This is a genomic window from Gilliamella sp. A7, from assembly GCF_002142015.1.
Lineage (GTDB): Bacteria > Pseudomonadota > Gammaproteobacteria > Enterobacterales > Orbaceae > Gilliamella > Gilliamella apis_A.
Window position 1 is genome coordinate 1 of record NZ_NASN01000005.1, and the last position, 96,534, is coordinate 96,534.

The 96,534-nt window shown below is 34.6% G+C and carries 87 protein-coding genes, 5 tRNA genes, 1 other RNA gene and 1 riboswitch; of the genes, 38 read left to right on the forward strand and 55 right to left on the reverse strand.

All coding sequences use genetic code 11. The features are described 5' to 3' along the window. Positions 1-150: 150 nt before the first annotated feature. The gene (locus B6D18_RS02430; protein ID WP_086362980.1) at positions 151-549 is read right to left on the reverse strand and encodes a hypothetical protein; all 399 of its coding nucleotides are present in this window, start codon (positions 547-549) and stop codon (positions 151-153) included. Between the two features lie 26 nt (positions 550-575). Then, positions 576-1,643: a class I SAM-dependent methyltransferase gene (locus tag B6D18_RS02435; RefSeq protein ID WP_086363053.1), complete on the reverse strand. Its 1,068-nt coding sequence runs from the start codon at positions 1,641-1,643 to the stop codon at positions 576-578. A gap of 138 nt (positions 1,644-1,781) precedes the next feature. Here B6D18_RS02435 and B6D18_RS02440 point away from each other — a divergent pair, with 138 nt between their 5' ends. The 16 genes from B6D18_RS02440 to B6D18_RS02515 are packed head-to-tail and all read left to right on the forward strand — an operon-like array spanning position 1,782 to position 15,331. Continuing rightward, on the forward strand, positions 1,782-2,501 hold the full coding sequence (locus B6D18_RS02440) for a beta-ketoacyl synthase chain length factor (protein ID WP_086362981.1): 720 nt from the start codon (positions 1,782-1,784) through the stop codon (positions 2,499-2,501). Further along, positions 2,483-3,280 carry a 1-acyl-sn-glycerol-3-phosphate acyltransferase gene (locus B6D18_RS02445; RefSeq protein WP_086362982.1) on the forward strand — a complete coding sequence of 266 codons (798 nt, stop codon included), beginning with the start codon at positions 2,483-2,485 and terminating at the stop codon, positions 3,278-3,280. The genes B6D18_RS02440 and B6D18_RS02445 overlap by 19 nt, the downstream gene beginning before the upstream one ends. Before the next feature lie 19 nt (positions 3,281-3,299). Beyond that, positions 3,300-3,554: a phosphopantetheine-binding protein gene (locus B6D18_RS02450; protein WP_086362983.1), complete on the forward strand. Its 255-nt coding sequence runs from the start codon at positions 3,300-3,302 to the stop codon at positions 3,552-3,554. A gap of 15 nt (positions 3,555-3,569) precedes the next feature. Next, the gene (locus B6D18_RS02455) at positions 3,570-3,818 is read left to right on the forward strand and encodes an acyl carrier protein (RefSeq protein ID WP_086362984.1); all 249 of its coding nucleotides are present in this window, start codon (positions 3,570-3,572) and stop codon (positions 3,816-3,818) included. Between the two features lie 4 nt (positions 3,819-3,822). Continuing rightward, complete coding sequence (locus tag B6D18_RS02460) at positions 3,823-4,386, forward strand: hypothetical protein (protein ID WP_086362985.1); 564 nt, start codon at positions 3,823-3,825, stop codon at positions 4,384-4,386. Then, positions 4,356-5,726, forward strand: coding sequence for an AMP-binding protein (locus B6D18_RS02465; RefSeq protein ID WP_086362986.1), 1,371 nt, complete (start codon positions 4,356-4,358; stop codon positions 5,724-5,726). Before B6D18_RS02460 ends, B6D18_RS02465 begins: the two co-directional genes overlap by 31 nt. Further along, a complete protein-coding gene (locus tag B6D18_RS02470; protein ID WP_086362987.1) occupies positions 5,723-6,085 on the forward strand; it encodes a hypothetical protein in 363 nt (120 codons plus the stop codon). Before B6D18_RS02465 ends, B6D18_RS02470 begins: the two co-directional genes overlap by 4 nt. Beyond that, a complete protein-coding gene (locus tag B6D18_RS02475) occupies positions 6,076-7,809 on the forward strand; it encodes a glycosyltransferase (RefSeq protein ID WP_086362988.1) in 1,734 nt (577 codons plus the stop codon). The genes B6D18_RS02470 and B6D18_RS02475 overlap by 10 nt, the downstream gene beginning before the upstream one ends. After that, a complete protein-coding gene (locus tag B6D18_RS02480) occupies positions 7,802-8,224 on the forward strand; it encodes a thioesterase family protein (RefSeq protein ID WP_086362989.1) in 423 nt (140 codons plus the stop codon). The genes B6D18_RS02475 and B6D18_RS02480 overlap by 8 nt, the downstream gene beginning before the upstream one ends. Next, a complete protein-coding gene (locus tag B6D18_RS02485; RefSeq protein WP_158092507.1) occupies positions 8,221-8,826 on the forward strand; it encodes an outer membrane lipoprotein carrier protein LolA in 606 nt (201 codons plus the stop codon). The genes B6D18_RS02480 and B6D18_RS02485 overlap by 4 nt, the downstream gene beginning before the upstream one ends. 52 nt (positions 8,827-8,878) lie before the next feature. Continuing rightward, complete coding sequence (locus B6D18_RS02490; RefSeq protein WP_254048613.1) at positions 8,879-11,113, forward strand: MMPL family transporter; 2,235 nt, start codon at positions 8,879-8,881, stop codon at positions 11,111-11,113. A 30-nt stretch (positions 11,114-11,143) separates the two neighbouring features. Beyond that, positions 11,144-11,716 (forward strand): DUF3261 domain-containing protein, encoded by a 573-nt coding sequence (locus B6D18_RS02495; RefSeq protein ID WP_086362992.1) that lies wholly within the window; start codon positions 11,144-11,146, stop codon positions 11,714-11,716. Further along, positions 11,717-12,898: a beta-ketoacyl-[acyl-carrier-protein] synthase family protein gene (locus B6D18_RS02500; RefSeq protein WP_086362993.1), complete on the forward strand. Its 1,182-nt coding sequence runs from the start codon at positions 11,717-11,719 to the stop codon at positions 12,896-12,898. It begins immediately after the preceding gene. Next, complete coding sequence (locus B6D18_RS02505) at positions 12,898-13,371, forward strand: hypothetical protein (protein ID WP_086362994.1); 474 nt, start codon at positions 12,898-12,900, stop codon at positions 13,369-13,371. The genes B6D18_RS02500 and B6D18_RS02505 overlap by 1 nt, the downstream gene beginning before the upstream one ends. 5 nt (positions 13,372-13,376) lie before the next feature. Then, complete coding sequence (locus B6D18_RS02510) at positions 13,377-14,108, forward strand: 3-ketoacyl-ACP reductase FabG2 (protein WP_086363054.1); 732 nt, start codon at positions 13,377-13,379, stop codon at positions 14,106-14,108. After that, positions 14,105-15,331: a beta-ketoacyl-ACP synthase gene (locus B6D18_RS02515; RefSeq protein WP_086362995.1), complete on the forward strand. Its 1,227-nt coding sequence runs from the start codon at positions 14,105-14,107 to the stop codon at positions 15,329-15,331. Before B6D18_RS02510 ends, B6D18_RS02515 begins: the two co-directional genes overlap by 4 nt. A gap of 180 nt (positions 15,332-15,511) precedes the next feature. Here the strand turns inward: B6D18_RS02515 and purD are convergent, their stop codons facing one another. The 10 genes from purD to B6D18_RS02565 form a co-directional block, all read right to left on the reverse strand. After that, entirely contained in the window at positions 15,512-16,801 is a 1,290-nt protein-coding gene (purD, locus tag B6D18_RS02520) for a phosphoribosylamine--glycine ligase (RefSeq protein ID WP_086362996.1), read from the reverse strand. Positions 16,802-16,828: 27 nt separating this feature from the next. Beyond that, positions 16,829-18,421, reverse strand: a complete 1,593-nt coding sequence (purH, locus tag B6D18_RS02525) for a bifunctional phosphoribosylaminoimidazolecarboxamide formyltransferase/IMP cyclohydrolase (RefSeq protein ID WP_086362997.1) — start codon at positions 18,419-18,421, stop codon at positions 16,829-16,831. A gap of 176 nt (positions 18,422-18,597) precedes the next feature. Further along, a complete protein-coding gene (gene era / locus B6D18_RS02530) occupies positions 18,598-19,503 on the reverse strand; it encodes a GTPase Era (RefSeq protein ID WP_086362998.1) in 906 nt (301 codons plus the stop codon). Continuing rightward, positions 19,500-20,174, reverse strand: a complete 675-nt coding sequence (gene rnc / locus B6D18_RS02535) for a ribonuclease III (RefSeq protein ID WP_086363055.1) — start codon at positions 20,172-20,174, stop codon at positions 19,500-19,502. The genes era and rnc overlap by 4 nt, the downstream gene beginning before the upstream one ends. Before the next feature lie 11 nt (positions 20,175-20,185). Next, positions 20,186-21,187, reverse strand: a complete 1,002-nt coding sequence (gene lepB / locus B6D18_RS02540; protein ID WP_086362999.1) for a signal peptidase I — start codon at positions 21,185-21,187, stop codon at positions 20,186-20,188. 20 nt (positions 21,188-21,207) lie between these two features. After that, positions 21,208-23,004, reverse strand: a complete 1,797-nt coding sequence (lepA, locus tag B6D18_RS02545; protein WP_086363000.1) for a translation elongation factor 4 — start codon at positions 23,002-23,004, stop codon at positions 21,208-21,210. Between the two features lie 127 nt (positions 23,005-23,131). Further along, the gene (locus B6D18_RS02550; protein ID WP_158092508.1) at positions 23,132-24,103 is read right to left on the reverse strand and encodes a MucB/RseB C-terminal domain-containing protein; all 972 of its coding nucleotides are present in this window, start codon (positions 24,101-24,103) and stop codon (positions 23,132-23,134) included. A gap of 36 nt (positions 24,104-24,139) precedes the next feature. Continuing rightward, positions 24,140-24,700, reverse strand: coding sequence for an RseA family anti-sigma factor (locus B6D18_RS02555; protein WP_086363002.1), 561 nt, complete (start codon positions 24,698-24,700; stop codon positions 24,140-24,142). Between the two features lie 35 nt (positions 24,701-24,735). Continuing rightward, the gene (gene rpoE / locus B6D18_RS02560; protein ID WP_086363003.1) at positions 24,736-25,308 is read right to left on the reverse strand and encodes an RNA polymerase sigma factor RpoE; all 573 of its coding nucleotides are present in this window, start codon (positions 25,306-25,308) and stop codon (positions 24,736-24,738) included. A gap of 202 nt (positions 25,309-25,510) precedes the next feature. Beyond that, entirely contained in the window at positions 25,511-27,982 is a 2,472-nt protein-coding gene (locus B6D18_RS02565) for a class I adenylate cyclase (protein WP_086363004.1), read from the reverse strand. Positions 27,983-28,149: 167 nt separating this feature from the next. Here B6D18_RS02565 and B6D18_RS02570 point away from each other — a divergent pair, with 167 nt between their 5' ends. The 3 genes from B6D18_RS02570 to B6D18_RS02580 all read left to right on the forward strand — a co-directional run bounded on the left by B6D18_RS02570 (position 28,150) and on the right by B6D18_RS02580 (position 31,554). Next, on the forward strand, positions 28,150-28,713 hold the full coding sequence (locus B6D18_RS02570; protein ID WP_256363479.1) for a CoA pyrophosphatase: 564 nt from the start codon (positions 28,150-28,152) through the stop codon (positions 28,711-28,713). Between the two features lie 299 nt (positions 28,714-29,012). Next, entirely contained in the window at positions 29,013-29,813 is an 801-nt protein-coding gene (locus B6D18_RS02575; RefSeq protein WP_158092509.1) for a YdgH/BhsA/McbA-like domain containing protein, read from the forward strand. A 235-nt stretch (positions 29,814-30,048) separates the two neighbouring features. Beyond that, a complete protein-coding gene (locus tag B6D18_RS02580) occupies positions 30,049-31,554 on the forward strand; it encodes a hypothetical protein (RefSeq protein WP_086363007.1) in 1,506 nt (501 codons plus the stop codon). Positions 31,555-31,805: 251 nt separating this feature from the next. Here the strand turns inward: B6D18_RS02580 and B6D18_RS02585 are convergent. From B6D18_RS02585 to B6D18_RS02610, 6 genes are all read right to left on the reverse strand, one after another. Beyond that, positions 31,806-31,880, reverse strand: a tRNA-Gln gene (locus B6D18_RS02585). A gap of 131 nt (positions 31,881-32,011) precedes the next feature. Continuing rightward, positions 32,012-32,086, reverse strand: a tRNA-Gln gene (locus tag B6D18_RS02590). A 26-nt stretch (positions 32,087-32,112) separates the two neighbouring features. Then, a tRNA-Leu gene (locus tag B6D18_RS02595) sits at positions 32,113-32,197 on the reverse strand. A gap of 37 nt (positions 32,198-32,234) precedes the next feature. Beyond that, positions 32,235-32,311: transfer RNA gene (locus B6D18_RS02600), tRNA-Met, on the reverse strand. 117 nt (positions 32,312-32,428) lie between these two features. Continuing rightward, the gene (locus B6D18_RS02605; protein ID WP_086363008.1) at positions 32,429-33,526 is read right to left on the reverse strand and encodes a hypothetical protein; all 1,098 of its coding nucleotides are present in this window, start codon (positions 33,524-33,526) and stop codon (positions 32,429-32,431) included. Then, positions 33,527-34,141 (reverse strand): TIGR04211 family SH3 domain-containing protein, encoded by a 615-nt coding sequence (locus B6D18_RS02610; RefSeq protein ID WP_086363009.1) that lies wholly within the window; start codon positions 34,139-34,141, stop codon positions 33,527-33,529. A 987-nt stretch (positions 34,142-35,128) separates the two neighbouring features. On the opposite strand from B6D18_RS02610, the gene B6D18_RS02615 reads away from it, so the two are divergent. Then, positions 35,129-36,133: a substrate-binding domain-containing protein gene (locus tag B6D18_RS02615; protein ID WP_086363010.1), complete on the forward strand. Its 1,005-nt coding sequence runs from the start codon at positions 35,129-35,131 to the stop codon at positions 36,131-36,133. Positions 36,134-36,222: 89 nt separating this feature from the next. Here B6D18_RS02615 and B6D18_RS02620 read toward each other — a convergent pair whose 3' ends face one another. The 4 genes from B6D18_RS02620 to B6D18_RS02635 all read right to left on the reverse strand — a co-directional run bounded on the left by B6D18_RS02620 (position 36,223) and on the right by B6D18_RS02635 (position 42,952). Further along, entirely contained in the window at positions 36,223-37,965 is a 1,743-nt protein-coding gene (locus B6D18_RS02620; protein WP_086363011.1) for a carbohydrate porin, read from the reverse strand. A 763-nt stretch (positions 37,966-38,728) separates the two neighbouring features. After that, positions 38,729-42,208, reverse strand: coding sequence for an exodeoxyribonuclease V subunit beta (recB, locus tag B6D18_RS02625; RefSeq protein ID WP_086363012.1), 3,480 nt, complete (start codon positions 42,206-42,208; stop codon positions 38,729-38,731). After that, on the reverse strand, positions 42,187-42,630 hold the full coding sequence (sixA, locus tag B6D18_RS02630) for a phosphohistidine phosphatase SixA (RefSeq protein WP_198200636.1): 444 nt from the start codon (positions 42,628-42,630) through the stop codon (positions 42,187-42,189). The genes recB and sixA overlap by 22 nt, the downstream gene beginning before the upstream one ends. A gap of 25 nt (positions 42,631-42,655) precedes the next feature. After that, a complete protein-coding gene (locus tag B6D18_RS02635) occupies positions 42,656-42,952 on the reverse strand; it encodes a YfcZ/YiiS family protein (protein WP_065578589.1) in 297 nt (98 codons plus the stop codon). A 151-nt stretch (positions 42,953-43,103) separates the two neighbouring features. On the opposite strand from B6D18_RS02635, the gene B6D18_RS02640 reads away from it, so the two are divergent. Next, positions 43,104-44,501 carry an MFS transporter gene (locus B6D18_RS02640; RefSeq protein WP_086363013.1) on the forward strand — a complete coding sequence of 466 codons (1,398 nt, stop codon included), beginning with the start codon at positions 43,104-43,106 and terminating at the stop codon, positions 44,499-44,501. A gap of 50 nt (positions 44,502-44,551) precedes the next feature. Here B6D18_RS02640 and B6D18_RS02645 read toward each other — a convergent pair whose 3' ends face one another. The 7 genes from B6D18_RS02645 to B6D18_RS02670 all read right to left on the reverse strand — a co-directional run bounded on the left by B6D18_RS02645 (position 44,552) and on the right by B6D18_RS02670 (position 52,783). Next, positions 44,552-46,318: a DEAD/DEAH family ATP-dependent RNA helicase gene (locus B6D18_RS02645; protein ID WP_086363014.1), complete on the reverse strand. Its 1,767-nt coding sequence runs from the start codon at positions 46,316-46,318 to the stop codon at positions 44,552-44,554. Between the two features lie 347 nt (positions 46,319-46,665). Next, positions 46,666-47,517 carry a lipoprotein NlpI gene (gene nlpI, locus B6D18_RS02650; RefSeq protein ID WP_086363015.1) on the reverse strand — a complete coding sequence of 284 codons (852 nt, stop codon included), beginning with the start codon at positions 47,515-47,517 and terminating at the stop codon, positions 46,666-46,668. 26 nt (positions 47,518-47,543) lie between these two features. Further along, complete coding sequence (gene pnp / locus B6D18_RS02655) at positions 47,544-49,658, reverse strand: polyribonucleotide nucleotidyltransferase (RefSeq protein WP_086363056.1); 2,115 nt, start codon at positions 49,656-49,658, stop codon at positions 47,544-47,546. 317 nt (positions 49,659-49,975) lie between these two features. Then, on the reverse strand, positions 49,976-50,245 hold the full coding sequence (gene rpsO / locus B6D18_RS02660; protein ID WP_065578587.1) for a 30S ribosomal protein S15: 270 nt from the start codon (positions 50,243-50,245) through the stop codon (positions 49,976-49,978). 147 nt (positions 50,246-50,392) lie between these two features. After that, a complete protein-coding gene (locus tag B6D18_RS02665; protein ID WP_065651727.1) occupies positions 50,393-51,316 on the reverse strand; it encodes a LysR family transcriptional regulator in 924 nt (307 codons plus the stop codon). A 159-nt stretch (positions 51,317-51,475) separates the two neighbouring features. Next, positions 51,476-51,610: a hypothetical protein gene (locus tag B6D18_RS12885; RefSeq protein ID WP_256363478.1), complete on the reverse strand. Its 135-nt coding sequence runs from the start codon at positions 51,608-51,610 to the stop codon at positions 51,476-51,478. Positions 51,611-51,994: 384 nt separating this feature from the next. After that, positions 51,995-52,783, reverse strand: coding sequence for a helix-turn-helix domain-containing protein (locus tag B6D18_RS02670; RefSeq protein ID WP_086363016.1), 789 nt, complete (start codon positions 52,781-52,783; stop codon positions 51,995-51,997). A gap of 320 nt (positions 52,784-53,103) precedes the next feature. On the opposite strand from B6D18_RS02670, the gene B6D18_RS02675 reads away from it, so the two are divergent. After that, positions 53,104-54,468: an MFS transporter gene (locus B6D18_RS02675; RefSeq protein ID WP_086363017.1), complete on the forward strand. Its 1,365-nt coding sequence runs from the start codon at positions 53,104-53,106 to the stop codon at positions 54,466-54,468. Between the two features lie 411 nt (positions 54,469-54,879). On the opposite strand, the gene cas6f is transcribed toward B6D18_RS02675, so the two are convergent. The 15 genes from cas6f to B6D18_RS02745 all read right to left on the reverse strand — a co-directional run bounded on the left by cas6f (position 54,880) and on the right by B6D18_RS02745 (position 70,713). Beyond that, a complete protein-coding gene (cas6f, locus tag B6D18_RS02680) occupies positions 54,880-55,449 on the reverse strand; it encodes a type I-F CRISPR-associated endoribonuclease Cas6/Csy4 (protein WP_086363018.1) in 570 nt (189 codons plus the stop codon). A gap of 4 nt (positions 55,450-55,453) precedes the next feature. Further along, entirely contained in the window at positions 55,454-56,467 is a 1,014-nt protein-coding gene (csy3, locus tag B6D18_RS02685; protein WP_086354134.1) for a type I-F CRISPR-associated protein Csy3, read from the reverse strand. Positions 56,468-56,503: 36 nt separating this feature from the next. After that, complete coding sequence (gene csy2, locus B6D18_RS02690; RefSeq protein WP_086363019.1) at positions 56,504-57,421, reverse strand: type I-F CRISPR-associated protein Csy2; 918 nt, start codon at positions 57,419-57,421, stop codon at positions 56,504-56,506. Further along, positions 57,421-58,800, reverse strand: coding sequence for a type I-F CRISPR-associated protein Csy1 (gene csy1, locus B6D18_RS02695; RefSeq protein WP_086363020.1), 1,380 nt, complete (start codon positions 58,798-58,800; stop codon positions 57,421-57,423). Before csy1 ends, csy2 begins: the two co-directional genes overlap by 1 nt. A gap of 68 nt (positions 58,801-58,868) precedes the next feature. After that, positions 58,869-59,192, reverse strand: coding sequence for a hypothetical protein (locus B6D18_RS02700; RefSeq protein WP_144063943.1), 324 nt, complete (start codon positions 59,190-59,192; stop codon positions 58,869-58,871). 439 nt (positions 59,193-59,631) lie between these two features. Continuing rightward, positions 59,632-62,955, reverse strand: coding sequence for a type I-F CRISPR-associated helicase Cas3f (cas3f, locus tag B6D18_RS02705; RefSeq protein ID WP_086363022.1), 3,324 nt, complete (start codon positions 62,953-62,955; stop codon positions 59,632-59,634). Beyond that, positions 62,952-63,905 carry a type I-F CRISPR-associated endonuclease Cas1f gene (gene cas1f / locus B6D18_RS02710; protein ID WP_086363023.1) on the reverse strand — a complete coding sequence of 318 codons (954 nt, stop codon included), beginning with the start codon at positions 63,903-63,905 and terminating at the stop codon, positions 62,952-62,954. Before cas1f ends, cas3f begins: the two co-directional genes overlap by 4 nt. Positions 63,906-64,493: 588 nt before the next feature. Then, on the reverse strand, positions 64,494-65,246 hold the full coding sequence (locus B6D18_RS02715) for a TSUP family transporter (protein WP_086363024.1): 753 nt from the start codon (positions 65,244-65,246) through the stop codon (positions 64,494-64,496). 2 nt (positions 65,247-65,248) lie between these two features. Continuing rightward, positions 65,249-66,316 (reverse strand): chorismate synthase, encoded by a 1,068-nt coding sequence (gene aroC, locus B6D18_RS02720; protein ID WP_086363025.1) that lies wholly within the window; start codon positions 66,314-66,316, stop codon positions 65,249-65,251. Between the two features lie 35 nt (positions 66,317-66,351). After that, a complete protein-coding gene (prmB, locus tag B6D18_RS02725) occupies positions 66,352-67,245 on the reverse strand; it encodes a 50S ribosomal protein L3 N(5)-glutamine methyltransferase (protein ID WP_086363026.1) in 894 nt (297 codons plus the stop codon). Between the two features lie 151 nt (positions 67,246-67,396). Next, positions 67,397-67,484 (reverse strand) — tRNA-Ser (locus tag B6D18_RS02730). Positions 67,485-67,551: 67 nt separating this feature from the next. Next, positions 67,552-67,641: a YnhF family membrane protein gene (locus B6D18_RS12970; RefSeq protein WP_144063944.1), complete on the reverse strand. Its 90-nt coding sequence runs from the start codon at positions 67,639-67,641 to the stop codon at positions 67,552-67,554. Between the two features lie 30 nt (positions 67,642-67,671). Beyond that, positions 67,672-69,744 carry a carboxy terminal-processing peptidase gene (gene prc, locus B6D18_RS02735; protein ID WP_086363027.1) on the reverse strand — a complete coding sequence of 691 codons (2,073 nt, stop codon included), beginning with the start codon at positions 69,742-69,744 and terminating at the stop codon, positions 67,672-67,674. Between the two features lie 9 nt (positions 69,745-69,753). After that, entirely contained in the window at positions 69,754-70,290 is a 537-nt protein-coding gene (gene proQ / locus B6D18_RS02740; RefSeq protein WP_086363028.1) for an RNA chaperone ProQ, read from the reverse strand. Positions 70,291-70,356: 66 nt separating this feature from the next. Then, entirely contained in the window at positions 70,357-70,713 is a 357-nt protein-coding gene (locus B6D18_RS02745; protein ID WP_086363029.1) for a DNA-binding protein, read from the reverse strand. A 179-nt stretch (positions 70,714-70,892) separates the two neighbouring features. Between B6D18_RS02745 and B6D18_RS02750 the strand changes: the two genes are divergently transcribed. The 3 genes from B6D18_RS02750 to rnpB all read left to right on the forward strand — a co-directional run bounded on the left by B6D18_RS02750 (position 70,893) and on the right by rnpB (position 72,330). Next, a complete protein-coding gene (locus B6D18_RS02750; protein ID WP_086363030.1) occupies positions 70,893-71,165 on the forward strand; it encodes a helix-turn-helix transcriptional regulator in 273 nt (90 codons plus the stop codon). Between the two features lie 217 nt (positions 71,166-71,382). Further along, entirely contained in the window at positions 71,383-71,745 is a 363-nt protein-coding gene (locus B6D18_RS02755) for a hypothetical protein (protein ID WP_086363031.1), read from the forward strand. A gap of 196 nt (positions 71,746-71,941) precedes the next feature. Then, positions 71,942-72,330: RNase P RNA component class A (gene rnpB / locus B6D18_RS02760), an RNA gene on the forward strand. A gap of 2 nt (positions 72,331-72,332) precedes the next feature. Here the strand turns inward: rnpB and B6D18_RS02765 are convergent. The 6 genes from B6D18_RS02765 to B6D18_RS02790 all read right to left on the reverse strand — a co-directional run bounded on the left by B6D18_RS02765 (position 72,333) and on the right by B6D18_RS02790 (position 78,580). Next, positions 72,333-73,022, reverse strand: coding sequence for a DedA family protein (locus B6D18_RS02765; RefSeq protein ID WP_086363032.1), 690 nt, complete (start codon positions 73,020-73,022; stop codon positions 72,333-72,335). Positions 73,023-73,052: 30 nt separating this feature from the next. Next, on the reverse strand, positions 73,053-74,510 hold the full coding sequence (gene tldD / locus B6D18_RS02770; RefSeq protein ID WP_086363033.1) for a metalloprotease TldD: 1,458 nt from the start codon (positions 74,508-74,510) through the stop codon (positions 73,053-73,055). 102 nt (positions 74,511-74,612) lie between these two features. After that, complete coding sequence (gene rng, locus B6D18_RS02775; RefSeq protein WP_086363034.1) at positions 74,613-76,088, reverse strand: ribonuclease G; 1,476 nt, start codon at positions 76,086-76,088, stop codon at positions 74,613-74,615. A 12-nt stretch (positions 76,089-76,100) separates the two neighbouring features. Next, the gene (gene mreD / locus B6D18_RS02780) at positions 76,101-76,592 is read right to left on the reverse strand and encodes a rod shape-determining protein MreD (protein WP_086363035.1); all 492 of its coding nucleotides are present in this window, start codon (positions 76,590-76,592) and stop codon (positions 76,101-76,103) included. Continuing rightward, positions 76,579-77,421, reverse strand: coding sequence for a rod shape-determining protein MreC (gene mreC / locus B6D18_RS02785; RefSeq protein ID WP_086363036.1), 843 nt, complete (start codon positions 77,419-77,421; stop codon positions 76,579-76,581). The genes mreD and mreC overlap by 14 nt, the downstream gene beginning before the upstream one ends. 115 nt (positions 77,422-77,536) lie before the next feature. Beyond that, the gene (locus tag B6D18_RS02790) at positions 77,537-78,580 is read right to left on the reverse strand and encodes a rod shape-determining protein (protein ID WP_086363037.1); all 1,044 of its coding nucleotides are present in this window, start codon (positions 78,578-78,580) and stop codon (positions 77,537-77,539) included. A gap of 371 nt (positions 78,581-78,951) precedes the next feature. Here B6D18_RS02790 and accB point away from each other — a divergent pair, with 371 nt between their 5' ends. The 3 genes from accB to B6D18_RS02805 all read left to right on the forward strand — a co-directional run bounded on the left by accB (position 78,952) and on the right by B6D18_RS02805 (position 81,500). Next, on the forward strand, positions 78,952-79,407 hold the full coding sequence (gene accB / locus B6D18_RS02795; protein ID WP_086363038.1) for an acetyl-CoA carboxylase biotin carboxyl carrier protein: 456 nt from the start codon (positions 78,952-78,954) through the stop codon (positions 79,405-79,407). 41 nt (positions 79,408-79,448) lie between these two features. After that, positions 79,449-80,795, forward strand: coding sequence for an acetyl-CoA carboxylase biotin carboxylase subunit (accC, locus tag B6D18_RS02800; RefSeq protein WP_086363039.1), 1,347 nt, complete (start codon positions 79,449-79,451; stop codon positions 80,793-80,795). A gap of 66 nt (positions 80,796-80,861) precedes the next feature. Then, positions 80,862-81,500: a bifunctional 4-hydroxy-2-oxoglutarate aldolase/2-dehydro-3-deoxy-phosphogluconate aldolase gene (locus B6D18_RS02805; protein WP_086363040.1), complete on the forward strand. Its 639-nt coding sequence runs from the start codon at positions 80,862-80,864 to the stop codon at positions 81,498-81,500. 55 nt (positions 81,501-81,555) lie between these two features. Here B6D18_RS02805 and B6D18_RS02810 read toward each other — a convergent pair whose 3' ends face one another. Further along, a complete protein-coding gene (locus B6D18_RS02810; protein ID WP_086363041.1) occupies positions 81,556-82,326 on the reverse strand; it encodes an ABC transporter permease in 771 nt (256 codons plus the stop codon). Then, complete coding sequence (locus tag B6D18_RS02815; protein ID WP_086363042.1) at positions 82,319-83,263, reverse strand: ABC transporter ATP-binding protein; 945 nt, start codon at positions 83,261-83,263, stop codon at positions 82,319-82,321. Before B6D18_RS02815 ends, B6D18_RS02810 begins: the two co-directional genes overlap by 8 nt. Before the next feature lie 149 nt (positions 83,264-83,412). On the opposite strand from B6D18_RS02815, the gene mog reads away from it, so the two are divergent. From mog to cysS, 5 genes are all read left to right on the forward strand, one after another. Then, positions 83,413-83,991: a molybdopterin adenylyltransferase gene (gene mog, locus B6D18_RS02820; protein ID WP_086363043.1), complete on the forward strand. Its 579-nt coding sequence runs from the start codon at positions 83,413-83,415 to the stop codon at positions 83,989-83,991. A 196-nt stretch (positions 83,992-84,187) separates the two neighbouring features. Further along, positions 84,188-84,646, forward strand: a complete 459-nt coding sequence (gene argR / locus B6D18_RS02825) for a transcriptional regulator ArgR (RefSeq protein WP_034905059.1) — start codon at positions 84,188-84,190, stop codon at positions 84,644-84,646. Positions 84,647-84,757: 111 nt separating this feature from the next. Next, positions 84,758-84,932: riboswitch (Lysine riboswitch) on the forward strand. 74 nt (positions 84,933-85,006) lie between these two features. Next, positions 85,007-86,368 (forward strand): lysine-sensitive aspartokinase 3, encoded by a 1,362-nt coding sequence (gene lysC, locus B6D18_RS02830; RefSeq protein WP_086363044.1) that lies wholly within the window; start codon positions 85,007-85,009, stop codon positions 86,366-86,368. A gap of 341 nt (positions 86,369-86,709) precedes the next feature. Beyond that, entirely contained in the window at positions 86,710-86,952 is a 243-nt protein-coding gene (locus B6D18_RS02835; protein WP_065578554.1) for a GlsB/YeaQ/YmgE family stress response membrane protein, read from the forward strand. Between the two features lie 226 nt (positions 86,953-87,178). Beyond that, complete coding sequence (gene cysS / locus B6D18_RS02840; RefSeq protein WP_086363045.1) at positions 87,179-88,570, forward strand: cysteine--tRNA ligase; 1,392 nt, start codon at positions 87,179-87,181, stop codon at positions 88,568-88,570. A 56-nt stretch (positions 88,571-88,626) separates the two neighbouring features. On the opposite strand, the gene trmJ is transcribed toward cysS, so the two are convergent. After that, positions 88,627-89,364: a tRNA (cytosine(32)/uridine(32)-2'-O)-methyltransferase TrmJ gene (gene trmJ / locus B6D18_RS02845; protein WP_086363046.1), complete on the reverse strand. Its 738-nt coding sequence runs from the start codon at positions 89,362-89,364 to the stop codon at positions 88,627-88,629. Positions 89,365-89,615: 251 nt separating this feature from the next. Between trmJ and raiA the strand changes: the two genes are divergently transcribed. The 5 genes from raiA (at position 89,616) to B6D18_RS02870 (ending at position 94,690) form a co-directional block, all read left to right on the forward strand. Further along, positions 89,616-89,948: a ribosome-associated translation inhibitor RaiA gene (gene raiA / locus B6D18_RS02850; RefSeq protein WP_086363047.1), complete on the forward strand. Its 333-nt coding sequence runs from the start codon at positions 89,616-89,618 to the stop codon at positions 89,946-89,948. Positions 89,949-90,045: 97 nt separating this feature from the next. Further along, the gene (gene pheA, locus B6D18_RS02855; protein ID WP_086363048.1) at positions 90,046-91,197 is read left to right on the forward strand and encodes a bifunctional chorismate mutase/prephenate dehydratase; all 1,152 of its coding nucleotides are present in this window, start codon (positions 90,046-90,048) and stop codon (positions 91,195-91,197) included. An 8-nt stretch (positions 91,198-91,205) separates the two neighbouring features. After that, on the forward strand, positions 91,206-92,243 hold the full coding sequence (mutY, locus tag B6D18_RS02860) for an A/G-specific adenine glycosylase (RefSeq protein WP_086363057.1): 1,038 nt from the start codon (positions 91,206-91,208) through the stop codon (positions 92,241-92,243). 74 nt (positions 92,244-92,317) lie between these two features. Continuing rightward, on the forward strand, positions 92,318-93,523 hold the full coding sequence (locus tag B6D18_RS02865; protein WP_086363049.1) for an MFS transporter: 1,206 nt from the start codon (positions 92,318-92,320) through the stop codon (positions 93,521-93,523). 126 nt (positions 93,524-93,649) lie between these two features. Then, a complete protein-coding gene (locus B6D18_RS02870) occupies positions 93,650-94,690 on the forward strand; it encodes an NADH:flavin oxidoreductase/NADH oxidase (protein ID WP_086363050.1) in 1,041 nt (346 codons plus the stop codon). A gap of 43 nt (positions 94,691-94,733) precedes the next feature. Here the strand turns inward: B6D18_RS02870 and B6D18_RS02875 are convergent, their stop codons facing one another. Further along, a complete protein-coding gene (locus tag B6D18_RS02875; protein ID WP_086363051.1) occupies positions 94,734-95,918 on the reverse strand; it encodes an FAD-dependent monooxygenase in 1,185 nt (394 codons plus the stop codon). Positions 95,919-95,929: 11 nt separating this feature from the next. Beyond that, on the reverse strand, positions 95,930-96,106 hold the full coding sequence (gene tatA / locus B6D18_RS02880; protein ID WP_086363052.1) for a Sec-independent protein translocase subunit TatA: 177 nt from the start codon (positions 96,104-96,106) through the stop codon (positions 95,930-95,932). Between the last annotated feature and the right edge of the window lie 428 nt (positions 96,107-96,534).

A 96,534-nucleotide genomic window follows, 5' to 3' on the forward strand; every position in this document is an offset into this window, starting at 1 on the left:
ATATTATTGTTAGTAAATAATATTATATTGTCAAAAACAGTGAATTGAAAAATATAATATCAACAATGAATTGAACATAAAAAAGCCCAAACAAATTTTGGGCTTAGTGGCACTTTATTTGAAAATAAAAATTATTTTTAGATTAAATTTTTATTTAGCTCTGAAAAGACTTTCTCTAATTTTAACATCAAGATTATTTACCCAACGGTTGTAATTACGATGAACTTTTCCATTACTACCTTGCAAGTTTGGACTAACAGACACGTAATTGATTGAATAACCTGTTGCAGAATAAGGGATATCAACTACAATTTCAAATTTACGGTTGAATAAATGACCTCTAATAGTATTGCTATTTAAGACTACCATTTTCCAAGTACCGAATGCTGCTTTACCTTTTGTGCCATTATCTAAAATAGCTTGTTTAACCTGTGCTTTAGTTAAACCATTAACAGGGGTAGTGATATTATTTGGTGCTTGATATCTACCGACACAACCAAATAATAGTGAAACTAAAAAAAATGCAGCAATATATTTGAAAAATTTCATTGTTTACTCCTTAAAGATAATTTTAATTAACGTTTTTTACATATAAGTAAAGTGTGTCCAAATCCAAGTCCATCAATATCTTTCTCAACGTGAAAACCAGCTTCATTTAAACATTGATAAAATACCTTGGAGTGATAAAAGCGGCTATTACCGTTAGCTAAACAAGTAAAATAGAGAGAGGAAGCATTTAAGCTTAGAGCACCAGCCTCAAAATTTTGGCGATCCCAAAAAAGATCCATAATACAGACTGTTGCATCATCATTCATACTACGATGGATTAATTTTAATATCTGAACAATTTGCTCCGAACTAAAACAATCTAAAAATTGGCTCATCCACCAGACATCTGCTTGATTGGGTAAAATTTCAGCATTCAATAAATTAACAGAAACACCATCAATCCGATCATCATAACCTGCTTGTTTTATATTTTCTTTAGCGACAGCTATTTGTTCTGGTAAATCTAAGATTGTTACTTGAGTTTCCTGTAAATTTTTAGCACAAAAAATCGCCCATTTACCAGTGTTCCCACCGATATCGTAAATATGTTTTGGTTTTAATTCACTAATGTAAGGCAAAGCAGCAGGAAAAGAGTGATCCGAATAAAAATGATCGAATTCAAACCAACTTTTTTTGGCCAGCTTTGGTAATGATTGCAACATTGGATAAATCGTTTTTCCCTCACCAAAAACTTTCAAACCGCTTGGTTCGCCTTTTTCAAGCGCTTCTTGAAGAAAAAACATGCTTTGATAGCAGATATCTTGGGAAAAATTGAGGTTAACTTCTGTCATTTTGTCATGTAATAAAAAATGACCTATTTTACCTAAAATATAGTTTGAATCTTGTTGATAAATAACACGCATGCTAAGTGCAACATCTAACAATAGTTCAATTGCATAATTGGATAAAGACACTTTTTTGGTTAGATCATCTAAGTTAATACCATTTTTTCCAGCCTGATCAATGTGAGATAAAATCCCATGATTTTTCATAGCGATGATTGCTTGGAATAAAATTGGTGCAAAAGCGATTTTTTGCGCCTCTGTAACTGCTTCTAATGCTGTATAAATTTCTTTATTAAATCCATACCTGATGTTTTCTTGTTCTGTCAATCTCTTGCCTTTTTATTGTTTTACTGTATTGTATAAATCTAATTTGATGTTTCTCAAGAATTATTGATTTAATAATATTACAAAAAGTAACTAAGTAAAGAATTAATTAAAAACATTACTATGAAATTTTCTTTTTCAATCGAAAATTGGTTTGCTTTATCTGCTGGTTTATCTTCTAAATCTGACTGGCAATTATGGTCAAAACAGGTTAATCATAATTGGGATTTACCACTTCCCAAACTCAATAAATTACCTATGATGCAAGCAAGGAGGATGAGTATTTCATCACGCTTAGCCGTTGAGGTTGGTTTAGAACTTATTGAAAATAACAAACTTGATTTAGCAATTTTCTCTAGCCGACATGGTGAACTTGAAAGAACATATAAAATACTGACATCATTGAACCAAAATATTGATATTTCACCAACTGACTTCGCATTATCGGTACATAATACCGCATCAGGTTTATTCACAATTATTGCCAAACAAAATGTACCAGTCACTTCACTAAGTGCAAATGATGATAGTTTTCAACAAAGTTTATTAGAAGCATTACCAACATTACTCCAAAATGATAAAAAAGTACTGTTAATTGATTTTGATGGCAGGATACCGCAATCATACCAAACAATTGTTCACCAATTAATTCCTTACTATGCGGTAGGATATATCTTAACTAAAGGTAATCAATTTACTTGTCAAAGTATTGAAAAAACATCACAATCAAATCAAATCGACTATCCTCAATCGTTAGCATTTTTAAATGCATTTTTAAATGAAAAGCAGAAATTTATCATAAAAGGTTTATCTCAAGATTGGCAATGGACTCTCAATATATAAACAAACAAAAACCATACACCTTAAATCAGTGGTGGCGATTATTTGCAACCGCACTGGGTTTTATCATATTTGGCCTTTATGGATTAATCGTTCTTTCGATTATATGGTTTAGTTTATTAAGATTATTCGTATGGAATAAACAGAAAAGAACAATAATTGCTCAATATAGCATTAGTATAAGTTTTAAAGTATTTTTGTGGATAATAAAATTCCTAGGTATTTTTAATTATCAATTTACAGGTATAGAAAAATTAAAACAAGATGAAGGATGTTTGATCATTGCAAATCATCCATCTTTATTAGATGTAGTACTTTTGGTATCCGTTATGAGAAGATGTGATTGCTTAGTTAAAGGTGCTTTACTTAATAATATTTTCATCAGTCGTATCATCAAAACAGCAGGTTATATTCTCAATGGCGAATCTAGCCGAATACTACCTCAATGCAGCGAGATACTGTCTAACAAAGGTAAAATTTTGATTTTTCCTGAAGGAACTAGAAGCACACCAAATAATCCTATAACGTTACAAAGAGGTGCTGCAAATATAGCATTACGTTGCCATGCAGATATCCGAATCATACACATTAAATGCAATCCACCTTGGTTGATAAAACAACAAAAATGGTATGACATTCCGGAGAGAAAGGCTGTGTTTAATATTACTATTGGTGAAAAGATTAAAATTGATGATTTTTTAGACCCAAATACAACTATTGCCGCAAGAAAACTTACACGACATCTTGCATTATTGTTAACCCAAGAACCATTAAAAGAGTAATAGAGACAAAGGAAATAAAATGGAAAAACTACATCATGATATAAAGGCATTAATAATCGATGTTCTTAATTTAGAAGATATCACACCAGAAGATATTGATACCCAAGCTCCACTATTTGGTGATGGATTAGGTTTAGATTCAATCGATGCGCTAGAACTAGGTCTTGCTATCAAAAATCAATATGGTATTGTTTTATCTTCTGAAAGTGAAGAAACCAAAAAAGCATTTTACTCAGTTGCAACATTAGCTGATTTAATTAGTTCTCAACAGTAATAAGGAAGATTTTTAATGGATAAGCAACAAATTTTTCAACAAGTACAATCTGCGCTCGTGCAACTTTTTGAATTATCTGCCGATCAGATTAAACCAGAATCTAAACTTTTTGAAGAATTAGACTTAGACAGTATTGATGCTGTGGATTTAGTCGTACATTTACAAAAAAAGATTGGCAAAAAAGTCGATCCAGAAACATTTAAAGCAGTTAGAACGGTTCAAGACGTTGTTGATGCAGTCGACAATTTAGTAAATAATAAATAGCATTATGGATAAGTTTAAGTTAGTACTAAAGGCAATAACAGGTTTAATCCTGTTTTGCTACCCTTTAGTTATTTACTTATCTTTCAAATATCAAGTCATCAATATTGCTATTTTTTGGATTGCTACATTCTTAATATTGAGACTAATTACATTACCTAATCAGTTCTCAAATATAGGTTGGTTAGCTAAAATAGTAACTTGCTTTGGATTACTATTAGCATTAATTAGTTGGGTCTTTGACAAATTTCAATTCCTACTTTATTACCCAGTAGCAACTAACCTATTATTCTTAATATTTTTTGGCTATTCATTATATCAACCTCAAAATATTATTGAAAAATTTGCTAGATTAAAACAAGGTAACTTATCAATAAGTACAATTAGATATACAAGAAAAGTGACTATTTGCTGGTGTCTATTTTTTATATTAAATGGTTCAATAGCACTAATTACATGTTTCATTCATGATATGTATTGGTGGACAATATATAACGGATTAATAAGTTATTTATGTACTGGATTATTTATGGGGGTAGAATGGATTGTTCGTCAAAAAATAAAACACTAGTTTTATTATCAGAGCAATTGTTACGACCAGATAATGAAATAATTGCATTCAGAAAACATCAACCACTAACAATTAGTGATTTTAAAAAATTAATCACTATTATCGTCAGTAAGATTAGAAAATATCCAGAAAAAAACTGGGTTTTGTTCATGGATGATAGTTTTAATTTTGTTGCGGGGCTATTTGCTCTTCTTTATTCTGGTAAACACCCACTACTACTAAATCCTTACCATAAAGAGTTACAACACCATTATCAAGCAATATTAACTGATAATGATATTGCAAATATTCATTTGTCAACTAAACTACCAATTATCAATATCTATCAGTCTCAACCAGAAAAAAAAATTAGCCAAATCAATCTGGAATTTAAACAAACATCATTGACATTATTCACTTCTGGTTCAACTGGACTTCCCAAACCGATTGAGAAATCAATTTCCCAACTTGAAGATGAAATTGCGATATTAATCGATAATTTAGGTACGTTAACCAATGATCTTTTTATTGCTTCTGTGTCACATGAACATATGTATGGGTTAACTTTTAAAATAATGTTATCTTTAAGTTGTAAAATACCTTTTGTATGCGAAACAATACTTTATCAAGAACAATTAGCAACTTATCAATCAAAAAAAATAATTTACATTACAACGCCATCAATTATTAAAAATTTAGATAATAAATTACCAATTATTAAGTGTACAGAGGTGTTTTCTTCTGGTGGTGAGATGAGTTTCGAAAATGCCCAATTTTGTTTACAAAATTTCAACGTTTTACCTTGTGAAATTTATGGTTCAAGTGAAACTGGAATTATAGCCAGAAGAAAGCAAAAATCGCTAAATACGCCTTGGGAACTTTTTTATCCAATACAAATAAAATCCACCTCAAATCATCAACCACTATTGATATCACCATTACTGCAGCAACCGGAATTATTAAACGATAAATTACAAAAAATAGATGATACAAGGTTCTATTTAAAAGGCCGCATGGATAAAATAGTCAAAATTGCTGAGCAGCGCCTATCTCTCACCTTTATTGAGAAGCAAATAAATAAACTCGCAGTAGTTGAACAAGTAGTTGTGATTCCATTAGAGCAAAATAATAGAACCATTTTAGGTGCCATCATCAAAATAGATCAAACTCAAGGTAAAGAAATAGAAAAATTGAATCACCTCAAACTTACACAATATTTTCGACATTTACTAAAAGATACATTATCATTAGTTGAAATACCAAAAAAATGGCGTTTTATTGAAAATTTTCCGAAAAACTCACAGGGTAAGTGCACTTATACTGACTTAAAAGCATTATTTGATGCAACAGATAAGATATGAAAAAAGAGTTAGCCACACAGATAAACATTATTAAAACCGAAACAGAAGCTAATATTGAAATCACCATACCACCAGATCTTTCTTGGTTTAAAGGTCATTTCCCTACACAACCAGTATTACCGGGAGTGACACAGATTAATTGGGTTATTGATTATGCCCAAAAGTTATTCGGTTCTAACTTAACAATATCATCCATTGAAGTAGTAAAATTTCAATCACCGATATTACCTAATGATCATCTAAAATTAACCTTAATTTGGGATAAAGATACCCAAAAACTAAAATTCACCTATAGTTTTATTACTCAACATAATAACCATAAAGTAGCAAGTACAGGAAAGCTTACCCTATGTCAGTAGTAGCACCGCACTTGTCTAATAGTTATTGTTTTATTATCCCTTGTTATAATCATAGTGATGCATTAGTCAATGTGCTAAAAAATATTGAGCAGTACCAAATTCCTTGTTTTTTAATTGATGATGGCAGCGCATATGACCAAGCACAAAAACTAATTGAAATTAGCAAACAGTACCCATGGGTAAATTTAGTTCGATTATCTTCAAATAAAGGTAAAGGTGCAGCGGTGATGTGTGGATTTAACCATGCATTTAATCAAAATTTTGATTATGCCATACAGATTGATGCTGATGGGCAACATGACAGCAAAATTGTTAAACAACTTATTGAACAATCACAATTAAATCCGAATGCGTTAATTTCAGGTTATCCTGTCTATGATGATTCAGTACCAAAACATCGCCTTATTGCAAGATATATTACCCATTTTTGGGTCTGGATCGAAACCTTATCATTTAAAATAAAAGACAGTATGTGCGGATTTCGAGTTTATCCATTAAAACCAACATGCAAATTAATAAAACAATATCAAATTGGCAAAAAAATGGATTTCGATACCGACATTATGGTTCGATTATATTGGCAAGGTATCGATTCTGTTTTTGTACCAACTCATGTGACTTATCCCATTGACGGGATTTCTCACTTTAAAGCATGCAAAGATAACCTATTAATTAGTTGGATGCATACACGACTTTTTTTTGGCATGTTGCCCAGAATACCAAGATTAATAAAACAAAACCGGTTAAAAAAAAGTAAGGATACTCACTGGTCGCAAACTGAAGAACGTAAAGGTCTATTCGGCATTAAATTAATTTTAATGTTATATCGCCTATTTGGTCGTCGAGCAGCTCAAATAATCATGTTCCCGGTAATTAGTTATTTCTGGTTAACGGGAAAAAAACAACGGCAAGCATCAAAAATATATTTAGAAAAAATTCTTAAACAGTACCAAAGTGTACCTTTAGTCGACAAGAAAAAACTAACTTCTTTCTGGCATTTTCAGCATTTTGGTGAATCACTTTTAGACAAACTTGCCAGTTGGCAAGGTGATATAAAACTTGATGACATTTATGCACCGAATAAAAACGAGTTTTTAAGGTTAGTTTCTGAAAAAAAAGGCATTATCTTAATTTGTTCCCATTTAGGTGATATTGAAATGTGTCGTGCATTAGCTGAAATATCACATCATGTGAAAATTAATGCCCTTGTCCATAAACGTAATGCTGTAAGATTTAACCAAGTATTAAAACAAGTTAATGAAGCTTCGGTTATCAATTTAATTGAAGTTGCTACATTAGGGGCTGATACAGCCATATTACTTCAGCAAAAACTTGAAGCTGGTGAGTGTGTTGCCATCATTGCCGATAGAACTTCGGTTAATCCGTATCAAAGAGTTCCTGAAAACGCAATTGTTTGGGCAAACTTTTTAGGTAAACCAGCTCCCTTTCCTAAAGGACCATTTGTGTTATCTTCAGCGTTAAAATTTCCTGTTTACTTTTGCTGGGGATTAAAACCAAATGGACGATTCCAAATATACCTAGAACATTTTACTGATGAGTTAAAGCTATCAAGAAAAAACAGACAAGAAGAACTTGAACAAATTGTACAGTTTTACGCAAATCGACTAGAACATTATTGTTTACAATCACCACTTGATTGGTTCAATTTTTTCGATTTTTGGCAATTTAATCCACCTGAAACACTTAGTAATAAAGATGAATAATTTTAATAACTGTTATATCACAATCGACTATACCCCATCTTTTCATGATACTGATGCTATGGGTGTTGTTTGGCATGGTAATTATCTTAAATTTTTCGAAAAAGCTCGTGAAGCCTTATTTAGAAAATTCAACTATGGTTATAAAGAAATGATTGATTCCGGTTATCTATGGCCGATTGTAGATACCAAAATCAAATATACCGCTCCAGCCCTAGCCGAACAAACTTTAGAAATTAATGCCAAACTAGAAGAATATGAGCATAGAATAAAAATAAGCTACCTAATAAAAGATAAAAAAACAGGTAAAAAAACAACCTCAGGCTACACAATTCAAGTTGCAGTATCAGCTGCTAATCAGGAAATGACCTTTGTCACACCTGACATATTTTTACAATGTTTTGGATTAATCAAATGAAGAAATACCTTACTATTTTATTCTCGGCACTACTATTAACATTTTCAACTATATCCAGTGCAATAACGTTAATGGATTTACAACAGTTATTTAGTAAAAACCAAGTTGTTCGTGCTGATTTTGTTCAAGACCGCTATATTAATGGTTTAACTTCCCCCATTCATTCAACAGGAAAAATGATCATATCCAAAGAATTAGGATTATGGTGGCAACAAAAAACACCTTTTGCGATGACATTAAAAATGAATCAACAACGGATGGAACAACGAATAGAAGCTCAAGCTCCCGAAGTCATAACAGCTGAAAAACAACCACAACTTTTTCAATTTAACCATCTCTTAACCGCAATTTTCACTGCCGATAAAGATATGCTTGAAAGCAATTTTGATATAACAATTACCGAACAAAATAAATATTGGACTGTAACACTACAACCAAAATTGGCGCCCTTAAACAAAATTTTCAAACAGATAATTCTTAATGGTAAAGCTTATTTAGAAAAAGTTACCATTAATGATATGCAAAACGATAAAACAGAGCTGACATTCGCAAATCATAAAACAACAAAATTAAGTCAAAATGAACAATTGCTATTCAAATAATCGATTAATATTAACAAGAAGAGCGATTCTATGGTTAATAATAGTGATCGGTATGATTTTTACTGCGTATAATCTTTTAGTTAACAGTAAAATCAATAGTAGCGTTTTATCTTTATTGCCAAAAGAACAAACCAACAATGTTCCAACTGAAATCATTGATAGCTTCCAAAATCGATTAGACAAACAGCTGGTCTGGTTAATTAAGCCGGCAAAGGGTGAATTAAATCCTGTAAATTGGTGGTACCAAACTTTAAAAAAGCAATCTTTTATCGGCGAAGTAAACGGTTATTTTGATGAACAATTTCAAAAAAATTGGGGAAAATTTGCGTTCGAATATCGCTACCAATTGCTCGACACAAAAACTAGTGAAAGATTAAAAAATCATACACAACTTAGTTGGATTCAAAGCCAATTATATTCTCCTTTTAGTGGGATAAGTGCTAATGAATTAGAAAGTGATCCACTTTTACTAACACGTTCATCACAATTAAATCAACTAGCTAATTCAGGTGGATTAACTATCCAAAATAACTGGTTGTCTGGACAAGATAGCCAAGGCAATCAATGGTATATGATTTACGCTGAGTTAAATGATTCATCATTTAATATGAGTCAATCACACCAGATAACTTCTCAATTAAACGAACTTACTAAACAACTACATGAACACTGGCCTGATATTGAAATTTTAAAAAGAGGTGTACTTTTTTACAGCGATTATGCCAGTAATGAAGCTAAAGATGATATAACCACAATTGGTAGTCTATCAATCATCGGCATTGTAATATTAATTATTAGTATATTTCGCTCCATAAGACCGATAATTTTATCATTATTGTCAATTTTTATTGGTTTGGTTTGTGGTTTAGTTGCAGTTTTAACTCTATTTGGTGAGATTCATATTATGACATTAGTTATGAGCACTAGTGTTATAGGCATAACTGTTGATTATTCACTTCATTACTTAACTGAGCGGCTGTTGCATGGTAATCAAGAATCACCTTATACCAGTTTAAAAAAATTAATATCAACGCTAACTGTAGCATTATGCACAAGTTTTATTGCATATATTATTTTATTAATTGCGCCTTTCCCTGGCTTAAAACAGTTATCAATATTTGCAGTATTTGGCCTCATAGGTGCTTTTTTAACCGTCATATGTTGGTATCCATTACTAGTTAACAAATTACCTGTCCGTGAACGTGTTGGTTATCAGCTATTAAACCGCTGGCTAAACTTATGGCAACATAAACAGATGCAATGGTTAATGGTATCGATTGCATTATTATTTATTGGTTATGGCTTAATTAATTTAAAAGTTGATGACGATATTGGAAAACTACAAGCATTACCAGCACAATTACAACAACAAGAACAAAAAATTATCAGTATCACCCATCAGACAACTGATCAAAAATGGTTTATCGTATTTGGTGATACTGCCGAACAAACATTGCAACGACTTGAACAATTTTCACACAAACTAGAACAAGCAAAAATGGCAGGTTATTTCGAACAATATCAAAGTATAAATTTACCTTCAATACAAAAACAGCAACAAAATATTGAATTAGTAAAACAATACAGTCCTGAAATTTTATCCTCGTTAACACAAATGGGAATTAAAACTAAGTTACCTGATCTTAATAAGAAACAAGCGATTATTACACCAGAGCAATGGCAACAAAGTGAACTTAGTCAAGGTAGAAAATTACTTTGGTTAACTTTACAATCAGGACAAAGTGCTACATTAATTCCAATAAGTGGTATTAAAAATATTAATGAAATTAAAAAATTATCTGACGTTGATCAAGGTATTCATTGGCTTGATCGCCGAGATGAATTTAACACTATGTTTGCCTTCTATAGAATACACTTATCCCAACTTATTACTGGTGCTGTAACCATTATTTGTTTGTGCTTTATATTTTATCATCGTAAATATGGTATAAAAGCAGCATTAAAAAGCACATTACCAACATTATTATCAATTGGAATAGCATTAGCTATGCATGGTATAACTAATCAAACTCTTAATTTATTCTCAATGTTAGCACTAATTCTTGTTATTGGTATTGGTATCGACTATAGTTTATTTCTTAGTAACGATAAAAGCCAAACCCAAAGTGCGTTATTAGCTGTCACAATGGCAGCAATAACCACAATATTATCTTTTGGCTTACTAATAATAAGCCATACTGTCGCAATCAAAGGTTTTGGATTAGTATTAGCCAGTGGGATATTTACTGCTTTTTTATTTGCTCCATTAGTTATCAATAATAAATAAAATAAATAATGAAATACTAGGTACAACAGGATGAAGAAATATTTAAATTTAACTTTGCTATTATTAAGTATGTTGATTTCAGCTTGCTCATTTCAACCCAAATCTGAAGCTTGGTTAACTAAAGAAACTAAAGTTAATTTGCCGAAATTAGATCTCAATCAAAATTATCACGATCAACAATTGTTAACATTCAAATATAATAATCAAGAAAACTCAATTATCACAATCGTTGATATCAAAGACAACCACTTAACTGTAATGGGACTTTCTACTATCGGTATTCGTCTATTTGAAATCCAATATAACGGTAGTGAAGTCAAAGCGAAACAACATATATTTATCCAACAACTTCCTCCACCAGAACAAGTATTATCAGACATCATGTTAAGCATTTTACCAACAGCTGCGTGGAAAAAAGTATTACCTACAGATTGGCAACTCATTGATAAAGGCTTATCTAGAACGCTTATTAATGATCGTCACGAAACTATTATCAATATCACCTATAATAAACAACCTACAAATGTTATAAGAAAACCAATTAAAATTGAACACGCTGTATTTAGTTATCAAATTGCAATTCAAAGTATGGAAAAACAATAGATGATTTATATTGCTGCGCTTGGCGCAATAAACACTTTAGGAAACAGCAAACAACAAATAGCCGATAATTTATCGAAAAATTATTGTGCTAAGCATTGCTTAACAAAAGAAGAAGGATGGTTACTAAATGGCCAAGATACTTGGTTAGGTAAAGTTACCAATGATTTGCCCTTAATTCCTGACCATCTCATACAATATTCAACAAGAAACAATCAATTACTCTATGCGGCATATTTGCAAATTAAACAACCAATACAACGAGCTATCGAAAAATATGGTGCTAAACGAATAGCGGTTATAATGGGTACAAGTACTTCAGGAATACATGAAGGTGACAACAATATTAAGCATTATCTAAAAACGCACCATTGTCAGCCAAATTTTCATTATCATCAACAAGAATTAGGAGATCCATCTAGATTTTTAACAGAACTACTAAACCTAGAAGGCCCTAGTTATACCATTTCAACTGCTTGTACATCTAGCGCAAAAGCTGTAATGAGCGGACAGCGATTGATTGAATTAGGTTTAGTTGATGCAGCGATTGTGGGTGGTGCTGACAGCTTAAGCAGAATGCCCCTCAATGGTTTTAATGCACTTGAAGCTCTATCAGATAACCCTTGCATGCCATTTTCCCAAGATCGTAACGGCATAAACATTGGTGAAGCTAGTGGCATAATTTTATTAACCAAAGAAGAATCGAGCGAAATTGCACTATTAGGCACCGGAGAATCCTCAGATGCTTATCACATTTCATCACCTCATCCGGAAGGAATTGGCGCACAAGCGGCAATGGAAATGGCATTAAATAATGCTAACTTAACACCAGATCAAATTGGTTATCTCAACTTACATGGCACAGCAACAATTCTTAACGACCAAGCTGAAAGTAAGGCGGTTTATCGTTTATTTAATCAAAACTTGCCTTATTGTAGTTCAACTAAACATCTAACTGGACATACATTAGGTAGCGCTGCAATTACTGAACTGGCTATAAGTTATTTGTTACTTAACCAAAATATTTATTTACCACAGCAAAATTTTTCGAGATCACCTTATGATAAAGATCTAGATAAAATTAATATAGTTACAGAAAAAATGATGCTACAAAAACCAATTATAATGTCTAATTCTTTTGCTTTTGGTGGCAATAATGCATCACTTATTATTGGAAAAGTATAATGCAATATCAATCAGCAAGTTTCTATCTGCCACACAAGACTCCAATGATCATGATCGATAAAGTTCATTTAGTTGACGATCAACAAAGCATTTGCAGTGTGAAAGTGACTAAAGATGGCATACTCTCTCCATTTTTAAATGATGATGATCAACTACCCAACTTTTTTGCTATCGAATTAATGGCACAAACCATTGGCGTTTGGAATGGATATCATGATGCAAAGAAAAATCACTCACCACAATTGGGTATGTTACTAGGTGGCCGAGCAATAAAAACCTCATTACCAGCATTTGCTCTTGATAGTGAATTAATAATAACCGCCAATTTAATCCTTGTTGATTCAAAATTGGCTAATTTTGATTGCCATATTACCATCGACCAACAATGTGTTGCGTCTGGCAAACTTAATGTTTATGAACCCGATCACAGCGAATTAGATCTACTTTTTGGTTCCCAGCGACTAGGAGGATAATGATAATGAATCGAACAATACTTGTCACTGGAGCAAGTAAAGGAATTGGTAAAGCAATAGCGTACAAACTATCGTTAGATGGTTTTAATATCGTTATACACTACCATAGTGATAAACAAGGTGCGCTTGAAACGCAAAAACTCATAGAACAAACAGGTCAAAAAAGCAGGTTGTTACAATTTGATATAAGCAACACCGAGCAGTGCCAACAAGTAATTGAAGCTGATATTGAACAACATGGTGCCTATTACGGAGTGGTAAATAACGCAGGGATTATCCGAGATGGAGCTTTCCCTGCATTAACACAAGATGATTGGAAAGCGGTAATTCATACTGATCTGGATAGTTTTTACAATGTGTTACAACCTTGTATCATGCCGATGATTGGATTACGTAATGGAGGAAGAATTGTTGTTATATCATCAGTTTCAGGCATCGTTGGCAATCGTGGTCAAGTTAATTACAGTGCAGCTAAAGCCGGTGTAATTGGTGCAACTAAAGCGTTAGCTCTTGAACTAGCTAAACGAAAAATTACTGTCAACTGTATTGCACCAGGACTAATTGATACAGGGATCTTGGATATGGAACCAATAGCTTTAAAAGAAGCAATGAACATGATTCCACTAAAAAGAATGGGGCACGTTGATGAAGTCGCGGGACTTGCAAGTTATTTAATGTCAGACAACGCTGGGTATATAACACGGCAAGTCATTTCAATAAATGGAGGAATGGTATGACAAAACGAGTAGTCATAACAGGGATTGGTGGCGTCACTGCATTTGGTAATGAATGGGCTGAAATTGAGCATAAACTAAAACAATTAGAAAATGCAGTTCGATACATGCCTGAATGGGAAATCTATGACGGATTACATACTAAACTTGGTGCTCCTATTGATAATTTTGTATTACCTGATCACTATACAAGAAAAAAAACCCGTTCGATGGGCAGAGTATCTTTACTCTCAACAAAAGCAACTGAAATCGCTTTAGAAAAAGCAGGATTGTTAGATGATCCTGAACTCACTAATGGTAATACTGGCATCGCATTTGGATCATCAACTGGTAGTACTCAACCTGTTGCATCATTTGCAACTATGTTAAATGAAAAGCATACTAACAACATCACAGCAACAACCTATATTCAAATGATGCCGCATACTACCGCTGTTAATACTGGCCTATTTTTTGGTTTGAAAGGTAGATTGATCACCACATCAAGTGCTTGTACATCTGGTAGTCAAGCGATTGGCTATGCTTACGAGGCAATAAAATACGGTATGCAGAAAATCATGGTAGCTGGTGGAGCCGAAGAATTATGTCCATCAGAAGCAGCTGTTTTTGATACCCTATTTGCTACTAGTCAACTTAACGACACGCCAAAACTATCGCCAAGACCTTATGATCGCGATCGCGATGGTTTAGTTATTGGTGAAGGTGCTGGAGCATTAATTTTGGAAGAATATGAACATGCCAAAGCCCGCGGTGCGAAAATTTATGGTGAAATTATTGGCTTCAAAACCAACTGTGATGCTAGTCATATTACTCAACCAAGACAAGAAACAATCCAGTATTGTATCGAACAATCATTAAAAGATGCAGGATTGGATGCCAATCAAATTGGCTACATTAGTGCGCACGGTACCGCTACCGCACGAGGAGATGTAGCTGAAAGTAATGCGGTAGCTAATATTTATGGTAATAAAACACCAATATCATCATTAAAAAGTTATTTTGGTCATACTCTTGGTGCTTGTGGAGCAATAGAAGCATGGTTAACTTTAGAAATGATGCATTCAGGTTGGTTTAACCCAACTATCAACTTAAATCATGTGGATCCACAATGCGGAGACCTTGATTATATTGTCGGGGCAGGACGAAATTTGGATATTGAATACTTTCAAACTAATAATTTTGCTTTTGGTGGTATTAATACCTCAATTGTTATCAAAAGAATATAGTTTATTTATACATTCACAATATCCCCAAGAAAATTTTTCAGGAAAAGTTTTTGGGGATCTATCAGTGCTATAAGGCTATGCTTAACTTTTTTGGTTAAAAAACCCCCTCTCCTCAATTTTTTTAACTTATTAACAGACAAAAAATAGCGCTATACAGCGCTATTTTTATTCATTATTCTTCTAACTATTTTTTTCTCGTTCAATAGCTCGATAACCAATATCATGACGATAGTAACAACCATGCCAATAGATATTTTTAAGTTGTTCATAGGCATATTGTTGAGCATCAGATACCGTGTTACCTAGTGCAGTAACGCAAAGAACTCGCCCACCATTAGTATATACTTGTCCATTTTCTAAGCTGGTTCCAGCATGAAAGACTTTGCAATCTTGATCTATTTCAGCAGGTAAGCCTAAAATGACATCTTTAGTATTGTAATCACCAGGGTATCCACCTGCAGCAAGAACTACCCCTAAAGCAGGTCTTGGATCCCATTGTGATTTAACTGTGTTCAATTTACCCTCTACAGCAGCTAAACAGAGTTCAACCAAATCAGATTGCATTCGCATCATTATTGGTTGGGTTTCAGGATCACCAAATCGACAGTTAAATTCAATAACTTTTGGATTACCTTGTTTATCAATCATTAAACCGGCATAAAGAAAGCCAACATACACATTACCTTCTTGTGCCATGCCATTAACTGTGGGATAAATGACTTGTTCCATCACTTTAGAAAATACATCATCAGTTACTACTGGCGCGGGTGAATAAGCTCCCATTCCCCCGGTATTAAGACCTGTATCACCATCCCCTACTCGTTTATGATCTTGACTGGTTGCCATTGGTTCAACATGTTCACCATCGACCATAACAATAAAACTGGCTTCCTCACCATCAAGAAACTCCTCAATGACTACTCGATGACCTGCATCACCAAAGGCATTACCCGCTAACATATCATGTACAGCATCTTCAGCTTCTTTTAGCGTCATAGCGACAATCACGCCTTTGCCAGCAGCTAAACCATCGGCTTTTATTACAATTGGCGCACCTTTTTGGCGAATATATGCAATAGCTGGCTCAATTTCGGTAAAATTCTGGTATTCAGCGGTTGGGATATTGTGACGAGCTAAGAAATCTTTGGTAAAAGCTTTCGATCCCTCTAACTGTGCAGCCGCTTTAGATGGGCCAAAAATTTTCAATCCGGCTTTTTGAAAACTGTCAACAATACCAATAACTAATGGTGCCTCTGGTCCGACTATGGTTAAGTCTATTTGTTGCTCCTGAGCAAAATTTAATAGTCCGGCAATGTCGGTTGCTTTTATATTGATGTTTTCTAAATTTGCTTCAAGTGCGGTACCTGCATTGCCCGGAGCAACAAATACTTTGGTCACTAAAGGTGATTGTGCTGCTTTCCATGCTAAGGCATGTTCACGGCCACCATTACCGATAATTAAAACTTTCATACAAGGTCCTTTCAATACTTTTAAAGATTAATGCCTAAAATGACGCATATTGGTAAAAATCATCGCAATATTATGCTCGTTTGCAGCTTGTATCACTTCATCATCGCGAATCGATCCTCCCGGTTGAATAACGCAAGTAACTCCCACCGCAGCGGCAGCATCTACACCATCCCGAAATGGAAAGAAAGCATCAGAAGCAACTACCGAACCAGCAACTTCTAGGTTTTCATCTTTTGCTTTAATGCCAGCAATTTTTGCTGAATAAACTCGGCTCATTTGTCCTGCACCAATCCCTATTGTCATATTATTTTTGGCATAAACAATGGCATTAGATTTAACAAATTTTGCTACCTTCCAGCAAAACAGCGCATCGGATAGTTCTTTTTCAGTTGGTTGGCGTTTGGTAACAACGGTTAACTGATCTTTAGTGACCATACCTAAATCTTTTTCTTGTACAAGAACCCCACCGTTAACACGTTTAAAGTCTAAACGAGTTGTAGAATTACTTGACCAACTACCACATTCAAGTACACGAACATTCTTTTTAGTTTGTGTGATAGCTAAAGCATCTTGGTCAATTGAAGGTGCAATAATCACTTCAACAAATTGTTTATCGATAATAGTTTGAGCAGTCTTAGCATCTAAAGGGCGATTAAAGGCAATAATGCCACCAAATGCAGAGGTTGGGTCAGTTTTAAAAGCATTTAAATATGCAGTTAAAATATTATCACTCACTGCAACACCACATGGGTTGGCGTGTTTAACAATTACGCAAGCAGGTTCATCAAAGGATTTTACACATTCCAATGCAGCATCAGTATCGGCAATATTATTATAGGATAATTCTTTACCTTGTAGCTGTTTAGCGGTTGCAATAGAGGCTTGCTCAAGCTGTTCTTCAACATAAAACGCAGCTTGTTGATGAGCATTTTCACCATATCGCATATCTTGTTTTTTAATAAACTGCAGATTTAAAGTTCGAGGAAACTCTCCAGCAGGCTTATCAGTGTCACCATAATATGGCGGGACAAGTTTACCAAAATAGTTAGCAATCATGCCGTCATATTGAGCAGTATGTTCAAAAGCTTTTATTGCTAAACTAAAACGATATTTAAAAGAAAGGCAATTTTGTTGGTTATCCAACATATCAATGATTGTGTTATAGTCCTGACAATCAACCACAATCGCAACATCTTTATTATTTTTGGCGGCAGAACGTACCATGGTTGGCCCACCAATATCGATATTTTCTATCGCATCTTCTAAACTACAATTTGGATCAGCAACAGTTTTTGCAAAAGGGTATAAGTTCACAACAACCATATCAATTGGATCGATCTGATGTTGTTGCATAACGTCATCATCAACACCTCGACGGCCTAAAATACCACCATGTATTTTAGGATGTAAGGTTTTAACTCGACCATCCATCATTTCAGGAAAACCAGTATAATTAGATACTTCTGTAACAGGAATATGGTTGTCGATTAATAGTTTGGCGGTACCACCAGTGGAAAGGAGTTCTACATCACGATCTGATAAAGCTTTAGCAAATTCAATAATTCCTGTTTTATCAGAAACACTAAGTAGAGCACGACGGATAGGACGAAACTGCTGCATGAAAAAAGCTCCGAAATTAAAATTCTAAATCCAAGTCAGTGAGAGGCTATTATATATAAAACCAGAGTAGATGTTTAGTATTAACTTTTGAAAAATAAATCGGAACAAGAGTTGATAAATTAGGAAGTAATCATCAGGCAAAATTTTTGCCTGATTTTTATACAAAAGAGTTTGGATTAATCGTCACTGTAGCCTAAACTTCGAAGTGCTCGCTCATCATCAGCCCAACCGGCTTTAACTTTTACCCATAATTCTAAATGAACTTTATTATCAAAAAATAATTGCATGTCTTTACGTGCTTCTATGCCAATTTTTTTGATTTTTTCACCTTTATTACCAATGACCATTTTCTTTTGACCATCACGTTCAACCAAAATTAAACCATTGATACGATACATGCCAGTACGTTCATCGACTTTAAATTGTTCTATTTCAACCGTGACAGAATAAGGTAGTTCATCACCTAAAAAGCGCATTAGTTTTTCACGAATGATTTCTGAAGCCATAAACCGTTGTGAACGATCAGTAATGTAATCTTCTGGAAAATGATGTTCACCAACAGGTAAATGTTTTTTAACAATGTCTTTAATAATATCAATGCCTTCACCTTTTTCAGCACTAATAGGCACAACATCCAAAAATTTAATTTTTTGGCTGATTTCTTGAATATGAGGCAACAACTGAGTTTTATCTGCAACATTGTCAATTTTATTGATCACCAATAATACAGGTGCCTTACAATCTTTAAGTTTGCCAGCAACCATTTCATCATCATCAGTCCAGTGCGTGCCTTCAACAACAAAAATAACCAATTCAACATCACCAATTGAACTGCTAGCTGCACGATTCATTAAACGGTTAATCGCTCTTTTTTCTTCAATATGAAGACCAGGGGTATCAATATAGATAATTTGATCATCGCCTTGAGTATCAATACCTACAATACGGTGGCGTGTAGTTTGTGCCTTACGTGAAGTAATTGATACTTTTTGGCCAAGTAGTTGATTTAATAAAGTTGATTTGCCGACATTTGGTCTACCGACGATAGCAACAAATCCACAATGTTGTTTTGATTCTGTCATTTTATACCTAATTGGTTTAGTGCTTCTTGAGCTGCGGCTTGTTCAGCCTTACGACGGCTTAAACCTCGTCCCAAATATTGATGATCATCATTGTCAATTTTGCATTGAATAAGAAACTCTTGCTCGTGATTATCACCAGTAACTTCAAGAATTAAATAGCATGGTCGTTCATGTCGAATACCTTGTAGATATTCTTGTAATCGTGTTTTAGCATCTTTTTGCTTAATGCCTGGTTTAATTTCATTTAAACGAGTTGTATACCAGGCTAAAATCAACTGACGAATATTTTCAATATCACTATCTAAATAGATAGCGCCAATGATAGCTTCGACGGCATCAGAAATAATCGACTCTCGGCGATAACCACCACTTTTTAGTTCTCCTTGGCCTAAAATAAGATAATCACCTAATTTAAACTCTTTACCCATTTCAGCTAGAGTTTGACCACAAACTAAACTTGCTCTCATCTGGCTTAAATCACCTTCGTCTTGTTTGCTAAATCGATGATAAAGCTCATCAGCGATAACAAAACTAAGGATTGAATCACCTAAAAACTCTAGCCGTTCATTATGCATTTTATTCGCACTACGATGAGTAAGTGCATGTTGAAGTAAAGATATATCTTTAAAATGATAACCAATCGATTGTTGTATTTGATTCAAATTTTTCATAGCTAACACAGTTAGTGGATCCCACCGATACGACTAAATCGAATTCCTGTAGGCCATTCATCAGGTTGTTTTTCAAAGCTAATCCAAATAGCAGTTGCACGACCAACAAAGTTTTCTTCAGGAACAAAACCAAAATATCGGCTATCACCACTATTATCACGATTATCCCCCATCATAAAGTAGTTCCCTGGTGGTACAACCCAAGTAGCTACGGGTTGACCATTCTGACGATAAATCCTAGTTAAATCATCTCTTTTTCCTATTGTTGTTAGGATGTCGTGAGTAAATTCACCTAAAGTTTCTTGTTGTATTGCCATATCGAATGTAATTCGAGTTCTAGAATCAACAATACCTTTATCCTTATATTGTTCTAAAGTATAGAAACTTAGATAAGGTTTATTATCTTCATTCACTTCTTTCCAATTGCTTTGTTGTGGCTTAGTATAATGTAAATCTAATGGCTCAGATCGTTGACCAACACAATTGACATCACTTGATTGACAAGCTGGATAGATAACTATTTTATCTTCATTAAACAAGTAAATGATTTTATCTCCAGGTAATCCAACAACTCGTTTAATTATATCTCGATTTGAACCATCAGGATGTTTAAAAACTGCAATTTCACCGCGTTTTGGGTGGCCTGTTGATATCAAAACGGTATTGGTAATCGGATCACGTAATCCATATGAAAATTTTTCTACAGCAATAAAATCACCAATTAATAAAGTTTGCATCATAGATCCAGAAGGAATTTGAAAAGGTTCATAGATAAATGAACGAATAACAAATACCACAAACAGAACAGGAAAAAACGATGATAAATTCTCAACCCAACCTTTAGGTTTCCCGACTTCAGCTAGAACTTTTCCATCAATTTCACCATTGGTTTGCTTACGAATTTCTTCAACTTTACGTTGTCTAGCTGGTTTCCATTTAAATTTTTCTAAAAACCAGAAGATAGCGGTAATAAAAGTTGCTGTTGTCAATATGATGGCGAATATATTAGCCATTATTTATCCTCTTTAACTAATTAATCTTTACCTACATGCAAAATAGCTAAAAACGCTTCTTGAGGTAGTTCAACATTACCTACTTGCTTCATGCGTTTTTTACCTTCTTTTTGCTTCTGTAAAAGTTTCTTTTTACGACTAACGTCACCACCATAACATTTAGCCAATACGTTTTTTCGTAATTGTTTTACTGTAGAACGTGCTATAACATGATTGCCAATTGCCGCTTGAATTGCTATATCAAACTGCTGACGAGGAATAAGATCTTTCATCTTTTCCACTAATTCTCTACCACGGTAAGGTGCATTATCTTTATGCGTAATAAGCGCTAATGCATCTACTCGTTCACCATTAATTAATACATCAAGTCTTACCATGTCAGCAACTTGGAAACGTTTAAAACTATAATCTAAAGACGCATAACCACGTGAAGTCGACTTAAGCTTATCAAAGAAATCCAACACAACTTCGGTCATTGGTATTTCATAAGTTAATGCAACTTGATTGCCATGATAAACCATATTAACTTGTACACCACGTTTTTCAGCACATAATGTTATTACATTACCTAAGTAAGTTTGTGGCACTAAAATGTTACATTCAGCTATCGGCTCACGCAGTTCTTGAATATTGTTTACGGCCGGTAGTTTAGCAGGGCTATCAACATAAATAATTTCATTTTGAGTGGTTAAAACCTCATAAACAACCGTTGGAGCTGTTGTAATGAGATCAAGGTTATATTCGCGCTCTAATCGTTCTTGGATGATTTCCATATGCAACAAACCAAGGAAACCACAACGGAAACCAAATCCTAATGCACCTGAGTTTTCTGGTTCATAAAAAAGCGAAGCATCATTAAGACTCAATTTACCTAATGCATCACGAAATGCTTCGTAATCATCTGAGCTAGTTGGAAATAAACCTGCATAGACTTGTGGTTTTACTTTTTTAAAACCTGGTAGTGCTTTCTCTGCAGGAGTTCTCGCTGATGTTAAGGTATCACCGACTGGCGCCCCTAAAATATCTTTAATAGCACAAACCACCCAACCTACTTCACCGCAATGTAAACAGTCTTTATCAACTTGTTTTGGTGTAAAGATACCCAAACGATCAACATTATAAGTCATTCCGGTACTCATAACTTTGATTTTCTCACCTTTGCGTAGTTCACCATTTTTAATACGAATTAGTGATACCACACCTAGATAGTTATCAAACCATGAGTCAATAATTAGCGCTTGTAATGGTGCATTGGAGTCACCTTCGGGTGCAGGAATATCATGAACAAGTTGTTCAAGTACATCAACTACTCCAACTCCGGTTTTTGCTGAACACCTAACTGCATTGCTAGCATCTATACCAACAATGTCTTCAATCTCTTCTGCTACTCGCTCAGGTTCAGCAGCAGGTAAATCGATCTTATTAAGTACTGGTACGACTTCTAGATCCATATCAAGTGCCGTATAACAATTGGCAAGTGTTTGCGCTTCAACACCTTGTCCAGCATCGACTACTAATAATGCTCCTTCACATGCGGCTAACGAACGTGATACTTCATAAGAAAAGTCAACATGTCCAGGTGTATCAATAAAATTCAGCTGATATGTTTGACCATCTTTAGCATGAAAATCTAAAGTAACACTTTGAGCTTTAATCGTAATCCCTCGTTCACGTTCCAAATCCATCGAGTCTAGAACTTGAGCTTCCATTTCGCGATCAGAAAGTCCACCACAAATTTGGATAATACGATCAGAAAGCGTTGATTTGCCATGGTCAATATGAGCAATAATTGAAAAATTGCGGATATTTTTATTCATATCAATAAGTTATATTTTAGTTATGTACTGTTAATTATCATTAATGTTATTGGCTATAAATAACAAGTCAAATAATCACGAATTTGAAAACAGACATTCTACACATTAATAGTGAGTAAGCATAGTGTTATCGAGAGTTTTCCGGTGATTTCTCAACAATATTTTGTGCAATTTTTTCGATTGTCGCTTGTGGTAAATTGCCAATAATTATAATATTTTTATTACCCATGTTAGTTGAGAAAATCGTTCGGCCACCTTGCTGAATAATCTGATTTAATTGACTAGCCTGCTCTAAAGAAATATTTACAGTAAATGAAAACACCCCATCGGAAAACAGCTTAGTCGCTATATCAGAGCTATAAAAATTAACATTATAAGCAGCAATTTCTTTAAAACCTTTAGGTAACCATGCTAGACGCCAAGCATCAAGGAGATTATTTTGTTTTTCAATTGATAATAAAATTGGATAGGTTCGATTATCAATATAATTTTTGAATTTTTTTGCATCAAAGTCTTTATCAATATCAACCACTTTTAATTGATTGACTATATCATTATCTTCATCTAATAAATCAATTCTTAATGGTAAAAAATTTTCATCATCGATCCATATCACATAATTATAGCGATCATTATCTTTAGCAATGACTTTGACTAATTGTGCACCTCGATTAGCTGTTCTAGCTTTACCTAATAAAATAAAATCATAAACATCAGCTAAGGAATCAAAATCATTATAAATAATGTCAGGAAAAGCTTCTGTTATACGAGAACTTGAAATCGAAAAAGAAGGACTATCCGGTTGAAAATAACTAGTAGTATTATTATGTAAAATTATCTCTTTAGCTGGGCCTTCAAGATAAAGCAGTTGAGCATTAATATTCTCTTTTTTTTCAGCACCTAAATGATTATATTCCAAAGTAGTTGCATATTGTTCTTTATCTTGGAAGACAAAATGAATTTGATAATCCCGTGTCTGCACAGCTTTGGTCATTTTATTGAGTAAACTCAAAGCATCATACGTTTCTTCCGCCACAACTGATGCGGAAAAAAATATAAAAAACAGAGTAATAATAGAATTTTTACTCTGTTTTAACATAAATCTTATCAAAGAATAAGGAAAATTCATTTTTAGTTAACGAGCATTTAACCTTTTTTGTAATTCATAATCTTGAACCAGCAATCTAATTTTATCATATTGTCTTCTTTCAAGAAGTTGCTGATCGTTATGTTGTTGTATACCACCAACAGGGGCAACATTTATCCCCATAGGGATAGTATTTAGCGTAGGAGAACTACTTACATCATCTGATTGACCTTGATGATATTGAACACCAGCAATAATAGCTAATGTAACACAAGCAGCTAATCCAACTTGGCTAACTTTAGCTACCATGTCTTTTATTCGAATCCAGAATAAATTTTCGGCTTTTGGAATTGAAATCTCACTTTGAGATGGTTGCTCAGTTAATTGTGGATATAAATCATCATCAGCAATCGCCATAGCAACTTGATTAGTAATATCTAATGTTAATGAACTACCGTGCAATTCTCCTCGCATTGCGTCTCTGGCAATATGATAACGATGCCAGCAGGATTGCAAACTTTCATCGTGAGTAACCATCTCAACAAAGTGTTGATCAGGTAACTCACCATCCATTAATAACGAAAGTTGCTGTTTCTGTTCTATTTGCATAGTAGGTACCTTAAATGTTTTGCTACTTAATTTATTCAACCAATTAAAGGTTTAATTTTTTCATCAATAGCATCACGAGCTCTAAAAATACGTGACCTAACTGTTCCAACCGGTGTTCCCATAATTTCAGCTATTTCCTCATAACTTAGGCCGTCAATTTCACGTAATGTGATAGCAGTTCTCAAATCATTAGGTAATGCTTCAATTGCGTCAAATACCACTTTTTCAACTTCTTTAGAAAGAACCAAACTTTCTGGGTTATCGACATCTCTCAATGAGTCAGCACCTTCGTAACTTTCAGCTTCACTAGCATCAATATCTGAAGATGGTGGTCGTCGGCCTTGCGAAATTAAATGATTTTTTGCTGTATTAATTGCAATTCGGTACAACCAAGTATAAAAAATACTTTCACCTTTAAAAGAACTTAACGAACGATAAGCTTTGATAAAAGTTTCTTGCACAACATCAGGGATTTCAGAAGGTAATACATAACGTGATACCAAATGAGCTAGCTTATTTTGATAACGAACGACAAGTAAATTAAACGCATTTTTATCTCCGTCTAAAACGCGATCAACTAAAACTTGGTCTGTTATTTGCTCCCCCATTAAAGGCCATTCCTCACTATGTTAATAACTATTAGTTGGCCCAAAATTGTGCACTCTAACAGTTAGAGTCGTAAATTTGAAAAAAGTTCCCATTATTTTAATGGAAGTTTCATTTTTTTAACTAATTATTTTTATTTTTAATAATTTATATACTAATAAAAAACGATTTTATTAAACGTATGGGCAAATTGTTTTAAGATAACTAATTCAATAAGAAGATTTCACGCTTACCTGCATCATTATATGTGATTTGATAAAATTGCGGTAAATTAAAATTAACAGAACTACTGGTAGTGAAAGTAAAACGGTCATCGGATAATACATAAAAATCATTGATGTCTTTAACCATATTTTCTTTAGTACCATTACAATTACGGTATATTTCTATTTGATTATGCTCATTTAAAATATATAAATCAAATCCCGTGGTGGTATCTTCAAAGAAGAATTGAATAATGCCTTCATAAGCGACACTATCTATTTCTTTCGGTAATTCATTACTTTCATCTAAGATATTTAACGGCCTGCCTTGAACCTTATTATTCGATACCGCCCCATAAAAATCAATAGCATTTTCAAACTGATGAAACGACACGCCGAATCGTTCAAAAAATAGATACCATGAAGCACCATCTATTCTAAGTGGTTTAACTTGCGTTAAGTTATTTTTAGTAGTAGTTAATCGTAAATCAACACAATCATCCATAAGTTTTTTCATTTGTTTACGGATTTCATCACTAAGATGTTTACTATAACAGAAAATTTCGACCGAGTTAGGTAAATCAGCATCTTTATGCATACGATTAAGTAATGCTTTTATGGCTTCAAGCACACATAAAGAACCATTAAAGTGTAACACACGGATCTCATTCCATGAATTACGATAAAGTAAATCTATAGAACCAACTAAACTTAATTCTTGCTTGCCATAATTTAAAACATTAGTACTAATTTCATCTTCAAGTTCCAAATTAATAGTTGGATCATCTTCTAAATTCAAGATAATAGCCAAATGGCGTATTTCACAAGGACCATATAACTGTTCTTCAGTTGCGGTAGGTACATCTATCGGAAAATAATTTTTCAGATCGTCGATGAACTTGGTTATTCTTTGATTATCTCGCTCATCACCATCGTAATAATAAAAATTGGTTGAATCAGAAATCAAACCATTAAAGTAACACCAACCTACTAATTTGACTAAGTATTTACTATATTCTAAGTATTGGTGACCAATAATAGAATTTAGTTTAGGCGTTTGATTATAAACATACCAACCGGCTCGATTGATACGATCTTCTTTTACATGAATAAAAGTTAATACTTCTTCTTGCAAATTATCCGAAATATTAAGTTTTAATGTTGAAATTTTACCCGGTAAAACTTCAAACGAGGCATATAATTTACGAGTCAGTATGGCCAAGTCTTGTGGACTAATAAGAGAATCTAAGTTATTGCGACGACCGAAATTGAGTAAATTACGATAACCTGTCATCATGGTATGAAGCATTATTTCGTGTATTTCACGTACTTGTTCTATTTTCCATGTTTTACTGGCGTCTAATTTTACCAATAACTTATGCTTCCATCCCCATTGTTGTACTAATTCATATAATATTTTACGACGCCATGACGACGGCTGACCATTATCTGATAATTTTTCATTTACTTTTAAATAAAAGCAATGCCTTACCAATTCAAGACGTTGAAAATCCCTAATTCCAATTAGATAATTGGAAATTCGATCTAATAACATAGAGTATGAATCAAGATAATGATGAACGTGGATTTCACCTTTTTGAATATGCTCGCGCATTTCATAAGCAATTGGTCTATTTTCAGGGTAGATTGAAGAATAAGCTTCAAGTAGTAACGTTTTTAATACAGCTTTAAATGGCGAATCGATACTTTTATAGAGCTGCCATAAACTTGCACCAAAATACTCTTCAGCTGACAATCCAGTAAGTGGCCCAAAATCGATCCATTCTTCACGTTTAATTATATTAGCAACCACTAATGCTTGGACACATGTTTCATAAGTTGGGTAAATGACATCATTAATAGTAAAATCCGCTGGAACTGCAAACCATAATAGTCGTTTACCAGCTAAAAGATTGGCCGAACGATAGAACTCTTCTAGCAATAAAATATGTTGTGCTGAACCACAGTTTTCACCCATCAAACATTCATGATGTTGGTTGATAAATCGATCGACATCAACGACAAACAAAGTAAGTTTTACACCTAGTTCCTCAGCCCATTCTTCAATCAATCGACACTTTGTCACTAAAGCTTGCTTTTTGACTGTAGATAAATTATTTTCGATACAAACCCATATATCAAGATCAGAAGTAACTGCCTGTCCAATAGAGCAGGTACTACCCATTGAATATAATGCAGATATTTCAGAATATTTTGTTTGTGTAGCGTTTTTAAAATTGAAACAATATTGTAATTGTTCCATAACCTCGTTTGAGGGCTGATAGTATGCAATACCTGATGGCGTATCTATATTTAGATAACCGGGAAGATCTGGATGATGAAAATGAAAAAGTACTGGTAATAATGAAAAAACTCGTTGGAATTCCAAAGGCATTCCACTCCGAGCTCGCTCATGTTTCACAATAGCAAGATCATCAAGTTCTTTTTTTATGTTATTAATATCGTATTGCATAGTATTATTCAGGTGAAACAGATGCACTATTGACGAACAATTTCTCCAATAATTTTATATTATAACGTAAAAAGAATGTAAATCTAAAAATAAAACGAAATAAATATTATGACCACAATCGAAAAAATATCACAATCTTTAAAAAAACCAAAACCCAATTTCACACCATTAATAGAGCAGCTGTATTAATACCCATTATCGCTATCGAAAATCAATTACACCTACTTTTTCAAGTACGTTCAAAGAAACTTAAATGGCAACCGGGTGATATTTGCTTTCCTGGAGGACGTGTCGAAGCTACTGATGACAGCCCTGAATATACAGCTAAACGTGAAACCTTTGAAGAGTTAGGCATTGCCATTAATCAAATAACAATTTTAGGCCAATTACCTAAATTCATTGCATCGTTAGGCATGATGATTTATCCATTTGTCGCAAAAATTGAATCTTTAGATAACTTGATACTTAATCAAGATGAAGTTGAATCTGTTTTTACTGTTCCACTTGAGTGGTTTATTAATCATCAACCGAAACAAGCTAACATGTTAGTCGGTTTTAAGCCTGATGACAATTTCCCATTTGAATTGGTACCTAACCGTTCAGCAAATTGGCAACAAAAATCACAACATAATGTTCATTTTTATCAATATGAAGAGTTTGTTATTTGGGGATTAACTGCTCAAATTATTAATAGTTTTATAAGTACTATCAAAACTAATGCTCAATTATAAACGACAGTTAGATTAAAAATGATCCCATTTTGGCTTTAACATAAAATGCTTTAAGAAAAATTCTTTCAAAAAAAATCAAGTGGTACCTACACAAATATTTTGATTAATATATACTATTAATCGGTTATTTCTCATTTCTATCATTTCTACCCTGTTTTATCTAGCTGTCTGAAAGAATTAGTAAAAAATTTATTTCGAGAGCGTTATTCGTGTTTCACAACTCTCATGCAATACCCTCATAGAATAAGCGTTACAAATTGTTTTTTAATTTTTATAACATAAATATGAAGGACATTATTATGAAACGTTTTAATAAATCATCTCTTGCTTTAGCTTTACTATTATCACTACCTGTTACTAATATTTATGCGGCATTACCATTAACAGCGGAAGAAAGTAATAACCTCATTCCTTACAAAGAAATTTCAGTAACTGGTAGCTATTTACAAGCACAAAATGCAGCAGATGATATATCTAAAGCTGCTGATGCAGCTGGAGCCAAATATTATCATATAACAGGTATTGAACAACCAGCTACAGGTACTTCAACTGATCGAGCTATTGTGTATGCTGATATTTATTTATCAAATTCACCGATTGCCGTAAACAAAGAAGAAGTTACTCATAATGGCATTGTGCTTTATCCACGATCTAAAGCCCTTTATTATTTACCATTTGAAATAGTTAAATTCAAAGGTAGCTATAACAACACCTCTGAAATAATGGATTCAGCGAGCAAAATAGCAACTGAAAAAAATGCTTATGCATTTTATGTTTATTCAATTACTGCCGATGATGTTCGAAATCATGAGCAAGAAATTGATGTAGCATTATTTAAAAAAGATGCTCCAGTCCGTGACTTTATTATCTCTAAAGCCATTGCGGGCCAAGATGCTTATGAAATCACTAGTGATGCTTTCAAAGTAATGAGACCTTATCAAACCATTGTATTCCATGGCACATTTAATAATACCAGCGAAATAAGTGCAGCTGCACAAAAATATGCTATCGCTAATGATGCTCATTTCTATTATGTTAAAGAAATCTCTGCCAATCGTGCCAATACAATTCAAACAGTTTATGTAAATTTATATAAATAACGATCCACTACATAATTATCCATGTGTTAAATGCCATATTTTTACACATGGATTTTTACGTAACTCAACTTTTAGTTTCAAGCTCTACCTAATTATGAAAATCATAAAAAAAGCATTTTTATCAGAGAATTAAGCTTTCCACGATTTAAGTTTGTAGTAATTAGTATCAGCATAATTTAAACACAATAAATGTAACTTTTTTTATTTAAATTTAAGAATTAAAAGGTAAGGTAAGATGATGTTATTGAAAGGATTTAAATTTATATTTTTTTCTCAATTTCCATGGTTAACACGATTTATCATTTTCTTTTTAATTTCACTGTTTTTAATGAACGATTTAGCTTTGGCTTTGAATGCAAAATCAGTAGAAGTTATCCATGGTTCTGCTCCTTATTTTATTAACCCAGAGGCGATAGGTATAAATGGATCACGTGAATATGATCAACAAAACTTTCACTATTTTGGAGTAAAATTTCAAACTACAATAAACTCTGAATTAAATAGTTTAAACGATACAATAAAATCCATAAATTTCCCTCAGGTTGATCCTAATACAACCACACCAAATCAATTGTTAACTATGTTAAAGTCTGATTATGGTTTTGAACCTATAATAATGCCATTTTCACCGACTAATCCAATTGATAGCCAGAACGTCTCTGATGATGACGGCGATATTATAGCTAAAATAACCCCACCTGATGGCGGTTTTAAAATAGATTGGTTCTATCGAGCAGCCAATATATCCTATTTATTATTGGAATCAGATAGAAATAGAACCTTTTGTGAGCTAGCACGGTTGGGGTGGAACCCATATATCAGAATTTCAGGCACCATCGCTTTAGTTTCTGAATATGGCATGCCAAATTATACAATTTATTCAACGCCTAAAAGTGACTTTTTGATTTACAATGCGATCAAACCTACCGTTTGTGCCAATCGACCATCAATTGTATATTCATTCCCTTTCGAAAATCGAGATTACACTGGTGACTGGGCGCATCTAACTTGGGGTGATAACAATCAACACATAGTTGATTCGGGGTTCATTAATAAAGTCACTTCTGGTGGTTTTCCAACTACAGGATTTGATCAAGCACGATTTCTCATGTTTATCGCCGGTGCACCATTTGATTTATCGACAATAGCATCATCAAATAGTTCAAAAGGAGTAAATGTAGAGATAAAAAAAATTAGTGACAATGATGTAGATAGCTACCTAGCTAACACAGCTGTACAGGTCAAATTGCTAGGAGAAGCCACTGAAGCAAATCCTACATTTTCTATAAAATCCAATGGTGAAGATATTTATTCGTTTACTATTAAGAAATGGTTTTCCGCACCCAGTCAAGATTTTCATCCTTATAATCAACGTAGAAGTGTTTGTCAGGGAAACTATATCGTGCCATCTATTGAAGATTTAACCAACAGTGACCAAAGTCTTATAACGAGTGGTGGTGCTTGCCAATCTGATAATAATTCAGATAATTGTCTAGCCATTACAACTAATCACTACTATCGTCGGGTTGGAAACAATCTTTTAGCTGAATGGGGTGATGTAACTAACGTAGAAAACTATTATCATCACACCTATCCCGGTAACCATTTCCCTAAAGGACGTTTATATTGGACTTCGGATGAAAGAGATAGTAATAACCAATATGCAGTAGGCTCAACAAAAGGCGCTATTGAATGGCAGTTGAAAGATAATGAATTATATTTTGTTTGTGTGCTGAAATAGAAAATGTATTCATAAATTGCGTTATAAGAAGGTATAGCGCAATTTTTATTCTTATTATAGTTAGAATAATTCTAATTTAGCTTTTAAAAAGCAGATAATCTACTTTAGTATTTACTGTTAAAAGCAACTCTTCATTTATATACTAAATAAGACAAGTAAACTTAATCAAAAAATAAATAGTGGCTAATTTTTCAAAGATGATTATTAATTCACTCAAAAAAGTGATACATAGATAATGTTTGAAAATTAAATGGCTGGGGTACCAGGATTCGAACCTGGGCATGGCGGGATCAAAACCCGCTGCCTTACCGCTTGGCTATACCCCAATATGAATGGAGATTAGATATCTAGTAAATCTACTAATTCTGCATATTTTTATAGAATTGATTATAGTGGCAAAGTTCCAATATAAAAAATAGACTAAAAAGTCAGATATAAAAATATGAGCAGATTGGAATGGCTGGGGTACCAGGATTCGAACCTGGGCGTGGCGGGATCAAAACCCGCTGCCTTACCGCTTGGCTATACCCCAATAAAGGATAGACATTAAGATTAAAATGGTGCGGGTGGAGAGACTTGAACTCACACACCTTGCGGCGCCAGAACCTAAATCTGGTGCGTCTACCAATTTCGCCACACCCGCACTGTATACTTTCGGTAAAAGTACAAACTAATCTTAATGGTGGCTACGACGGGATTCGAACCTGTGACCCCATCATTATGAGTGATGTGCTCTAACCAGCTGAGCTACGTAGCCATTTCATTCGCAACGTCATAACCAACACTGCGAGGCGAATTATGCTTGTGTTACGGCAAATCGTCAACCCTTTTTTTTAGATATTTTAAAAAAAAGTCGCGATTGATTAAGATGCAATCAAATACCGTTTAATAACACTTCAATTCGCCTTTTTTGTAACTCATTATGAATTAACTTTCCAGTATAACCTTCAGCAATAATATTTTGAACATCGACAGCAAGAGCTAATTTATATGCTTGTTCAAGGTATTGAGCTTGAGGAAATAATTCCGTTTTAGCATAAGATTGGCTAGCAATTAGCAATTGATTAAGATGGACTGGATTGCGCCATACATCTATTTTATTGAACAATTCGATAATTTGTTCCGCTGTTAACTGTGTCACATTAGCAACACTATGGTGAAATTGCTGCACCATAATTGCTAGTTTTGTATATTGATTAGGGGCTTTAATTTGTAAACAAAGTTTTTCTAGCTCAGTTTTGGATACAAACTCACCACACAAGACTGCAAAGCGCACGGTCAGATCATCGGTCAATAAAGTTGATTTTTTTAATGCATCACTAATAGCGCTGGAAAGTTTGAGAGATGGAAATAATAACGCTAAAGCACCACATTGTTCCAGTACTTGAAAATAAACTTGAGGATCTTCAGTCGCTAACGCCCTTTCTGTTTCTTTCCATACTCTTTCTGCTGTCAGCATATTTATTTCACCAGCAGAGACCATCTCTTTCATTAAATAATTCGTTTCAGCAACGATTCTAAAACCTAAATGGTGATAACGGGCAGCAAAACGTGCCACACGTAAAATTCGTAGCGGATCTTCTCTGAACGCAGGAGAAACATGACGTAATAATTTAAGCTTAATATCATTAACACCATGATAAGGATCGACAATATTGCCTTCTTGATCCATGGCAATCGCATTTATAGTAAGATCTCGTCGAATAAGATCTTGCTCTAAAGTAATATCTTTACTAAAGTCACATATAAAGCCTGTATAGCCTCTACCTGATTTCCGCTCAGTTCGAGCCAAAGCATACTCTTCTTTAGTTTTAGGGTGTAAAAAAACAGGAAAATCTTTACCAACTTGTTGGTAACCTAATGCCAAAAGTTCATCTGGGGTTGCGCCAACCACAACCCAATCTCGATCAACAACAGGGAGATGCAACAATCTATCTCTAACTGAACCGCCAACAAGATAGATTTTACTCATTTAACGCATCCAACGATCTTTTTTACGACGACCAGGCATAATAGCCGGCAAAATAAGACCTAAAAGCAAACCACCGCCAGCCACTAATCCACCATAAGTAAACCAAGTTACAATCAGATCACGACGCTTATCATCAACTTGATTTAACATAGACTCAAGCTTAATCTCCTGCTGTTTATTAAGTTGTTCTAACTCATTATTCTTAGCTTGTAGGCTTTCAATCGATTGTTCTGCTTTTTGTAGTTTTTCCACATAATCTCGGATAGCATTTTGTTTATTTTTTTCTGCATTATCAACTTTATCTTTATACTCAGCGAGTTGTGCTTCCAATGATGGCATAAGTTCTTTAAAACTAGGTTGGTCTTTTAATTTATTAGATTCAATCCAAGCTGAATTGCCGTTAGGCAACTGTATTCGGGTGAATTTACCATCAGTACTTTTCCCAAGTTCAGTTACCCTTTGACCGACTTTAACAGTGTTTGAATAAGCATATTGTGTACCTGGACCACGACGCAAATAAATATCAACATTTTCAGTAACATATTTATCAACAGCATTTGCACAAAAAGTCATAGCAATTAAAGAAAGTAATGTAATAATATTCTGTTTTTTCATGATATTTTAAATTTCCACCCTCAATAAAAACATAATAACATAAAATGTAGGCTTTTCGCACAACGATTTGTAATAAAAATTTGTTAATTTTAGCTTATCAACCCCAATTAAATGATATCGATTACAAAATTAAAACAAAATTATTAAAACAAATATAAAAACAAATAAAAACAATATAAAACCATTCAAAAAAACATAATGATAATCATCATTAACAAACTACAATTATCATAAAAAAGCACAAATAAAGTAATCGATTACAAAAATAAACCTTAATACAATAGCTTTACTGATAGTCACTGTGCTTAATTCATCTTTTAAAATTAAGATAAATGTTTTATTAAATGGTGAGAATATCTTTTTAAGATTGATGATAACTTTACATCTTAAAATTGTGATGTAGTAAATCAAAAACAAAATGTAGCTTTATTTATCATGGCAAAATTTAATCTAACGACGTTTATTAAAAATGAAACTTGGATTTAGATGTAGTTGATATAGTTACTGATTAACTGTAGCAAATTAGTATTTTCTGATCTCATCAAAATATCGATCTAGTAGCAAATAATCATGCTATGCAGTTAATTATCCAACACCATTAGTTAATAAATATTTATTTTCCATTACTAAAATTAAATCCTATCACAGCATATCAATAGAAATAATGACAAACTAAAATAAATAATTTTTCTGCTGAATTTTGTTGGTTAATATTTTTATATCTTCTATATTAATATATTTATAGTAAAACGATTCATATAAAACTGAGCTTATTGGCAAACTAAAAATTTTGTTCTATTATAACCAGTTAAGTAGATATTCAGAATATTACTGTTTATTTCAATTTATTTTAATGGCTAAATGTAATAGTAGTATTTGAATCTTAGGTTTTCCGCCAATTTACGAGATATTTATTTTGATCAATTAATGGTCTAAAAGCTCTATATTGGCAATATAGTTAAAAGTAATACTTTAAAAGGACTTTTTATGGCGACAATAAAAGATGTTGCAAAATTAGCAAAGGTTTCCGTTGCAACAGTATCACGAGTAATTAATAACGCTGATAATGTCAGTGATAAGACACGTGAAACAGTAAAAAAAGCCATGGAAAAATTAAGTTATTATCCTGATGCTAACGCCCGAGCATTATCCCAGCAAAACTCTAACACTATAGGTATCGTAGTAGCAGACCTATCCGATCCATTTTTTGGAGCCATGATAAGCACAGTTGAAAAAATTGCATCGAAAAATGGCCATTTTTTGCTAATTGGTAATGGATATCATAATAAACAGCAAGAATATAGTGCTATAACCAATCTTATAGAACACCGTTGTTCTTCTTTAGTTGTGCATGCAAAAATGTTACCCGATGATCAACTAATAAAATTAATGCAGCAAGTACCTGGTATGGTTCTAATTAATCGGATATTAAAAGGTTTTGAAAAACGCTGTATTGCGCTTGATGGTCGTTATGGTTCATACCTAGCAGTTAAACATTTAATTCAGCATGGTCATACCAATATTGGATATTTATGTTCTAACCATAGCATATCAGATGCAGTAGATAGATTGCAGGGTTATAAAGATGCATTAATGGAATATAATATTGATATTAATGATAATTTCATTGCCTTCGCCTCGCCTAATGAAGAAGGAGGAGAACAAGCAATGATGTCACTTTTAGAACGAAATCGACAAATTACGGCGATTGCCTGTTACAATGATTCAATGGCTGCTGGAGCTATGTCTGTATTATATGATAATGATATAAAAATTCCGAATGATGTTTCAATCATTGGATTTGATGATCTTTTAATTGCTCGATATTTACATCCTAAGCTAACAACTATTCGTTATCCACTACATACCATGGCCGAACAAGCTGCTGAACTTGCATTACGATTGGCAAAAGGAGAACCACCTCCGGCTAACTTAATCAATGTATTTATTCCAACCTTAACTAAAAGATATTCAGTTAACAATATTCGCTAGTTAATATTAAGTTTAAGGCTAACAAATGTCGAAAACCTTTTAACAACAGTTTTCGACATTAACATTATATTTTACTCAGACAAGGGTATCTAAAACCAAACTTCGGTTTGCACACCAAAACTAATTTGATTTTCTTTGCCATTAAAATCAAATTTACTAATTTCATTTTGCATTGACTCTATATACGAAACATAAAAACGAATATCTGGTCTTGAAGTTAAGATACTCTCTCCCACTTTAAATGAATGGAAGAGTGTTGTTTTAATCCCTTCTTCAGTATAACTTTTGCCTTTAACTTTATTTTTTTGTTTAAAGTAACCTAACTCAACACCACTTTGATTGTAAGTATCCCAAATATAGGCAGGTCTTATTGCCGATTTGAAACTAGTAAAATCAGTATGAGCTAAATTCAAGTCATACGAGTAAACATCTTTACCGGTTGTTAGAGCTAAAGCATGAGCGACTATGACTTTATCAGCTAAATATGCCTCACCTTCAGATACTAAACGATAAGCCTTACCGCCAGTATGCGTACCAATATAATCGTTATCAGAATTAGCTGCAAATTCAGGGTTATTAGTATTAATATTAGCTAATTGAGAAGCCACTGAATTAGTTGCAGTTTGTAAGGTTAATTGATTAAATCCGCCAAAGAAATTATTTTGTCTTAGAACAAAACTACCTAACCAAGCATTTTTGACACTGACACTATCTTGGATTTTCGATTTATTTGGTGCCGAGTAACGGCCATTAATCGCCAAAGTTGCATCTTGCCATAAAGGAATATCTCGATAGCGAAACTCTACTTCATTTAAATCAACTTCTTCACGCTTAGTAACTTCTTTTATTTCAGTTTTACCGTTCTCAACAACTTCGGTTTTTTTAGTTTGTTTGACATTAACGTCAGCTCTTACTAAAGCTAAATCAAGTTTACCAACACCAACATCTAAACCTTCAATACCGATTCCACCACCAGCAGGAGTTTTTTGCGTTTTCCAATCCAACATTTGAATTTCATTATATGGAAGTGAATGTTTACCTACCCATAAATTTGCATCAGGAAAACCAGGGATAAATCCTTTAGTCGATAAATAGATATCAGAAAACTGCATAATATTATCATCTTGGGTATTAAACAAACCAGCGGCCTTATTCGTAGCCACATTACCATCTATCATAACAATGGCATCAACCCTATGACCATCTTCATCATACACCTTCTGTTTGAATACCAGATCATACCAGCCACCATATTCATTACCAAATCTACCTAAGGCCCCTTCAGCATAATTTTTTGGTTTACCATTTTTTGAAGTAGACCAACCACCTCGGAAATAACCATTGAATGAAAAACCAATTTCATCTTTGATAAAATCTTTAAACTCAGAAAGGGTATAGGCATTTTTAATTGTTTTAGTTGCTGTTGACTGGTCTTTACTACCGTTTGCTTTGGCGTCATTAATTAACACAATTTGATTATCGAGTGCGGGCTGATGTAGTGTAACAACTTTAGAATCGGCATTGTTTTGAACATTTGCTACAGCAACACTCTGTTTTTTCAATGCTTTCTGTTGATTATTAATTACAACCTGTTGTTGTTGAATATTTTTATTCAATTGTGCGAGTTGTTTATTCGATTCAATAACTTGTTTTTTTAAATCTATTGACTCTTGAGATAGTGCTAATAATTTTTGCTCTAACATTGATATTCTAGCCTCTAACTCATCTTGAGTAGTAGCAAAAGAGTTCGGTATATAGCACAAGCCAAGTAAAGTAATTAAAACAATTCGTTTAGGTTTTACTTTTAATACTGCTTTAGTTAAATATTTCATTTTTTTCTACTCATTATTTAATAGAGATTAAAGAAGTCTCAAAAAATTGAGACAAAAAAAAACCTAAAGCGTAGATTAATAATCTATGCTTTAGGTTTTGCCCGTTATACTGCTACGGTAGCAATCCAACGCTTATTAAATAAGCTTATTTACTATAACCAATAAACTTGATCATTTAACAAATAAATCTCTGGAATGTGACAATTGTCACATTAATATTTTACTCCTGTCAAAGCTCATTGTTTTTTATAACATTTTTAAATAAAATTTAATGTAACCGATTACAAAATGTTAGCAAAACTCTTTTTTAGTAAACGAATATTTATGCTTAGCAAGTAAAATCATAATATTAATTAACAATTATTAAACGACGAACTATTGAAAAGACAATCTAATAATTTGATTATTGCTGAAATAATCAACAGACAAAAATAAAGATTATTTATCAGTATTTTCATCAAAAAAACGATCACGATAGAAAGCAGGAAGAACAATGAACAACAATATTTATTTGTGTGTATGATTTTATCTAAAAGTGATTTGTTTAGGCATGTAAAAATTCTCAGCAACTGCTAACTTAATGGCCATATTACAATAATTGAAAATAAGTAGGCATTATCGTATTGGCGGTTACCAATCAAATGATAAAAGTGAATATGTACTGACTAAAAAAATCATCATAATAAATAGATAGTTAACGATAAAACCAACACAATTTTGTTGTCTCGATATCGAAAAATCACAAGTATTTGTGCCTCGTTATTTAAGTTAAATCTATCCCATCAAATAACTTATCGAGTTTTTCTATAAACTGTTGCTTTGGTCGATGATAAAATATCCCTTGTTTAGGAAGTCCCCGTAAAAATAGATAATAAATACCACCAAAATGAGTTTCATATTGATAATCAGCTAAACGGCTTCGTAAAAATCGATGCAGGGCTAAACAATAAATTTGATACTGCAGCTCATAACGATGCTCACACATAACTTGATTTAATGCTGACTCGGTATAAGCCTCTACCCCGTCACCTAACCAATTTGATTTATAATCAACAATATAATATTTACCCTGATACTCAAACACTAAATCGATAAATCCTTTTAGCATACCTTGTACAGTTTCAAAATCTAATGAAGGACATTGTTTGGATAAATCATCATACTCTTTACACAAACTATCTAATTGCTTACTGGTCACTGCACTGCGAATAGGAAAATAAAATTGTAATTCATTAATACATTGGCTATTTAAAACATCGGCTAATAACGGGCCACCTTGATCTTGTCTTTTATTTAGTTTCGTTGCTAAAACCTTTTTTAACCATTCATTTAGCACTGTTAACCAATGCGGTGGTAAACTCAATTTTTTAATCGTACTAGTGCATAATTCCTCGGCATTAGTTGGCGTTAAATTTTCCATAATGGAATGCAATAATGTACCAACATATGCACCTTTTGGAAAATGATGGATATCATATTGCTCTTCAGTTGATAATGAGTCGACGGATTCGAGATTATTTTCACGCCAATCGCTAAGCATAGCTGAATTAAAACCAACTACATTATTATGTTTTTGTAATTCGGTATAACTAGTTACACGCCAACTATTAGATAATTTACGTTTAAATACATTGGCGGTAAGTGAAAGATTGGCGGCTAATTCAGCATTATACTGCTCACCTAAAATAGGTAATTGTAACTCAATCAAATCAGCAAATTTAGCAATTGAACGTAAGTCACCTTTTAATAAATAATCAATCGCAGACTGACTGTTTTTTAATGATGCTAAACCAACGCTACAATGAAAGATTGAACGTGTCATAGCAACATAAAGTAAACGTAAATCTTCGGCTAAACGTTCATCTTCAATCTGTTGTTTTATTTCATCGGTTAATAGCCAAGCATAAGTTGGTTGATAGTCATTATTTTTGTCATGATAAAACTGACTATCTGAATTTCGAAATTGAGCTGCAAATGGTAACCAAACAATAGGAAACTCTAAACCTTTAGATTTATGAATAGTAATAATTTTTACTAAATTTTCATCACTTTCTAATCGTTGCTCATGATTTTCTAAATTTGCATCAGGACTGACAATTTGTCTTGATAACCAACGAACCAAAGCATGTGGACTATCAAGTTCGTCGGCCGCTTCTTGCAATAGCTCGCCTAGATGCATCAAATTAGTTAAAGTACGTTCACCATTTGGGCTAGCTAATATATTTTCAGCTAACTGACGTTTTTTCATCATCCGGCGCAACATGACTAACACACCATAATATTGCCAGATAATCTGATACTGTTTAAACTCCTCTATCAAACCTTCCCATATATCTTGATCGTCAGTTATTTGCTCAAGTTCAGTCATGGTTTGACCCAACAGTGTCGTCATTAAAGCTAAGCGTAGAGCCGATTCATTTTCTGGCATAAGCACTGCTTGTAATAAACACAGGACCTCCTGTGCCTCTTTAGCTAGAAAGACACTACTCCGATTAGATAAATAAACGCTTTTAACTCCAACACTGGTTAACTTTTGTTGGATAATCTCAGCTTCGTATCCGGTACGGACTAAAATGGCAATATCAGCAGTTGTAATTGGTCGTTGACCATCTTTATCCTTCAATAAAATGGTCGGATCGGTCAACCACGTCACAATCTGCTTAGCACAACAGTTAGCGATATGTTCTTGATAATCCGTTTTTGAGCTAACTTCATCAGGTAATAAGTATGCCGCTAAAGCATTAACCTCTTGATTATTGATAATTAAACCTTTTTGTTGATTACGTTCGGCACTTTCCATTGGTAAAAATGGAATATTTTCAAAAATAAACGGATTATCATGATGATTAAACAATGCATTAACCGCATTCACCATGGATGATGAAGAACGATGGTTGACCTGCATAGTAAAATTATTTTCACCGGTTGATGATTTTGCTTTTAGATATGTAAAAATATCTGCACCACGGAAGCTATAAATCGCTTGTTTAGGATCACCAATAAACAGTAAACCCGTCTCTTTCGGAAAACGATTATAGATACGATCAAAAATTTTATACTGCACCGGATCGGTATCTTGAAATTCATCAATCAACGCTACACAGTATTTTTTCGCAATACTCTCAGCTAATCGATTACCATTTCTAGCACGTAGCGCTCGGTTCAACTGGCTTAAGAGATCATCAAAACTCATTTCACCACGTTTGATCTTCTGAATATAAATACGCTTTTGAATGACTTTAACGATATCCATTAGAACTTCGCCACGTAAATCAATAGAACTATTACATAGCGCATCAATACTCTTAAAAACTGCATGGAGCGGAGGAATTTTACCTTGCTTAGTTTTTTCAATTAAAATCGACTGACTAAATTTAGTTAACTCACTAGGTAGTTTAAATGAACGAATTGGCATCTGCGCCCAAGCAGTAACTTTTGCCAACCAATTAGGTAAATTACGGCTACTATAGGATTGTTTATTAACGCCTGATTGAGCAATTATTTCTGGCAGATCGGCAATTGAATCTAACCACTGTTTTTTGATTAGACTAATCTGCTGAAAATATTTTTGATAAAATTGCTGGATCTTGCCATTGATATCAATATGTTCTTCTTGCTGCTCAGCAAATTCAATATTTAAATAAGGTCTGATATCAGATAGCAATGTTTCTGGATCCTGCCAATAGTCAAGAATCAGGTAGGCTAAGGCTTTGTCGAGAGGAACAAAATAGTGACGCCAAAAATCTTGCACAACTTGCAACTTTAGATCTTGTTCATCAGTTACCAATGTTTGTTCAAACAGTACACCTGATTCGAAAGCATGACTAGTCAATATACGTTGACAAAAACCATGAATCGTATAAATCGCCGCATCATCCATTGATTGTTGAGCTTGTGTTAATTTCTGTATTGCTTGGTTGCTATCATCAACTAAATCAATTAATTGTTGATAAATTGGATCATCATGATGACCTTGTAACAACCCTAATCGTAATTCTTGAATATTTTGCCTGATACGAGATCGCAGTTCTTGCGTAGCGGCTTTAGTAAAGGTCACCACTAAAATCTGATTAACATCAAGAGGGGTGGGGTAACTGTTTTCCCCGATACCTAATAATAATCGCAGATAAATAAATGCGAGCGAATAGGTTTTACCCGTTCCTGCTGACGCTTCGATTAGCGTTCGACCAGTTAAAGGTAAATCAAATAAATTAAGCTTTTTTATTCCACTACATGAAACCATTCTAGCTTTCCTGCCGTATTGGCGGACAAATCAACACAAGCAATAGCAGCTGTAGGAAACATTGGTGGTGAAACATCTGGACATAACTCATTAACCAAATAACCAACTAGAGGTAGATGCGAAACAATAATCACATTTTCGATACCACGATCGGGCAGTGTCATTAATAAATCAGCAATATGAGAAGGGCTACCGCCAGGTACCAAAAGATTATCAGTTTCGAATTGAGAAACTCGGCAGTGAGAGGATAATTCAGTGAAAGTCTGTTGGGCTCTTAAATAAGGACTGACTAACCCTAAATCAAATTTAAAATTTTGTTGATTAAGCCATAGTCCAGCCTGACAGGCTTGTTTTAAACCATAATCAGTTAAAGTACGACTTGCATCAGATGAAGCAGCAAAACCTGCCTCACCATGTCTCATAATACAAACTTTCATAAATGAATAATTAACGTAATTTCAATTGGAAAATCATACATTCAGCGCCACAGCAGAAAGTAAATTTAGCTGTTAATTTATAGCCATTTTCAACTTTATCGATGCTGCTGTTAATTTCACAAGGCTCTGTTTCAACAGCTTTTGCAGCTTGAGTTAATGTAGCTAATTTGGCATTTGCTTCTGATTCAGATGTAAAAACATGCTCATATTCTGCACTACAATCTTCATTGTCTATAATTGTACCTACATCAACGCAACAACATACAGGTGTTTCGTTAGCTTTACATTTATTTAAAGAATCTGTCATTGTGTACCTCTACCTCTGTTTTACCGATTAATATAACATTAGTATACTCTTAATCACAATTAAGGGCAAAATGTTAAAAACCTTTACCACAACACAAACTTTTGGCGTATATTAAAGTTTTATTGTTATTTTGCCGAATTAATCAAACTACATGATACAACAAAATAGTCACGTCCGAAAAATGGCGATTTTAGTCGCTGCGACGTTTTTCATGGAAAATCTAGACGCTACAGTGATCACCACGGCAATTCCAGCTATGGCAAAGTCATTTCTAACCAATCCTCAAGATTTATCTATTGGGATTAGTGCCTATATGCTAGCACTTACAATCGGTTTGCCTGCCAGTGGCTGGATCGCCAACCGTTTCACCGCCTATCGAGTCTTTTCGATTTCGATTATTTTATTTATGTTAGCATCAATATTGTGTGCCATATCGACTAATCTGACCATGTTTACCATCGCAAGATTAATTCAAGGTTTAGGTGGGTCATTAATGGTGCCTGTAGGCAGAACGGTGGTATTAAGTCGAACGGAAAAACAACATTTAGTCAGCACTATTTCTATTTTAGTTTGGCCAGGCTTAATTGCACCATTAATGGGACCGATTATTGGTGGCTTCTTTGCTCAATATCTAACATGGCACTGGATATTTCTTCTTAATATTCCATTAGGTTTTATCGCCCTATTTTTCGCTCATCGATTATTACCAAAAGAATTACCTGAAAAACGTATATTTGACAGTGTTGGATTTATCAGCTGTGGTTTAGGCCTATTACTATTTGTTTATGGGCTTGAAATGATTTCTCATTCAAATAGTAGTCTCTGGATAGGCGTAATAATATCTTTGGTCGGTAGCCTAATATTAATCTTTGCCTACTATCATTTAGCTCATACTCAACATCCATTAATTAGTCTATATGCTTTTTCTAAACGTACATTTAGAATGACATTTTTTGGTGGTTCATTAATACGTATTGGCTTAAATAGTGCTCCGTTTATCTTACCGCTAATGTTTCAAGTCGGTTTTGGTTGGTCGCCGTTAACTGCTGGTTCACTACTGCTATCATTGTTTGCCGGCAATATCCTGCTTAAAACAGTAAATACACCTTTAATTCACAAGTTTGGGTTCCGCAAAATTCTGATTATCAATGGGCTGATATTATCTTCCAGTTTTGTGTTATGTGCTCTTTTCACGCCACAAACACCTATCATCTGGATTATATTAGTTCTATTCTTTTCCGGTGGTGCTCGTTCTATTCAATTTACTACCATCACCACGCTTAGTTTTTCAGAAATTGATAAAACAGAAATACAGAGCGCTAACATTTTATCTACCATTTTCCAGCAGCTAAATAACGTACTCGGCATTGTGTTAAGTGCTTTATTTCTATTTATTGCATCTAGCTATAATGGCCATAGCCAAACTGGTTTAATGGTAGAAGATTTTAGGTTAGCACTATTAATGGTGGCAGGAATGACCTTGTTAGCAATGATTGACTTTATTACCTTGCCGAAAAATGCAGGTAACAATCTAAAAGATAAGCAATAAAAAACCCCTGCCATTTGGCAGAGGTTCTTAAGAAGTAAACCTAAAAAATATTAGAACTTAGGTGCGCTAGGACGGCCACGTTTTTTCGCAAAACCTTTGTCATTAGATTCTGGTTTACTACTTTTACGTCCACGTTTAGCTTCAGATGGCTTACCTGCTACCAAGCTCATTTTCATTGGTTGATTAAGTACTCTAACCCGTTCAAAATGCTTAAGAATATCTTTCGGCATGCCTTTTGGTAACTCAACGGTTGAATAAGTTTCATAAAGTTTGATATTACCAATATAGCGACTACTAATATCGGCTTCATTAGCAATTGCACCAACAATATGACGCACTTCAACACCGTTTTCTTTACCAATTTCGATACGATACATATCCATTTCACCCACATCTCGGCGTTCACGACGTTTTGGTGATTCACGATTATCGCCACGTAAGCGACGTTCACCATTTCGATTATCACGATCACGAAATTCTCTTGATGGTTTAAATACTGGATCTGGCGGTAGAATCAACGGACGATCACTCTGAGCTAATCTCAATAATGCTGTTGCAATCGTTTCAAGATCTGCGCCACTATCTGCTTGGATTTGCTCTAATAACACTTGGTATTGATCTAAATCGGCACTTTCTAATTGTTGCTGAATTTTCTGACTAAATTTCGCTAAACGACGTTTTTCAAGCAACTCTTTAGATGGTAATGCTACTTCAGGAATCGGCTTTTTAATTGTTTGTTCAATATTCTTAAGTAAACGACGTTCACGACTATCAACAAATAAAATTGCTCGTCCTGCACGACCTGCACGACCAGTTCGCCCAATACGGTGAACATAAGATTCTGAATCAAGAGTAATATCATAGTTAATAACTAAACTGATACGCTCAACATCTAAACCTCGAGCAGCCACATCAGTTGCAATTAGGATATCTAATCGGCCATTACGTAAACGATCAAGCGTTTGCTCACGAAGTTGCTGAGTCATATCACCATTCAAAGCAGCACAACTATAACCATTTTTTTCTAATACTTCAGCGACATCTAATGTTGCTGTTTTGGTACGAACAAAAATAATTGCTGCATCAAAATCTTCAGCTTCTAAAAAGCGTACAATTGCTTCGTTTTTACGCATACCGCGTACTAACCAATAGCTTTGATCAATATCAGGTGCAGTTTGATTAGTACCTTTAATTTGTACTTCTTTCGGGTTATGCATAAAACGTTTAGTAATACGACGAATTGGTGCCGGCATTGTTGCTGAAAATAGTGCAGTTTGATGATCTTCTGGGATCGTAGCCATAATACTTTCAACATCATCAATAAAGCCCATTCTTAACATTTCGTCGGCTTCATCTAAAACTAAACCTTTAAGGTTTGAAAGATCTAATGTTTTACGATTTAAATGATCTAGCAATCGACCTGGAGTACCCACTACAATTTGTGGACCTTGTTTTAATGCACGTAATTGCACGTCATAACGTTGACCACCATACAGTGGTAAAACTTTTACGCCTTTCACATATTTTGCATATTCAGCACAGGCATCAGCAACTTGAATTGCCAATTCACGAGTTGGTGCTAAAACCAATAATTGTGGTGCTTTTAAATTAGCATCAATATTCATCAAAAAAGGAATGGAAAAAGCAGCAGTTTTACCACTACCAGTTTGTGCCATACCCAACACATCGTTCCCTTGTAAAAGTAAAGGAATACATTCTGCTTGGATTGGCGATGGTTTAGTAAAACCAAGATCATTTAATGCGTTAAGGATTTCCTCAGATAAACCAAGGTCAATAAAAGATATTTCTGTTGTCATGTAAACTCGCTTGCAAATTGGATATATAGGCTTAATTTTAAGTTAGCAACAAACCTGATAATTACTAATCAAGATAATTTATGAGGATTACAATATTGCTCATAAAATATTACATTACCTAAATAAAACACTATATAAATTTATGCCAGCTCACTAAATTGAAAATTTACAACTCACCCCAATAACTAACTGCCAATAATCAACAATCAAACATGCATAACTGTTGCTTAAATAATTACTTTATTTAATACAAAAGATAGATAGCATAAAAATAATTGAGAATATCATGGGCAAATCAGAACTACGCTATAACAATATTTTCACTTTTAAAACTGGCATGACCCTTGTTACTTTTCTTCAAGTAACTTAATTTCGTAGAGTGCCTGTTGATGTTCAACAAAGTTATAAATATTATTAGCTAAAGCATATTTAAATAATATTTTGGCACGCTCATTGTTACCTTTACCTAGGTAATATTTACCTAAATAAAAGTACGCTTCACATAGGCGTTCGGCTAATTGCCGGTCATTTTCAACACCTTGTTGAAGGTTTTGCATTAATTTAGATTCACTAATATTACCTAAATAAAATGCAATGATATCACTACCATAACTCTTTCTATCGTTAAGTTTGTCATAACGTTTTTGCAACTGAGTTAGGGCAGTTTGTTTATTTACTTCTTTTTCAATCAAATAAAGCCATAAAACACGAATTGGTTCATTGACATCATATTGATAGAATTTTTGTGCATCAAGCTGTGCAGCTTGATAATGTCCTGTACGATACAAAGCAATTGCACGATTCAAATAAGCAAAAGCATAAGATGAATCTATTTCTAATGTAGTATTAAATGCCATCATAGCATTATCGAAATCACCATCTCTTAGCGCATAAGTACCAAGAAAATTATAAACATCGGGGATTTCTGGATTAAAGCTTAAAAGATGATTAAAATCACTTTGTGCAAATGCTTTGAACCCTAATGAATCGTAAATAATTCCTCGTTCAAAAATTAGCTGCATTCGCGAAACAGTATCAAGATTTCGTTTTGATAACTGTTGACTAATTTCAGCTATTTTCAACTCATCATCATACGAAACTTGCTCAGGAAAAACAAGTAAAGGCAGAGAATTAGAACAACCTGACAAAATAATAACTGCAAACATACAGCACCACATTCGCAGGTTGAATAATCTCATATATTAAGCTCCTAGTGAATCATATTTTATTCAGCTGTTGGTGCAACTTCTGGGGCTGACTCAACCGCATCTTTCATACTTAAACGAATTCGACCTTGGCGATCAATTTCAAGTACTTTAACATTCACTTCTTGACCTACTTTTAAGTAGTCTGCAACTTTTTCAACTCGATGATCAGCGATTTGAGAAACATGTACAAGTCCCTCTTTTCCACCAATAACTGAAACAAAAGCACCAAAATCAACAATTCGAGTGACTTTACCGGTATAAATTTTACCAATTTCAACATCAGCAACTAAATTATTGATACGTGCAATTGCATCTTGTGCTTTATTACCATCAGATGCCGCAATTTTCACTGTACCATCATCAGTTATTTCAATGGTAGTACCGGTTTCTTCAGTTAATGCACGAATCGTTGCACCACCTTTACCAATGATATCACGGATTTTATCTGGATTAACATTCATCGTATAGATACGAGGAGCAAATTCAGATATCTCTTGACGAGGTTTATTAATCGCTTGTTCCATTACCCCTAAAATATGCAAACGTGCACCTTTAGCTTGGTTTAATGCAACTTGCATAATTTCTTTAGTGATACCTTCAATTTTGATATCCATTTGTAGTGCACTTACACCTTCACGGGTACCAGCTACTTTAAAGTCCATATCACCAAGATGGTCTTCATCACCTAAAATATCAGATAATACTACAAAGTTATCACCTTCTTTAACAAGACCCATTGCAATACCAGCAACAGAAGACTTAATTGGTACACCAGCATCCATTAATGCTAATGATGCGCCACAAACTGAAGCCATTGAAGAAGAGCCATTAGATTCAGTAATTTCAGAAACTACACGTACAGTATATGGAAATTCTTCTTTGCTTGGCATTACCGCAGCAACACCACGTTTAGCTAAACGACCATGACCAATTTCACGACGTTTTGGTGAACCAACCATACCTGTTTCGCCAACTGAATATGGAGGGAAGTTATAATGTAAAAGGAAACGTTCGGTATATTCACCAGTTAACTCATCAATGATCTGCGCATCACGTTCAGTACCTAAAGTTGCGGTAACTAGTGCTTGCGTTTCACCACGAGTAAATAATGCGCTACCATGAGTTCTTGGTAATACATTGGTACGAATATCCAGAGCACGAATCATATCTTTTTCACGACCATCGATACGTGGCTCACCAGCGATAACACGTTGACGAACGATTTGGCTTTCTAAATCAACAATAATGTTGATAACTTCGTTTTCGTCAAGTTCTTCATCTTTTTCTTTAAGTGTGGCTAACACTTCTTCTTTAATTAAATCGATTTGCGCATAACGAGCTTGTTTTTCAGTAATACGATAAGCTTCACCTAAACGATCTTTAGCTAATTCAGAAACCGCATTAAATAGCTCTTCATTTTTAGCTGGTGCAACCCAATCCCATTTTTCACAGTTCGCTTTAGCAACAAATTCATTGATATTATCAATTACAACTTGTTGTTGATCATGACCAAATACCACCGCTGCTAACATTTGGTCTTCAGTTAATAAATCAGCTTCTGATTCAACCATTAATACAGCACTTTTGGTACCTGCTACAACTAAATCTAAGCGACTTGTTGCTAATTCTTTTACTGATGGATTTAACACAAATTCATCATTGATAAAGCCTACACGAGCAGCACCAATTGGACCATGGAAAGGAACGCCAGATAAACAAAGTGCAGCTGATGCACCAATCATAGCAACTAAATCAGGGCTTACTTCAGGATTCACTGATACCACTGTTGCAATGATTTGAATTTCATTAACAAAACCTTCAGGAAATAATGGACGAAGTGGACGGTCGATTAAACGGGCAATTAATGTTTCGCCTTCACTTGGGCGACCTTCACGTTTGAAAAAGCCACCAGGGATACGACCTGCAGCATAAGTACGTTCTTGATAGTTAACAGTTAAAGGGAAAAAGTCTTGTCCTTCTTTAACTTTTTTATTAGCAACTACAGTGACAAATACAGCAGTATCGTCCATGTTAACCATAACTGCAGCGGTTGCTTGACGCGCCATAATACCCGTTTCTAAAGTAACAGTATGACGACCATATTGGAATTTTTGATATGTCGGATTAAACAAAATAATGTCCTCTTGTAATAAATCACGTTGAAGTATGATATTTCGACAGGAAGCAGCATGATGCTGGAACATATTGATACACACTTCAACTATGTGTGGGATACTAAACAAAAGATTATTTCACTGTCACGACTAATGACAAATCTATAAACTATAGAGCTCTCATTAGTCGCGCGAAACATGAGATACAATCTTTTATTTTATTAATTTCTATCTTCAAAGCATTTATTTAGCTTTTCGAACTCTGCATTATACCAAAGCTTTGAATTTTCACAATGAAAAAAGAGGCCTAAGCCTCTTTTCAAGTAGATAAATAATTAGCGACGTAAACCTAGTCTTTGAATTAATTGGCTATAACGTTCAAAGTCTTTACGACGTAAATAATCTAATAATTTACGACGGCTAGATACCATGCGTAATAAACCACGACGGCTATGGTGATCTTTTTTATGCTCAGAAAAATGACCTTGTAAGTCATTAATGCGTGCAGTTAAAAGAGCAACTTGAACTTCAGTTGAACCAGTGTCGTTAGTACCACGACCATATTCAGCAACGATTTTCGCTTTAGCTTCTACAGTTAGAGACATAATAAACCTCTTAAAATAAATATAAAAAATGGAATGACCGATCTCTAATTCAGACATCCCTCGGCATTCATATAATAAATATATGAATCGTGCGCAATTATACTGGAATTTACTGAAATAGCAATTTGATTTATTAATCGCAAACGCTTATTTGAGCTTAAAACCATACTCTTCTTGAATAAGCTTTTTCAACGCTTCGATATAATTTTGTGCCGATAAACTTAGCTGTGCTTTTTGTGATGTTATCCAGCCAATTAATATTTTTTCTTCGACATCTAAAGGGATAGATAGAATGTCTGAACCATTTAAATCAGTACTGAGCACACCGGTACTAATTGTATAGCCATTTAATCCATGCAATAAATTAAATAACGTTGCCCTATCACTGACATGAATACTTTTTTTATGATACACAGTACTTAAAATCTCTTCGGAAAAATAAAAAGAGTTATATTCGCCTTGTTCAAATGAAAGATAGGGAAAATCCTCTAAATCATCTAATGTTAAAGACTTCATGGCCGCCAAAGGATGATTGGTACTGATAAATACATGTGGATCAGCCTCAAATAGTGGATTAAAAGTTAAACGATGTTCTTTAAGCAAGCGTAAAATAACTTTTTGATTAAAATCAGTTAGATACAAAATACCTACTTCACTACGTAAATTAGCAACATCAGTTATAATATCGTAAGTGCGAGTTTCACGTAGGGTAAACTCATATTCATCCGTATGATTCTTTTTGATTAAATTAACAAAAGCGTTTACTGCAAATGCATAATGTTGGGTTGATATGCTACACAGTTGTTTGGAAGGTACTTTTTTAGCATAGTGCTGTTCTAGCAACTGAGCTTGATCTAAAACCTGTTTTGCATAACCTAAAAATTCAACTCCATCAGTCGATAATGAAACTCCTTTAGATGTCCGTACAAAAATTTCAATACCAAATTCAGCTTCCAACTCCTTCACTGCGGTTGATAAACTTGGTTGAGTAATATACAAATTTTTAGCAGCCTCATTGATTGAGCCTGAGCGGGCAATTTCTAAAATGTAACGTAACTGTTGAAGCTTCATAATATCGCTAGTAATCAAAACCAATATTAATTCAGAATATAAACTACTATAAACATTGTCTGGGAGATTGTACAGCAAAAGGCAAATAGCTGTTTTTGCGCAACCTAACACCTTAGAATTGTTTTTTTGGAAGATTTTGGGCTTTAAAAACCCCGTTCCTCAAATTTTTTTATTCGGTGAGTTTCGGACGTTTTGTTGTTTGGTGGTTATTTCAATACCAAGGTTACGTCCGAGTAAAGAGGGTTGGCGCGAACCCTCTTTACCAACTCCCGCGGCGACTACGCAAGTGGTCACGATGTGACTGCCTTCCGCCATCGTTCGCTGTTAACGCAGCGGCTGTGATTTGTTCCTGACAAACAACAGCCTTGCCAAACTTCCCGGTTTGCCATGCTAATCTCACTTTGTTGTCAGCACTTTGCTAATGTCGCTAAATGAGAAGCACTAAACTGATTTATCAAAATAAACTTTTATTATTGACCCTAGCTAATGTGATAACTAGTTTTAGTGATTTAATGGATGGATTTTAGTCTGCAAAAACCCCGCTCCTCAAATTTTTTCAGCTTACTTAAAAGGACTTTTCTTGCTAATTAAGTTATGAAATTTGGCAAAGGTTTATTTGCTTAATTTATCATTAATATGATTATCATTTTGAATAGTAGTATTAGTAAACTTTCGCCATCAGAGACGGTTTCGCATGGCTCTTTGATAATTACCTGGTGTTACCCCAAAATTCCGCCGGAAAATAGCAATAAATCCACTAATATTGTCATAACCTAAATATAAAGATATTTCTGTAATTGGTTTTCCAGCAGCAAGCAATTCTAACGCTTTTAACATGCGCAGTTTCTGACGCCATTCTGTAAAATTAAATCCAGTTTCATTGGTAAATCGACGTGTTAATGAACGTCGAGAAATACCAGCCCAAACGCCCCATTCATTAATGTTTCTATTATCACTAGGATTATCAGACAAAGCTAAAGCGATTTTTAACAGACGCATATCTTTAGGCATTGGCAGTGCTAGCTCAACTTGCGGGATTGTTCTAATCTCGTCAAGTATCACGGCAATTAATCGCTTCTGTTCTGGTTGCAGTTCTGAATTATGCCATGACATGGTTCGGTTAATTGCTTCGCGCAATAAGTCAGATAATTCTAAAATGCATGGTTTGATAGGTAGTTTAATGCATGCATTTTTTTGTATATAGAGGCTCCATCCTTCGAATGGTCCATGCGTTCCAAGAAGACTATGTTGTACATTCGGGGGGATCCAGACAGCATGAGTTGCAGGCACTACCCATTGACTACTTTCTGCTTCAATTGAAATTAATCCCTGTAATGAGCCGAGTAACTGTCCTCTCGAATGACCATGACGTTGTGTCACTCTTTGTGAAGAGTGGCTGGATGTCGATATGATCATCGGTTCGCTATCAGAAGAAGCAAGCTGTGGAGAAATGAGTGGAATATTCATTTATATGGCCCCGATGGGATATTTTGTGGCTTAAATTGGCTAGTAAAACGCTATTCTACTGGCTATCCTAAAGTCTTCTCAATTAAGTTAAAGGTAACACGTTAGCAATAAATAGATAAGGTGTAAATCAACAAAATAATCGTTTTTTTAGACAAATTAATTAGTAATTTTCAAATTTATTAATTGCTTAATAATCTGGTTTTAATAAGGAAACAGATATATGAAAGGAAAACATAAAAATTATAAAGAAATTACATCATTAACATTCGGCGGAATATATACACAAGGCGCCACTAAATATAATATGGAAAGGATTTAATATGAAACAATCGCTAGACCTAACCATCTTAGAAAGAAAATTAGTATTTGCGATGACGCTATCTAGTATATTGCCATTATTAGATAGCAGTATTATTAATGTTATTTTACCCGCTATTTCGAATGACATTAATGCCCCTTATGCTTATATACAATGGACGGTTACCATATATATGCTTGCTTGCGCAGCTGGCATATTACTATCACCTTATGTACATGAAAATTTTGGGCTTAAGAAAGCATGGATTGGCTCAATTTTTGTTTTTCTTATTGGTTCTATATTAGTTGGATTTTCATATAATCTGGTTTCTTTAATCCTGTTTAGATGTCTACAAGGTTTTGGTGCAGGAATATTAATTCCTATTACTCAATCGATAATAGCGACTCATTTTGCTAAGCAAAGGCTAAAGCCGGTTATGGCATTGATTGCTATTCCGTCAGTCTTTGCCCCTGCACTAGGACCAGTTTTGGGAGCAATCATATCAGAGCAGTTAAATTGGAGAATAGCTTTTTTTATCAACATACCTTTAGTACTTGTGGCTTTTTTGTTTGGCAAAACGACAATACCTGCTAATAAAATGTCTAAATACAATATAAATATTTATGTGTTTATGACATTTTTAATTGCTTTAATATTATTTTTTATCTCTATTAAAAATATTGCTTCTGGACATTTTTTTGATATTTCTAATATTGTTATGCTGGTTTTAGGTATTGGTTTGATGATGGTTTCATTTATTACTAATAATAAGTCAGACAATAAACTAATCGATTTAAGTGCATTTAATTGCTATCAATACTCTCTGGCAATAATTATGGGATTTCTGACATCACTTATCTTTTTCGGTTTCATGATTTTTTTTCCTTTAATACAAGCAACAAATAATAATATATCCATTACTTATATTGGTCTGCTACTTGCCTTACAAGGTGTAGGAGCTTGGTTGGCGAGAAAATTTATTTATAAATCACTAAGTGAGATAAATTCATTTCTAATTATTGGTATAGGTCTAATAATATCAGCAATAAGTATATTAATAATTCAAGTAGGTGGAAACGCCTCTGAAATCATCGGTTTTACTGTTCGAGGCTCCGGATTAGGTGTTGCTACGATTGCTGTTCTCTCTTCTCCATTTGAGTTTTGTGAAAAAAATCAGATTAAGGATACAAGTGCTATCACTCGTGTTATACAGCAAATTGGAGGTGCATTTGGAAGCGTATTATCAGGAATATTAATCAACCTAACTCTAGATCAAATAATTTCAGTAAATTGCGCCTATCAGACAATGTTTTTTCTATCTCTTGTATTTGGTATTATTGCTGTTATTGCCTATATTTTCTCTTATCGAGTGAATACAAAAAGTTAGTATACAAAAAAACTGAACATATGAGTTCAGTTTTTTAGCTCATTTAGCAATATTGCTAATCCACTTATGGCAACCTTGAAGCTATTATTTACGTAAAAAAGCTTGGTAGCTGTTTCTAAACGGCTTATGCAGCCTTGAAGAGAACCCCAAATACTATAAACATTGTTGTGCAAAAGGCAAAGTCTATTTTACTTTGCAAAAACCCTTTTTTTTGGTGGCTTTTCAATTAATTGATTTTTAAAAATTTTATTTTTAGTTAAAAAAAGGGTTAACACTGCATGGTATTTAGGTTTTAAAAACCCCTTTCCTCAAATTTTTTAGCTTTAAAAAGTACGCTCCTCAAAATTTGTACCGTTAATATTGTTAATTATTGGCAGCTAAGGGCATTATAATAATGCCCTTATTATTTAGTTAAAAATCAGGAACAGTTGCTGTTTTGCTGAGTCCGTAACTATTAAATGTTCCTTCAATAGCCGTTGCACATTTTTGTTGTTTCAGCCACATAATAAAATGTTGCCCAGTGCTTTTGCTAGCAAAATGAAGGTGTGGATAGTTCAAATGAAGGCTGCCCCATTTTTCAACCATTTTGTTTTTTATCTCGGCTGACCATTTACCTTGTGCGGTTAAACGTTTTTCGGCTCGTCTTAAAGCACTTTGTCCTTTAGGATTGATACGAATTAAGCGTAGGTAACCTTTAACACTTGTCGGTACAGATGCTATTGGCAAAGCTAACGTGTAATCACTAACTACGGCCTGCTTCTGTAAGGCCGTTTTAAATTGTTGTAACTGCGCTTCATCGCCAAATAACCGGATAATTCCGCCTAATGTTCTGTGGACATTATAACAAGGAAAGCTAACTGCAATATTACCTTGATGGTTAACTAATACCTGATGAAGTGATTGCATAACTTGATTAATCACTTCAGTTTCAGTTATCTCAAGTTGCGGAATTGCCCGTAGTTCAAAATAGTGAGTAAGCATAATATTACTCCTTACCACTAGCACCAAATACACCACCACGAATCAGAACTGCGATAACATAATGTTGTTGTTCAAGCGTTGGTTTTTCACCTTTCAGTACCCAATTATCAAATAAGGTATAAAAATCCTGTTTTTGTTTAGGTTGTCTAAAAGCATGTCCCATAGTGGTAACTGCACCATAAGGTTCAATGGCAATTGGGAACTCGGCGTTTTCAGCATACCAAGTATCAATGGTTCGAATGGCATTGCTGATTTTTTGCGAGTGCATTGCTGCTTGACCATTTTTTTCATACAGGACTTTACTTTTTTCTTTACCAGTATCCAAAATTAATTCTTGTGATGGATAGACCTCTTGCCCCAATCCCATTTTTAATTTGGCTTGAATATCAAAAATAACAAACTCTTTGCCTAATAATCCTGCCTCAATCAAAGCAGCGAGGTCATTTACCGATTTGTCATCATAATCAAATGAATTTAATTGATATTGCTTAACATCACTCACTTCAATCGTTGCTATTTTGTCATCTTTTTTACGAGTAATGCTAATACTGATTTGTTCGGCAACCATACGATTACGCCATAACCAACGGCCATTTAATATATTGATAGCATAACGTTTCGCTAATGCTTGCATCCCTTCAGCCTTAATATAGCTTTGAGTCGTTTTGGTTAACTCTTCTTGGTAATCAATATCATTACAGACTGATGGCGAACCTAAGAAAGGTAGTACTTTACAGCTCCATTTAACCACTAAGGTATCTTTATCGGCATCAAGCGCTGCCACATCGACTGTTTGTAAATTAGCTTTTTGAATTTCCGCATCTAATTTAGCCGGATCATTTGCTAAAGCATTTTTAAGTCGATTCGAAATGGTACCGCGAACAGATTTTTCAGATAATAAAACTGGTGTTAATTTTTGATCATCATGGCTATTTTGCTGGGCAAAAATGGCATCAGAAATATCAAAACTACGTTCAAAGGCTAATACTGATGCGGTGGTGATTTTATCTTTACTCATAATTCATTCCTTTTTTTCAATGCTAAACTTGTTTAATTAATCTTGATTAATAATATATATATCTGCGTCATTCGATTGCAGTTCGCTGCATTTATAACGCCAAAATGCTTGTGATAAATTTTCTTGTAACCTTAGTGGAAATACCCATTTACCTAATCCATAAATACATTCGACAAATTGTGTTGGATGTTGATTACTACGGGCATGTTCAACCGTTCCTGCTTCAAACAATGGTGAAATAGCTTGATAACCAAGTGGTATTGGCACTAACCAACCTCGCCCCTGCTTGACCGATGTAGTTTGCCACTGATCTTTTTCTTGTGGATGATGATGCAACATGGCTGTTTCAACTAACGCATCAAGTGCAGTAGCATTCGGATCTTTTTGTTGGAGCTCGGCGGTGATTTCTTGTAACTCTTGCTGTGCTTCAACTAAGACAAAGGCTGGTAATAAAGCTTGAGTTAAATCATCAAGAGATTCTGAAGCAGAATATAATCCTACTGATTCAATATCAATAACTTGACCGCCAGCAATACGTTGTTGATAGAGCTTTTGTGTTATCTGGTTAATAAATTTTTCTTGATCATTAACATCATCGAGGGTTTCACGATCCTCAATTTTCACCTCAACAATTAAAGACACATCTAGATGTACCCGTCCTTCTTCGATAATTGAGCGTGTATCACCATTTTTAGCTAATGGATTACGAGTGAGTCGAAATGTATAATCCGCATAATTATTAGGTCGATAAACTTGTACATCACAATCATGACAAGCGATTAATACGCCATCAAGATAGATAGGATGATCCGACTCAATTTTTCGATTTAAAGCATGAATCGCCCCTAAAAAGCCCGAAATAGCCGGAAAACCATAAGTTAATGGGCTGGAGATGGCATTAGCATTATGAATTTTGACATGGTCAAATAAAAGATAGTATTTTAAAGATGCCATTAGAAGATCCCCTCCTTCCTACGTTGACTTGCTTTTACTGCCGCGTGAAATTCACGACACCATTCTCGATATTCAACATCAGAAAATTGTGTTTCAATATTTTTGAATTTCTTTTTTAAGGCTTTTTGAATCCAGGAAGCAAAATCAAGCTCTAACTCCCCTAACCAATCACCTTGCTCATACTGATGTTTAAAGTTTTCTTCATCTTCAAGTTCAGCCCGATTAGGATCAAGCCAAAGTTTTTGTGACATTGGCAACGAATAATCACGACTCCAACCTGCCGGCATGGAAGTTTGTATATTCCGAGCAAATTTAAGCAATAAAGTTAAAATAACCGCAAAGGCATCTTTTCGATTGTCACGCTCTTCAACTACATTTTTGGGTGCAGCAACCATATCGAACAGTAAGCGAAAACCATACCGACAGAAATATTGTAGGGAATGGTCAAATACGCTTTCTTTATTTAAGTTGATTGATGGAAATGGAGATCGCTCGAATTTAGGCGGCATTGAAGGTAATAAAAAATTACGACCGCCTTGATTACTAGTTAATTGACTTACCCCTTGTGGATTACTCCCTCCAAGTTTAACCACCGCAAGCTCATGAAAAGTAAAATAAGGTTGATGTTCGGCTCCCTTCAAGCGCCGTTGTTCACGAGCTTTTTTATTTTCTTCGGAAAAGCGGGTTTGTACTTTTTGATAGACGACATTACACAAAGATGTGGGATGCAGAGGAACAAGCAAACGATAATTATCTTCTTGTTGTGACAAATAACTCTCTTCACTATTCGGCCAATAAAGTTGCTTATTAAGTTCGTCAGCTTTCGGTTTTTCAAAATCATTAAAAATAACTTTTTTAAAATTGGCTAAATAGATTGCTGCTTTCTGCTCATCATCAGATAGCGCTTTTAGTACAGCTGGATGATCGTCAATAATTAATTCTAATAATGTTTTATCTCCATTAATACATTGATTCAATAGAGAAAATATATCTAAACCGGCAGCATTTCCTGAACTATCAGCTACTAAATGTGTTGGTGTTGATGAAGATATATATTGCTGTTCATTTGGTTTGGTAATTGTAAAATTGTTAACATTATCACCTAAACTTGAAGAATGAATGGCCTTAGAAGAGTGGTGACAAATGGATATCCAAAACAATCTACGCGTTGCAGCATCTTCCATCCAATTTTCAAAATCAAATCTTTTACTCAGTTCTGACATCTTCTGTTGAGATTCATTAACAGCCTTTTGATCGCCCGCTTGTTTAGCTTTTTCTAATTTGGTCAGTTCACTTTTATAACTGCTGTTATTAGCAAGCCGTTGCTGAAGAAAGTCGACAATAACCTTTCTTATATCTTGCCAAGAAATATTATTCATTGGCCCTCCTTATATTTTCAATATACTAAACAAAAAGGCCTATACAATTAAGTATAAGCCTTTTATTTTTATGCTACTTTATAAATTAAATATAACTTTAATATATTAAGTGCTTCATTATTATATAGCCATTGATTATTAGTGTTTAAATGTCTATATTTTGATTGATTGAGCGCTAAGTTTTTAATCAATAATTCAACTTCTTTTCTAGTTGAGATATTAAGTATTTTCATAATATCTTTTACTGAATAATAATTAGAATTTGATGCTAAACTTAGAATAACTTCATCATTTGCAGCTTGTTTATCAATTACAAATTTTTGTAATTTATTAAATACAAATTGGTCAATTGAAATTTGACATTGCATTGTCAACGTTTTATCCTTAAACAAAATTTTGTCCTCCCATTATATTTTGGATAAATTTTAAACAACCCCAAATCTCGAACATTTGGGGTTTTCTTTTATATTACATCTAATTTTATAGAAATAATAACATGTAATTTTCATTACATGTTTGTCATTCTATACATTAATCAGTAAAAGTCAATATTTTTAGATCTAATATCATAGGGATAATGTAATTATTTGATAATAATTTATTGCAAACTAATAAGAAAAACCGCCTATTCGGCGGTAATGATTAAGCGAAATATTAGACCTAATTTCATATTTCTAAACTACCTATACGGCAGTGCAGTTAAGTATAGAGTAATTATTCAAGCATTACTAGCATGCACTACTCAGCTGATTATTTTCTATAAAAATAGTTGAGGAAACACCTTTTTTTAAATATAAAATTTTTCTAAAAAATAATAAATAACCTCTCCTTTTAACCTCTATCTTTATAAAAACCAAAATAGGGATGAAAGCACCAGCGTGTTTCGCTATTTAAATTAATAGTACAAAATTCATTAGCTAGCCGATAATGATTTTTATCTGGAAAATATTCTGCTATTTGAGTAATCGCTTGCTCAACGGTGTTGATAAGCCATGGCTGTATCAATGGATTGGTAAATTGCCAATTATCATATTTAAAATTGTAATTTTGTGTATCTTCACACTGTTCGTTTGGTTTTTGCCAAGCGATTTCGGCATAACTAAATCGGTATTCACCATTGTCATCAAGTTGGCAAATATACTCATCTTGTGGTTGCTCTTGCAGCCTGAAAGGCGAGATTAACTGTAGATGAACACAATGGTGATGTGCCAAATCAGTTTGCCAATAACTGGTAACATAATTACTTTTGCGCGCATTGATTGGAAATAAATTTGCCATAACCTTATGTTCTAGTTCTGCTAATGTTAAGCCTGCTTGCGAATCAGTCATAATACGAGGAATCGCATTAATATTTGCTAATTGTTCTGACGTTATCAGTTGCTCAGTCTTATGTGTTTTTAATAAAAATAATGGTTTTTGTTCAAATCCCGGTTTAGTAAAACAAGCGCTATTAACACCTAAATTGTTGCCGTTTTTCATCGCTTCTAAATTACTGCCTAGAATCGCCACATTAGCACTTTCGGCTATTTTTTCCGGTCTATGCCGCCAAACTCGTCCTACTAACTGAATAATTGAACGCATTGAAGATGGCTCAACAATTGCCCAATCATAATCATGATCACGTCCAACTTCAGTAACCGGTGTGCCGATGACGATAAATATGTGATGTTGTTTATCACTGTTTTTTATTGCTGCACGGATTTCAGGTTGATCAAATAATTTATTAGCATCACTACGGTTTAAAATTCTATCCAGTTTTTCTTCTAATTGACTGCGCAATAGTAGCAGTTGTCTGGCATGATAAACCACCAGATGAAATTGAACATTTGCCGGTAACTCAGTTTGCTGGTAGATTTGCTTGGTGAGCAACATCACATCATCAATGTGCGCAAAGCGCATTAAACCAACACTAATTTTTTTGTTGGTTTGCGGATCATGTTGATGGTGCTGTAAATGAAAATGATAAGCTTGATCTAATAACTGTTGCGCCAATAAAGCATAGCCTGCATCTAAATTTTCTTTTTTATTGAATGGGTAATTTAATAATTCTAAAATTTGCCCTCGACGGCGAATTACCCCTTGTTGCAACTTCGCTATTCTTGTTTCGATAAACTGCGTATGATGATGTTTAAAATTAACCGTATCAGCTATTTGTTCAACTGACTGCTGATATTCATCAAACCATCCACAAATAATCCCCTGATTAGACCTTCCTGTATTCTGATTCCAAATTTTGCGACCGGCTTGATAAGCATCGAATAAACCAGCAATTAGATCTGGCGTTAAGGTAGCCGATGAGAGTAACACTTTACTGCCATAAAGCCCGGCTAAATAAACTAACCTTGCCAAAGCAGGTAAATCTCGCTGATCAAAATCATCCGGTTCATCTAAAATTAAATCCGCTGTAAGCAACCTTAAGGTAGGGGCGATATATTTGCCACCTCGGAGACATTCGCTAGCTTGCATTAAGTGATCAACGGTACATGTCACAATCGGCGCATAGATCAACTGACGAGCCTTACTGTTTTCGATAATGGTACCAAGCTCACAGTCAGCAATACCACTCTCTGCCACATCAATATATTCATCGACTAATGATTCTGTCGATTCACAACCAAGCGTTTCGGGATTTATCTCATTTTCATTTTTAGTAATTTGCGGCTGATTTTCTAACTCAAATAGGGTCTTTGTTGCTCGCCCCCCAACCAAAATAGCCAAATGCTCATCAGTTAAATGCAATCTTTCTCGTAACGCTTTACCTGTTTGTAAAGTTAATACTCGTAATCCTAAAGCAATCGTAAATCGTACCCCACGCTGTGGATTTGATAATGCATACATAATTCGCCCATTAGCTAAGGTTTTACCACAGCCAGTCGATGCCATATTGACGCCAAAAAAGCCATTATCCTCACTTAACTGTTGATAACTTTTAGCCAAATCAAAAGCATGGTTTTGCCATTGAAAGCGTTTAATCGTAGTGCGCTGCGTAAATGGTTTATGCTGATTAATTGCTGGTAATTCAGCGTTCATTTTAGGTAATAAGCGAGCAAAACGAGCGGTAAAATTAGCAACACCTAATAGATGATCATCTAATCGTTGATTGGCTTGCTGACTTTTATTGGTATTGGCGATAAGAATATCTTCAACCTTTTGGGCTTCTTCGTCATTGATTGATATGCTGGAATAGTTATGGTCAGCAACCATAAGACTTAATCGTGATAGATGTAATAATAATGAATCAATATTGGTTAATTGCATTAAAGGAGGGTGATTAATTGCCTTGCTTGCATAGCGACTTAATTTTTTAAGCCAAGATTGGCTTAAGGTTATATCACTTTTAAGTTGCCAAAAATCGGCACTGTCTTCAATATTAAAATTTCTAACCCATTGTTCAACTGCTTTAAATGTTTTAAAAAAGCTTTTTATTGTGAGACCCGAAATATCGAAATCATCTTTTTGTTTATTTTGACAATCTTTATATCTAACTGGCATTAAAAAAGGCATGCGATGGTGTGACACAATTAACCAGCCAATCCATTGGGCCAATAATGGCAATTGAGAGAGATCGTTTTTTTCTGTCTTTGCTAGCTCTTTATACCAATCAGGTGTAATTTGTTGATGATCAGCAAAATTAGCTAAACGGGTTAAAACCTCTTGATTAGTATTACAATCACGAATCATCAATAAGAATAACTGTAATGAAATCCACTCATGACGAAACGGATCACCTGCCAGTCGACTTTTACGTAATTTATCTTGAAAACCGACTGTCGCTTTGCCCAAATCATGCAATAGCGCAGCAATGGTTGCGATAAGTTGGATAGATGTGGCATATTGCCAACTATTTTCACTATCATTGCGTAATATATTGCGCTTAGTACGATTAGTTGGCACTCGGCCTTGTTGATTAAATTGGCTTTTATCACCAACAATCCAGAGTAGATCGGTTAGATTTTTTCCATGCGTCCAGTAACAAGCAACGGCAGTATTTTTTCGTGCTGTTTTACGTAATAATTTATACAGTGTCTGTAAACCATCGGCAGTCATCGGCGTTTGCCAAGTTCGTTCACCACAACGTTCAGCAAACTGATCGATAATACGACGAGTCTGAGTTAATGCATTTTTCTTGCATTGGCTAACTAGCAAAATATTCATGTTTTATCTGCTATCTGTTTCAATGTATCAATAATCATATCCAGTGCACCTAATTGTGCAAACTGTGAAATACATGCTTGTCGAAATTCTTTTTCACTATCACCTTGTTTAGCTGATATAAAAGCTTGTGGTAACACTATGCCATCTTTAATAATATCAGCAGCATCAAATACTAGCCCTCCACGTCTGGTTTTGCCATGTAATATAGCCAAACCATGTGGTAAGCCTAATACCCAACAAGCTGTTGCACCTAATCCATAAGCTAAATAATTACCATGATCTAGAAATTGGTTAGCAGGATCATAATGCTTGCCTCGTGAACCTTGCTCCCGTTTAAAATTATCATCTTGTAAAGTAAGTTGATTTGCCATGCCATAAAGGCGTTTGCTGATGCGCCCTTCAGCAGCTAACAATGCTTGACTCGTTGCCGCATCTTGAAATTGTTTTTCAGCATCATTTAACAACGTAATGAGTTGCTTATCGTCAATTTGCCAATCAAATTTCGGCCAACATTGCTGAATGATTTTGAGTCGCTGTTGTTGAAGAGTTTTCGCAGCTTGTAGGCGGAGATTATCGTCAAACCAGAATTGACACCAACTTTGCAGATATTCGGTTGCACGATATTCACTTTGTGGCGAAAAAAATTGGCAGGCAAATTCTGATTCTGTCGAGGAAAATAGAGGCGTTCCCCCTCCCCCACAAAAGCCAATCATAACTCCTGCTCGGGAAAGTTCACGCACTGCAGCTTGAGTTAATGAAGTGCCGGTACCAAGTAAAATACAGCTAGTATTAGCTATTGGAATGTTCCAATATAATGACTGCTGACCTTGATCGGTCACATATTCAACTCGACCACCATTGACTAAAACTCGACAATGCTCCAAATAATAGATATTAGCACGCTTGGAATGTAGAATCGTTTTAAGATCAGACGAATGAATCAAATCCATGATAATAAGTAAATAAACTCAAATTCTAGATAGCAATAAATTAACATTGTTTTATGTATAAAACGAGTCTTTTAAATAATTATCTAAGAGATTTAATAAATGATTTTACCGCCTATACGGAGTTAAACCGTTCCATGTCAATATCTTTAATTACTTCCTTTTTCTAAACCACCTATACGGCGTTGAACTACCGTACGTGATATCGCCGTCATCACCGACATTTCTAAACCACCTATACGGCGTTGAACAAGCTCTGTTTGTAATAATAAAAATTTGACTATTTCTAAACCACCTATACGGCGTTGAACTAGAAACCAATATAATATAATCATTGTTCAAATAAAGGTAAATGACAATTTTGATATTAAAAACCCTTTTTTTGCGGTTAATTTCAACTATCTGATTTTTATCAGATTAATTTTGATGTAAAAAAAAGGGTTTATTATTAATTTAAAATATAGACTTTGGGAAATGCAAAAACCCCGTCCCTCAAAATGTTGAGGAACGGGGTTTTTAATTGGCTAATGTATTCTTGGTTGTTAGCTTATTGATTGTACTAAAACTGGTTCTAAATTTTATTAGCAATGATTAAAAGAAGTTTTCATAGATTAATTTGACACTCATAATGGTAGAAACGGTAATTAACATTGGTCTTATTAATTTTCGTCCTTTGGCAATAACCATTTTTGCACCTAATCTTGCGCCGATAAATTGGCCAACTAACATAACTAAACCAATTGACCATACCACTTCACCTCCAGCAATAAAGAAGATTAATCCTGCTAAATTAGAGGTAAAATTGAGTACTTTGGTATGAGCGGTTGCTTTAGTTAAATTGAATCCAGCCAGAGTAATATATGCGAGTGCATAGAATGATCCTGCACCGGGCCCAAAAAAACCATCATAAAAGCCAATAATCAACGCAGGAATCAAAGCAAACTGTAAAAACGAAAGCCGACTATTACGATCACTATCTCCGATTGTTGGTGATAGTAGAAAATAAAGTCCTACACTAATGGTTAATATTGGTAACAATAATTTTAAGAAATCCGCTTGTATATGCATGACTGATAATGTGCCAAGAGCGGAACCAATGAATGCACAAGCTATCGCCCATTTTTGCTGTTTTAAATCAACCATACGCTGGCGAATAAAATAGAAACTAGCAGAAAACGAACCGCCACAACTTTGTAATTTATTAGTGGCTAATGCACTAGCTGGTGGTAAGCCTACAGCAAGTAGTGCCGGTACCGTTAATAGTCCACCGCCACCAGCAATTGAATCAATAAAGCCTGCTAACGTCGCAATTAAAAAAAGTAAAACTAGTAATTCGTAACTCATGATTATTTTACATCACTACATTGAGCCCGATAGCGAAGATAATGATCCATTAACACGATAGCGACCATTGCTTCAGCAATAGGCACTGCTCGAATACCAACACAAGGATCATGTCTGCCATGGGTTGAAACTTCAACACTTTCACCATTAATATTAATTGATTGTCCGGCAATTTCAATACTTGGAGTTGGTTTTAATGCTATGCTACTAATAATAGTTTGGCCAGAGCTAATTCCACCCAAAATACCACCAGCATGATTTGATAAAAATCCTTGTGGGGTTATTTCGTCACGATTTTCACTACCACGTTTATTAACCGCAGCAAAACCATCACCAATTTCAACTCCTTTTACCGCATTAATACTCATTAATGCATGGGCAAGATCTGCATCTAATTTATCAAAGACTGGCTCACCTAGACCTACAGGAACATTTTCAGCAACAATACAAACTTTAGCGCCAACTGAATCACCCTCTTTTTTAAGCTGTCTTAATAATTGATCAAGAGCTTCTAGTTTACTTTCATCTGGACAGAAAAATGGATTTTGATCAACTTGTTGCCAATCATTTAATTGACATTGGATATCACCCATTTGTGCTAAATAACCACGAATAGTAATACCTAATTTTTCATGTAAATATTTTTTGGCAATAGCACCTGCCGCAACACGCATGGCAGTTTCACGTGCCGATGATCGACCACCTCCACGGTAATCCCGAATACCATATTTTTTTTGGTAGGTATAATCGGCATGGCTCGGTCTAAAAATATCTTTTATTTTGCTGTAATCTTGTGAACGTTGGTCGGTGTTTTCAATTAATAATCCAATACTGGTGCCTGTTGTTACACCTTCAAATACGCCGGAGAGGATTTTTACTTGATCAGCTTCTCGACGTTGCGTGGTATAACGAGAAGAACCAGGACGACGGCGATCAAGATCGTGTTGCATATCGGATTCGCTTAAATTCATTCCTGGTGGTACGCCATCAACAATGCAACCTAATGCAGTACCATGTGATTCACCAAAGGTTGTGACTTTAAATAATTTACCAATTGAATTTCCAGCCATAGTTCTTATTCCAGTTTTTTTATTTTATAGTTAATTTATTTAAAATAGTGCTGATAAGCCTTCAAGTCAGCCTGCGTGATTGCAAATACACCAAATCCACCATGCTCAAAACTGAGCCAGTTAAAGGGTACATCTGGATATTGTTCTTGTAAAGACACCCAGCTATTACCAACTTCACAGACTAATACACCATCAGGTGTTAGATAGTCACAAGCATCGTGTAAAATTCTTTTTGCTAAGTCTAATCCATCAAATCCTGCTTCGAGTGCTAATTTTGGTTCATATAAAAACTCGTCAGGAAGATCACTCATATCTTCATCATCAACGTAAGGAGGATTAGTCACAATTAGGTCATATTTTTTATTATCTAATTGATTAAATAGATCGGATAAAATTGGTGTAACTTGATACTGCATATCATGCAATTCAATATTAGTTTGAGCGACATCTAATGCTTCTAATGAAATATCGGTAATATCTACTTGAGCATCAGGAAATGCATAAGCACAAGCAATACCAATACACCCACTACCAGTACAGAGATCTAAAATATTTTTTGGTTCACTACTGATTATATCTTTAAACTGATTATTAATCAGTTCACCAATAGGAGAACGTGGAATTAAGACCCGTTCATCAACGTAAAAACTATGACCACAGAACCACGCTTGATTAGTTAGGTAAGGTGTTGGTAAGCGATCATTAATACGTTTGTTGATGATCTCATTCAATTGTTGTTTTTCATCATTAGTCAGATTTGCAGCATAAAACTCTGGGGGAATAAATAGTGATAGGCCTAGCGTAGCTAAGATAAGTTGTTTAGCTTCATCGATAGGATTATCGGTGCCATGACCTAAAAAGATATCGGATTGACTAAGTTGTGAAGTGGTCCAGCGTATATAATCCTGAACAGTGCGTAAGTTTTCCATATTAACTCCGAAAGATCATGGAGAGGAAGAGATTAATCATCACGTCAGGTCACTAAAGCTGAGGAAAAATGCCAAAACAATATTAATGGCATTCGTTGACAATGCTAAAGAACCTAATGGCTCTTTCCTTCGATGATTAAATAAACATTTATGGCGGTGAGGAAGGGATTCGAACCCTTGATACGTTGCCGTATACACACTTTCCAGGCGTGCTCCTTCAACCACTCGGACACCTCACCTTAATTTAGCCCTGCTTTTTGAAAGCAGGGTGCATACTATAATTATCTGCAAAAAATTAATCAAGTGTTAATTCATGCAAACGATGGTTCCGAATACTGTAAGAACAGATAAAATAAGAACCGCTGTAACTAATGCATATTTTAAATTGATACTCATAATACTTATTCCTTACTTTTAGTTTTATAACTATTCGATTGGTTTATCTAAAGAAAGAAATCCACCCCTAACTTTACTAGCCTCGATATTAGGATAATTTGGTATTAAATCGAGTAAAATTTCGACTGCCTCATCAAGAAAAGCATCTGGCTGTTTATAATCTTTAGGCAGATCTTTTAATTTAGTAATTGGTGCTAAACCAGCACGATTTAAACGCTCATTCATCCTTTTTAAATCACGATCATCACTAGCTTTTTGTTCGGTTTCTCGCTGTTTTTTATTCAAAGAAACCACATATTGATTATCTTTTTTATCATTAAATCGCTTAATATCCTCTTCAATATAATTAAATTCAGGATTATTAGCAATTCGAGCTTGATGCTGTGACTTCAAGTTAGCTAGCAATGGTTTAATATTAGCAACAGTTAAATAATCAGCGGATGGAATTTTATCCCACGGCATGGCATTATCTAAGAAGCGTTCGCCAGTTTCATCAATATATTGGCTTTTCGTCATTTCGATATCAGGTACCACTCCTTTTAACTGAGTGCTTCCACCATTAATGCGGTAAAATTTTTGTACTGTGTATTGCGCACCACCAAGTTCTGGCCATTTAGGATGCAATCGCACATCAACAGGATATGAAATGTTACGAGAGGTCTGTACAGTTCCTTTACCATAGGTAGTTTCACCAACAATAACAGCTCGACCATAATCTTGCATCGCAGCTGAAAAGATTTCTGATGCCGATGCACTATAACGATTGATCATGACAACAATTGGGCCTGTGTATTCAATACCTTTATTTTTGTCATTGTAAGTGGTGATCTTTTGTAAATTATCTCGCACTTGTACAACTGGACCACTGTCGATAAATAATCCTGTTAATTCAATTACTTCAGCTAATGAACCACCGCCATTATCACGTAAATCAATAACCAAACCTTGTAGGTTTGCATTGTTGGCTTCGAGAATTAACGATTCAACTTTTTTGGTTAGACCAATATAAAAACTCGGTATTTCAATAATACCGATTTTACCACGGCTATTATTGATAGTTTTCAATTTAGCTTCACGATCTTCGAAATGAATTTTATCACGAGTAAGTTCAATCACTTTCGATTTGCTGTTATTACCAGCGGGTAAAATTTCTAATTTTACTACAGTATTTTTAGGCCCACGGATTTTATCAACAATGTCATCTAAACGCCAACCGATGACATCTTCAATAGCAGAGTTACTTTGTCCTACACCGATAATTCTGTCGCCGACTGATAATAATTTACTTTTCTCAGCTGGGCCACCAGTCACAAAAGACATAATCACAGTATAATCATCTTGTTGGCTAAGCGTTGCCCCAATACCTTCAAAAGACAGACTCATTTCTGAATCAAAATCACGTTTTTTACGTGGTGCTAAATAACTAGTATGAGGATCGATTTCTCGCGCAAAAGCATTCATAAACACTTGGAAACAATCTTCATTATTAGATTGGACAATCGTTTTTAATACTCGTTGATAACGTTTAGTTAGAACTTCACGTATTTGGCTCTCATTTTTACCAGTTAAAGATAAATTTAACTCATCATATTTAACTCGTTTATCCCAATATTCATCGAGCTCTTTCTCAGAAATTGGCCACGCCATATCTTCACGTTTAAAATTTATTTGGTCTTTAGTATTAAAGTCCATCGGACGTTTTAAGACTTCAAGTGCATATTGATAACGATTGTAGCGCTTTTGCAAGAAAAGATTGTAAATATCGTATGCTGTTTTTAAATCGCCATCCATGAGTTCTTGCCCCAATTGTTCTTGACGATTACGGAATTTATTTACATCTTCTTGAAGAAAGATGATTTTATTACCATCTAACAGTTTGAAATAACGATCGAAAATTTTAGCAGAAAAGGCACCATTTAACGAAAAGTCACGGTAATGTGATTGCGTAAAAAAGTTGGTCACACGTTTGGCAACCACTTGATGTACTTCGTCTTGCTTTAAAACAGGAATTTGATCAGTTACCGATGGTTTGGCCTGAGCAGTTGTACTAACAAAACATAAAATGAGACCGAATTTAATAAAACTTTTCAGTAGCTTATTCATATAAATTCTCTATCTATTAACAATATGCTCAGGTTTGACCATCAATTCCATTCCAGCGCCCACTTTAACTTTGATATGTTCCTTTTCAATTGTAATGATTTGTCCCTTTATTGGTTTGTTACCAACATTAACTTTAACAAAATCACCTATTTTCAAAGTTCGTGGTTTCCTAGCCGGTTTTGGGGCCGCTTTACGTTTTTGTTTGGCACGTTCTTTAGCTTGCTCTTTGCTTTCTTTCAATTGCTGTTGAGCATGTTCCATTTGTTCTTTGGTGATAATTTCAGTTGGATTACCATCCAAATCAACACGATGTGCACCTTCTTTTATGCTATATAAATAACGCCACCCCATTGTATACCCTCTTAATGCAACACGGAGTTTAGTTTTACTTAGTACTTCACTATTTTCAAAACGAGAAAGGATATCTTGAAAGATGCCAATTTTTAAAGGCTTGGCTTCCCCTTCAATTGTAAAACAATTCGGAAACTGTTGAGCTAAATAAATAATAATCTCTTTACTATTCGTTAATTGAAACTGATTTTCCATTGGTTATTCCATCATAGCGACTAAAAATTTCTGACGTTAAAGTATATATCAGCTTATACAATAACACTAATTATCTTTTTTCGATTTATTAATAAAGGTAATAAAATCTTTAATACCATTACGCATTAGCCATGAACTAACAATTGTTTGCTCTTCTGTAGATAACTGTTCAAATGCAGTCATCCAAAGTTGCAGTGGATCTATTGGCGAAACCACATAAGTCGCACCCTCTTCTTCAAGACATAAAGCTTTTTTCACATCTATCGATAAACTACTTATATGATATTCAAGTGCTTTACCACGAACACCAGATCGTTTTCGAGAAGTCCACTTTTCAGCTCTTGCTTTACGGTTAATCCCTTGCGTAGTCGAAGGCATTCCGGCAATGCTTAATAGTTCTTTAGGTGAGAACCACTCTTTCATTTTAATTACCCTACTTTTAAGAAACAAGAAAAAAGTTATAGAAATTAAAGAAACTTTGTTACAATAAATAAGAAACCACTTATTATTAATGTTTAAAGTTAAATTATAAACTTACTGGTTTTGATAACAAGAAAGCATAACATAGATATTTAAGGTTATAAACTAAGAAGGATGAAAAAATGGAAATAAAATCTAATGACTGGCATAAAGCTGATATAATTGCAGCGTTAAAAAAGAAAGGCACGACACTGGCAGAATTATCTCGTAAATCGGGTTTGAGTTCATCAACATTGAGCAATGCATTAGTAAGGCCGTGGACCAAAGGGGAAACGATCATTGCCAAAGCACTTAATTTAAAACCTTCGCAAATTTGGCCAAGTCGTTATATTAATTCCATGACAAAACAACCAATTAAGCGAGTGTTAAGAAAAAAACAAGACGATACCGCATAAAACAATAGCTAAATAAAAATATTACATCCATTTTAAAAACAAATGGAAACATTAAGAAATATTATATGTTTCCATATATTATTTTTATTCTTTAATGTTAATAATTGTGATTACTTACTATTATTGAAATCTGTGATTCCATCATTTTCCACAACAATAAAGCTATGCTATGATTAGTTATCTTTTATTATAAATCATAATTAATAGGCAATAATCCATGAAAAACATTAGTAAAATTTTTATCATTCTATTTTCAATATTGGCATTAGCGGCATGTTCACACAATAATTATTTTGAACAAGGTACTCCACTTAGTCTCGAAGAAGTGAATAAGATAGTGGAAGGTTCAACCTCTGAAGTACAGCTTTTACATATGTTTGGTGAACCAACAACTAAAACAATTATCAATAGTAATGAAACTAAATGGACTTATAAATACCTGAAAAAGAGTTCAACCAGCCACGTTTTATTAGGTGAAACCAGTTACAATATTCTTGAAGGTACATTAGAAGTCATTGTTAAAGAAGGTGTAGTGACTTGGTTTAACTACACGCAAAATAATAAACAGAAAAAATGGTAAATCTAATTACCTATTAAGTAAGGCACATCCTATCGATGTGCTTTTTGCTTTATTTCCCTACGTCATACCAATCTAAAGCTGACTTATTTATCAAACATTAATTTTCTTATTGTTTAATTAGCTCTTTTGTACAGATTGCAACCATAATCCCTATTCTGTTCTGGACAAAAATAACGATTAGGTTATACTCTTTGCCGAAATTAACCAGACAATCGCTGCTTTGTTGTAGTCCCTTGCAAAAGGGAGACAAACAGAGGGGAGGAAAGTCCGGGCTCCATAGGGCAGAGTGCCAGGTAACGCCTGGGGGATTTTGGCGAGAGCTAAAATTCACGACTAGTGCAACAGAGAGTATACCGCCGATGGCTTAGTAATAAGATCAGGTAAGGGTGAAAGGGTGCGGTAAGAGCGCACCGCGCAACTGGTAACAGTTGTGGCACGGTAAACTCCACTCGGAGCAAGGTCAAATAGGGATTCATTGGCGCGGCCCGCGTTGAATCCGGGTAGACTGCTTGAGCTAATACGTGAGTATTAGCCTAGAGGAATGATTGTCCACGACAGAACCCGGCTTATCGGTTAATTTCGCTCTTTTACTTTTCTGTTGTATCTTGTTTCACTTGCTTTTTATTGCTCAACCAACGTTTAATGGCTAGCCAAATTGTAAAGAGCAGGCCTAATAGCAATAAAAATACTGGTATTAACATAAGTAACGACATAATTTGCTTTTCATAGGTTTTGAAAATCGGCGATAAACCGAATAGATAACCTAGTGTTACGATTAAGAAAATCCATAATGTTGCACTAATCCAGTTATAGATATGAAACTTGCGACTATGTAAACCCGATAATCCCGCCATCATCGGTAGTAAAGTACGCACAAATGCAATAAATCGTCCGATAAATAAGGCTTGTAATCCGTATTTATGAAATAAAACTTCTGATTTACGATGATATTTTTCGGGTAAATGCGCCATCCAATTTTGTACAATTTTGGTATTGCCAAGCCAGCGCCCCTGCGCATAACCAAGCCATGTACCAAATGCGGCGCCGGCAATTAGAATTAAATTTATTAGACCAAAATGAAAAACATCAAGACTAATCAATACGCCGGTTAGAAACAGCAAACTATCACCCGGTAAAAAGGCTGCCGGTAATACACCATTTTCTAATAAAATGATAACAAAAAGCATGCCATATAATATCCATAACACATTCGGATTTGATAGTGTTGCAATATCCATATGAACAAATGCTTGATAGAGTGTAATGATTGTATCCATTTAACTTAATTTCTCATTAATATATTATTATTAGTGGTTAATAGTACCACCTACCGTTAAATTATTCACTTTTAAAGTCGGTTGACCAACACCAACCGGTACACTTTGCCCTGCTTTACCACAAACACCAACACCTGAATCTAATTCTAGATCATTGCCCACCATTGAAATCTGTTGCATGGTTTCAATACCTGAGCCAATGAGTGTTGCACCTTTAACTGGCGTAGTAATTTTACCTTTTTCAATTAAATAAGCTTCTGAAGTTGAAAAAACAAATTTACCTGAAGTTATATCAACTTGCCCACCGGCAAAATTAGGGGCATATAAACCATAATCAACACTTTGAATAATATCATCAAAACTCGACGTCCCTGCAAGCATATAGGTATTTGTCATTCTAGGCATTGGTAAGTAAGCGTAACTTTCACGACGACCATTACCAGTCGAAGGACAATTCATTAATTTTGCATTGAGCTTATCAAACATATAACCTTTTAAAATACCATTTTCAATTAATACCGTTTTTTGGCTAGGTGTACCTTCATCATCAATAGAAAGCGAACCACGACGATTAGCGATGGTACCATCATCAACTATCGTACAAAGTTCTGAGGTAACTTGCTGACCAATTTTGCCAGAAAATACCGAACTATTTTTACGATTAAAGTCACCTTCTAATCCATGACCTACTGCCTCATGTAGTAATACGCCGGGCCAACCTGCACCTAACACCACAGGCATTGTGCCTGCAGGCGCTGGCTTAGCTGAAAGTAATACTAAAGCTTGGCGCACCGCTTCGCGAGTATAACTATCGATATGGCTTTCACCAGTTTTAACATTAGTCGTTAAAAAATAATCATAACCAAATCGGCCACCACCACCACTGCTACCTCGTTCACGTTTACCATCTTGTTCTACTAGAACTGATACCGATAAGCGAACTAATGGGCGAACATCAGCACATAAGGTTCCATCAGTAGCTGCGATTAAGATATCTTCATAACTACCAATTAAGCTTGCCGATACTTCAATTACTCTTGAATCGATCGATCGGGCTAATTTATCAACTTGCTGTAATATAGCAATCTTTTGTTCTTGGGCAAAACTGTTTATTGGATTTATCGAAGGATAAAGTGTGATATCTTCCGCAGTTTTAAAAGGCGTAACTGCTATAGGCGTTTGTTGTTTAGTAATTGAATTAGCAGCCAATACACTCTGTTCCAAGCGAGCTAATGACAATTGATCGGTATAAGCAAATCCAGTTTTTTCACCAATAATTGCGCGCACACCTACACCTTGATCTCGATGGAAAGAAGCATTTTTGATTATACTATCTTCAAGTGACCAACTTTCGTAATAACCAGATAGAAAATATAAATCACCAAAATCAATTTGTCTTGAACTTAACATATCAAGTAAATTCGCTATATCTTGATGATTTAAGTTATTTGGGTAGAGTAACCTTTCACTCACTTGAGTTACTTTCATAAATTCCTTAATTTATTAATTATAAAAATAAAAAACTTTGTTGCTGACTATCACTTATACATTAGTTTTTATTTAGTTTTATTGTTAATACAGTTAAACTAATTACATAAGTACTACATCATACTGTTCTTGTATATAAAGTGGTTCAACTTTTACTTCAACTCGTTTGCCAACAAAGACTTCAACTTCGGCTAAAGCATGCGACTCATCATTGGTTAATGCATTAGCTACTGCGGCTGATGCATAAACTAAGAAGTACTCCGAGCGATGAGCTTTATAAACACGGACAATCTCACGCAATATTTCATTACATACTGTTTCGACAGATTTAACAATACCACGACCTTTACAAGATGGGCATTCTTCACAAAGAATATGGCCAATACTTTCACGCGTACGCTTACGTGTCATTTCGACTAATCCTAAACCGGAGAAAGTATTGACAGATGTTCGAGCTCGATCCTTAGCTAAAAAATCTTGCAGCGATTGTAATACCCGTTCACGATGAATATTTTCTTGCATATCGATAAAATCGATAATAATAATGCCACCTAAATTACGTAATCTTAACTGGCGAGCAATTGCAATCGTTGCTTCAATATTGGTATTGAAAATAGTTTCTTCTAAATTACGATGACCAACAAATGCACCGGTATTAATATCAATGGTAGTCATGGCTTCGGTTTGATCGATAATCAAATAACCGCCGGATTTTAATTTGACTTTTCTATCTAGCGCTCTTTGAATTTCATTTTCAATATCATAAAGATCGAAAATTGGAATATTGCCTCGATAATGGGTTAGTTTGTTTGTTACTTCAGGCATAAATTCCTGAGTAAACTCAACTAACAAATCATAAGTTAATTTCGAGTCAACTAATATACGCTCAATTGGATCACCAACAAAGTCTCGTAATACTCGTTGCGATAAAGCTAGCTCTCCGTATACCAAATTTTTACTAACCGGACGAGCCATTCTTTCTTGAATTTTTGTCCATAGCCGTTTTAAAAAATTAGCATCTTGTTCAAGCTCATGAGCATTTGCCCCTTCTGCTGCCGTTCTAACAATAAAACCGCCTTCATCAGAGACATACTGTTCAACGATTTTTTTCAGCCGTTCTCGCTCTTCTTCAGATTCAATTCGTTGCGATGTAGCAACATGAGCCGAATTTGGTCCTGGCATTAAAACTAAATACCGTGAAGGTAAAGTTATGTCAGTAGTCAACCTTGCACCTTTAGTACCTAAAGGATCTTTAACCACTTGCACCATTAAATCTTGACCTTGGCGAACCAGTTCAGAAATATCTTTAACTTGAAATTGTTCTTGATCACTATCGGAGACACATTCCGTATGTGGCATAATATCTGAAGCATGTAAAAAAGCAGCTTTTTCAAGACCAATATCCACAAAAGCAGCCTGCATACCAGGTAAAATACGAATCACCTTTCCTTTATAAATATTGCCAACAATTCCTCGGCGCGACTCACGATCAACATGGATCTCTTGTAAAATACCGTCTTCAATATAAGCAACACGAGTCTCTGAAGGCGTAACATTCATTAATAATTCAACAGACATAATGATTCCTTTTTAATTGATAGCAAAGTTCCGTCTTATTATTCGTAAAAATAGATAAATTACTATCCATAATAGCCCATCAACACAACTAGATATTAAAATTAAAGGCGAAATCGTTATGGTGCGATAAATAGTAATCTGAAACAAAAATACCAAAAAATTGTAGCAAAGCGATACAGCAAAGATAACAATTGCTTGCTGCCAAAGAGCTAAATTACGAATCAACTGAAATTTAAACAGCAACAAGTAAGCCATACATGAAAAAATAAACGCATGAATACCGAGAATAGATCCAGAAAATAGATCCAAGACTATGCCTAGTATAAAAGCCATGCCCATTCCAATGCGATGAGGAAGTGCTATTAACCAATAAGCCATGATTAACATTAATAAATGCGGTTTAAACATATTATAATTAGCTGACCATGGGATAATCTGCACGCATAAACCTATTAACAGTGTTAACCAGATAATCAAAATACTAAATCGATTATTCCCCATCATGTTTTACTCCTTGCTCGCCCCATAATAACAATAGATAACGTAAACGTTTTAAATCCGCTGTAGGTGTAGCAGAAATAATTGGAGTTGAATCACTAATATCAAGTTTCACTGAGCTTACCACAGCAACTGGATAACCTTCAGGGAAGCGACCATCAAGTCCAGATGTGACTAAGACATCACCAACTTTAATATCAACATTGTTAGGTAAAAAATCAAGGGTTAAATCATTACTACATCCATTACCAACTGCTACCATAGAAATATCGTTTCTTAATACCTGTACTGGGATTGCATGTTGATAATCACAGACTAATATCGCACGACTGGTTGATTGAGCTGTTTGATAAATTTGTCCAACAATTCCTTTTTCATCTACGACTGGTTGGCCAACATAAACACCATTATTTTTCCCTTTATTGATCACAACTTGATAAACATAAGGATCAGTATCAGCTAATAAAACTTGAGCGGCCATTTTGTGTTCATCATGTCTTAATGGTGAACCTAATAATCCTCTTAGACGATCGTTTTCATGTTTCAAATGTTCAAGTAGTAATAGATCACTTTTCTGTTGCATTAATGTTTCTTGCAATTTGTTATTTTCATTAATTAATGCTTCTTGTGTTTTTGACATTTCATAAAGGGAATCAAATGATGATTTTGGCGCATTTGAAACATTATAAAGTGGTGAAATTATGGTATCTAAATAATAACGAACCTCTTTAAAAGGACGATAATTAATATCTAATACAATTAGCGTCAGAGCGAGTGTTAGTGCAATAAATAATTGTACACTCAGAGGCGAACGTTTAGAGAAAAGTAATTTCATTGTTTAGTATTTACCTGTTATATACTACGTAGCTAACTATTCTAATATATGACTCCGCCGACAATGTCGGCGGATAAAATGAAATAGTTGGTTACTTATTAGTAATTATTTAACGTTATTCTTCACTAAAGAGATCACCACCATGCATATCAACCATATCAAGTGCTTTACCACCACCTCGCGCTACACAAGTTAGTGGATCTTCTGCGACAGCAACATGGATACCTGTTTCAGCGGATAACAATTTATCAATATTACGTAATAATGCCCCACCGCCAGTTAATACCATACCATGTTCAGAAATATCTGAAGCAAGTTCTGGTGGGCATTGTTCAAGTGCTACTTTAACCGCGCTGACAATGCCACTTAAAGGTTCTTGCAATGCTTCTAATATTTCATTTGAATTTAAAGTAAAGCTGCGTGGCACACCTTCGGCTAAATTACGGCCGCGCACTTCAATTTCAAGCACTTCATCACCAGGATAAGCACTACCAATAAAGTGCTTAATTTTCTCTGCAGTTGCTTCACCAATTAATGCACCATAATTACGACGAACATAATTGATAATTGCTTCATCAAAGCGGTCACCACCAATACGTGCCGATGCAGAATAAACCACACCATTTAGAGAAATAACGGCAACTTCAGTTGTACCACCACCGATATCAACCACCATTGAACCAGTCGGTGCCGAAACTGGTAAATCAGCACCAATAGCTGCAGCCATTGGTTCTTCAATTAAATAAACTTCACGTGCGCCAGCACCTAATGCTGATTCACGAATAGCCCGACGTTCAACTTGTGTAGCTCCTACTGGTACACAAACTAATACTCGCGGACTTGGTCTTAAAAAACTATGACTATGAACTTGTCGTATAAAATACTGTAACATTTTTTCAGTTACGGAAAAGTCTGCAATTACACCATCTTTCATAGGTCTAATCGCTGCAATATTACCAGGTGTTCGTCCTAGCATCTGTTTCGCAGCATGGCCAACTGCAGCAACACTTTTAGGTGTTCCAGAGCGATCTTGACGAATGGCAACAACTGAAGGTTCGTTAAGTACAATTCCTTGCCCTTTAACATAAATAAGGGTATTGGCTGTACCTAAATCAATCGATAAATCATTTGAAAACAAGCCGCGAACTTTTTTGAACATAATAAAAACTCTTCCTAGAATTAATCTTGTTTGAATATATTTGAGTATTTAGAAGCAAACTAAGGCATCTACAGAATATATATTTCTAAATTTTATCCGATAAATAAGAGATTATTTAGCAGATAAAAACCACAGCCAGCCTCAATTAAAATTAAGGGTTACTATTGTATCGCAATTCTAAAATAATACCTAGAAAATAGTATAACAAGTGTTTGTAAAGGAGATATATAATGACAAATTACGATTTACAGTGTATCCTTCCGCGTTAATGTTGAGTTACAAACTTAGTATCGTATTAAAAGGCGACTTTTAAGATATTAAGTATTCATTAAAATAATTGTTATTTATATCAAATAAACACGGTGTAATTCATGGATATACGCAAAATTAAAAAGTTAATTGAATTAGTAGAAGAGTCAGGTATTTCGGAACTTGAAATCTCTGAAGGTGAAGAATCAGTTCGAATTAGTCGATCTATGCCTGCCGCAAACTATTCTGCGCCAGTGCAAAATATTCAAATCCCTCAGCCAGCTCCAGTTGTGGTTGCGCCAACGGCTGAGGCAGAGGTTATCGCAGATACCAATAAAATTAATGGTACTACAATAAAATCACCAATGGTTGGTACATTTTATCGTACCCCTAGTCCGGAATCAAAAGCATTTGTTGAGGTCGGTCAATCGGTAAATGTTGGTGATGTACTTTGCATTGTTGAAGCGATGAAAATGATGAACCAAATTGAATCAGAAAAAGCAGGGACTATTAAAGCTATTTTAGTTGAAAATGGTCAACCAGTTGAATTCGATCAACCACTATTCATTATTGAATAATCAGAAATTATTTATTAACTTAGACGATTAAGAGATTGAATATGCTTGATAAAATTCTTATTGCTAACCGCGGAGAAATTGCTCTTCGCATCTTACGAGCATGTAAAGAACTTGGAATTAAAACTGTCGCTGTTCACTCTTCGGCAGATAAAGATTTAAAACATGTTTTACTTGCAGACGAAACGGTTTGCATTGGTCCAGCAGCTTCAGCCAAAAGTTATCTTAATATCCCTGCTTTAATCTCTGCCGCCGAAGTAACTGGCGCAGCAGCTATTCATCCGGGATATGGTTTTTTATCTGAAAATGCAGACTTTGCTGAACAAGTTGAACGTTCTGGCTTTATATTTATTGGTCCAAAACCAGATACTATCCGCTTAATGGGTGATAAAGTATCGGCAATTGAAGCAATGAAAAAAGCTGGTGTACCATGTGTTCCAGGTTCTGATGGTCCACTTGGTAGCAATATGGACACTAACAAACAGATTGCTAAGAAAATTGGTTATCCAGTTATAATTAAAGCATCTGGCGGTGGTGGTGGCCGCGGAATGCGTATTGTTCGAGAAGAAAAAGACCTCGAGCAATCAATCAAAATGACTAAGCTTGAAGCAAAAACTGCATTTAATAATGACATGGTTTATATGGAAAAATTTCTTGAGAACCCTCGTCATATTGAAATTCAAGTGCTATCTGATGGCCAAGGTCATGCCGTTTACTTAGGCGAACGTGACTGTTCAATGCAACGACGACATCAAAAAGTAGTTGAAGAAGCACCAGCTGTCGGCATCACACCGAAAATGCGTAAATTTATCGGTGAACGTTGTGTAAATGCATGTATTGAGATTGGTTATCGTGGTGCAGGGACTTTTGAATTTTTATTTGAAAATGGTGAATTCTATTTCATTGAAATGAATACCCGTATTCAAGTAGAACATCCTGTTACTGAAATGGTGACTGGCGTTGATCTGATTCGTGAACAAATTCTTATTGCTGCAGGACAACCTTTATCTATCAAGCAAAGCGATATTGAAATTAAAGGTCATGCCATTGAATGTCGAATAAATGCTGAAGATCCAAAAACGTTTATGCCATCTCCAGGTAAAATCACTCGCTTCCATGCACCTGGTGGATTTGGTATTCGTTGGGAATCTCATATTTATGCTGGTTATGCAGTTCCTCCTTATTATGATTCAATGATTGGGAAGTTAATCGCTTATGGAGAGACCCGAGAAGTTGCCATTGCTCGTATGAAAAATGCATTAGCAGAACTGGTTATTGATGGTATAAAAACCAATATCGAACTCCATATAGAAATCATGAATGATGAAGGCTTCATGAAAGGTGGCACAAACATTCATTATTTAGAAAAGAAATTAGGTATTTATGAGTAAAAATAAGCCCTCACATTGTCGAGGGCTTATTGCTATATAGAAGTAAATAAAGTATAGGGAAGACATATGAAGAGTTGGAAAAAAACTGCTGAAGAAATTTTAACATTAGGCCCTGTTGTACCAGTTATTGTAATTGAACGTTTAGAAGATGCTGTTCCATTAGCAAAAGCATTAATTGCTGGGGGAGTTAAAGTTCTAGAAGTGACATTAAGAACTGAGTGTGCACTTGATGCTATTAAGAAAATTATCAAGGAAGTACCTGAAGCTGTTGTTGGAGCTGGTACAGTAACCACTGTTGAACAACTTAAACAAGTCACTGAAGCTGGCGTTGAGTTTATTATTACACCAGGTATTACAGATTCAATTTTAAAAGCAGCAGTTGAAGGTCCAGTGCCGGTTATTCCCGGAATTGCAACTATTTCAGAATTATTAACCGCTCAAGAATATGGTTTAACTGCATTAAAATTCTTCCCCGCAGAAATCAATGGCGGTGTTGCGGCGTTAAAAGCTTTTGCAGGCCCTTGCGGTTATATGAAGTTTTGCCCAACCGGCGGTGTAAATCCGAAAAACTATCGCGATTATCTCGCACTTGATAATGTTCTATGTGTTGGTGGAACTTGGTTTATCCCTACCGATGCAATAGCTAAAGGTGACTTTGCTAAAATCACTGAAATGGCTAAAGAAGCGGTTGCCGGTGCTAAATAATACTTTTCCGCCGACGTTGGTCGGCGGTTTATTTTTATTCGCTATTCTGATTTAATTAACTTCTAAGCCCTCTGCCACTTTCAATAAATTTCCACGCTAACAGATATAATATACTGACAAACAGTAACAACATTGAAAAAGTAATTATTAATGACACATCACTAACACCTAAAAAGCCATAACGAAAACCATTAATCATATAAACAATTGGATTAAGTTTAGAAACCCATTGCCAAAAAGTTGGTAACATGGTGATTGAATAAAAGACGCCCCCCAAATAAGTTAACGGAGTCAGCACAAAGGTCGGAATAATGCTAATATCATCAAATGTCTTGGCAAATACTGCATTTAATAGCCCTGCTAATGAAAACAAAATTGAGGTTAGTAATAAGGTAAAAATGACAAAAGGCCATGAATAAACTTGGTATCTTACAAACAATAGCGACACAATAGTAACTAAAACGCCTGTTAACAAGCCACGCATGACGCCACCACCAACATATCCCAAAATAATAATATGGGTAGGCACTGGTGCCACTAATAGCTCCTCAATATTACGTTGAAATTTAGCACTAAAAAATGAAGAACAAACGTTAGTATAAGAGTTTGTAATTACCGACATCATAATTAGACCGGGGACAATAAATGCCATATAGCTAAAACCACCCATGTCTCCAACTCGAGAACCAATCAAATTACCAAAAATAACAAAATAAAGTGACATAGTAATAACTGGAGGAATCAATGTTTGGATCCAAATCCTTAAAAATCGGGTAACTTCTTTACGCCAAATACTTTTTAAGGCAATCCAATATAAATTATTCATCAATATCTCCTTTAGCTTTCGTATCGTTATGTAATAAATCTACAAATAATTCTTCTAGTCGATTGGCTTTATTACGAACACTAATCACTTTAATATTTTGTTGATTGAGTTGTTCAAATAATTGATTTAATCCATGCTGTTTATCTACTTTAACCTCTAACATACCTGATTCAACATCAGTAAAAGTATAACCATCTAGCGAAATAGATGTAGCGGTCGGAACATAATCAATAATAATGGTTTCAGACTGACTTTTAGCTAACAAATCACGCATTGATGAATTAGCAACTAATTCACCACGCTGAATAATACCTATGTGGCGACATAGCATTTCAGCTTCTTCCAAATAGTGAGTAGTTAATATAATGGTAATACCTTGACGATTAATTTCTCGTAGAAAATCCCACATAGAACGACGAACTTCAATATCAACCCCTGCGGTTGGTTCATCAAGAATGAGTAATTTGGGTTCATGGATAAGTGCTCTAGCTATCATCAACCGTCTTTTCATTCCGCCAGATAACATACAGGCTCGACTATGACGTTTATCCCACAAATCCAAAATACGTAGATATTTTTCTGCTCGTTGCAGAGCTAATTTGCGTGGCAAGCCATAGTAACCGCCCTGATTGGTAACAATTTGTAAGACTTCTTCAAATTGGTTAAAGTTGAACTCTTGTGGGACCAGACCTAATTGCCTTTTTGCATTAACAATATCATTGTCTAAATCATATCCAAAGATTTTAACCTGCCCAGAGGTTTTGGTAACTAAAGAACTAATTATACCAATGGTGGTTGATTTACCGGCACCATTAGGGCCGAGCAAAGCATAAAAGTCTCCTGCTTGCACGGTCAAATTAATTCCTTTTAATGCTTCTACACCATTTTTATATTTTTTCTGGAGGGCTATGAGCTCTAGTGCGGGCGTTGATGACATAAAATGAATCCTAATTCCATAATTTGTATTTATATAATATGATATCATGTTTGACCGTTCGACAATATTGTTATGATTTTAAGATTAATTCAATTTTTAATGCTAACAATATAATGATTAGATGAATATAAGATTAAGGATTGCAGGTTATGATCAAAATTGGTTTGGTTTCAGTATCGGATAGGGCATCACAAGGTGTTTATCAAGATGAAGGTATTCCTGCACTGTTATCATGGTTACAGACAGCCTTAAAAACACCATTTATTACCGAACAACGTATTATTCCTGATGAACAGCTAATCATTGAAGAAACTTTATGCGAATTGGTAGATAAGTTGCAATGCCATCTAATATTAACTACTGGCGGTACGGGGCCAGCAATTAGAGATGTTACACCAGATGCAACCTTAGCAATTGCTGACCGATTAATGCCAGGTTTTGGTGAACAAATGCGACAAATTAGTTTGCATTTTGTTCCTACAGCAATTTTATCCAGACAAGTCGGTGTCATTAGAAAGCAATGTTTAATTTTAAACTTACCAGGCAGGCCTAAATCAATTAAAGAAACTCTTGAAGGAGTGAAAGATGAACAAGGAAATACTATTGTAACAGGTATTTTCGCAAGTATTCCATACTGTATTGATTTATTAGATGGCCCTTATATCGAAACCCATAATCATGTTGTTCAAGCTTTCCGACCTAAAAATGCTAGCAAATCTAATCTTTAATTTTATGCAAACATCATGCATAATTATGTAAATTAATGTTTTAACAGTGCTGGTAAGATTGATAATAGCAACATTACCTCAATGACCAATAATGACGTTATTTAAGATGATAATTAGCTAATTTTAGATAACTAGTTAATATGATTAATAAACATTACTGGCGTAATAGGTCATAAATTTAATTTAAAGGAACAGTATGAAACAAAATGATCTCACTAAAACTTTTAAAGAAATGTTATTACAAGAAAAGTTTAGTTCTCAGATAGGTATCGTACAAGCCTTACAGGAACAAGGATTTGATAATATAAATCAGTCCAAAGTATCCAGAATGTTAACCAAATTTGGTGCAGTAAGAACTCGCAATGCAAAATCTGAAATGGTTTACTGCTTACCAGCCGAAATGAGCGTACCAACCACCAGTAGCCCACTAAAGAATTTAGTATTGGATATTGATTACAACAGTTCAATGGTGGTTATCCGTACCAGTCCTGGCGCAGCTCAGCTAATTGCCAGACTGTTAGATTCAATTGGTAAATCAGAAGGAATTTTAGGCTCTATTGCAGGTGATGATACGATTTTTAGCACCCCAACTAAAGATTGTTCGGTTAAGAAACTGTATCAAACTATTATTGAATTATTTGAGCGAAGCTTATAAAAAAGAATTTATTTTAAGCCAGACCAATAATTTTTTTTAATATTTAAGCTATTGACACAATTGGTTAAATCGTTAATCCTATATAACACTGATTTTGTAACCAATATTACAAAAAAAAGAAGAGGCGCATTACTCAGGTAGATCATTTTAGGAACTGGAGCCGTAAAGAGATGATTAAGGGGGTGTAATGCCGAGGTTCGATTGTTATTCCAGAAAGCAATTGAATCGGCTACAAGGGCTGAATCCCTTGGGTTGTCACCCTAACAGGTGGAGCGCTTCACGGTATGTGTTTTTTAAACGGTAGTAAGACATGCCCGCTCTATCTCTGTTAAAAATAAGAATTTTTAATATGAGGAATCCATGGAAACATCATTTATAATTGCTAAATTTGGTGGTACTAGCGTTGCAGATTATCCAGCAATGGTCAATAGTGCTAATATTGTTCTAGCTAATCCTAATGTCAAAGTCGTCGTATTATCTGCCTCAGCAGGTATAACCAATTTACTGGTAGCATTAGCTGAAGGCCGTGATGCCAATGTTAGAGCAAAACACATCGCCAAAATTCAATCGATTCAATATAATATTTTAGAAAATCTGCCTGAAAATCAAGCTTTACGCACTGAAATTGACCAAATTATTGCCAACATTGCTTCATTATCTGAAGCCGCAAGTTTAGCGACTTCACCAGCATTAACCGATGAATTAGTCAGCCATGGTGAAATAATGTCATCAAAACTATTTGTTGAGATATTAAAACATCAACAAAAAAATGCCATTTGGTTTGATGTCCGTAAAGTAATGCGAACCGATGATAAATTTGGTAAAGCGGTACCGAAAATTGATGAAATCAAACAACTCTGTTGTGCACATTTAAAATCCCTCAATCCAGAAACTATCGTGGTTACTCAAGGATTTATTGGCAGTGAAAGTTCAGGCAAAACCACAACCTTAGGTCGAGGTGGAAGCGATTATACCGCTGCTTTACTTGGCGAAGCATTAAATGCCACCCAAATTGATATCTGGACCGATGTTGCCGGTATTTATACCACCGATCCTCGAATTACCTCTGGTGCAAAACGTATTGATGAAATCTCGTTTGCCGAAGCCGCTGAAATGGCCACTTTTGGCGCTAAAGTTTTACACCCAGCAACACTAGTACCAGCTGTGCGTAGCAATATTCCGGTATTTGTTGGCTCAAGCAAAGCACCACAAGACGGAGGAACTATTGTCTATAATTCTCATAGTATTAAATCTTCATTACCTTCGTTCAGAGCATTAGCACTTCGTCGCCAACAAACATTATTGACTTTAACTAGTTTAAATATGCTACATGCACAAGGCTTTTTAGCGAATGTATTTACTATATTGGCTAAACACAATATCTCGGTTGATTTAGTGACAACATCTGAAGTCAGCATTGCATTAACCATTGATACCACAGGCACAAATACCAATGGTAACAGTTTATTAACTAAAGCGTTATTTGATGAGTTATCAACGGTTTGCCATGTTGAAGTTGAAGAAGATTTAGCGTTGATTGCTATAATTGGTAATAATCTGACCTCAACTAAAGGTATAGCAAAAGAAGTTTTCGGTGCTTTAGATGATTTTGTTATTCGTCTATGTTGTTATGGTGCTAGTACGCATAATCTGTGCTTACTAGCAAGAAGTAATGATGCAGAAGATGTGATCAAAGTTTTACACAAAACTATTTTTGAATAATGACTTAATGGGAGCGATTATATTATCGCTCCTAGCAAATAATGATATAAATCTTAACTTAAGCTGTACTAAAAATTTCTAGAATATTTGAAAAAATAATTGTAAACTACACTTAATATTTGTATGGAATGCTATTGGTAATGCTGTGACATACATCTATCGCTACACACAGATCTAAATATTAATCATTTTTCTTCATTCTTTGATAACAATTTTTTTAAAGCTGTAAATTTTACGTTTTATTAATTAGTTATATCTTACACAACGATTATTTTCATCTTCAATATGTTTTAAGCTATACAAAAAGTAACTTTTAACTTAATTAGACGAAGGAAACTATCATGGGTATTTTAAGCTGGATTATTCTAGGATTAATTGCTGGATGGATTGCTAAGTTTTTTATGCCATTAGGACAAGTTGGTGTGCTTAAAACCATTCTACTTGGTGTGGCAGGTGCATTAGTAGGTGGTTACATTAGTACATTTTTCGGTTGGGGTAGCGTAACTGGTTTTAACTTCCCAAGTTTATTTATTTCGGTTCTTGGCGCTATTTTATTGATTTATATTTATCGGTTAATAAAATAAAATTATTTAATAAAATGACGAGTAGATTTACTCGTCATTTTATATCAAATTCAATCAAATCTTCTTCTAACAATTTTAAGCTGCACTGATTAAACCATAAACAATTTTAATGCAATCACTATTTGTACTGCTTTTAATCTTTAAGATTAGCAAAAGTCATTCCGCCATACTCTGATTTTTGTTATATTAACGATTAATCACAATCTGATATGAGCAGTAATTTATAATGTTAAAAATCTTTAATACACTAACTCGAGAAAAAGAGATATTTCAGCCTATTACAGCTAATAAAGTTGGACTATATGTCTGTGGCGTTACCATTTATGATCTTTGCCATATTGGCCATGGTCGTACTTTTGTCGCATTTGATGTCGTTACTCGCTATTTACGTTTTTTAGGTTACGATCTGACTTACGTTCGTAATATTACCGATGTCGATGATAAAATCATTAAACGTGCGCTTGAAAATGGCGAAACCTGTGATGAATTAACGGATCGCATGTTAAAAGAGATGTATGCCGATTTTGACGCACTAAATATAAAACGACCTGATGTAGAGCCTCGTGCAACTCGTCATATGTCGCAAATTATTGAGCTTGTAGAAGAGTTAATCAAAAAAGAGCACGCTTATATCGCTGATAATGGTGATGTCATGTTTTCTGTCGACAGTGATCCTAACTACGGCATTTTATCTCGTCAAAATTTAGAACAGTTACAAGCAGGTGCTCGCGTTGATGTCGTTGATGTAAAACGCAATCCAATGGATTTTGTTCTTTGGAAAATGTCAAAACCTAACGAACCAAGTTGGGATTCTCCATGGGGTAAAGGCCGACCAGGTTGGCATATTGAATGCTCGGCTATGAATAGTCATCAGTTAGGCAATCATTTTGATATCCATGGTGGCGGATCTGACTTGATGTTCCCACATCATGAAAATGAAATCGCCCAATCAACCTGTGCCCATAATGGTCAATATGTAAATTACTGGATGCATTCAGGTATGGTGATGATTGACCAAGAAAAAATGTCTAAATCACTTAATAATTTTTTCACCATTCGTGATGTGTTAGAGCATTATGATGCAGAGACGGTGCGTTACTTTTTATTATCTGGTCATTATCGTAGCCAACTTAACTATAGTGAAGAAAATTTAAAGCAAGCTAGAACTGCTTTAGAAAGACTTTATACTGCTTTACGAGATACGGATGCTAATTATCCTCATAACACACCTGATAGTGATTATTATCGACAATTTTGCCAGGCAATGAATGATGATTTCAATACCCCAGAAGCATATTCAACCTTATTTGACTTAGCTCGAGAGATAAATAAAGCTAAAGCAGAAAATGATATGCAACTAGCCAATGAACTTGCTGCTGAGTTACGCTATTTATCTTCTGTACTTGGTTTACTTGAACAAGATCCTGTTAAATTTTTACAAGGTAGTAATCAAGATGATAGTGAAACACAGCTCATTGAAGCATTAATTAAACAACGTAATGATGCTCGTGTTAGTAAAAATTGGGCTTTAGCTGATGAGGCACGAGATAAACTCAATCAAATGAATATTATTTTAGAAGACAGTGCTAACGGCACAACTTGGCGTAAAAAAAGTTAATACAATAAACCTAAAATCCCCTAGATTTAATAAAAAATTACTAGGGGATAGATTAACTATTTTTTATCTATTGAGGTTAAAATTCCCCTTAATATATTCAGTTCTTGTTGTTCAATACGGGCACGAGTAAATAATCTTCGTAAACGCCCCATAATTTGTCCCGGATGATTAGGATTAATAAAACCTGTTTGTAATAAGGTTTGCTCTAAATGCTGATAAAATCGTTCAATATCTTCATCTTTAGGATATTGTGTGTCATTTATATTCTGATCAGCTAAGTGTGATAATGAGTCTTGAGCAGACAACATCGACATCCTGATTTCGTAACAAAGAACTTGTACTGACATGGCTAAATTTAAAGAGCTATAGTCAGAATTAGCGGGAATACCGACATGGAAGTGGCATTTTTGTAATTCATCGTTAGTTAACCCGACCCGTTCACGACCAAAAACTAAAGCCACTTGAGCATGATGAGAAGCTTCGGCAATTATTTTATCCCCACACTCTTTTGGTGTTAAATTTGGCCATTGTAGGCTTCGAGGCCGAGCACTAGTACCAATAACTAAAGAACAATCGGCAACAGCTTGTTCTAAAGAGGAAAATATTTGTGCCTGTTTGATAATATCACTGGCGCCAGCTGCTAGTGAAATAGACTGAGAGTCTGGCTTTATTATCGGATTAACCAAACAGAGATTAGTTAATCCCATGGTTTTCATTGCACGAGCTGCAGAACCCATATTACCAGTATGGGAAGTTTCAACTAAAACAATCTTAACATTATTTAAATAATTCACATATTCCTCATTAAATAACACAACTTATACTTCAAATTAACACAAATAAACTACAGTATATAATAAAAATTAGTTTAAAAGCAGTTTCACAAAGGTTAATCGTAACTAGAGATTCATTATTTTAGACAAAGTTCACAAAAAATTTAATCAAATTGAAATAACCTATTGACGAATTGCAAAAAATTTGTCAATGTAATCAATAGAATAATTATATTAGCTCAATTTGTAAGTAAACATAGTGGAGGTCAATTATGACTTTAAGTATTACCAGTAAACAAATGGATATTACCCCTGCAATTCGTAGCTATCTAGAAGATAAGTTTTCGAAATTAGATAAATGGAGAGCACTGTTAATTAACCCTCACTTTATTTTATCTAAAGAACCTGATGGATTTATTATTGATGCGACAATTGCAACCAAAGGTTCACCACTAGTTGCTTCCGCTAAACACTCAGATATGTATGCGGCAATTAATGATTTAGTTGCTAAACTTGAAAAACAGCTAAATAAAATCCAACATAAAGGTGAGTCTCGCCGTGCATTTGACAGCATTAAAAATGCAGTAGTTGAAGAAGAATATTAATTAATAATTCAAAAGTAATAAAAAGGCACTTTAATAGTGCCTTTATTTTTTAGCTTGCTATAATATTGTCCATCTATTTTTTATTATATTAATGAATATGACTACCAATCCTTTATTGCCTTTACGCGAAAAAATTAACCAACTCGATCAAAAATTAATTGAAATCCTTGCTGAAAGACGTCAAGTTTCAACCGAAGTTATTCAAACAAAAATAGCAGCTAACATACCTTTGCGTGATTTAGCTCGTGAACGCTCACTCATTAAGGCACTAATTGAACAAGGTAAACAATACAATCTTGATGATCTTTTAATTAAGCGCCTGTATCAAATTATTATTGAAGATTCAGTACTACTACAACAGAAACTTTTACAAGAAAAATTGAATCAAGGGGCTATTTCCTCAGCAAATATTGCCTTTTTAGGACCCAAAGGGTCATATTCACATTCAGCTGCCCGCCGTTATGCGAGTACTCACTTTGATCAGTTAACTGAATCAAGCTGCAGTACGTTTAAAGATGTGTTTGAAAAGATCGAATCAAAAGTTGTTGATTATGGAATTTTGCCGATAGAGAATTCTAGTTCCGGCTCTATCAATGAAGTTTATGATTTGTTACAAAAAACCAATTTACATATTATTGGTGAACTATCATTACCAATTGATCACTGCGTTTTAGCCATTCCTAGTGCTAAACTTGAGCAAATAGATACCATTTATAGCCACCCGCAACCTTTCCAACAATGCAGTAATTTCCTAGAAAATTATCCACATTGGAAAATCGTTTATTGTGATAGCACTTCATCAGCAATGGAAACGGTTGCTAAATTAAATCAACCTAATATTGCTGCTATGGGTAACAAAGACGGAGGTGAATTATACGGTTTACAGGTTCTTGAGCACAATTTTGCTAATCAAAAAGAAAATATTACCCGTTTTATTGTTTTAGCGCGCGATCCAATCGAAGTTTCCGAACAAATTCCAGCTAAAACCACGATCTTAATGAAAACTGGTCAACAAGCAGGTGCTCTAGTTGATGCCCTATCCGTTTTACGTAATCATAATATTGTTATGACAAAACTTGAATCACGACCTATCCATGGTACACCATGGGAAGAGATGTTTTATATTGATCTACAAGGTAATGTTCATGATTATGAAATGCAAATCGCGCTTAAAGAATTAGCTACAATCACTTTATATACCAAAGTACTTGGCTGTTATCCTAGTGATTCAATTACCGCTATTATGTAATGACTAGCATGACAAAAAGTTTTGCAAATGCCGTACTTGATTGGTATGAACAGTACGGCAGAAAATCACTACCATGGCAAATTGAAAAAAGCCCCTATCATGTTTGGTTATCCGAAGTCATGTTACAACAGACACAGGTAGCAACGGTTATTCCATACTTTAAGCGTTTTATTGCACAATTTCCTAAAATTACTGATTTAGCTAAAGCGCCAATTGACGACATATTACATCTTTGGACGGGGCTAGGTTATTATGCTAGGGCACGTAATTTATATAAAGCAGCACAGGTTATCGCTGAGAATTTTGATGGTAAATTTCCAACTAAATTTGAGGATGTGATTGCCTTGCCGGGAGTTGGGCGTTCAACCGCTGGTGCCATTTTATCTCTATCACAAAATCAACATTACCCCATACTTGATGGCAATGTAAAACGAGTTTTAACCCGATCTTTTGCAATAGAAGGTTGGCCTGGGAATAAAATTGTTGAGAATCAACTTTGGCAATTAAGTGAACAAGTGACACCTAAACATAACGTTGCAAAATTTAATCAAGCAATGATGGATATTGGCGCAATGGTCTGTACACGTTCGAAACCAAAATGCAATTTGTGCCCATTAAACTACTCATGCCTTGCTTATCAAAGTGACAGTTGGCAACAGTATCCAACCAAGAAACCTAAAAAAACTATACCTGAAAAAATGGCCTATTTTCTAATGCTTGAACATAATAAAGCTATTTGGCTGGAAAAAAGACCTCCGGCTGGAATTTGGGGCGGTTTATATTGCTTACCACAATTCTCAAGCGAGCAAACATTAACTGACTGGCTGGAAAAGCATGGTATTGAAACCAGCAAACCTAAACAGTTAATAGCCTTTCGTCATACGTTTAGCCATTTTCACTTAGATATTATCCCAATTTACTGTGAGATAAAAAATAACACTAAGTGTTTGGAAGATTCAAATGGTTATTGGTATAAACTTAACTCGGAGAATACCAAAATTGGTTTAGCTACGCCTGTTTATAATTTATTGAATCAATTAGCTTAAACACTACTATTTAACAGTATCTAATAAACTTTTGATATATAATTAGTCATTATTTATTTTCTTATCTTTTTACTATGAGTAGCAAACAAGCCCAAGGGCTATCTGCGCGGTTAGTTTTTTTAATGGCTTTTGCCATTGGCATTACAGTTGCCAGTAATTATTATGCACAACCGCTATTATATTCAATAACTGATGATTTACATATTGCAGTTAAACATGCAGGTTTAATCATTATGGCCGCTCAATTTAGTTATGCGGTCGGTTTACTATTTATTACCCCACTCGGAGATAAAATTGAACGTAAAAAGCTAATACTTACATTAATGATATTATCAATTTGTGGACTAATAATTAGTGCGATATCAAAGAATTTATGGATTTTGGTATTAGGTACTGCAATGACAGGCCTATTTTCGACTGTTGCCCAAGTACTCATTCCTTTTGCTGCAACGCTATCACGTCCCGAACATCGAGGTAAAATTGTCGGCACACTAATGAGCGGTATGTTGCTAGGTATTCTACTAGGTAGAACATTTGCGGGTTTTGTTTCATCGATAACCGATTGGCATTATGTTTATTGGATTGCCTCGTCAATTATGACCTTAGTCACTTTATTACTTTGGTTATCATTACCAACTTATAAAAACAGTGTCGACATTAACTATTTCCAACTGTTATTGTCAATTGGTTCATTGTACAAACAAGAAGCTGTTTTACGCATCAGGTCATTGTTAGCAATTATTTCCTTTGCTGTATTTTCATTATTATGGACACCGCTGGCCTTCTTATTAAGTGATGCTCCTTATCATTATTCTGATTTTATTATTGGTCTGTTCGGTTTGGCTGGCGCAGCAGGCGCATTAGGTTCACCCATCGTAGGCAAATTATCAGATCAAGGAAAAGGCTGGTTAGCCACTTCCATTGGTTTGACATTATTACTTGCTGCTTGGCTACCGCTTTCTATTGCCAAGTATTCTCTCGTGGCCCTAATTTTTGGTGTAATCTTATTAGATTTTGCGGTGCAAGTTACCCATGTATCCAATATGAATGCTATTTATCAAATTCGTCCAGAAGCACGTAGCCGTATGAATACTGGTTACATGGTCAGTTATTTTATCGGTGGTATGTTAGGCTCTATTGCTTCTACTTACTTGTATAGCAACTATGGTTGGATAGCGATAATTATTTCCGGAACCGTTTTAGGATTTTTGGGCATACTTTGTTGGATCTATTATCTTAGAACCGTTCACAATCCTAAACATAAGGCTAAATTAAACTAAAAATTTTGAGGAACGGGGTTTTTTAGCGATTATTTCATTTAAATTTCAGGTATCAAACACCATAAATTATTTATCTGCTAATATAAATAGTTAATATTTGAATCATTACCAAAACAGGAGTTACTTATGGCAAAAATATCTTATCTTAATACTCCATTTAAAGTAAAAAGTTTATCACTCAAAAATCGCATCGTTATGCCACCAATGTGTCAATATCAAGCAAAAGATGGGTTAGCTAATGATTGGCACTTTGTTCATTATGTTTCTAGGGCGATTGGTGGTGTCGGCTTAATTATTTTAGAAATGACCAATGTAGCGCCTAATGGGCGAATTACACCTAACTGTTTGGGATTATGGAATGATAAACAACGCGATCAGCTGAAACGTATCGTCGATGCTGTTCATGCACAAAATGGCAAAATTGCTATTCAAATTGCCCATGCTGGTCGTAAAGCTTTAGGTGAGTCTGATGTGGTTTCATGTTCAGCAACCCTATATGATGGCAATGTCGAAGCTAATCCGGAATGGCAATACCAAATGCCAAGAGAATTAACCAAAGATGAAATTATCGATATCATCGAAAAATTTAAACAATCAACCAAACGTGCCGTGGAAGCCGGTTTTGATGCCATTGAAATCCATGGCGCACATGGTTATTTAATCCATCAATTTAGTTCACCAAAAACGAATTTAAGAACCGATGAATATGGTCAGGACAAATTATTATTCGCTGAACAAGTTATTAAAGCTGCAAAATCAGTTATGCCAAAAGATATGCCACTAATTGTGCGCTTTTCGGCTAAAGAATACGGTGCTAACGGTTATAATATTGATTATGGCTGCCAAATTGCCAAACGATTAGCCCAAGCTGGTGCCGATGTTTTAGATGTTAGTGGTGGTGGAGATGGAAAACTAGATCCCAAACATACCCCTGATTTCCATGCTGGTTACCAAGTTTATCTAGCCCGAGCAATTAGACAGGTTACCGATTTACCGATTATCACTGTTGGTATGCTTGAAGATCCTTATGTTGCCGATTATGTGTTAAGCACTCGAGATGCTGATTTAGTTGGAATTGGTCGAGGTTTATTGAAAGATCCTTATTGGCCGTTACGAATTCCATCGTCACCATTTATACCAACTTCTTATCAAATATCTTTCAAATAATAGCAACTCATCCTGTGTTCACAAATACAGGATGAGTAATAGATTAAATTTGCATGGCGTATTTGATCAACTGTTTCTTTATTGGTGAAAAGTTGTCAATAGCATTCATACCAACCGTTCTAACCATCTTTTTAAAGGCATTATCGCCATTAAACATATCTTGGATCGTTCGCATAGCTGTTAGCATCACTAATGCATCTTTACGACGAGTAAATTGGAATGATTTTAAATTTTCCACTAAACCAATATCTTTTTGCTCATCAATAAGCTTTTTGATAGTCGCTACCAACAATGCAGAATCTTGAAAACCTAAATTAACGCCTTGTCCAGCTAATGGGTGAATAGTATGAGCAGCATCACCAATTAAAGCTAATCGGTGCTTAATAAATTTTTTAGCAAAGCGAGCTTTTAATGGAAAGACCATTCTTGGGTTAACTAAATGACATTGTCCTACTTTATCACCTGCTAATTTGAACAATTCGTGGCAAAAATCAGATTCTGTCAGCGACGTTAAAATTTCTGCTTGGGCAGGTTTAGTCGACCATACCAAACAACTTTTGTTAGCTTGCCAAAGCGGTAAAAATGCAACAATACCATTCGGGTAAAAAATCTGTCTGGCGCATGCTTGGTGAGGATATTGTGTTTCGACGGTAGTAATCACCGCATGATGAAGGTAATTACGCTCAAATACTGAAATTTTTTCATGTCTACGTAACCAAGAATGAGCACCATCAGCACCAATAATCAATTTGGCTTGTAACGTCGTATTATCTGCTAAGGTTAAAAACGCATAATCATCAGTATAATTATTATCTATAGCTACCTGATTGAAAATAACAATATTATTTGTTGCTAGCGCAAGTTGATACAAATGGTAAGCGATAAGATTGTTTTCAATAATATAGCCAAGGTTTTCATAACCGTAATCTTTAGCATGAGCTGAAAGGTGAGCTAAACCATTCTTTTCCCAAACACCTATTTCACTAAAAGCATGTACACGATTGCTAACACATAGATCATGCCAAATACCAATTTGAGAAAAATATCTCTGACTGGCACCATTTATCGCCGACGCTCTTATGCCTATTTCTTCGACGTTAAAATCTTGCCACTCATTAACTTTAGAATCAATTATAGCTACCTTCAAATCGTATCTGCTTAATGCACATGCAGTAGCCAAACCAACTAATCCACCACCAACAATGGCGACATCGAATTGCGTTTTCATATCAATATTTTTTATTGCTTATCAAGTTTATTATCATTTTTGGTTTCAATTTCATCATCATTCATTGCTTTTTTGAAACCTTTTAATGCAGAGCCAAGATCAGAACCCAAATTGCGTAATTTTTGGGTTCCAAAAATTAACACAACTACAGCTAAAAAGACCAAAAGGTGTGGGATGCTAAATGACATAATTAAAACCTCTTTTAAAGACATATCTCTATTTGGACTTTTTTACTGCGCAAATAGATTTTAAATAATGGAATTAATTATACTCTTTTTAAACAAGGATTTCATGACAAGTTAATTTTAAATAAAAAAAGACCTGCATAAAAATTATGCAGGCCAACATGAAATATAAGGAATATAAGGAAAGAAAACAATGAAAAATCCTTACGCTGCTTATTATCCATTTTTTTTCTCTTTAGTCAACGTTTTTATTTGGATTTCAGCAAAAAAATCCAAATTTACACGAAAAACAAATTTTGTTAATGAAATATTAACACATTAACAAAAAATGACAAAAATGTAATTTAAACATATTTATTCAATACTTAATCACTAAAAAAAAGCATTTTTTATCACATAAAAAGAAAAATAGACTCGCAGAAAAACAATGA

What these genes read in the sequence shown, in the direction of transcription:
- B6D18_RS02430 (WP_086362980.1), bottom strand. Translation starts at nt 549, where the DNA reads ATGAAATTTTTCAAATATATTGCTGCATTTTTTTTAGTTTCACTATTA.
- B6D18_RS02440 (WP_086362981.1), top strand. Translation starts at nt 1,782, where the DNA reads ATGAAATTTTCTTTTTCAATCGAAAATTGGTTTGCTTTATCTGCTGGT.
- B6D18_RS02445 (WP_086362982.1), top strand. Translation starts at nt 2,483, where the DNA reads ATGGACTCTCAATATATAAACAAACAAAAACCATACACCTTAAATCAG.
- B6D18_RS02450 (WP_086362983.1), top strand. Translation starts at nt 3,300, where the DNA reads ATGGAAAAACTACATCATGATATAAAGGCATTAATAATCGATGTTCTT.
- B6D18_RS02455 (WP_086362984.1), top strand. Translation starts at nt 3,570, where the DNA reads ATGGATAAGCAACAAATTTTTCAACAAGTACAATCTGCGCTCGTGCAA.
- B6D18_RS02460 (WP_086362985.1), top strand. Translation starts at nt 3,823, where the DNA reads ATGGATAAGTTTAAGTTAGTACTAAAGGCAATAACAGGTTTAATCCTG.
- B6D18_RS02465 (WP_086362986.1), top strand. Translation starts at nt 4,356, where the DNA reads ATGGATTGTTCGTCAAAAAATAAAACACTAGTTTTATTATCAGAGCAA.
- B6D18_RS02470 (WP_086362987.1), top strand. Translation starts at nt 5,723, where the DNA reads ATGAAAAAAGAGTTAGCCACACAGATAAACATTATTAAAACCGAAACA.
- B6D18_RS02475 (WP_086362988.1), top strand. Translation starts at nt 6,076, where the DNA reads ATGTCAGTAGTAGCACCGCACTTGTCTAATAGTTATTGTTTTATTATC.
- B6D18_RS02480 (WP_086362989.1), top strand. Translation starts at nt 7,802, where the DNA reads ATGAATAATTTTAATAACTGTTATATCACAATCGACTATACCCCATCT.
- B6D18_RS02485 (WP_158092507.1), top strand. Translation starts at nt 8,221, where the DNA reads ATGAAGAAATACCTTACTATTTTATTCTCGGCACTACTATTAACATTT.
- B6D18_RS02490 (WP_254048613.1), top strand. Translation starts at nt 8,879, where the DNA reads ATGATTTTTACTGCGTATAATCTTTTAGTTAACAGTAAAATCAATAGT.
- B6D18_RS02495 (WP_086362992.1), top strand. Translation starts at nt 11,144, where the DNA reads ATGAAGAAATATTTAAATTTAACTTTGCTATTATTAAGTATGTTGATT.
- B6D18_RS02500 (WP_086362993.1), top strand. Translation starts at nt 11,717, where the DNA reads ATGATTTATATTGCTGCGCTTGGCGCAATAAACACTTTAGGAAACAGC.
- B6D18_RS02505 (WP_086362994.1), top strand. Translation starts at nt 12,898, where the DNA reads ATGCAATATCAATCAGCAAGTTTCTATCTGCCACACAAGACTCCAATG.
- B6D18_RS02510 (WP_086363054.1), top strand. Translation starts at nt 13,377, where the DNA reads ATGAATCGAACAATACTTGTCACTGGAGCAAGTAAAGGAATTGGTAAA.
- B6D18_RS02515 (WP_086362995.1), top strand. Translation starts at nt 14,105, where the DNA reads ATGACAAAACGAGTAGTCATAACAGGGATTGGTGGCGTCACTGCATTT.
- purD (WP_086362996.1), bottom strand. Translation starts at nt 16,801, where the DNA reads ATGAAAGTTTTAATTATCGGTAATGGTGGCCGTGAACATGCCTTAGCA.
- purH (WP_086362997.1), bottom strand. Translation starts at nt 18,421, where the DNA reads ATGCAGCAGTTTCGTCCTATCCGTCGTGCTCTACTTAGTGTTTCTGAT.
- era (WP_086362998.1), bottom strand. Translation starts at nt 19,503, where the DNA reads ATGACAGAATCAAAACAACATTGTGGATTTGTTGCTATCGTCGGTAGA.
- rnc (WP_086363055.1), bottom strand. Translation starts at nt 20,174, where the DNA reads ATGAAAAATTTGAATCAAATACAACAATCGATTGGTTATCATTTTAAA.
- lepB (WP_086362999.1), bottom strand. Translation starts at nt 21,187, where the DNA reads ATGGCTAATATATTCGCCATCATATTGACAACAGCAACTTTTATTACC.
- lepA (WP_086363000.1), bottom strand. Translation starts at nt 23,004, where the DNA reads ATGAATAAAAATATCCGCAATTTTTCAATTATTGCTCATATTGACCAT.
- B6D18_RS02550 (WP_158092508.1), bottom strand. Translation starts at nt 24,103, where the DNA reads ATGTTAAAACAGAGTAAAAATTCTATTATTACTCTGTTTTTTATATTT.
- B6D18_RS02555 (WP_086363002.1), bottom strand. Translation starts at nt 24,700, where the DNA reads ATGCAAATAGAACAGAAACAGCAACTTTCGTTATTAATGGATGGTGAG.
- rpoE (WP_086363003.1), bottom strand. Translation starts at nt 25,308, where the DNA reads ATGGGGGAGCAAATAACAGACCAAGTTTTAGTTGATCGCGTTTTAGAC.
- B6D18_RS02565 (WP_086363004.1), bottom strand. Translation starts at nt 27,982, where the DNA reads ATGCAATACGATATTAATAACATAAAAAAAGAACTTGATGATCTTGCT.
- B6D18_RS02575 (WP_158092509.1), top strand. Translation starts at nt 29,013, where the DNA reads ATGAAACGTTTTAATAAATCATCTCTTGCTTTAGCTTTACTATTATCA.
- B6D18_RS02580 (WP_086363007.1), top strand. Translation starts at nt 30,049, where the DNA reads ATGATGTTATTGAAAGGATTTAAATTTATATTTTTTTCTCAATTTCCA.
- B6D18_RS02605 (WP_086363008.1), bottom strand. Translation starts at nt 33,526, where the DNA reads ATGAGTAAAATCTATCTTGTTGGCGGTTCAGTTAGAGATAGATTGTTG.
- B6D18_RS02610 (WP_086363009.1), bottom strand. Translation starts at nt 34,141, where the DNA reads ATGAAAAAACAGAATATTATTACATTACTTTCTTTAATTGCTATGACT.
- B6D18_RS02615 (WP_086363010.1), top strand. Translation starts at nt 35,129, where the DNA reads ATGGCGACAATAAAAGATGTTGCAAAATTAGCAAAGGTTTCCGTTGCA.
- B6D18_RS02620 (WP_086363011.1), bottom strand. Translation starts at nt 37,965, where the DNA reads ATGAAATATTTAACTAAAGCAGTATTAAAAGTAAAACCTAAACGAATT.
- recB (WP_086363012.1), bottom strand. Translation starts at nt 42,208, where the DNA reads ATGGTTTCATGTAGTGGAATAAAAAAGCTTAATTTATTTGATTTACCT.
- sixA (WP_198200636.1), bottom strand. Translation starts at nt 42,630, where the DNA reads ATGAGACATGGTGAGGCAGGTTTTGCTGCTTCATCTGATGCAAGTCGT.
- B6D18_RS02635 (WP_065578589.1), bottom strand. Translation starts at nt 42,952, where the DNA reads ATGACAGATTCTTTAAATAAATGTAAAGCTAACGAAACACCTGTATGT.
- B6D18_RS02640 (WP_086363013.1), top strand. Translation starts at nt 43,104, where the DNA reads ATGATACAACAAAATAGTCACGTCCGAAAAATGGCGATTTTAGTCGCT.
- B6D18_RS02645 (WP_086363014.1), bottom strand. Translation starts at nt 46,318, where the DNA reads ATGACAACAGAAATATCTTTTATTGACCTTGGTTTATCTGAGGAAATC.
- nlpI (WP_086363015.1), bottom strand. Translation starts at nt 47,517, where the DNA reads ATGAGATTATTCAACCTGCGAATGTGGTGCTGTATGTTTGCAGTTATT.
- rpsO (WP_065578587.1), bottom strand. Translation starts at nt 50,245, where the DNA reads ATGTCTCTAACTGTAGAAGCTAAAGCGAAAATCGTTGCTGAATATGGT.
- B6D18_RS02665 (WP_065651727.1), bottom strand. Translation starts at nt 51,316, where the DNA reads ATGAAGCTTCAACAGTTACGTTACATTTTAGAAATTGCCCGCTCAGGC.
- B6D18_RS02670 (WP_086363016.1), bottom strand. Translation starts at nt 52,783, where the DNA reads ATGAATATTCCACTCATTTCTCCACAGCTTGCTTCTTCTGATAGCGAA.
- B6D18_RS02675 (WP_086363017.1), top strand. Translation starts at nt 53,104, where the DNA reads ATGAAACAATCGCTAGACCTAACCATCTTAGAAAGAAAATTAGTATTT.
- cas6f (WP_086363018.1), bottom strand. Translation starts at nt 55,449, where the DNA reads ATGCTTACTCACTATTTTGAACTACGGGCAATTCCGCAACTTGAGATA.
- csy3 (WP_086354134.1), bottom strand. Translation starts at nt 56,467, where the DNA reads ATGAGTAAAGATAAAATCACCACCGCATCAGTATTAGCCTTTGAACGT.
- csy2 (WP_086363019.1), bottom strand. Translation starts at nt 57,421, where the DNA reads ATGGCATCTTTAAAATACTATCTTTTATTTGACCATGTCAAAATTCAT.
- csy1 (WP_086363020.1), bottom strand. Translation starts at nt 58,800, where the DNA reads ATGAATAATATTTCTTGGCAAGATATAAGAAAGGTTATTGTCGACTTT.
- cas3f (WP_086363022.1), bottom strand. Translation starts at nt 62,955, where the DNA reads ATGAATATTTTGCTAGTTAGCCAATGCAAGAAAAATGCATTAACTCAG.
- cas1f (WP_086363023.1), bottom strand. Translation starts at nt 63,905, where the DNA reads ATGGATTTGATTCATTCGTCTGATCTTAAAACGATTCTACATTCCAAG.
- B6D18_RS02715 (WP_086363024.1), bottom strand. Translation starts at nt 65,246, where the DNA reads ATGAGTTACGAATTACTAGTTTTACTTTTTTTAATTGCGACGTTAGCA.
- aroC (WP_086363025.1), bottom strand. Translation starts at nt 66,316, where the DNA reads ATGGCTGGAAATTCAATTGGTAAATTATTTAAAGTCACAACCTTTGGT.
- prmB (WP_086363026.1), bottom strand. Translation starts at nt 67,245, where the DNA reads ATGGAAAACTTACGCACTGTTCAGGATTATATACGCTGGACCACTTCA.
- B6D18_RS12970 (WP_144063944.1), bottom strand. Translation starts at nt 67,641, where the DNA reads ATGAGTATCAATTTAAAATATGCATTAGTTACAGCGGTTCTTATTTTA.
- prc (WP_086363027.1), bottom strand. Translation starts at nt 69,744, where the DNA reads ATGAATAAGCTACTGAAAAGTTTTATTAAATTCGGTCTCATTTTATGT.
- proQ (WP_086363028.1), bottom strand. Translation starts at nt 70,290, where the DNA reads ATGGAAAATCAGTTTCAATTAACGAATAGTAAAGAGATTATTATTTAT.
- B6D18_RS02745 (WP_086363029.1), bottom strand. Translation starts at nt 70,713, where the DNA reads ATGAAAGAGTGGTTCTCACCTAAAGAACTATTAAGCATTGCCGGAATG.
- B6D18_RS02750 (WP_086363030.1), top strand. Translation starts at nt 70,893, where the DNA reads ATGGAAATAAAATCTAATGACTGGCATAAAGCTGATATAATTGCAGCG.
- B6D18_RS02755 (WP_086363031.1), top strand. Translation starts at nt 71,383, where the DNA reads ATGAAAAACATTAGTAAAATTTTTATCATTCTATTTTCAATATTGGCA.
- B6D18_RS02765 (WP_086363032.1), bottom strand. Translation starts at nt 73,022, where the DNA reads ATGGATACAATCATTACACTCTATCAAGCATTTGTTCATATGGATATT.
- tldD (WP_086363033.1), bottom strand. Translation starts at nt 74,510, where the DNA reads ATGAAAGTAACTCAAGTGAGTGAAAGGTTACTCTACCCAAATAACTTA.
- rng (WP_086363034.1), bottom strand. Translation starts at nt 76,088, where the DNA reads ATGTCTGTTGAATTATTAATGAATGTTACGCCTTCAGAGACTCGTGTT.
- mreD (WP_086363035.1), bottom strand. Translation starts at nt 76,592, where the DNA reads ATGATGGGGAATAATCGATTTAGTATTTTGATTATCTGGTTAACACTG.
- mreC (WP_086363036.1), bottom strand. Translation starts at nt 77,421, where the DNA reads ATGAAATTACTTTTCTCTAAACGTTCGCCTCTGAGTGTACAATTATTT.
- B6D18_RS02790 (WP_086363037.1), bottom strand. Translation starts at nt 78,580, where the DNA reads ATGTTCAAAAAAGTTCGCGGCTTGTTTTCAAATGATTTATCGATTGAT.
- accB (WP_086363038.1), top strand. Translation starts at nt 78,952, where the DNA reads ATGGATATACGCAAAATTAAAAAGTTAATTGAATTAGTAGAAGAGTCA.
- accC (WP_086363039.1), top strand. Translation starts at nt 79,449, where the DNA reads ATGCTTGATAAAATTCTTATTGCTAACCGCGGAGAAATTGCTCTTCGC.
- B6D18_RS02805 (WP_086363040.1), top strand. Translation starts at nt 80,862, where the DNA reads ATGAAGAGTTGGAAAAAAACTGCTGAAGAAATTTTAACATTAGGCCCT.
- B6D18_RS02810 (WP_086363041.1), bottom strand. Translation starts at nt 82,326, where the DNA reads ATGAATAATTTATATTGGATTGCCTTAAAAAGTATTTGGCGTAAAGAA.
- B6D18_RS02815 (WP_086363042.1), bottom strand. Translation starts at nt 83,263, where the DNA reads ATGTCATCAACGCCCGCACTAGAGCTCATAGCCCTCCAGAAAAAATAT.
- mog (WP_086363043.1), top strand. Translation starts at nt 83,413, where the DNA reads ATGATCAAAATTGGTTTGGTTTCAGTATCGGATAGGGCATCACAAGGT.
- argR (WP_034905059.1), top strand. Translation starts at nt 84,188, where the DNA reads ATGAAACAAAATGATCTCACTAAAACTTTTAAAGAAATGTTATTACAA.
- lysC (WP_086363044.1), top strand. Translation starts at nt 85,007, where the DNA reads ATGGAAACATCATTTATAATTGCTAAATTTGGTGGTACTAGCGTTGCA.
- B6D18_RS02835 (WP_065578554.1), top strand. Translation starts at nt 86,710, where the DNA reads ATGGGTATTTTAAGCTGGATTATTCTAGGATTAATTGCTGGATGGATT.
- cysS (WP_086363045.1), top strand. Translation starts at nt 87,179, where the DNA reads ATGTTAAAAATCTTTAATACACTAACTCGAGAAAAAGAGATATTTCAG.
- raiA (WP_086363047.1), top strand. Translation starts at nt 89,616, where the DNA reads ATGACTTTAAGTATTACCAGTAAACAAATGGATATTACCCCTGCAATT.
- pheA (WP_086363048.1), top strand. Translation starts at nt 90,046, where the DNA reads ATGACTACCAATCCTTTATTGCCTTTACGCGAAAAAATTAACCAACTC.
- mutY (WP_086363057.1), top strand. Translation starts at nt 91,206, where the DNA reads ATGACAAAAAGTTTTGCAAATGCCGTACTTGATTGGTATGAACAGTAC.
- B6D18_RS02865 (WP_086363049.1), top strand. Translation starts at nt 92,318, where the DNA reads ATGAGTAGCAAACAAGCCCAAGGGCTATCTGCGCGGTTAGTTTTTTTA.
- B6D18_RS02870 (WP_086363050.1), top strand. Translation starts at nt 93,650, where the DNA reads ATGGCAAAAATATCTTATCTTAATACTCCATTTAAAGTAAAAAGTTTA.
- B6D18_RS02875 (WP_086363051.1), bottom strand. Translation starts at nt 95,918, where the DNA reads ATGAAAACGCAATTCGATGTCGCCATTGTTGGTGGTGGATTAGTTGGT.
- tatA (WP_086363052.1), bottom strand. Translation starts at nt 96,106, where the DNA reads ATGTCATTTAGCATCCCACACCTTTTGGTCTTTTTAGCTGTAGTTGTG.